The organism is Thioalkalicoccus limnaeus (assembly GCF_041197575.1).
Classification (GTDB): Bacteria; Pseudomonadota; Gammaproteobacteria; order Chromatiales; family Chromatiaceae; genus Thioalkalicoccus; species Thioalkalicoccus limnaeus.
On record NZ_JBDKXB010000002.1, the window covers coordinates 113,517 to 227,350 of the forward strand.

Annotated in this window: 105 protein-coding genes and 1 tRNA gene (3 of these 106 running past the window's edge); 58 read left to right on the top strand and 48 right to left on the bottom strand. The window is 65.3% G+C overall.

Features of this window, described 5'->3' with window-relative positions; translation table 11 throughout:
• From atpA to hprK, 14 genes are all read left to right on the top strand, one after another.
• On the top strand, positions 1-360 hold the 3' portion of the coding sequence (atpA, locus tag ABC977_RS02120) for a F0F1 ATP synthase subunit alpha (protein WP_369665583.1). It extends 1,182 nt beyond the left edge of the window; only the last 360 of its 1,542 coding nucleotides appear in the window; its start codon lies off the left edge, out of view; its stop codon occupies positions 358-360.
• Between the two features lie 149 nt (positions 361-509).
• Positions 510-1,373 carry a F0F1 ATP synthase subunit gamma gene (atpG, locus tag ABC977_RS02125; RefSeq protein WP_369665584.1) on the top strand — a complete coding sequence of 288 codons (864 nt, stop codon included), beginning with the start codon at positions 510-512 and terminating at the stop codon, positions 1,371-1,373.
• 93 nt (positions 1,374-1,466) lie between these two features.
• The gene (gene atpD / locus ABC977_RS02130; RefSeq protein WP_369665585.1) at positions 1,467-2,843 is read left to right on the top strand and encodes a F0F1 ATP synthase subunit beta; all 1,377 of its coding nucleotides are present in this window, start codon (positions 1,467-1,469) and stop codon (positions 2,841-2,843) included.
• A gap of 18 nt (positions 2,844-2,861) precedes the next feature.
• Positions 2,862-3,287, top strand: a complete 426-nt coding sequence (locus ABC977_RS02135) for a F0F1 ATP synthase subunit epsilon (protein WP_369665586.1) — start codon at positions 2,862-2,864, stop codon at positions 3,285-3,287.
• Positions 3,288-3,556: 269 nt separating this feature from the next.
• The gene (locus ABC977_RS02140; RefSeq protein ID WP_369665587.1) at positions 3,557-4,045 is read left to right on the top strand and encodes an FKBP-type peptidyl-prolyl cis-trans isomerase; all 489 of its coding nucleotides are present in this window, start codon (positions 3,557-3,559) and stop codon (positions 4,043-4,045) included.
• 13 nt (positions 4,046-4,058) lie between these two features.
• Positions 4,059-5,432, top strand: a complete 1,374-nt coding sequence (gene glmU / locus ABC977_RS02145) for a bifunctional UDP-N-acetylglucosamine diphosphorylase/glucosamine-1-phosphate N-acetyltransferase GlmU (RefSeq protein WP_369665588.1) — start codon at positions 4,059-4,061, stop codon at positions 5,430-5,432.
• Between the two features lie 12 nt (positions 5,433-5,444).
• Positions 5,445-7,277 (top strand): glutamine--fructose-6-phosphate transaminase (isomerizing), encoded by a 1,833-nt coding sequence (gene glmS, locus ABC977_RS02150; protein ID WP_369665589.1) that lies wholly within the window; start codon positions 5,445-5,447, stop codon positions 7,275-7,277.
• A gap of 189 nt (positions 7,278-7,466) precedes the next feature.
• On the top strand, positions 7,467-8,183 hold the full coding sequence (locus ABC977_RS02155) for a uracil-DNA glycosylase family protein (RefSeq protein ID WP_369665590.1): 717 nt from the start codon (positions 7,467-7,469) through the stop codon (positions 8,181-8,183).
• A gap of 174 nt (positions 8,184-8,357) precedes the next feature.
• A complete protein-coding gene (hemB, locus tag ABC977_RS02160; RefSeq protein WP_369665591.1) occupies positions 8,358-9,371 on the top strand; it encodes a porphobilinogen synthase in 1,014 nt (337 codons plus the stop codon).
• 28 nt (positions 9,372-9,399) lie between these two features.
• On the top strand, positions 9,400-10,224 hold the full coding sequence (aroE, locus tag ABC977_RS02165; protein ID WP_369665592.1) for a shikimate dehydrogenase: 825 nt from the start codon (positions 9,400-9,402) through the stop codon (positions 10,222-10,224).
• Entirely contained in the window at positions 10,221-11,090 is an 870-nt protein-coding gene (locus ABC977_RS02170) for an NAD(P)-dependent oxidoreductase (RefSeq protein ID WP_369665593.1), read from the top strand. The genes aroE and ABC977_RS02170 overlap by 4 nt, the downstream gene beginning before the upstream one ends.
• An 82-nt stretch (positions 11,091-11,172) precedes the next feature.
• Positions 11,173-12,615: a TldD/PmbA family protein gene (locus ABC977_RS02175; RefSeq protein WP_369665594.1), complete on the top strand. Its 1,443-nt coding sequence runs from the start codon at positions 11,173-11,175 to the stop codon at positions 12,613-12,615.
• Positions 12,612-13,931, top strand: coding sequence for a TldD/PmbA family protein (locus ABC977_RS02180; protein ID WP_369665595.1), 1,320 nt, complete (start codon positions 12,612-12,614; stop codon positions 13,929-13,931). Before ABC977_RS02175 ends, ABC977_RS02180 begins: the two co-directional genes overlap by 4 nt.
• Before the next feature lie 138 nt (positions 13,932-14,069).
• Positions 14,070-15,017 carry an HPr(Ser) kinase/phosphatase gene (gene hprK, locus ABC977_RS02185; RefSeq protein WP_369665596.1) on the top strand — a complete coding sequence of 316 codons (948 nt, stop codon included), beginning with the start codon at positions 14,070-14,072 and terminating at the stop codon, positions 15,015-15,017.
• A 98-nt stretch (positions 15,018-15,115) separates the two neighbouring features.
• Here the strand turns inward: hprK and pgl are convergent, their stop codons facing one another.
• The 3 genes from pgl to ilvB form a co-directional block, all read right to left on the bottom strand.
• Entirely contained in the window at positions 15,116-15,862 is a 747-nt protein-coding gene (gene pgl / locus ABC977_RS02190) for a 6-phosphogluconolactonase (RefSeq protein WP_369665597.1), read from the bottom strand.
• Between the two features lie 160 nt (positions 15,863-16,022).
• Positions 16,023-17,321: a YihY family inner membrane protein gene (locus ABC977_RS02195; RefSeq protein ID WP_369665598.1), complete on the bottom strand. Its 1,299-nt coding sequence runs from the start codon at positions 17,319-17,321 to the stop codon at positions 16,023-16,025.
• Positions 17,322-17,450: 129 nt separating this feature from the next.
• Positions 17,451-19,184, bottom strand: a complete 1,734-nt coding sequence (gene ilvB / locus ABC977_RS02200; RefSeq protein WP_369665599.1) for a biosynthetic-type acetolactate synthase large subunit — start codon at positions 19,182-19,184, stop codon at positions 17,451-17,453.
• 140 nt (positions 19,185-19,324) lie between these two features.
• Between ilvB and ABC977_RS02205 the strand changes: the two genes are divergently transcribed.
• Both ABC977_RS02205 and ABC977_RS02210 read left to right on the top strand, forming a co-directional pair.
• On the top strand, positions 19,325-19,864 hold the full coding sequence (locus tag ABC977_RS02205; protein ID WP_369665600.1) for a retropepsin-like aspartic protease family protein: 540 nt from the start codon (positions 19,325-19,327) through the stop codon (positions 19,862-19,864).
• A gap of 151 nt (positions 19,865-20,015) precedes the next feature.
• Positions 20,016-21,392 carry a formylglycine-generating enzyme family protein gene (locus ABC977_RS02210; protein WP_369665601.1) on the top strand — a complete coding sequence of 459 codons (1,377 nt, stop codon included), beginning with the start codon at positions 20,016-20,018 and terminating at the stop codon, positions 21,390-21,392.
• Positions 21,393-21,521: 129 nt separating this feature from the next.
• Here ABC977_RS02210 and rng read toward each other — a convergent pair whose 3' ends face one another.
• The 3 genes from rng to rlmH form a co-directional block, all read right to left on the bottom strand.
• The gene (gene rng / locus ABC977_RS02215) at positions 21,522-22,976 is read right to left on the bottom strand and encodes a ribonuclease G (RefSeq protein ID WP_369665602.1); all 1,455 of its coding nucleotides are present in this window, start codon (positions 22,974-22,976) and stop codon (positions 21,522-21,524) included.
• Between the two features lie 97 nt (positions 22,977-23,073).
• Positions 23,074-23,715 carry a Maf family protein gene (locus ABC977_RS02220; protein WP_369665603.1) on the bottom strand — a complete coding sequence of 214 codons (642 nt, stop codon included), beginning with the start codon at positions 23,713-23,715 and terminating at the stop codon, positions 23,074-23,076.
• A 10-nt stretch (positions 23,716-23,725) separates the two neighbouring features.
• Entirely contained in the window at positions 23,726-24,196 is a 471-nt protein-coding gene (rlmH, locus tag ABC977_RS02225) for a 23S rRNA (pseudouridine(1915)-N(3))-methyltransferase RlmH (RefSeq protein WP_369665604.1), read from the bottom strand.
• 212 nt (positions 24,197-24,408) lie between these two features.
• On the opposite strand from rlmH, the gene polA reads away from it, so the two are divergent.
• Positions 24,409-27,108 (top strand): DNA polymerase I, encoded by a 2,700-nt coding sequence (polA, locus tag ABC977_RS02230; RefSeq protein ID WP_369665605.1) that lies wholly within the window; start codon positions 24,409-24,411, stop codon positions 27,106-27,108.
• Between the two features lie 276 nt (positions 27,109-27,384).
• Here polA and ABC977_RS02235 read toward each other — a convergent pair whose 3' ends face one another.
• On the bottom strand, positions 27,385-28,299 hold the full coding sequence (locus ABC977_RS02235) for a PfkB family carbohydrate kinase (RefSeq protein WP_369665606.1): 915 nt from the start codon (positions 28,297-28,299) through the stop codon (positions 27,385-27,387).
• Between the two features lie 194 nt (positions 28,300-28,493).
• On the opposite strand from ABC977_RS02235, the gene ABC977_RS02240 reads away from it, so the two are divergent.
• The 4 genes from ABC977_RS02240 (at position 28,494) to ABC977_RS02255 (ending at position 36,194) form a co-directional block, all read left to right on the top strand.
• Positions 28,494-29,540, top strand: coding sequence for an efflux RND transporter periplasmic adaptor subunit (locus tag ABC977_RS02240; RefSeq protein ID WP_369665607.1), 1,047 nt, complete (start codon positions 28,494-28,496; stop codon positions 29,538-29,540).
• Positions 29,537-32,767, top strand: a complete 3,231-nt coding sequence (locus tag ABC977_RS02245; RefSeq protein WP_369665608.1) for an efflux RND transporter permease subunit — start codon at positions 29,537-29,539, stop codon at positions 32,765-32,767. The genes ABC977_RS02240 and ABC977_RS02245 overlap by 4 nt, the downstream gene beginning before the upstream one ends.
• 246 nt (positions 32,768-33,013) lie before the next feature.
• On the top strand, positions 33,014-33,985 hold the full coding sequence (locus ABC977_RS02250; protein ID WP_369665609.1) for an acetyltransferase: 972 nt from the start codon (positions 33,014-33,016) through the stop codon (positions 33,983-33,985).
• Between the two features lie 313 nt (positions 33,986-34,298).
• The gene (locus tag ABC977_RS02255; protein ID WP_369665610.1) at positions 34,299-36,194 is read left to right on the top strand and encodes a propionyl-CoA synthetase; all 1,896 of its coding nucleotides are present in this window, start codon (positions 34,299-34,301) and stop codon (positions 36,192-36,194) included.
• Here ABC977_RS02255 and ABC977_RS18290 read toward each other — a convergent pair.
• Positions 36,176-36,502 (bottom strand): hypothetical protein, encoded by a 327-nt coding sequence (locus ABC977_RS18290; RefSeq protein WP_439849141.1) that lies wholly within the window; start codon positions 36,500-36,502, stop codon positions 36,176-36,178. The genes ABC977_RS02255 and ABC977_RS18290 overlap by 19 nt on opposite strands.
• The gene (locus ABC977_RS02265; protein WP_369665611.1) at positions 36,484-37,164 is read right to left on the bottom strand and encodes a 3'-5' exonuclease; all 681 of its coding nucleotides are present in this window, start codon (positions 37,162-37,164) and stop codon (positions 36,484-36,486) included. Before ABC977_RS02265 ends, ABC977_RS18290 begins: the two co-directional genes overlap by 19 nt.
• Here ABC977_RS02265 and ABC977_RS02270 point away from each other — a divergent pair.
• The 6 genes from ABC977_RS02270 to ABC977_RS02295 all read left to right on the top strand — a co-directional run bounded on the left by ABC977_RS02270 (position 37,111) and on the right by ABC977_RS02295 (position 40,880).
• Positions 37,111-38,586: a tetrathionate reductase family octaheme c-type cytochrome gene (locus tag ABC977_RS02270; protein WP_369665612.1), complete on the top strand. Its 1,476-nt coding sequence runs from the start codon at positions 37,111-37,113 to the stop codon at positions 38,584-38,586. The genes ABC977_RS02265 and ABC977_RS02270 overlap by 54 nt on opposite strands.
• A complete protein-coding gene (locus ABC977_RS02275) occupies positions 38,583-39,230 on the top strand; it encodes a cytochrome b/b6 domain-containing protein (RefSeq protein WP_369665613.1) in 648 nt (215 codons plus the stop codon). The genes ABC977_RS02270 and ABC977_RS02275 overlap by 4 nt, the downstream gene beginning before the upstream one ends.
• A 150-nt stretch (positions 39,231-39,380) precedes the next feature.
• The gene (locus ABC977_RS02280; RefSeq protein ID WP_369665614.1) at positions 39,381-39,647 is read left to right on the top strand and encodes a CopG family ribbon-helix-helix protein; all 267 of its coding nucleotides are present in this window, start codon (positions 39,381-39,383) and stop codon (positions 39,645-39,647) included.
• Entirely contained in the window at positions 39,644-39,931 is a 288-nt protein-coding gene (locus ABC977_RS02285) for a type II toxin-antitoxin system RelE/ParE family toxin (protein WP_369665615.1), read from the top strand. The genes ABC977_RS02280 and ABC977_RS02285 overlap by 4 nt, the downstream gene beginning before the upstream one ends.
• Before the next feature lie 518 nt (positions 39,932-40,449).
• On the top strand, positions 40,450-40,707 hold the full coding sequence (locus tag ABC977_RS02290) for a CopG family ribbon-helix-helix protein (RefSeq protein WP_369665616.1): 258 nt from the start codon (positions 40,450-40,452) through the stop codon (positions 40,705-40,707).
• Entirely contained in the window at positions 40,704-40,880 is a 177-nt protein-coding gene (locus ABC977_RS02295) for a type II toxin-antitoxin system RelE/ParE family toxin (RefSeq protein ID WP_369665617.1), read from the top strand. Before ABC977_RS02290 ends, ABC977_RS02295 begins: the two co-directional genes overlap by 4 nt.
• 145 nt (positions 40,881-41,025) lie before the next feature.
• Here the strand turns inward: ABC977_RS02295 and ABC977_RS02300 are convergent, their stop codons facing one another.
• The 5 genes from ABC977_RS02300 to ABC977_RS02320 form a co-directional block, all read right to left on the bottom strand.
• Entirely contained in the window at positions 41,026-41,526 is a 501-nt protein-coding gene (locus ABC977_RS02300) for a hypothetical protein (protein ID WP_369665618.1), read from the bottom strand.
• A gap of 668 nt (positions 41,527-42,194) precedes the next feature.
• The gene (locus ABC977_RS02305; protein ID WP_369665619.1) at positions 42,195-43,049 is read right to left on the bottom strand and encodes an ATP-binding protein; all 855 of its coding nucleotides are present in this window, start codon (positions 43,047-43,049) and stop codon (positions 42,195-42,197) included.
• Between the two features lie 297 nt (positions 43,050-43,346).
• Positions 43,347-43,802: a hypothetical protein gene (locus ABC977_RS02310; RefSeq protein ID WP_369665620.1), complete on the bottom strand. Its 456-nt coding sequence runs from the start codon at positions 43,800-43,802 to the stop codon at positions 43,347-43,349.
• Positions 43,803-44,025: 223 nt separating this feature from the next.
• On the bottom strand, positions 44,026-45,573 hold the full coding sequence (locus ABC977_RS02315; RefSeq protein WP_369665621.1) for an NYN domain-containing protein: 1,548 nt from the start codon (positions 45,571-45,573) through the stop codon (positions 44,026-44,028).
• Positions 45,574-45,644: 71 nt separating this feature from the next.
• Positions 45,645-46,211, bottom strand: a complete 567-nt coding sequence (locus tag ABC977_RS02320; RefSeq protein ID WP_369665622.1) for an NYN domain-containing protein — start codon at positions 46,209-46,211, stop codon at positions 45,645-45,647.
• 837 nt (positions 46,212-47,048) lie between these two features.
• On the opposite strand from ABC977_RS02320, the gene ABC977_RS02325 reads away from it, so the two are divergent.
• Genes ABC977_RS02325 through ABC977_RS02335 form a run of 3 tightly spaced genes read left to right on the top strand, consistent with a single transcriptional unit; the run spans position 47,049 to position 49,577 of the window.
• Entirely contained in the window at positions 47,049-47,333 is a 285-nt protein-coding gene (locus ABC977_RS02325) for a hypothetical protein (protein WP_369665623.1), read from the top strand.
• 10 nt (positions 47,334-47,343) lie between these two features.
• A complete protein-coding gene (locus tag ABC977_RS02330; RefSeq protein WP_369665624.1) occupies positions 47,344-48,861 on the top strand; it encodes a hypothetical protein in 1,518 nt (505 codons plus the stop codon).
• Complete coding sequence (locus ABC977_RS02335) at positions 48,858-49,577, top strand: GIY-YIG nuclease family protein (RefSeq protein WP_369665625.1); 720 nt, start codon at positions 48,858-48,860, stop codon at positions 49,575-49,577. Before ABC977_RS02330 ends, ABC977_RS02335 begins: the two co-directional genes overlap by 4 nt.
• A 384-nt stretch (positions 49,578-49,961) precedes the next feature.
• On the opposite strand, the gene ABC977_RS02340 is transcribed toward ABC977_RS02335, so the two are convergent.
• The 3 genes from ABC977_RS02340 to ABC977_RS02350 all read right to left on the bottom strand — a co-directional run bounded on the left by ABC977_RS02340 (position 49,962) and on the right by ABC977_RS02350 (position 52,754).
• Positions 49,962-51,257: a trypsin-like serine peptidase gene (locus ABC977_RS02340; RefSeq protein ID WP_501040248.1), complete on the bottom strand. Its 1,296-nt coding sequence runs from the start codon at positions 51,255-51,257 to the stop codon at positions 49,962-49,964.
• Positions 51,258-51,327: 70 nt separating this feature from the next.
• Complete coding sequence (locus ABC977_RS02345) at positions 51,328-52,140, bottom strand: hypothetical protein (RefSeq protein WP_369665627.1); 813 nt, start codon at positions 52,138-52,140, stop codon at positions 51,328-51,330.
• Between the two features lie 158 nt (positions 52,141-52,298).
• Positions 52,299-52,754 (bottom strand): hypothetical protein, encoded by a 456-nt coding sequence (locus tag ABC977_RS02350; RefSeq protein ID WP_369665628.1) that lies wholly within the window; start codon positions 52,752-52,754, stop codon positions 52,299-52,301.
• 157 nt (positions 52,755-52,911) lie between these two features.
• On the opposite strand from ABC977_RS02350, the gene ABC977_RS02355 reads away from it, so the two are divergent.
• The gene (locus ABC977_RS02355; RefSeq protein ID WP_369665629.1) at positions 52,912-53,502 is read left to right on the top strand and encodes a hypothetical protein; all 591 of its coding nucleotides are present in this window, start codon (positions 52,912-52,914) and stop codon (positions 53,500-53,502) included.
• A gap of 13 nt (positions 53,503-53,515) precedes the next feature.
• Here ABC977_RS02355 and ABC977_RS02360 read toward each other — a convergent pair whose 3' ends face one another.
• Complete coding sequence (locus ABC977_RS02360) at positions 53,516-54,067, bottom strand: HNH endonuclease (protein WP_369665630.1); 552 nt, start codon at positions 54,065-54,067, stop codon at positions 53,516-53,518.
• 438 nt (positions 54,068-54,505) lie between these two features.
• Here ABC977_RS02360 and ABC977_RS02365 point away from each other — a divergent pair, with 438 nt between their 5' ends.
• The gene (locus ABC977_RS02365; RefSeq protein ID WP_369665631.1) at positions 54,506-54,895 is read left to right on the top strand and encodes a hypothetical protein; all 390 of its coding nucleotides are present in this window, start codon (positions 54,506-54,508) and stop codon (positions 54,893-54,895) included.
• Positions 54,896-54,935: 40 nt separating this feature from the next.
• On the opposite strand, the gene ABC977_RS02370 is transcribed toward ABC977_RS02365, so the two are convergent.
• Entirely contained in the window at positions 54,936-55,496 is a 561-nt protein-coding gene (locus ABC977_RS02370; RefSeq protein WP_369665632.1) for a hypothetical protein, read from the bottom strand.
• A gap of 38 nt (positions 55,497-55,534) precedes the next feature.
• Entirely contained in the window at positions 55,535-55,750 is a 216-nt protein-coding gene (locus ABC977_RS02375; RefSeq protein WP_369665633.1) for a hypothetical protein, read from the bottom strand.
• A gap of 185 nt (positions 55,751-55,935) precedes the next feature.
• Between ABC977_RS02375 and ABC977_RS02380 the strand changes: the two genes are divergently transcribed.
• The gene (locus ABC977_RS02380) at positions 55,936-56,331 is read left to right on the top strand and encodes a YchJ family protein (protein WP_369665634.1); all 396 of its coding nucleotides are present in this window, start codon (positions 55,936-55,938) and stop codon (positions 56,329-56,331) included.
• 736 nt (positions 56,332-57,067) lie between these two features.
• On the opposite strand, the gene ABC977_RS02385 is transcribed toward ABC977_RS02380, so the two are convergent.
• Positions 57,068-57,143 (bottom strand) — tRNA-Thr (locus tag ABC977_RS02385).
• 227 nt (positions 57,144-57,370) lie between these two features.
• On the bottom strand, positions 57,371-58,318 hold the full coding sequence (gene ispH, locus ABC977_RS02390) for a 4-hydroxy-3-methylbut-2-enyl diphosphate reductase (protein WP_369665635.1): 948 nt from the start codon (positions 58,316-58,318) through the stop codon (positions 57,371-57,373).
• Between the two features lie 190 nt (positions 58,319-58,508).
• On the opposite strand from ispH, the gene rimO reads away from it, so the two are divergent.
• Positions 58,509-59,837 (top strand): 30S ribosomal protein S12 methylthiotransferase RimO, encoded by a 1,329-nt coding sequence (gene rimO / locus ABC977_RS02395; RefSeq protein WP_369665636.1) that lies wholly within the window; start codon positions 58,509-58,511, stop codon positions 59,835-59,837.
• Positions 59,838-59,940: 103 nt separating this feature from the next.
• Here the strand turns inward: rimO and ABC977_RS02400 are convergent, their stop codons facing one another.
• Positions 59,941-60,141: a YgaP family membrane protein gene (locus tag ABC977_RS02400; protein ID WP_369665637.1), complete on the bottom strand. Its 201-nt coding sequence runs from the start codon at positions 60,139-60,141 to the stop codon at positions 59,941-59,943.
• Positions 60,142-60,358: 217 nt separating this feature from the next.
• Between ABC977_RS02400 and ABC977_RS02405 the strand changes: the two genes are divergently transcribed.
• The gene (locus tag ABC977_RS02405; RefSeq protein ID WP_369665638.1) at positions 60,359-61,936 is read left to right on the top strand and encodes a bifunctional aminoglycoside phosphotransferase/ATP-binding protein; all 1,578 of its coding nucleotides are present in this window, start codon (positions 60,359-60,361) and stop codon (positions 61,934-61,936) included.
• 81 nt (positions 61,937-62,017) lie between these two features.
• Here ABC977_RS02405 and ABC977_RS02410 read toward each other — a convergent pair whose 3' ends face one another.
• The 4 genes from ABC977_RS02410 to ABC977_RS02425 form a co-directional block, all read right to left on the bottom strand.
• Positions 62,018-62,590 carry an NUDIX hydrolase gene (locus ABC977_RS02410; RefSeq protein ID WP_369665639.1) on the bottom strand — a complete coding sequence of 191 codons (573 nt, stop codon included), beginning with the start codon at positions 62,588-62,590 and terminating at the stop codon, positions 62,018-62,020.
• Positions 62,590-63,102 (bottom strand): SixA phosphatase family protein, encoded by a 513-nt coding sequence (locus tag ABC977_RS02415; RefSeq protein ID WP_369665640.1) that lies wholly within the window; start codon positions 63,100-63,102, stop codon positions 62,590-62,592. The genes ABC977_RS02410 and ABC977_RS02415 overlap by 1 nt, the downstream gene beginning before the upstream one ends.
• Before the next feature lie 187 nt (positions 63,103-63,289).
• Positions 63,290-64,174, bottom strand: a complete 885-nt coding sequence (locus ABC977_RS02420; protein WP_369665641.1) for a fructosamine kinase family protein — start codon at positions 64,172-64,174, stop codon at positions 63,290-63,292.
• Between the two features lie 4 nt (positions 64,175-64,178).
• Positions 64,179-64,775, bottom strand: a complete 597-nt coding sequence (locus tag ABC977_RS02425) for an HNH endonuclease (RefSeq protein ID WP_369665642.1) — start codon at positions 64,773-64,775, stop codon at positions 64,179-64,181.
• Positions 64,776-64,918: 143 nt separating this feature from the next.
• On the opposite strand from ABC977_RS02425, the gene ABC977_RS02430 reads away from it, so the two are divergent.
• Positions 64,919-67,135 carry a primosomal protein N' gene (locus tag ABC977_RS02430; RefSeq protein WP_369665643.1) on the top strand — a complete coding sequence of 739 codons (2,217 nt, stop codon included), beginning with the start codon at positions 64,919-64,921 and terminating at the stop codon, positions 67,133-67,135.
• A 49-nt stretch (positions 67,136-67,184) separates the two neighbouring features.
• Here the strand turns inward: ABC977_RS02430 and mobA are convergent, their stop codons facing one another.
• The 3 genes from mobA to ABC977_RS02445 all read right to left on the bottom strand — a co-directional run bounded on the left by mobA (position 67,185) and on the right by ABC977_RS02445 (position 69,911).
• Complete coding sequence (mobA, locus tag ABC977_RS02435) at positions 67,185-67,805, bottom strand: molybdenum cofactor guanylyltransferase MobA (RefSeq protein WP_369665644.1); 621 nt, start codon at positions 67,803-67,805, stop codon at positions 67,185-67,187.
• A 76-nt stretch (positions 67,806-67,881) separates the two neighbouring features.
• Positions 67,882-69,054: an alpha/beta fold hydrolase gene (locus ABC977_RS02440; RefSeq protein ID WP_369665645.1), complete on the bottom strand. Its 1,173-nt coding sequence runs from the start codon at positions 69,052-69,054 to the stop codon at positions 67,882-67,884.
• Between the two features lie 392 nt (positions 69,055-69,446).
• Positions 69,447-69,911: an Lrp/AsnC family transcriptional regulator gene (locus ABC977_RS02445; RefSeq protein ID WP_369665750.1), complete on the bottom strand. Its 465-nt coding sequence runs from the start codon at positions 69,909-69,911 to the stop codon at positions 69,447-69,449.
• A gap of 372 nt (positions 69,912-70,283) precedes the next feature.
• Between ABC977_RS02445 and leuA the strand changes: the two genes are divergently transcribed.
• Positions 70,284-71,957 (top strand): 2-isopropylmalate synthase, encoded by a 1,674-nt coding sequence (leuA, locus tag ABC977_RS02450; RefSeq protein WP_369665646.1) that lies wholly within the window; start codon positions 70,284-70,286, stop codon positions 71,955-71,957.
• A gap of 88 nt (positions 71,958-72,045) precedes the next feature.
• Here the strand turns inward: leuA and rpmG are convergent, their stop codons facing one another.
• The 3 genes from rpmG to radC form a co-directional block, all read right to left on the bottom strand.
• A complete protein-coding gene (gene rpmG / locus ABC977_RS02455) occupies positions 72,046-72,213 on the bottom strand; it encodes a 50S ribosomal protein L33 (RefSeq protein ID WP_015279697.1) in 168 nt (55 codons plus the stop codon).
• A gap of 15 nt (positions 72,214-72,228) precedes the next feature.
• The gene (gene rpmB, locus ABC977_RS02460; protein ID WP_369665647.1) at positions 72,229-72,465 is read right to left on the bottom strand and encodes a 50S ribosomal protein L28; all 237 of its coding nucleotides are present in this window, start codon (positions 72,463-72,465) and stop codon (positions 72,229-72,231) included.
• Positions 72,466-72,683: 218 nt separating this feature from the next.
• Positions 72,684-73,358 (bottom strand): RadC family protein, encoded by a 675-nt coding sequence (gene radC / locus ABC977_RS02465; protein WP_369665648.1) that lies wholly within the window; start codon positions 73,356-73,358, stop codon positions 72,684-72,686.
• Positions 73,359-73,595: 237 nt separating this feature from the next.
• Between radC and coaBC the strand changes: the two genes are divergently transcribed.
• The 4 genes from coaBC (at position 73,596) to argB (ending at position 78,835) form a co-directional block, all read left to right on the top strand.
• Positions 73,596-74,828, top strand: a complete 1,233-nt coding sequence (gene coaBC / locus ABC977_RS02470) for a bifunctional phosphopantothenoylcysteine decarboxylase/phosphopantothenate--cysteine ligase CoaBC (RefSeq protein WP_439849142.1) — start codon at positions 73,596-73,598, stop codon at positions 74,826-74,828.
• Entirely contained in the window at positions 74,806-75,264 is a 459-nt protein-coding gene (gene dut / locus ABC977_RS02475; protein WP_369665751.1) for a dUTP diphosphatase, read from the top strand. The genes coaBC and dut overlap by 23 nt, the downstream gene beginning before the upstream one ends.
• Positions 75,265-75,349: 85 nt before the next feature.
• On the top strand, positions 75,350-77,920 hold the full coding sequence (locus tag ABC977_RS02480) for a hypothetical protein (protein WP_369665650.1): 2,571 nt from the start codon (positions 75,350-75,352) through the stop codon (positions 77,918-77,920).
• A gap of 18 nt (positions 77,921-77,938) precedes the next feature.
• Positions 77,939-78,835: an acetylglutamate kinase gene (gene argB, locus ABC977_RS02485; RefSeq protein ID WP_369665651.1), complete on the top strand. Its 897-nt coding sequence runs from the start codon at positions 77,939-77,941 to the stop codon at positions 78,833-78,835.
• Positions 78,836-78,922: 87 nt separating this feature from the next.
• On the opposite strand, the gene ABC977_RS02490 is transcribed toward argB, so the two are convergent.
• From ABC977_RS02490 to ABC977_RS02535, 10 genes are all read right to left on the bottom strand, one after another.
• Entirely contained in the window at positions 78,923-80,038 is a 1,116-nt protein-coding gene (locus tag ABC977_RS02490) for a DUF4124 domain-containing protein (RefSeq protein WP_369665652.1), read from the bottom strand.
• The gene (gene pyrE / locus ABC977_RS02495) at positions 80,039-80,719 is read right to left on the bottom strand and encodes an orotate phosphoribosyltransferase (RefSeq protein WP_369665653.1); all 681 of its coding nucleotides are present in this window, start codon (positions 80,717-80,719) and stop codon (positions 80,039-80,041) included.
• Between the two features lie 245 nt (positions 80,720-80,964).
• Positions 80,965-82,983, bottom strand: coding sequence for a hypothetical protein (locus tag ABC977_RS02500; protein WP_369665654.1), 2,019 nt, complete (start codon positions 82,981-82,983; stop codon positions 80,965-80,967).
• 113 nt (positions 82,984-83,096) lie between these two features.
• A complete protein-coding gene (locus tag ABC977_RS02505) occupies positions 83,097-83,381 on the bottom strand; it encodes a DUF167 domain-containing protein (RefSeq protein ID WP_369665655.1) in 285 nt (94 codons plus the stop codon).
• Between the two features lie 78 nt (positions 83,382-83,459).
• Complete coding sequence (locus ABC977_RS02510) at positions 83,460-84,044, bottom strand: YggT family protein (RefSeq protein WP_369665656.1); 585 nt, start codon at positions 84,042-84,044, stop codon at positions 83,460-83,462.
• Entirely contained in the window at positions 84,041-84,871 is an 831-nt protein-coding gene (gene proC, locus ABC977_RS02515; protein ID WP_369665657.1) for a pyrroline-5-carboxylate reductase, read from the bottom strand. The genes ABC977_RS02510 and proC overlap by 4 nt, the downstream gene beginning before the upstream one ends.
• A gap of 19 nt (positions 84,872-84,890) precedes the next feature.
• Positions 84,891-85,652, bottom strand: a complete 762-nt coding sequence (locus ABC977_RS02520) for a YggS family pyridoxal phosphate-dependent enzyme (protein ID WP_369665658.1) — start codon at positions 85,650-85,652, stop codon at positions 84,891-84,893.
• Positions 85,649-86,263, bottom strand: coding sequence for an RdgB/HAM1 family non-canonical purine NTP pyrophosphatase (gene rdgB / locus ABC977_RS02525; protein ID WP_369665659.1), 615 nt, complete (start codon positions 86,261-86,263; stop codon positions 85,649-85,651). Before rdgB ends, ABC977_RS02520 begins: the two co-directional genes overlap by 4 nt.
• Positions 86,260-87,033: a ribonuclease PH gene (rph, locus tag ABC977_RS02530; protein WP_369665660.1), complete on the bottom strand. Its 774-nt coding sequence runs from the start codon at positions 87,031-87,033 to the stop codon at positions 86,260-86,262. The genes rdgB and rph overlap by 4 nt, the downstream gene beginning before the upstream one ends.
• Positions 87,034-87,092: 59 nt before the next feature.
• Entirely contained in the window at positions 87,093-88,031 is a 939-nt protein-coding gene (locus ABC977_RS02535) for a serine/threonine-protein kinase (protein ID WP_369665661.1), read from the bottom strand.
• 113 nt (positions 88,032-88,144) lie between these two features.
• Between ABC977_RS02535 and ABC977_RS02540 the strand changes: the two genes are divergently transcribed.
• From ABC977_RS02540 to ABC977_RS02560, 5 genes are all read left to right on the top strand, one after another.
• The gene (locus tag ABC977_RS02540) at positions 88,145-89,011 is read left to right on the top strand and encodes a YicC/YloC family endoribonuclease (RefSeq protein ID WP_369665662.1); all 867 of its coding nucleotides are present in this window, start codon (positions 88,145-88,147) and stop codon (positions 89,009-89,011) included.
• A 5-nt stretch (positions 89,012-89,016) separates the two neighbouring features.
• Positions 89,017-89,685 (top strand): guanylate kinase, encoded by a 669-nt coding sequence (gmk, locus tag ABC977_RS02545; protein ID WP_369665663.1) that lies wholly within the window; start codon positions 89,017-89,019, stop codon positions 89,683-89,685.
• A gap of 235 nt (positions 89,686-89,920) precedes the next feature.
• Positions 89,921-90,208, top strand: a complete 288-nt coding sequence (rpoZ, locus tag ABC977_RS02550) for a DNA-directed RNA polymerase subunit omega (protein ID WP_369665664.1) — start codon at positions 89,921-89,923, stop codon at positions 90,206-90,208.
• Between the two features lie 52 nt (positions 90,209-90,260).
• Positions 90,261-92,483 carry a RelA/SpoT family protein gene (locus tag ABC977_RS02555; RefSeq protein ID WP_369665665.1) on the top strand — a complete coding sequence of 741 codons (2,223 nt, stop codon included), beginning with the start codon at positions 90,261-90,263 and terminating at the stop codon, positions 92,481-92,483.
• A 325-nt stretch (positions 92,484-92,808) separates the two neighbouring features.
• Positions 92,809-94,512 (top strand): diguanylate cyclase domain-containing protein, encoded by a 1,704-nt coding sequence (locus ABC977_RS02560; RefSeq protein WP_369665666.1) that lies wholly within the window; start codon positions 92,809-92,811, stop codon positions 94,510-94,512.
• Positions 94,513-94,861: 349 nt separating this feature from the next.
• On the opposite strand, the gene ABC977_RS02565 is transcribed toward ABC977_RS02560, so the two are convergent.
• Entirely contained in the window at positions 94,862-95,824 is a 963-nt protein-coding gene (locus tag ABC977_RS02565) for an L-threonylcarbamoyladenylate synthase (RefSeq protein WP_369665667.1), read from the bottom strand.
• Between the two features lie 92 nt (positions 95,825-95,916).
• On the opposite strand from ABC977_RS02565, the gene ABC977_RS02570 reads away from it, so the two are divergent.
• Entirely contained in the window at positions 95,917-96,885 is a 969-nt protein-coding gene (locus ABC977_RS02570; protein WP_369665668.1) for a sodium-dependent bicarbonate transport family permease, read from the top strand.
• A gap of 4 nt (positions 96,886-96,889) precedes the next feature.
• Positions 96,890-97,192 (top strand): P-II family nitrogen regulator, encoded by a 303-nt coding sequence (locus tag ABC977_RS02575; protein ID WP_369665669.1) that lies wholly within the window; start codon positions 96,890-96,892, stop codon positions 97,190-97,192.
• A 173-nt stretch (positions 97,193-97,365) separates the two neighbouring features.
• On the opposite strand, the gene ABC977_RS02580 is transcribed toward ABC977_RS02575, so the two are convergent.
• The gene (locus tag ABC977_RS02580) at positions 97,366-98,268 is read right to left on the bottom strand and encodes a phosphoribosylaminoimidazolesuccinocarboxamide synthase (protein WP_369665670.1); all 903 of its coding nucleotides are present in this window, start codon (positions 98,266-98,268) and stop codon (positions 97,366-97,368) included.
• 103 nt (positions 98,269-98,371) lie between these two features.
• Between ABC977_RS02580 and ridA the strand changes: the two genes are divergently transcribed.
• The 9 genes from ridA to ABC977_RS02625 all read left to right on the top strand — a co-directional run bounded on the left by ridA (position 98,372) and on the right by ABC977_RS02625 (position 109,593).
• Complete coding sequence (gene ridA, locus ABC977_RS02585; RefSeq protein WP_369665671.1) at positions 98,372-98,758, top strand: RidA family protein; 387 nt, start codon at positions 98,372-98,374, stop codon at positions 98,756-98,758.
• Between the two features lie 398 nt (positions 98,759-99,156).
• Positions 99,157-99,489 carry a hypothetical protein gene (locus tag ABC977_RS02590; RefSeq protein WP_369665672.1) on the top strand — a complete coding sequence of 111 codons (333 nt, stop codon included), beginning with the start codon at positions 99,157-99,159 and terminating at the stop codon, positions 99,487-99,489.
• A 401-nt stretch (positions 99,490-99,890) separates the two neighbouring features.
• Positions 99,891-100,901 carry a glucokinase gene (gene glk / locus ABC977_RS02595; protein ID WP_369665673.1) on the top strand — a complete coding sequence of 337 codons (1,011 nt, stop codon included), beginning with the start codon at positions 99,891-99,893 and terminating at the stop codon, positions 100,899-100,901.
• A complete protein-coding gene (locus ABC977_RS02600) occupies positions 100,898-101,110 on the top strand; it encodes a CopZ family metallochaperone (protein WP_369665674.1) in 213 nt (70 codons plus the stop codon). Before glk ends, ABC977_RS02600 begins: the two co-directional genes overlap by 4 nt.
• Positions 101,111-101,244: 134 nt before the next feature.
• The gene (locus ABC977_RS02605) at positions 101,245-102,090 is read left to right on the top strand and encodes an ion transporter (protein WP_369665752.1); all 846 of its coding nucleotides are present in this window, start codon (positions 101,245-101,247) and stop codon (positions 102,088-102,090) included.
• A 3-nt stretch (positions 102,091-102,093) separates the two neighbouring features.
• A complete protein-coding gene (locus tag ABC977_RS02610) occupies positions 102,094-103,863 on the top strand; it encodes an autotransporter assembly complex protein TamA (protein ID WP_369665675.1) in 1,770 nt (589 codons plus the stop codon).
• 101 nt (positions 103,864-103,964) lie between these two features.
• Positions 103,965-107,669, top strand: coding sequence for a translocation/assembly module TamB domain-containing protein (locus ABC977_RS02615; RefSeq protein WP_369665676.1), 3,705 nt, complete (start codon positions 103,965-103,967; stop codon positions 107,667-107,669).
• A complete protein-coding gene (locus tag ABC977_RS02620; protein ID WP_369665677.1) occupies positions 107,669-108,586 on the top strand; it encodes a lysophospholipid acyltransferase family protein in 918 nt (305 codons plus the stop codon). Before ABC977_RS02615 ends, ABC977_RS02620 begins: the two co-directional genes overlap by 1 nt.
• Positions 108,583-109,593, top strand: a complete 1,011-nt coding sequence (locus tag ABC977_RS02625; protein ID WP_369665678.1) for a lysylphosphatidylglycerol synthase transmembrane domain-containing protein — start codon at positions 108,583-108,585, stop codon at positions 109,591-109,593. Before ABC977_RS02620 ends, ABC977_RS02625 begins: the two co-directional genes overlap by 4 nt.
• A 32-nt stretch (positions 109,594-109,625) precedes the next feature.
• Here the strand turns inward: ABC977_RS02625 and ABC977_RS02630 are convergent, their stop codons facing one another.
• The gene (locus ABC977_RS02630) at positions 109,626-111,917 is read right to left on the bottom strand and encodes a DUF1631 domain-containing protein (protein ID WP_369665679.1); all 2,292 of its coding nucleotides are present in this window, start codon (positions 111,915-111,917) and stop codon (positions 109,626-109,628) included.
• A gap of 95 nt (positions 111,918-112,012) precedes the next feature.
• Positions 112,013-112,231 carry a hypothetical protein gene (locus ABC977_RS02635; protein WP_369665680.1) on the bottom strand — a complete coding sequence of 73 codons (219 nt, stop codon included), beginning with the start codon at positions 112,229-112,231 and terminating at the stop codon, positions 112,013-112,015.
• A 409-nt stretch (positions 112,232-112,640) separates the two neighbouring features.
• Between ABC977_RS02635 and sat the strand changes: the two genes are divergently transcribed.
• A protein-coding gene (gene sat / locus ABC977_RS02640; protein WP_369665681.1) for a sulfate adenylyltransferase crosses the window boundary here: on the top strand, positions 112,641-113,834 show its 5' portion. It continues 3 nt past the right edge of the window; 1,194 of the gene's 1,197 nt are visible here — the first part of the coding sequence; it begins with the start codon at positions 112,641-112,643; its stop codon lies beyond the right edge, outside the window.
• Positions 113,829-113,834: the 3' end of a pentapeptide repeat-containing protein gene (locus ABC977_RS02645; RefSeq protein WP_369665682.1), read on the bottom strand. Its footprint extends 849 nt past the window's final position; the window shows 6 of its 855 coding nt (coding positions 850-855); its start codon lies beyond the right edge, outside the window; its stop codon occupies positions 113,829-113,831. The genes sat and ABC977_RS02645 overlap by 9 nt on opposite strands.

Consider the following 113,834-nt stretch of genomic DNA (forward strand, 5'->3'; position numbering starts at 1 on the left):
CTTGCGCTGGCTCAGTATCGCGAGTTGGCGGCCTTCTCGCAGTTCGCGTCGGATCTCGATGAGGCGACCCGCAAGCAGCTCGAGCGCGGCCAGCGCGTGACCGAACTGATGAAGCAGCGCCAGTACGCGCCGATGAGCGTCGGCCAGATGGCGGTCAGCCTGTTCGCGGTCAACGAGGGCTATCTCGACGATGTCGACGTCAAGAAGGTCGTCGACTTCGAGAGCGCGCTGCAGGGATACATGAAGAGCGCCCAGGCAGCGCTGCTGGAGCAGATCGACTCGACCGGTGACTACTCCGACGAGATTCAGCAGGGCCTTCACGCCGCCCTGAAGGATTTCAAGGCGACCAACACCTGGTAGTCCAAATCGGGGTCGTGGTCCGGCCCGGCGGTGCCGTCTGCCGCTGGGTGGGCGTGACCGATTCGACGACGTCCATGCGGTGCGGCGGCCAAGGTTCGCGGACACGGGTCCCGAACCTGCCCCCGCCGCCAGCTCGGAGCTGAGAGACAATGGCAGGCGCCAAAGAGATACGTTCCAAGATCAGCAGCATCAAGAGCACGCAGAAGATCACGAAGGCGATGCAGATGGTCGCCGCGTCGAAGATGCGCAGGGCCCAGGATCGCATGGCGTCCTCGCGCCCGTACGCGGAGAAGATGCTGCGGGTCATCCACCACCTGTACCATGCGTCGGCTGAGTATCGTCACAGCTACATGGATACCGGCCGGCCGCGCAAACGCATCGGCTACATCATCGTGTCGTCCGATCGCGGGCTATGTGGTGGTCTCAACAGCAACCTGTTCCGCCGCTTGATCGCCGACATGAAGGTTCAGCGCGAGGCCGGTGTCGAGGTGGCCTTCTGCACCATTGGCACCAAGGCGCTTGGCTTCTTCCGGCGCTTCGGCGGCAACGTCATGGGGCAGGTCACGCATCTCGGCGACAAGCCGCACATCGAGGATCTGATCGGCACCGTCAAGGTCATGCTCGACGCCTATGTCGCGGGCGAGATCGACGCCATCTACATCGCCTTCAATACCTTCGTCAACACGATGACGCAACGGCCCACGATCGAGCAACTGGTGCCGCTGAACGCCGAATCCGAGGCCGGACGGACGCACCACTGGGATTACATCTACGAACCCGATGCCCGGGCCGTGCTCGACGCCCTGTTGACCCGGTATATCGAATCGCTGGTCTACCAGTCGGTGGTCGAAAACGGGGCCTGCGAGCAAGCCGCGCGGATGGTCGCGATGAAATCGGCGACCGAGAACGCGGGCAACCTGATCGACGAGTTGCAACTCGTCTACAACAAGGCTCGTCAGGCCGCCATCACGCAGGAGATCTCCGAGATCGTCGGGGGCGCGGCGGCGGTCTAGACCGTCGGGTGGTACGGCCCCGGCTGGGTCCGTCTGGTCAGAACAGAATCAATGACGCATCCAAACAGCCGCAAGGCGATATGAGGAAAAGTTATGAGTTCCGGTAACGTGGTGGAAATCATCGGGGCCGTCGTGGACGTTCAGTTCCCGCGCGATGCGATGCCGAAGGTCTACGATGCGTTGAAGATCGAGGAAGTGGGTTTGACCCTCGAAGTTCAGCAGCAGCTTGGCGATGGGGTGGCCCGGACGATCGCGATGGGCTCGACCGACGGCCTGCGGCGCGGCCTGAGCGTCACGAACACGGGCGCTCCGATCCGTGTGCCGGTCGGTACAGCGACTCTGGGGCGCATCATGGATGTCCTTGGAGAGCCGATCGATCAGAAAGGGGCCGTGGGCAGCGATGAGCGGTGGTCGATCCATCGCCCGGCCCCGAAGTTCGAGGAACAGGCCGCGTCGACCGAGGTCTTGGAGACCGGCATCAAGGTCATTGACTTGATCATGCCGATCGCGAAGGGCGGCAAGGTCGGTCTGTTCGGGGGCGCGGGCGTTGGTAAGACCGTAACCCTGATGGAGCTGATCCGCAACATCGCCGTCGAGCACTCGGGGTACTCGGTGTTTGCCGGCGTCGGCGAGCGGACGCGCGAAGGCAACGACTTCTACCACGAGATGACCGAAGGCGGCGTGCTCGACAAGGTTGCACTGGTCTACGGCCAGATGAACGAACCCCCGGGCAACCGCCTGCGCGTCGCCTTGACCGGTCTGACGATGGCCGAGTTCTTCCGCGAAGAAGGCCGCGACGTGCTGATGTTCATCGACAACATCTATCGCTATACGTTGGCCGGTACCGAGGTCTCGGCGCTGCTCGGACGTATGCCGTCCGCGGTCGGTTATCAGCCGACCCTGGCCGAGGAGATGGGGCGTCTTCAGGAGCGGATCACCTCGACCCGCACCGGCTCGATCACGTCGTTCCAGGCGGTCTATGTTCCGGCCGACGACCTGACCGACCCGTCACCGGCGACGACCTTTGCGCACTTGGACGCGACGCTGGTGCTGTCGCGGCAGATCGCCGAGCTCGGCATCTATCCGGCGGTCGATCCGCTCGACTCGACGAGCCGTATCCTCGATCCGAACGTCGTCGGTCAGGAACACTACGAGACGGCGCGCGCTGTGCAGGGCATCCTGCAAAGGTACAAGGAGCTCAAGGACATCATCGCGATCCTCGGCATGGACGAGCTGTCCGAAGAGGACAAGCTGGCCGTGGCCCGCGCCCGGAAGATCCAGCGCTTCCTGTCCCAGCCGTTCTTCGTCGCCGAGGTCTTCACCGGGTCTCCTGGCAAGTACGTGCCGCTTCAGGAGACGATCGCGGACTTCAAGGCGATCGTCAATGGCGAGTACGATCACCTGCCTGAGCAAGCCTTTTATATGGTCGGCTCGGTGGCCGAGGCCGTGGCCAAAGCTGAGAAGATGTAAGCCTGCGGGGAGTCTGTCATGCCCATGACGATACATGTCGACATCGTAAGCGCCGAAGGGGCGATCCACTCGGGCCTCGCCAACATGGTCTACGCCCCCGGCGAGATGGGCGAGCTTGGCATCGCACCGCGTCATACACCGCTGATCACGCGGCTCAAGGCCGGGGACGTCCGGGTCGAAACCCAAAACGGCGAGATGGAGCATTTTTACGTCTCGGGCGGCATGCTCGAAGTGCAGCCCGATGTGGTCACGGTGTTGGCCGACACGGCGCTGCGCGCTCGCGATATCGACGAGGCTGCCGCGCTCGAGGCCAAGCGGCGCGCCGAGGACGCCCTTGCCGGGCAGGCGGCCGAGTTCGAATATGCGAAGGCCCAGGCCGAACTGGCCGAGGCGATCGCTCAGCTGCGGGCGATCGAAAAGCTGCGCAAGATGAAAGGCGGTTGATCGGCTCCACGTCGGCCAGCAGACCGGGCCCCGCTTCGCGCGGGGCTTTTCGCTTTGGCCCCGACGGTCCAACCGCGCGGCGGTGGGGCCGACACCTGAAGGGCGGCGCATGCGGCGGCGACTCGACAGGACGGCTGCGATCGATGAGCGGCCGTCGGAGCCGCGTCGGCGGCCGCGACGCGCACCGCGCCAAGCTGATAAACTTTCAGTCGAGTAGGTAGCTTCCATCCTTCGGCTGACTCGATTAGGTGCACCAGGGAACACCGTCCATGTCCGACCAGGTCATCGCCCTCGGTAAGTTCGTTTCGCTGACCTACAGTATCCGGGACGAGGCCGGCAATCTGCTCGAGCAGACGGATCTTCCCGTTGGATATATTCACGGTGGTCAGACCGAACTGATCGGCGGGCTCGATCAGGCTGTCGTCGGCAAGCGCGTCGGCGACCAGGTCGAAATCCGCCTCGCGGCCAATGACGCCTTTGGGCCGCGTGACCCGGATTTGACCTTTACCGACGACGTCGACAATGTCCCGCCGGAGTTTCGTTTCGTCGGTGCCGAGATGCCGATGCAGAATGAATCCGGTGATGTCCGGACCTTCTATGTCACGCGCATCGATGACGGCGTGCTGACCGTCGACGGCAATCACCCGCTGGCTGGAAAGGCCCTGCATATCTCCGTCCGGGTCCAGGAGGTGCGTGATCCGACCGAACAGGAGTTGGTGGCCGACGCGCGGTTCTCTCCATCGGGATCCCTGCATTAGAGGTGATGTGCGAATGATGCTCGGAGTGGCTCTGCTGGCGGCGGGGCAGGGCAAGCGGATGCGCTCGGCGTGGCCGAAGGTGTTGCATCGGTTGGCCGGCCGGCCGTTGCTGGCCCATGCCTTCGAGGCGGCCAGTTCGCTGCAACCCGAGCGCATCTGTATCGTTTACGGCCACGGCGGGGATCTGGTGCGCTCGCAGATGAGCGAACTCGACTGCGTCTGGGTGGAGCAGGCGGAACAGCTCGGGACCGGCCATGCGGTCCGTCAGGCCATGATCCGTTTGGCCGATCTCGATCGGGTATTGGTCTTGTACGGTGATGTCCCGCTGATCGAACCCGAAACCCTCGCGCGCTTGGTGGCGCTCGCGGAGGATACGTCATTGGCCTTGCTGACGGTCCGGCTTGCGGACCCAACCGGTTACGGGCGGATCGTCCGCGATCGGCAGGGCCGCGTGCAACGTATCGTCGAGCACGGTGACGCGAGCGCCGAGGAGCAGGCGATCGACGAGGTGAACACCGGCATCCTGATTGCGGATCGCGCCAGGCTCAACGATTGGCTCGGCCGGATCGGGACCGCGAACGCTCAACGTGAGTACTACCTGACCGACGTCATCGGCTTGGCGGTCGAAGATGGCGTCGCCGTCGCGACGACCGCGCCGGCCCGTCACGAGGAGGTGGCGGGCGTCAATGATCGCATCCAATTGGCCCAGCTCGAACGGCTCTACCAGCGGCGGCTCGCCGAAGATCTGATGCGCGATGGTGTTGCGCTCGCCGATCCGGCGCGGCTCGACATCCGGGGGCGGCTGCTGGCCGAGCGGGACTCCTTCATCGATGTCAACGTCGTCGTCGAGGGTGAGGTGCGGCTCGGCGAAGGTGCCCGGATCGGCCCGAATTGCCTGTTGCGGGATTCGGTCATCGGTGCCGGCAGCGAGATCCTGGCCAACAGCGTCCTCGAGGGTGCGCGGATCGGTGTCGGCGCGCGGGTCGGGCCCTTCGCTCGTTTGCGGCCGGGTACGGAATTGGGGGATGCCTCCCGTGTCGGCAATTTCGTCGAGATCAAGAAATCGGCGATCGGGTCCGGCAGCAAGGTCAACCACCTGAGCTACATCGGCGATGCGCGGATCGGCAGCGATGTGAACATCGGCGCCGGCACCATCACCTGCAATTACGATGGCGCGGCCAAGCATGAAACCCGGATTGGCGATGGCGCCTTCATCGGCTCCAACAGCGCCTTGGTGGCACCCGTCGAGGTTGGCCCAGGGGCCACGATCGGGGCCGGTTCCGTGATCACGCGCGATGCGCCGCCCGAGTGTTTGACGCTGGCGCGTGGACGCCAGGTCACGCTGGATAACTGGGTCCGGCCACGAAAGCCATCGAAGAAGCCATAGGGGAGACGGTCTATGTGCGGCATCGTCGGAGCGATCGCGCAACGTCCGGTCGCGGCCATCCTGCTCGAGGGCCTGCGGCGCCTCGAATACCGGGGCTACGATTCGGCAGGTATCGCCGTGCTCGGGCCGGACCGAGAGCTGCGGCGGATTCGCACGCTGGGCAAGGTGGCCCGGTTGCGCGACGAGGTCGAACGGCAGCCCTTGCCCGGCACCCTCGGGCTGGCCCACACCCGGTGGGCGACGCATGGCGAACCCGCGACCCGCAACGCCCACCCCCACCAGTGCCGCGATCGGTGCCTGCTCGTGCACAATGGCATCATCGAGAATCACGAGATACTGCGGCGTGCGCAACTGGAAGGCGGGCACCGGTTCACGAGCGAGACCGATACCGAGGTCATCATCCACGCGATCTTCGATCAGCTCGCCGCCGGTCGCGGTCTGGTCGACGCGGTGCGCGGCGCGACGGACCTGCTGGTGGGTGCCTACGCGCTCGGCGTCATCGACACGCAGGATCCGGAGCGTCTGGTCGCGGCCCGGAAGGGCAGCCCCCTCGTCATCGGTGTCGGCTTCGGCGAGCACTTCATCGCCTCCGATGTGGCGGCACTCCTTCCGGTCACCCATCGCTTCATCTTCCTCGAGGAGGGCGATGTCGCCGACTTGACGCGTGACACGCTACAGATTTGGGATGCATTGGGTCACCCGGTCGTGCGTCCCGTCCGCGAGTCGACGATCCCATTGGACTCGACCGAGCGCGGTTCTTACCGCCACTTCATGTTGAAGGAGATCCACGAGCAGCCGCGCGCGATCGCCGACACGCTCGAGGGACGCCTGACCGCGACCCGGGCCTTGCCGGAGGCCTTCGGCAATCAGGCCGAGACCCTGTTCGCCGGGATCCGTGCGGTCACGATCGTCGCGTGCGGCACCAGCTATCACGCGGGTCTCGTTGCGCGCTCCTGGATCGAAGGGTTGGCCGGGATCCCATGCCAGGTGGAGATTGCGAGCGAGTACCGCTATCGCCGCCACGTGGTCCCCGACGGCGGTCTGTTCGTCGCGATCTCGCAATCCGGTGAGACGGCCGACACGCTGGCAGCGCTGCGGTTGGCCAAGGAATCCGGTTATGCCGCGCTCTTGGCGATCTGCAACGTCCCCGAGAGTTCGCTGGTGCGCGAGTCGGACCTGGTGTTGCTGACCCGGGCCGGTCCCGAGATCGGCGTGGCCTCGACGAAGGCCTTCACGACCCAGTTGGTCTCGTTGCTGCTGCTGACCCTGGTCCTGGGGCGTAGCCATGGACTCGACGAGGCGACTGAAGCGCGCGCGGTGGCGCTGTTGCGTTCCTTGCCGGCCCGGCTCGAAGAGGTCTTGGCGCTCGATGACGCGATCGCGCGGTTGGCCGAACAGTTCGTCGAGAAGCACCATACGCTGTATCTAGGCCGCGGCGAGCAATACCCGATCGCGCTCGAAGGCGCATTGAAACTCAAAGAGATCTCTTACATCCATGCCGAGGCCTACCCCGCCGGTGAGCTCAAGCATGGTCCGCTCGCCTTGATCGACGAGGACATGCCGGTCGTCGCGGTGGCGCCGAACAACGCCTTGTTGGAGAAGCTCAAATCCAATCTTCAAGAGGTTCGGGCGCGTGGTGGGCAGCTCTATGTCTTCGCCGACTACCATGTGGCCATGGATGAGGTCGACGGCGTCACCGTCGTGAAACTTCCCGAGACCGACGACCTGATCGCTCCTTTGGTCTTCGCGATCCCGATGCAATTGCTCGCCTACCATGTCGCGGTCCTAAAGGGTACCGATGTCGATCAGCCGCGTAACCTCGCAAAATCCGTGACCGTCGAATGACATCAGCGCGACCGGCGATCCAATTCTCGGACGCGAATCCCTGTTGACGACCCGCGCAAGCACCGGGTCGGCCAACCAGGCGTCGAGCCTTTTCGGTCCGCTCCACGACGCGGTCGGCTCGGCAGCGAACCTCGGTAGTGGCCAGTGCAGCGACCAGATGCAAGCGGTCAAGCCGATCAGCAGGGCGGCATGAGCCTGATCGATATCGCCCGTCGGCTCCGCGACGAGGTGGCGATCCTCTCTTTCCGTCCCCCGGTGGCCTATGTGTACAACCCGCTCGCCTACGCCTGGCCGGCCCATGAGGCCTATCTGCGCCGCTTCGGCGGCGGCCGGCCGCAGGTCGTCCTGCTCGGCATGAACCCGGGTCCCTTCGGGATGGTCCAGACCGGCGTCCCGTTCGGCGATGTGACCATGGTGCGCGACTGGCTCGGCATCGAGGCCGCCGTCGGCCGTCCGGAGCGCGAGCACCCGAAGCGGCCGGTGACAGGTTTTCGCTGCCCGCGCGGCGAGGTCAGTGGTCAGCGGCTCTGGGGCTGGGCGCAGGCCCGGTTCGCGACGCCGGAGCGCTTTTTCGCGCGCTTCTTCGTCGTCAACTACTGCCCGCTTGCCTTCCTCGAACAGGGTGGGCGCAACCGCACGCCGGATGCCTTGCCAAAGGCCGAGCGCGGCCCGCTGTTCGCCGCCTGCGACCGGGCACTGCGGGCGACCGTCGAGACGCTCGCGCCCGAGTACGTCGTCGGCATAGGCCAGTTCGCCGCGGACCGCGCCGCCGGCGCCCTCGGTGGCCTCGACCTGAAGCTCGGGAGGATCCTGCATCCAAGCCCGGCGAGCCCGGCGGCGAACCGCGGCTGGGCGCGACTGGCCGAGGCGGAGCTTCGCGGGTTGGGCGTGGCGCTGCCGGAATAGGCGGCCGACGGGTGCCGCGCTGGAAAAGCGCGAGTCGGCAGCAATGGCCTGCGCGAGCCTGGCACGACGTGACTGGAGCCGAGCGGCTGGCTGCGCTATGTTAGCGCCAGCCGGTCGAGACCGATATCCAAGCGCCAGCCGGTCTGGCGTGCCCATGATCAGGACCCGTACCCGATGACGATGCAAGACACCCCCCGCGGGGCCTTCCCCGTAACCCGGATGCGGCGCATGCGCCGCGATGCCTTCTCACGCCGCCTGATGCGCGAGACGCTTCTGACGCCGGATGATTTCATCTACCCGGTCTTCGTGCTCGAAGGACGCGGCCAGCGCGAGGCGGTGCCCTCGATGCCTGGCGTCGAGCGGCTGAGCGTCGATCTGCTGGTCGAGGAGGCCCGGCGGATTGCGGCGCTTGGGATTCCGGTCATGGCGCTGTTTCCGGTGACGCCGCCGAGCGCCAAGTCCGAGGACGCGCGCGAGGCCTTCAACCCTGACGGGCTTGCGCAACGCGCGGTGCGTGCGCTGAAGGACGCACTCCCCGAACTCGGCGTCGTCACCGACGTCGCGCTCGACCCCTTCACGACCCATGGGCAGGATGGGCTGATCGACGCGAGCGGTTACGTGCTCAATGACGAGACGGTCGAGGTCCTGACCCGCCAGGCGCTGTCGCACGCCGCGGCCGGGGCCGATGTGGTCGCCCCGTCGGACATGATGGACGGGCGCATCGGCGCGATCCGCGCGGCGCTCGAGGAGGCCGGTCACATCCATACCCGGATCCTGGCCTATTCGGCCAAGTATGCGTCGAGCTTTTACGGTCCGTTCCGCGACGCGGTCGGCTCCGCGGCGAACCTCGGTGGCGGCAACAAGTACAGCTACCAGATGGACCCGGCCAACAGTGACGAGGCGCTGCACGAGGTCGCGCTCGACCTGCGCGAGGGGGCCGACATGGTCATGATCAAGCCGGGGTTGCCGTATCTGGACATCGTGCGGCGGGTCAAGGAGCGCTTCGGCGCGCCGACCTTCGTCTATCAGGTCAGCGGCGAGTACGCGATGTTGAAGGCCGCGAGTCAGAACGGCTGGCTCGACGAACGGGCGGTGGTGCTCGAGGCCCTGGTCTCGATCAAACGCGCCGGGGCCGACGGCATCCTGACCTATTACGCGAAGGACGCCGCCGAGTGGCTCTCCGATTGATGCGCGGCGCCCCGGACCCACGCCGACCATGACCGACCGTTATGCCGTGATCGGCCATCCGATCGCCCACAGCAAGTCGCCGGCGATCCATGCGGCCTTCGCGCGCGAGACCGGCGAGGACCTGGTCTACGATCGCATCCTCGCGCCGCTCGATGACTTCGCCGGCACGGTGCGCCGTTTCATCGCGGCCGGCGGCCGCGGCCTCAATGTCACGATCCCGTTCAAGGAGGCGGCCTGGGCCCTGTCCGATGAACGGGCACCGCGTGCGCAGGTGGCCGGCGCCGTCAATACGCTGAGCCTGTTGCCCGATGGCCGGTTGCGCGGCGACAACACCGATGGCGTCGGGCTGGTTCGCGATCTCGCGACGAACAACGGCTTCGCGTTCGCCGGCACCCGGATCCTGCTGCTCGGCGCCGGCGGGGCGGCCCGTGGTCTGCTGCAGCCGCTGCTCGAGGCCGATCCCACCGAACTGGTCATCGCCAACCGCACCGCGGCCAAGGCCCACGCGCTGGCCGCGCTGATCAGCGACGGCCGGGTGTCCGGTTGCGGGCTCGACGAGCTCGATCGGACCGCCTTCGACCTGATCATCAATGCGACGTCGGCCGGTCTCGACGACCAGGCCCCCCCGTTGCCGAACCAGGTGCTGGCCGCCGGCGGCTGGGTCTATGATCTGGTCTACCGCGACGACCCGACGCCCTTCCAGCACTGGGGCCTGGAGCGGGGCGCTGCGGTCGCGCTCGACGGCCTGGGTATGCTGGTCGAGCAGGCGGCCGAATCCTTCTTCCTGTGGCGCGGCCGGCGTCCGCACACCGCGCCCGTCATCGCCGCCTTGCGCAGCGGAGGTCTCCGATGAGGGTCGCGGTCCTGGGTCTCGGTCTGATGGGCTCGGCGATCGCTACGCGACTGCACGAGCGCGGTTGGGCGGTCGTCGGCTGGAATCGGTCTCCGGGACCGGCCCAGTCGCTGGCCGATCGAGGCCTCGAGACCCGCGATCGGGCGGCCGATGCGATCGAATCGGCCGAGGTCGGGTTGCTGGTCTTGAGCGATGCCGCGGCAATCGCCGAGACGCTGTTCGCGACCCCGATGCCCTTGGCCGGTCGGACCCTGATCCAGATGGGCACGATCGCCCCGGATGAGAGCCGCGACCTGGCGCACCGGGCGGCCGATGCCGGCGCCGGCTATCTCGAGGCGCCGGTCCTCGGCAGCCGGCCCGAGGCCCTGGCGGGACGCTTGTTGGTCATGGTCGGCGGTCCACCGGACCTCGTCGAGCGCTGCCGTCCGCTGCTGGCCGCATTGAGCGAGCGGCCCGAACGCATCGGTGATGTGGGCCAGGCGGCCGCGCTGAAACTCGCGCTGAACCAGTTGATCGCGGGGCTGACCGCGAGCTTCGCGTTGAGTCTCGGTCTGGTCCGTCGCGAGGGCATCGCGGTCGAGCAGTTCATGACCCTGCTGCGCGGCAGCGCCCTCTATGCGCCGACCTTCGACAAGAAACTCGACAAGTACCTGACGCAGGATTTCGGGAGCGCGAACTTCTCGCTGAAGCATCTGTTGAAGGATCTGCGCCTGTTTCACGCCGCCGCCGACAAACACGGCCTCGACACGGCCACGGTCGGCGCGATCGAGTCCGCCGTCGAGCGGGGCCTCGAGAATGACCTTGGCGATCAGGACTACTCGGCCTTATATCAAATACTGGTCCCGACACGAACACCGCCCCGGTAGCGCGTCCCGCGCTGACCGGGATGCCCGCGCCGGCCGCGGCCGATACCCGATCGATCAGTGCCCACTTCCGCCAGGTGACCCGATGACCCCGCTGCACGAGATCGCCGATCGCTTCGCCGCCGAGGCCCCGGCGGCCGATTACTGGACCCTGCGACTGGTCGCCGAGGAGAGCGACCGGCTCGCGGTGCGGCAAGGGGTCGCGGAACCCAGTGCGCTGTCGTTCGGCGCCGGTGCGATGGTCACGCTGGTCGTCGACGGCGGTGTGGGCTATGGCGCGACCAGCGACCTGAGTCCGGCGGGCCTGCGGGCCGCCGCCGAGCAGGCGCGCAGGCATGCCGCCCTGCACGCGCGTCATGGCCTGTTCGATGCGCGGCTCTATCCGCGCAGCGCCCTCCAGGCCGACTATCGAAGCGAAACCGCCGAGCCCTGGCACGCGCTCGCGATCGCGGACAAGCTCGCGCTGCTCCACGACGCCTGCCGCGCGCTCGAGATCGACGCGCGGATCGTCGACAGCGTCGCCTGGCTCGAATACGAGCACATCGAACAATGGCTGGTCACCAGCGACGGGGGGCGGATCGCGCAGACCCTCGAACGGGTCGCGCCGGGCGTCGCGGCCGTCGCCAATGCCGGCAGCCAAACCCAGCGGCGCCGGGGCGGCGGTTTCGACGAGTGCCGGCAAGGCGGGCTCGAGCGGCTGCATGCGGCGCGGCTCGTCGAGGACGCCCGGCGTGTCGCCGAGGAGGCCCTGGCCCTGCTCGCGGCGCCGGAATGCCCGACGGGCGTCATGGACCTGGTGCTGATGCCGAGTCAGATGATCCTTCAGATCCACGAGAGCATCGGTCATCCGCTCGAGCTCGACCGGATCCTCGGCGACGAGCGCAATTACGCCGGCACCAGTTTCGTGACGCCCGAGATGTTCGGCCGCTATCGTTACGGATCGACGCTGCTCAACGTGACCTGCGACCCGACCGTCTCCGGTGAGCTCGCCAGCGGCGTCGCCGATGACGAGGGGACCCCGGCCGAGCGCGTGCATCTGATCCGTGATGGGATCCTCGAACGCCCGCTCGGCGGTCGGCTGTCGCAGGCCCGTGCCGGACGAGCCGGCGTTGCCTGCGCGCGCGCCAGCGGCTGGGACCGTCCACCGATCGACCGGATGACGAACATCAACCTGGAGCCCGGCGACAGCGCACTTGCCGACCTGATCGCCGGTGTCGAACGCGGCGTGCTGATGGACACGAACCGATCCTGGTCGATCGACGACAGCCGCAACAAGTTCCAGTTCGGCTGCGAGCTCGGCCGGCTGATCGAGGACGGCGAGCTTGGGCGCCTGGTCCGCAACCCCGGTTACCGCGGCATCTCGGCCGGCTTCTGGCGCAGCCTCGATGGCGTGGGTGGACCCGCGACCCGCGAGGTGCGCGGTGTGCACAATTGCGGCAAAGGCGAGCCGAACCAGGCGGTGGCCGTCGGTCACGCGACGCCACCGTGTCGCTTCCGCGGCGTCCAGGTCTTCGGGGGCGGCGAATGAACCAGGACGACTTCTTCGCGCTGGCCGATGACCTGGCCGCCGCGCGCCGCGGCAACGAGCAGCTCTTCTGTTGGCTCGACGGCGAGGACTCGGATTTCGTCCGGCTCAACGGCAACCGCGTCCGTCAGGCCGGCCATGTGCGCCGGCGGGCGCTGCACCTGACCCTGATCGACGGCGAGCGCCAAGTCGAGGGCGATGGCGAACTGGCGGGCTCGCCGGCCGTGGATCGCGACCGGTCCCGCGAACTGCTCGCGCGATTGCGGGACCGTCTGCCCCATGTCCCGGCCGATCCCTTCCTGCACGTCTCGACCGATCCCAGCGCGAGCGACCGCGCGGTCGGCGAGTCCGGACCGCCGACCGAGATCGCGATCGAAACGCTGCTCGCGGCCGCCGAGGGCCTCGATCTGGTCGGCATCTGGGCGAGCGGCGCGATCAGGCAAGGCTTGGTCAGCTCCTACGGCCACCGCCACTGGCATCAGAGCCAGAGTTTCCACCTGGATTGGAGCGCTTACCTGGAGCGGGACAAAGCGGTCAAGGCCAGTTACGCCGGGCTGACCTGGGAGCCGGAGCAGCTGACGCGGACGGTCGCCGAGCAGCGCGCCCAGCTCGCGCTGATCGCACGCCCGCCGCGCGACTTGGCGCCCGGCCGGTACCGGGCCTATCTGGCGCCGGCGGCGGTGGAGGAACTGCTGGGTCTGCTCGCGTGGCGCGGGTTCGATCTGAAGAGTCACCGTACCAGCCAGACGCCGCTGCTGCGGCTGGTGCGCGGCGAACGGGCCTTCGCCCCGGCGATCACGCTGACCGAGGAGTTCGGCCGTGGGCTGATGCCGGGCTTCACCGCGGAAGGCTTCGTGACACCGGCGTCGGTCCCGCTGATCGAGGCCGGGCGCTACGCGCAATGCCTGGTCGATGCACGCGACGGGCGCGAGTATGGTGTGCCGGTCAACGCAGCCGGCGGGGCCCCCGAGTCGCTGGCGATGGCTGCGGGCGAGATTGCCGACGAGGCGATCCTGACGCGGCTGGATACCGGTCTCTATATCGGCAACCTCTGGTACTCTAACTGGTCGGATCCGAATGACTGCCGCTTGACCGGCATGACCCGCTTCGCCTGCTTTTGGGTCGCCGATGGCGAGATCGTCGCGCCGATACCAGTCATGCGCTTCGACGACTCGCTCTATCATCTGCTCGGCGAGCGGTTCGAGGGCCTGACGCAACGCCGCGAACAGCGGCTTGCCGCGGACACCTACGGCGGGCGCTCGACCGCGAGCGCACTGTTGCCGGGCCTGTTGGTCGGCGGGATCGACTTGACGCTGTAATGCGCAGGCCGTAGCCCCGATCCGGTGCCCAAGCGGTTGCGCGGGACCGATCGGCACCTCGGTGCGACGAGGCCTGCGACCCAGCTTACGACCAGGCCGGCGCGGCCTGCGAGCGCGACGAAGGAGGTTTAGGAGATCATGACGACGACCGTCGCCACCCTACTGGAGGATCCGGCGCTGGCGCTGCGGCTGGTCGCCGGCGAAGCCGGGCTCGATCGCCCGGTCCGCTCGCCGCAGCTCAACCGGCCGGGTCTCGAGTTGACCGGCTACTTCGACGCCTTCCGCGCCGAGCGCATCCAGGTGCTCGGCAATGGCGAGATCTCCTATATCCTCGGCCATCCCGATCGCCGTGTGATCGAGGGCCATCTGCATCGCCTGCTCGGTGCCGATGTCCCATGCATTATCGTCACCAATGCGCGGCAGCCACCGCCGTCGGTGCTCGAGTGCGCGCAGACCCTGGGCGTGCCGATCCTGTCCTGTCCTTACACGACGACCAAGCTGCACAAACGCCTGTGGGAACATCTCGACGCCGAGTTCGCGCCCGAGATTACGCTGCACGGTGTGCTGATGGACATCCACGACATCGGCGTCTTGCTGCTCGGCGACAGCGCCGTCGGCAAGAGTGAATGCGCGCTCGAGCTGTTGCGCCGCGGTTTTCACCTGGTGGCCGACGACATGGTCACGGTCAAGTGTCTCGGCGAGTCGATCCTGGTCGGCCGCGCGACCGAGCTCCTGCCGTACCACATGGAGGCCCGCGGGCTCGGCATCATCGACGTGCGGATGCTATACGGCGTCGCGGCGGTGCTGCCCGAGAAGCGCATCACGCTCGCGATCACGCTGGTCGAATGGGACGCGAGCGTCGAATACGACCGCACCGGCCTGGCCGATGCGAGCCTGTGCATCCTCGACATCGAGATCCCGCACCTGACGATCCCGGTCCGGCCGGGCCGCAACCTCGGTACGCTGGTCGAGGCCGCGGCGTTGAACCAGAAGCTCAAGGAGCTGGGCATCCATACCGCGCGCCTGATGGAGGAGCGGATCCGCGAGCAGATGGACGAAGACCAGCGGCGACGCGCCGGGCGCTAGGAACGACCGAGGAGGGCGAGACCTCGGCGACCCACTCGCTACGACAAGGCGCGAACGGATCACCCGAGGGCGGCGGTGTCGGGCGCGTGTCGGCTGGGTTATCCCCGCTGGGGATCGGGTCGGGTCCGTGGCGCCGCGGCGGCGTCGGTCAGCCAGTGAAGTTCGCCGCCCGCGGGCTCGATCAACTGCGCGGGCCAGACATCGGGTTGGTACGGTCCCTCCCGCACATTCCAGATCATCTGCGCCTTGCCCGCGCCCCGGACCAAAAAGGCTTTGCTGCGTGCGGCATTGATCAGCGGCGCCGTGAAGGTCACCCGCCAGCTGCGCATCACCTCCACGTATTGCGCCACCACCAGGCGCTCTCTCTCGCGCAATGACGCGGTGCCCGGAAACAGCGACGCGGTATGGCCGTTGTCGCCCAAGCCCAACAGGATCAGATCGAAAACCGGACAGGCGGCGGTGCGAAACCACGCCCTGATCTCCTGTTCATAGCGCAGCGCCTCGTTCGCCGGATCGTCCTCGCCGCGAATGCGGTGAACGTTGGTGACCGGGATCGGCCCCTGATCCAACCACGCCTCCCGAGCCATCCGGTAGTTGCTGTCTGGATCATCGGGCGGCACGCAGCGTTCATCCCCGAAGAAGACTTGGACCCTGTCCCAGGCGAGCCGCTGTCGGTAATCCTCTCGCGCGAGTCGTGCATAGACCGACTTTGGTGTTCCACCCCCGGATAAGGCCAGCGTGAATCGACCGCGTTCGGCGATGGCCTTGGCCGCGGCCTCGGTGATGAAGGCTGCCGCGCCGTCCACGAACGACGGGCTGCCGTTGAAGACCCATAGTCGAGACATGTTCGCATCGCCCCCTAACTGTCATGCCCGCAGGCAAGGCACCCCAAAGGATCACAGGAGCCACGGAAACTCACCGATCGAATCAGCACTGTGTCGACTGATCCGTCACTTGGTCTTTCTTCGGCATGCATCCAGGTGCTTCCGTGGCTCTATCTTCGAGCTAGACCGGATCCCTCGCCGTGGCGTCTTCCGCTCCCCCTGTCTCCTTGTCCGAGCTGTCGAGCAGAAGCGCTTCGAGGCTGATGGACAGCCGGTCGTGCGACGCCGCGGCATCTGTCGCGACGATCTTGGCGAGCCGCCGACGCCAAGCCGTCGCGTCCGTTGCGGCCGGGATGTGCTCGCCACGCAGGTCGAGCCCGAGCGCACGCACCACGTCGGCGAGTGTGGTCGATGCCGCTTCGCGGACCGGGAGCCAGCGGCCCGCGGCCGTGCAATCGGCCAATTCGGCTTCGCGCAGCTCCTCCAACACCGCGTCGGGTAGTGGCCCGAAGACCTCCGGCGCCGCAGCTAGGCTGTGGTGCGTGACCGGTCGTCCCCGCCGGGTGTCGCGATAAAGCAGGGCGAGGACACTCAGCGCCATGGTCAGGCGGGTGCCCGGCGGCAGCGGCGAGCCGATCTCCAGCGCCGGACGACCCCAGGTCGGCAGTTCCGCCGTCACCACGGCGCCGGCCAGGATCACCGCCCAGGACAGGTACATCCAGACCAGGAACATCGGGATGACGGCGAGCGTGCCATAGACATTGCCGTAGACGGGGAATGTCGTGACGTAGAGGGTGAATCCTGACCTGAGCAGGGTGAAGGCGATCGCGGCCAAGAGGCCGCCGAGCAGCGCATGGGTGATCAGGACCGGACGGTTGGGAACGACCGTGTAGAGGATCGTGAAGGCCACCGTCAGTATCAGTGTCGGGAGGATCTGCGGCAGCCAGGCGGGCGAGGCTGGGATGGTGTCGGTGGCGATGGTGCGCGTGAAGGCGGAGACATCCATCGCCAGCGAGAAGCTCACCCCGATCAGCAGCGGACCAAGGGTCAGGATCGCCCAGAAGACCAGCAGCCGGCGGACGATCGGTCGGGTTTCCGTCGCCTTGAAGATCCTGTCGATTGCCGTCTCGATGGTGACGAAGAGAAACAAGGCCGTGATCGCCAGGCCGATGATGCCGACGGCCGTGAGTCCACGCGCCCGGCCGACGAACGACTCGATGTAGTCCCTCACCGACTCGACCGCGGTGGGCACCAGATGGTGAATCAGAAATGTCTCCATTTCTCCCTGGATGTCGCCGAAGACCGGAAACGCTCCCATCACGGCGACGCCGATGGCGGTCAGCGGCACCAGCGCCAAGATCGACGTGTAGCTGAGCGAGGCGGCGGCGGAGAAACAGCGATCCTCGTCGAAACGCCCGGCGCAGCGCCTGAGGAATTGCAGCGTGTCGAGGCCGGCGGATCGAGAAAGCGACTGCACCACGAGACAGTCTCCCGGTGTTGAGGTGTCGCGCGACATCATAGCGACCCAAGCGACGGCACGGGAACCGCCTGTTGCGGCGCAGCCCATCGGCTGCGCCAACCCCGCGCGTGAAGGCCGTGACGCGGTTGGTCAGGACTCGATCATCTGCGCCAGGCCATGACCCGGTGGGACCATCGGCAGCACGTTTTCGGCCTTGTCGATCCACACATCGACGAGCACTGGCCCGGCGGTGGCCATGGCCTGGCGCAAGGTGTCGGCCAAGCCTGCCGGGTCCTTGACCCGCATCGTGGTCAAGCGCGGGTAGACCTGACTCAGGCCCATCAGGTTCGGCAACTGGCGGCGACAGGTCTGGTCGATGTCGATGCAATCCGGTTCGCATTCGTCGTTGCGGGCCAGGCAGGTCTCGTAGTGATGGCCGCCGTCCATCATGTCCTCCCATTGCCGAACCATGCCGAGGAAGCTGTTGTTCAACACGAACATCTTCAGAGGGATGCGATTCGCAACGACGGTCGCCAGTTCCTGGATGTTCATCTGGAAGCTGCCGTCGCCGTCGATCAGGACCACGGGCTGTTCGGGATTCGCGAACCAGGCGCCGATCGCGGCGGGCAGCCCGAAGCCCATGGTCCCGAGGCCGCCCGAACTGATCCACTGGCGCGGCCGCGCGAAGCGATAATACTGGGCGGCCCACATCTGGTGCTGTCCGACGCCGGTCACCAGGGTCGCCGTGCCGTCGGTCAATTCGGACAGGATCTCGATGACCGCCTGCGGTTTGATGTAGTCGGACGACGGATAGGGCATCGGCATCTGTGTCCGCCATTCGGCGATCTGCGCCATCCAGTCGGGATGCTGGGCCCGGCGCGCCGAGGCGTGGGCATGCTCGAAGAAGGCGTCGAGCGTCGCGACCAGGGCCAGGTCGGTTCGCACCGTCTTGTCGATCTCCGACGGGTCGATGTCGACATGCGCGATGCGCTTGCCGGTCGCGAAGCCCTTGACCGCGACGCGGTCATCGAACCGACCGCCAAGGCTCAAGACCAGATCGGCGTCGCGCAGCGCATAGTTCGCCGGGATGCTGCCGTGCATACCGGGCATCCCCAGGTTGTGGCGCAGCGCGAACGGAACGGCGCCGAGGCCGTTGAAGGTTGTGGTCACGGGTGTGTCGAACTGTTCGACGAAGCGGCACAGCGCGGCGGCCGCCCCGGCATGGATGATGCCGCCGCCGGCCTTGATCACCGGCCGCTCGGCGGTGGCCAGGGCCGCGAGGATCGCGTCGGCGCGGGCCGCATCGAAGGGGATCGGTTCGCGGTGGCGCTGACGCGGTGGGTTCTGGCGCCCGACGCTGGCGAGTTGCGCGTCCTTGCAGATGTCGACGACCACCGGGCCTGGCCGGCCGCTGCCGGCGAGGGCGAAGGCCTCGCGCAGGACCCACTCGAGATCCGCGACGTCCTTGACGAGGAAGTTGTGCTTGGAGATCGGCCGTGTCATGCCGACGGTGTCGACCTCCTGAAAGGCGTCGCTGCCGATCGCGAAGCTCGGCACCTGGCCGGTGATGAAAACCGTCGGAACCGAGTCCTTGTGCGCGTCGGCGATCGGGGTGGCCAGATTGGTCGCCCCCGGACCCGAGGTGGCCAGCGCGACGCCGACCCGGCCGCTGGCCCGGGCATAGCCTTCGGCCGCATGTCCGGCTCCGCCTTCTTGACGGCACAGGATGAACCTTGGAACCTTTTGTTTGCGGCGCATGCGTTTGTTCAGTTCGACGTGCAGCGGGATGACGGCGCCGCCGGTGTGTCCAAACAGGTATTCGACGCCCAGATCGTTCAACACGTCGAAGAACAGGGCGGCACCGGTACGCGGGGTATTGGTCATCTCAGGCATCGTCATCGTCGGTTGTGGTTGGGTGGGTAACCCCCATGATCCTGTTTCGAAGGCTTATTCGCAATGCTGCCGCCGCACCCTGGCGCCACATGGAGGCCCCGTCGGTCCGCCTAACAGAGGATACCCCGATTATGAAGGATTCCAACACCCGCGCCGACGATCTGCCCTCGCGTATCGGAAAGGGCATGATGCTCGGCGCCTGGGTGACCGGATTGGCGATCCTGTGGCTGTTTTTCCAGGGCGTCGTCGATCGCCAGCAGAATCCGAACCCGGATCCATCGCTCGAGCTCGGCGCGGCCGGTCTGCCGCAGGTGGTGCTGGTCCGAAACCGGGCTGGTCACTATGTCGCAAACGGCACCATCAATGGTCATCCAGTGACCTTCCTCCTCGACACCGGGGCCACGACCGTCGCCATGCCGCTGGATCTGGCCCGCCGGTTGGATCTGACGTTGCGTCCAGGCGGCCTCAGCCGCACCGCGGGTGGCTATGTGGCGACCTACAGCACTCTGTTGGATTCGGTGGACCTGGGTGGTTTGGAGGCACGGCAGGTCCGCGCCTCGGTGCTGCCGGACATGCCGGGCCGGGAGGTGCTGCTCGGCATGAGCTACCTGAAACGTTTCGAGATGATCCAGACCGGCAACACCCTGACCTTGCGTCATCCATCCGGTTGAAGGACCCGTTGGGGCGATCCGATCGGCGGCTGGTCGGCTTTCCGATTGCGATTGCGCGGCGCGGCGGTGACAATCGGGCCGATGCGGCTTTTTCGAGACAGGAACGGCGAGGCCTGCCTGTCGTCGGCGATTCCTCACAGCGAAGGCCACTATGGACCCGAAAGAGGATCTGGACCCGGAATCCCCAACATCCCGCGCCGATCCAGCCGGGCGCCCGAAGGCGACGCGGCGGGACACCGACCGGCGGGATGACCGAGACCTCGACTCGGTCGCCGATCTGTTTGCATTGGAACAGGAGGCGGAGCGGACGCGGGCGGCCCTACTGGACCGCGAGCGCGCCCTGGAGTCGATCTCGGCCGAGTGCCGCCGGCTCGAGGATCTGATCGAGGACCGGCACCTCGCCTACGATGGGCTCAAGCAGGAGCACGAGCGAAAACTCCGGGCACTCGACCTGGCCCGACAGCGCATCGCACAGCTCGAAGCCGAGCTCGAGCGCCTTCGCTCACGCGAGACGAGCGGTTGGGCGGCTCCGCTCGCCGATGACACGGAACCGGGGCGCCCGCTGTCGCCGGCCTGGGCCATCCCGGTGCGCTCCGGTGTGGTCGCGCTGCTGGTCGTCGCGAGCCTGGCTGCCGGCGCTGGGCTGACCATGCTCTGGTCATCGCTGGGGACCTGGTGGAACGGCACTCGAACCCCGCCGGCACTGGCCGAACGGTCGGAACCCACGCCGTCGCTGTCGACGCCAACGGAACCGGGGGCCGCTGTGGAACCCGAGGCAACGACAGCGCCGCCCGCCGTGGTCGTCGGGGTTCGGCAGGACCGGTTGCGCGACGGCTCACCCGGGCCGCTGCTGATGGAGCTTGCTGGTGGCCGCTTCGTCATGGGTCGGGAGACCCCGGGTGCGCCCGATGCCTACCCGGCGCGCGAGGTACAGGTCGGTGCCTTCTTGATCGGCGTCCACGAAGTGACGTTCGACGATTATGACCGGTTCGTGCGCGCAACCGGTCGGCGTGCTCCGCGGGACTTCGGATGGGGCCGGGGTTCGCGACCGGTCGTCGATGTCGACTGGTCCGACGCCCAGGCTTATCTGGCTTGGCTCTCGCGCGAGACCGGGCAGCGCTATCGGTTGCCAAGCGAGGCCGAATGGGAATTCGCTGCCGGCGGTGGGAGCGAGACGTCGTTTTGGTGGGGCGCCTCCGTGGAAACCGGTCGCGCGGCGTGTTTCGATTGCGGTAGTCCCTGGGACGGGCTCTCTACGGCGCCGGTCGGCCGTTTTCCCGCCAACCCGTTCGGCCTCTACGACACGGCCGGGAATGTTGCCGAGTGGGTGGCCGATTGTTACCGGCCGAACTACGAGGGCGCGCCGCTCGACGCGCGGCCCTGGGATCAGGGCGCGTGCGAATTTCGCGTCGAGCGCGGTGGTTCCTTTGCGCGTTCGGCCCATTCGATGCGCACCTTCGTCCGCGGCCGCATGGCGTCGGACACCCGGCTCAATCTGCTCGGCTTCCGGGTTGCGCGCGACCCCTGAGGCAACTCCTTCAAGATAAAATACCCTGTAGGTCGGGTTAGGCGCGCCAACTCGGAACCTGAAGTACCCGGTATGCGCTCGATGCGCGCCGCAACCCGGCATCGCCTCGGACGGCGATGTCGTGCCGATTCAGATCAGCACGACATCGTACTGTTCCTGGGTATAGAGTGCCTCGACCTGGAGCCGCACCGGTTTGCCGATAAAGGCCTCCAGTTCGGCCAGATAGGCCGATTCTTCGTCGAGCAAGCGGTCGACGACCTCCTGCGAGGCCAGCACCAACAGGCTCTCGATGTCGAACTGCCGGGCCTCGCGCAGGATCTCGCGAAAGATCTCGAAACAGACGGTTTCGGCGGTCTTGACGGTGCCGCGGCCGCCGCAGCAGGGGCAGGGTTGGCACAGAACATGTTCGAGCGATTCGCGCGTGCGCTTGCGCGTCATCTCGACGAGACCGAGCGTCGAGACCTCGGAGATGTGGGTCTTCGCGTGATCGCGGGCCAGGCACTTCTCCAGCGCCCGCAGGACCTGGCGCTTGTGCTCGTCGTCCGTCATATCGATGAAATCGATGATGATGATGCCGCCGAGGTTGCGCAGCCGCAGTTGCCGACAGATCGCCTGAGCCGCCTCGAGGTTGGTCTTGAAGATGGTCTCCTCGAGATTGCGATGGCCGACGAAGGCTCCGGTGTTGACATCGATCGTCGTCATCGCCTCGGTCTGTTCGATCACCAGGTGGCCGCCGGATTTCAACTGGACCTTGCGCTGCAGGGCCTTCTGGATCTCGTCCTCGACGCCGTAGAGGTCGAACAGCGGACGCTCGCCCTGGTAATAGTCGAGGCGGTCCTCGATCTCGGGGATGTACTTGGCGGCAAAGGGCCGGGCGCGTTCGAACATCGCGCGCGAATCGATCCGGATCCGCTCGACATCGGGTGTCACCAGGTCGCGCAGGGCACGCAGTGCGAGCGGCAGGTCGTCGTGGATCAGGCCGATTTCGCTGGTGCCTTCGCACCGTTCGCGAATCCCGCGCCACAGCTTGGCCAGAAAGGCCATGTCCCGGTTCAGTATTTCGGCGTCGAGGCCTTCGGCCGCGGTGCGTGCGATGTAACCCCCGGCATCCGGATGGTCCTCCACGTAGGTTTGCAGGATCTCGCGCAGCCGTTTGCGCTCGTCCTCGTCCTCGATCTTCTGCGAGACGCCGGTGTTGTGCAGCGATGGCATGAAGACCAGATAGCGCGACGCGAGCGAGATATTGGTCGTCAGGCGCGCACCCTTGGTGCCGAGCGGATCCTTGATCACCTGTACGACGATGGTGTCGCCTTCGCGCACCAGGTCGTTGATCTGATCGCTGCGCGGTTCGCCGTCGACGCTGATGATGTCGGAGGCGTGCAGGAAGGCGGCGCGTTCCAGACCGATCGCGACGAACGCCGCCTGCATGCCCGGGAGCACGCGGCACACCTTGCCCTTGTAGATGTTGCCGACGAGCCCGCAGCGCTCGGCGCGCTCGATGATGATCTCCTGGACGACCCCGTTCTCGACGACGGCGACCCGGGTCTCGGGCGGGGTCACGTTGATCAGTATCTCTTCGCTCATGTGGTCGGGCCCGCGTGCTGTCGTCGTGGTTCCAGATGCTGGTCGAAGCCTCGGACGGCCCGCTTTGCCCGCCCCGATGCGGACTGGCCGCCGCCGGTCAGGCGCATGGCGTCGCGTCGCCCGCTGCCACGAGGGGATCGAAGCCTGCGGTGGTCAGTAGTTGGGCCGTTTCGAACAGCGGTAGGCCCATGACGCCCGAATAGCTGCCGACGATCTGCGTGACGAACAAGGCCCCGAGTCCCTGAATCGCATAGGCGCCGGCCTTGTCGCAGGGCTCGCCCGTCGCCCAATAAGCGGTCGCCTCAGCGGGCGTGATCGGGCGAAACAGGACTTGGCTGTCGCTCGAGGCCGTTTGTTCGATACCGTCATGGAGCAGCGCGATCCCAGTCACGACTCGATGGGCACGCCCGGACAGGCAGGCCAGCATCGCCAAGCCCTCGTCGCGCGTGCGCGGTTTGCCGAGGATCTGCGAGTCGACTACGACCGAGGTGTCGGCGGCCAAGATCGCGATCTCTGGTCCATCGGCCCCGTAGGCCGCTGGCGCGGCAAGGATCGCGGAACGGCCAGCGCGGGCCTTGGCCAGCGCGAGACGGATCACGAGGTCTGTCGGCGATTCCGTCGGGTGAGGGGTCTCGTCGAGATCGACCGCGACGATTCGGTGACGGACCCCGATCTGATCGAGCAGGGCACGTCGTCGGGGTGATCTGGACGCGAGATAGAGCGGTCGGGTACTGGACATCACGACTCCGTCAAGCTCGATGATAAGGGTGGCCTTGCACCAGGGTCCAGGCCCGGTAGACCTGTTCGGCCACGAGGATCCGCACCAGCGGGTGCGGAAAGGTCAGGGTCGACAGCGACCAATGTTGGTCGGCACGGGCCAGGCAGTCCTCGGCCAAGCCGTCGGCACCGCCGACCAACAGTGCCTGATCACGGCCGCCGGCGAGCCAGCCGCGCAACTCGTCGGCTAGGCGTTCGGTGGACCAGGCACGCCCGCGTTGATCCAACGCGATGATCCCGGCCCCCTTGGGCACCGCCTTCAAGAGGCGTTCGCCTTCTTCGCGGATCGCTTTGGAGGTCGACGTCGCCTTGCCGCGGTGCGCCGGTTCGATCTCGATCAGGCGGAGCGCGCACTCGGGCGGCAGGCGCCGCGCATACTCGTCGAAGCCGGCCTGCACCCAATCCGGCATCCGCCGGCCGACGCCGAGCAGATGGATCCGCATCCGTTCACGGCGCCGGAGCGCGCCTCGCAGAGCGGCGGCGGTCGGCCAGTCGAGTCATTCGATATTGCCTCCTCGTCAGGTGCGCGGCGCCGCGCCGCTGCTTCAGAGCCGCGTTGACGGCGAGTCCGACCGCGGCGGCACCAGGCAGGACCCGGCCGCCATAGGATACCTTATGATAACGTTTACGCTTTGCTTGTATTGGATCCAGCCCAATGACCCAAGGTTACGACCTCGTGTTGGTCGATGGCTCGTCGTATCTGTTCCGCGCCTATCACGCGCTGCCGAAGCTTTCGAACTCGCATGGCGAGCCGACCGGAGCCTTGGTCGGTGTCCTCAACATGCTGCGCAAGCTGATCGACGACTATCAGCCGGAGCGCATCGCGGTGGTCTTCGATGCGCCGGGCCGGACCTTCCGTGACGATCTGTTCCCCGACTACAAGGCCACCCGACCGCCGTTGCCGGAGGATCTGCGCGCGCAGATCGAACCCTTGCACGAGGTGGTCCGGGCCATGGGCCTGCCATTGCTCGCCGTTCCCGGGGTCGAGGCCGACGATGTGATCGGTACGCTGGCGACGCAGGCCGCGGCAGCCGGCCTGCGCACGCTGATCTCGACCGGTGACAAGGACCTGGCTCAGCTGGTGGATGAGCGGATCACGCTCGTCAACACGATGAGCGGTGCCCAACTGGATCCCGAGGCCGTTCGCGCCAAGTTCGGCGTCCCGCCGGAGCGGATCGTCGATCTGTTGGCCTTGACGGGCGACAACGTCGACAACATCCCTGGCGTGCCGAATTGCGGGCCCAAGACCGCTGCCAAGTGGCTTCAGGCCTATGGCGATCTGGATGGTGTGATGGCGCGGGCCGATGAGGTCAAGGGCAAGGTCGGCGACAACCTGCGCGCGGCACTCGACCGGCTGCCGTTGACGCGAGACCTGACCCGCGTGCGTCGTGATCTGTCGTTGGATCTGTCGCCCGATGATCTGCGACCGGCCCAGCCGGATCTGAAGGCGTTGCGCGACTGGTATCGGCGGCTCGAGGCCAGACGCCTGCTCGCGACGCTGCCCGACGACGGGGAGTTGGCCCACGCGACGGCGGTCAGCGCGGCGCCGGGTTACGAGCTGATCCTGACCGAGGCGGCATTCGAGGCCTGGTACACCCGCCTCGAGCAGGCGCCTTTGTTCGCATTCGATACCGAGACGACGGCCCTCGATTACATGCGCGCGGAACTCGTCGGGGTCTCCTTTGCCGTCGAGCCCGGGCGAGCGGCCTATGTGCCGCTGGCGCACGACTACCCCGGTGCGCCGGATCAGCTCGACCGCAATTGGGTGCTCGATCGGCTGCGTCCTCTGCTCGAAGATCCCGATCGTCCCAAGGTCGGTCAGAACCTCAAGTACGACATGAGCGTGCTGGCCCGTTATGGGGTCGCGCTGCGGGGACTGGCGCACGACACCATGCTCGAGAGCTATGTCCTCGATAGCACCGCGACCCGGCACGACATGGACTCGCTGGCCAAGAAATACCTGGATCGGGATACCATCCGGTTCGAGACGATCGCGGGCAAGGGCGCCAAGCAGCTGACCTTCAATCAGATCCCGCTCGAACAGGCTGGCGATTACGCGGCCGAGGACGCCGAGGTGACCTTGAGTCTCCATCGGGCGCTGTGGCCGCGCATCGAGGCGCTGCCGGGCCTGTCCGGCCTTTATCGCGAGATCGAGATGCCGCTGGTGCCGGTGCTGTCGCGGATGGAGCGCGCCGGCGTGCGCATCGATCGCGAGCTGCTCGCGGCGCAGAGCCAGGCCTTGGCCGAGCGGATCCAGGCCCTCGAAGGCCAGGCGCATGCGGTGGCCGGGCGGCCATTCAATCTCGGGTCGCCGAAACAGATCGGCGCCATCTTCTTCGATGAGCTCGGGCTGCCGGTCGTCGCCAAGACCCCGACCGGCGTGCCTTCGACCTCGGAGGGCGTCCTCGAGCAACTCGCGAACGACGGCCATGAGCTACCACGGTTGATCCTCGAACACCGCCGCCTCGCGAAGCTGCGTTCGACCTACACGGACAAGTTGCCGCAGATGGTCAACGCGCACACCGGCCGCGTCCACACCTCCTACCATCAGGCCGTTGCAGCGACCGGGCGCCTCTCCTCGAGCGACCCGAACCTGCAGAATATCCCAATCCGCAGCGACGAGGGGCGGGCGATCCGCCGCGCCTTCGTTCCCGAACCGGGCCGGCGGCTGCTGGCGGCCGACTATTCGCAGATCGAGCTGCGGATCATGGCCCATCTGTCCGGCGACGAGCGGCTGCTGGCGGCCTTCGCGGCCGGCCAGGATATCCATCGCGCGACGGCGGCCGAGATCCTGGGGCTCGCTCCGGAGCAGGTCACCGGCGAACAGCGGCGCTCGGCGAAGGCGATCAACTTCGGTCTGATCTATGGCATGTCGGCCTTTGGACTCGCTCGGCAGCTCGGCATCGATCGCGGCGCCGCACAAGAATATGTCGACCGCTACTTCGCACGCTACCCGGGAGTGCGCGCCTACATGGAGCGGACCCGCGCGCAGGCCCGCCGGGACAAGTACGTCGAGACCCTGTTCGGCCGGCGGCTGTACCTGACCGACATCGATCACAGCAACCAGGGACGCCGCGCGGGCGCCGAGCGCACTGCGATCAACGCGCCGCTGCAAGGCACCGCGGCCGACGTCATCAAGCGCGCGATGATCGTCGTCGACGGCTGGATCGAGCGGGATGCCCCGCCGCTTCGGCTGATCATGCAGGTCCACGATGAACTGGTGTTCGAGGTCGCCGAGGGGTTCGTCGCCGAGGCCTCGACCCGCATCCGCGAGGCGATGCAGCAGGCCGCCGACCTCGCGGTCCCGCTCCTGGTCGATATCGGCGTCGGGGCCAATTGGGACGAGGCGCATTGATCGCGCCCGTTGTAGGTGCGGCTTCAGCCGCAACGCCCGGTGTCGGTGCGGCTTCAACCGCATCGCTTGGGGTAGGTGCGCCTTCAGCCGCAACGCCCGTGTCGGTGCGGCTTCAGCCGCATCGTTTGGGGTAGGTGCGGCTTCAGCCGCACGAAGGCCACGAAGGCCTTGGCCGTCGGGGCAAAGGGTGTTGCGGCTGAACCCGCACCCACAGCCGGTCAACCGACAGCCGCGTAAGCCTGGTTCGCCATTGTTCGGGAGTCTCCTCAGCGCATTTCAGTCGGTCCCTGCGTCCTCGGCGTCAGGCCGAACGACGAGGCCGCGGTGGGCGCATTTTCGCCCGGCGAGCCGCACAGCCGCCTCCACGGCAGCGGGTGCGCTGAGACCGCGCAACAGGCCGTCGATGAGCCCGGCATTGAAGACGTCGCCGGCGCCGAGGGTGTCCACGACTTGGCTGGGTGGGGTCGCCGGAACCCGTCCGATCGACCCGCCGCGGTCGAGGAAATAGGCGCCGCGCGCGCCCCAGGTCAGCGTGATCAAGGTCGCATCCGAGCGTTCGGCGAGGGCCACGAGAAAGGGTTCGGCCTCGTCGAAGCCCTGAGCGATCGCGAACGGGCGGCTGGCCATCAAGATCCGCGGACCGCGCAGAAGATCCTCGATCCCGGTCCGCGGCTTCTCGAGTTCGAGCGATATGGGTAACCCGGGGGCCTCGTGCATGACGCGCTCGATCATGCGGCGGGTCGCGTCGGGATGGCGCCCTTCGAAATGGACCCAGGCCAGATCGGCCAGCGAGACGCGATCGAAGGACTCGGCATCGAGCTCCGGCAGGTCCCGGTAGTGCACGATGGTGCGGCTGCCGCTGGCGCGGCTCGACAGCACGAACGAGGTCGGCGTCGTGGCGGCCTGGACCCTGACGGCGGCACTTGTGTCGACACCGAACCGGGCGAGGTCGGCGAGGATCAGATCCGCGCCGGCATCGTCGGCCAGGGTCCCGACCCAGCGACAGCGTCGGCCGAGCTGGGACAAGATCACCAGGCTGTTGGCGACATTGCCGCCGCGCCGGCGGTCCTCGGCCAAGGCGCGGATCTCGTCGTCCTCGGCCGGGTAGGCGGCGACCTCGTGGATGATGTCGACCGTCGCGATGCCGACGCCGAGCACGATACCGGCCGGTCCTCGGGGGTGGGTCAGCATGTCATCCATTCGACACCATGGGGAGCATCCTGTGGGCATCAGGGTGCCCATTGTGCCAGAGGGTTCGGCCAGGGTGACGGCTTGGCCATTGACGGGTGGCGAAAACGGGGCCTGATCCCCGCGGAAAGCCCTTGAAGTTCTGGGGACGTCGACTAACATTAGAGAAATCTAATATACAGGCTGACAGGATCCCCATGTCATCATTCAGGTTCATTCCGTTGCTGGCGCTGGCGCTGGCGCTGGCAGGCGCGGTTGCCGCCGAGTCTGCGCCGCCGCCGTTGGCGACCGCCGCGGCCGAGTATCGCGTGGTCGCGCGCGAGTTCCGCCTCGACGGCGTCGTCGAGGCGCTCCACCGGTCGACCGTGTCGGCTCAGACCCAGGGGCAGGTCGAGGAGCTCCATTACGACGTCGACGACTATGTCGAAAAAGGCGCGCTGCTCGTGCGGCTGCGCGATACCGAGCACCGAGCACGGGTTAGCCAGGCGACGGCCGAGGTGCGTTCGGCGACGGCCACGCTGGAGCGTGTACGAGACGAGCACGAGCGCATTGCGGGGCTCTTTGCGAAGCGTTCTGTCTCCGAGTCGGCCATGGACGCGGCGACGGCCGAGTTGACGGCCGTCGAGGCCGCGCTGGAGTCCGCCACCGCGCGGCTCGAGCAGGCCGAGGAGCAGTTGGCCTATACGCGGATTCGGGCCCCCTATTCGGGGCTGGTCACGCATCGCCACATCTCCCGTGGCGAGATGGCGAGCCCCGGTACGCCGCTGATGAGCGGCATCTCGCTCGATGCGTTGCGGGTCGTCGTCGATGTGCCTCAGAGTCTGATCCCCGCGGTGCGCGCCGGCGGTCAGGCACGGATCCAGTTGCCCGATGGCGAGCTGATCGAGGCGACCAGGATCACGATCTTTCCGTTCGCCGACATGGGCTCGAGCACCTTTCAAGTGCGTCTGATGTTGCCGGAGGGGTTGCCCGGGCTCTTCCCGGGGATGTTCGTGAAGACCCGCTTCGTCGTCGGCGAGCGCCGCGAGCTGCTGGTGCCGCAGGCCGCGTTGGTGCAACGCTCCGAGGTCACCGGCGTCTACGTCGTCGATGAGGCCGGCCGGCCCAGCCTCCGCCAGATCCGTGTCGGGCGCCAGGTCGGCGACCAGTTCGTGGTCCTGGCCGGGCTCGACGAGGGTGAGCAGGTCGCCATCGATCCGATCGCCGCGAGCCTGGCCCGCAAGGCCCTTGGAGATCGGCCATGAGCGGGCGGCTTGGGCTGTCGGGGCGGATCGCCGAGCGCTTCCAGGGCACGGCGATTACACCGCTGCTGGCGCTGGTGGGGCTGCTGCTCGGTCTGTTCGCGATCCTGATCACGCCGCGCGAGGAAGAACCCCAGATCAATGTCACCTTCGCCGATGTCTTCATCCCGTTTCCGGGGGCCGCGGCGACCGAGGTCGAGCACCTGGTGGCCGGCCCGGCCGCGCAGGTCCTGTCGGAGATCCAAGGCATCGAACATGTCTATTCGGTCGCGCGGCCCGGGCAGGCGCTGATCACGGTCCAATTTCAGGTCGGTCAGGACCGCACCGAGGCGATCGTGCGCCTGTTCAGCAAGATCATGTCGCACCAGGATTGGCTGCCGCCGAACTTAGGCGTTGGCCAGCCGCTGATCAAGCCGAAAGGGGTCGACGACGTGCCGATCGTCACCGCAACCCTGTGGTCGCGCGACCCGGCCGTCGGCGCCTTCGAGCTCGGCCAGGTCGCCCATGCCCTGGAGCAGGAGATCAAGCGGATCCCCGGTACGCGCGACATCTTCACGCTCGGGGCCCCGGCGCAGGTGGTGCGGGTGCTGCTCGATCCGCAGGCCCTAGCCGGGTTCGGCATCGATCTCGGCGAGCTGCGGTTCGCGCTCCAGGCCGCCAACCAGACCCGCGATAACCTGACCCTGACCGCGAACAATCACGAGATCCTGGTGCAGGCCGGCACCTTTCTGACGACACCGGAAGAGATCGGCGAGCTGGTTGTCGGGCTGCACGGCGGGCGGCCGGTCTTCCTGCGGGAGGTCGCCGATGTGCATCAAGGTCCCGAGCAGCCGACCAGTGCCGTGCGCATCGGTGCCGGTCCCGGCGCCACGGCGGCCGGCCTGCCGGTCGGGGACGCGATCCCGGCCGTGACGCTGGCGGTGGCCAAGCAGAAAGGCACCAATGCCGTGACCATCGCCGAGCGGGTCATCGAGCGTTTCGACCAGCTCCAGGGGACCTTGATCCCCGATGGGGTCGAGGTCCAGATCACGCGCGACTACGGCGCGACCGCCGACGCGAAGGCCAAGACCTTGATCACCAAGCTGACCTTCGCGACCCTGTCGGTGATCCTGTTGGTGCTCGCCGCGCTCGGCTGGCGCGAGGCGCTGATCGTCGGCGCGGCCGTGATCGTGACGCTGGCCCTGACGCTCTTCGCGTCCTGGGCCTGGGGCTTTACGTTGAATCGGGTCTCGTTGTTCGCGCTGATCTTCGCGATCGGCATCCTCGTCGACGATGCGATCGTCGTCGTCGAGAACATCCACCGTCACCTGTCGATCAGCGGGCAACGCCTGCTCGAGGCGATCCCGGTCGCCGTCGACGAGGTCGGCGGTCCGACGATCCTGGCGACCTTCACCGTGATCGCCGCGCTGCTGCCGATGGCCTTCGTCAGCGGGCTGATGGGCCCCTATATGAGCCCGATCCCGATCAATGCATCGATCGGCATGTTGATCTCGCTGGCCGTCGCGTTCGTCTTCACGCCTTGGATGGCCCGGGCGCTGCTGGCCCGCCACGCCGGGCAGGCGGTCGCACATCAGGAGTCGGTGCCCGATCGCGAGGATCGGCTCGGCCGTCTCTTCGAGCGGCTGATCGCACCCTTCCTGGATGGTCGCCGTGGTCGGCGCAACCGCTGGTTGCTCTTGGCCGGGCTGCTGGTGCTGATTGGCGGTTCGCTGCTGTTGGTCACGAGCAAAGTCGTGGTCATGAAGATGCTGCCCTTCGACAACAAGAGCGAGTTCCAGGTCGTGCTCGACATGCCCGAAGGCACGAGCCTGGAGCAGACCTTGCGCGTCCTGCGCGAACTTGGCGGCGAGCTGGCCGAGGTCCCCGAGGTCGCCGATTACCAGATCTACGCCGGCACCTCGGCGCCGATCAATTTCAACGGCTTGGTGCGCCAGTACTACCTGCGCGACGGGGCCCATCAGGGCGACATCCAAGTCAATCTGGTCGCGGCCGGCGAGCGCGACCGTTCGAGCCACACGATCGCCAAGGCGGTTCGCGAACCGCTGCGCGCAATCGCCGACGGCCATGGCGGCCGCATCCGGATCGTCGAGATGCCGCCGGGACCACCGGTGCTCGCGCCGCTGGTCGCGGAGATCTACGGCCCGGACTACGAGGGCCAGATCGCGGTCGCCCGGCAGGTGCGCGCGCTGTTCGAGACCACGCCGGACATCGTCGATGTCGCCGATTCGGTCGAATACCCGGGCCCCAAGCAGCTGGTCGTCGTCGACCGCGCGAAGGCAGCGCGCTTGGGCGTGACCCAGGGGGCGATCGCCGAGGCCCTGGCCGCCGTGCTCGACGGCCAGGACGTCACCCACCTCCATGGCGCCAGTGTCAAATACGCGATCCCGATTCGCATCGAATACACGGAGGCCGACAAGGCCGATCTCGAACAGGTCCTGGCCCTGCGGGTGCGCGCCGACAGCGGTGCCCTGGTGCCTCTGTCCGAGGTGGTCACGCTGATCGAGACGACCCGCGAGCACAGTATCTTCCACAAGGACCTGCGGCCGGTCGTCTATGTCACCGGCGACATGGCCGGCCGCACCGACAGCCCGCTGTACGGGTTGTTGACGCTGTCGGCGCGGATCGACGGCGAACTCGAGCGCTCTCAATGGTTCATACAGGCGCCGCTCGATCCATACGACTTCAGCATCAAGTGGGATGGCGAATGGCAGGTCACCTACGAGACCTTCCGCGACATGGGCCTGGCCTATGGCGTCGGGCTGATCCTGATTTACCTGCTGGTCGTCGCCCAGTTCCGCAGCTACCTGGTACCCTTGATCATCATGGCGCCGATCCCGTTGACGATCATCGGCATCCTGCCCGGTCATGCGCTGCTCGGCGCCCAGTTCACGGCCACCTCGATGATCGGGATGATCGCGCTGGCCGGCATCATCGTGCGCAACTCGATCCTGCTCGTCGACTTCATCAATCAGGAGGTCCGCGCCGGGCGGCCGTTCGAGGAGGCGGTGATCCGCTCGGCCGCAGTGCGGGCCAAACCGATCGTGCTGACGGGCCTGGCGGCGATGGCCGGCGCGCTCTTCATCATCGACGATCCGATCTTTTCGGGGCTCGCCGTGGCGCTGCTGTTTGGCCTGTTCGTCTCGACGCTGCTGACGCTGGTCGTGATCCCGGTCGTCTACTACGGCGTCATGCACAAGCGCATCGCCTGGATCCGGCAGTCGACCGGCTGAGGCGAGGGATCGGACGTGATTCGGGATGGGATCGTCGCGATCGGCATTGTCTCGACGGGGTGGGCGTGGCGCTGGCGAGAATGACCTCGCCGTCGCGCCTCGAAGAACGGCTCCGCGGCGGTGCCTACGGTCGCGGCGCCGCCATCGATATCGCGAAATCCTTTCGACCAAGGCCGCCGCGCGTTACGATGCTCGGATTCGGCGCCCTGCGATGCGGGGCGATGAGTCTGTTCGTGGAGGCGGTCCATGACCTACTACGATGTCTTCAACGGCGATGCCGATGGCCTTTGTGCCTTGCATCAGTTGCGCTTGGTCGAGCCTCGCGACGCGGTCCTGGTGACCGGCGTCAAACGCGACATCGCGCTGCTCGAGCGGGTCCCGGCGCAGGCCGGCGATGCGGTGACCGTGCTGGATGTCTCGCTCGACAAGAACCGTGAGCCGCTGGTTCAGTTGCTCGAAAGCGGTGTCCGGATCGACTACTACGATCATCACTTTCCCGGCGAAATCCCGTCCCACCCGGCCCTCGTCGCGCGCATCGAGACGGCGTCCGACCAGTGTACGAGCCTGCTCGTCGACGCCGACCTGGCTGGCCGATGCCGCACCTGGGCGCTGGTCGGGGCCTTCGGCGATGGGCTCGATGCCGTCGCCCGCCGACTCGCGACCTCGTTGAACCTCGGCGAGGCGGCGCTGGCGCGCCTGCGCGAGCTCGGGACCTACCTGAATTACAACGGCTACGGCGAGACGATCGAGGATCTCTTCTTCGCCCCCGACCTGCTGTACCGGCGCATGCAAGGATTCGTCGATCCGCTCGACTTCGTCGCCGAGGACGAGGCCTTCGCGGTGCTGCGCGGTGGCTTCGCCGATGACATGGCGCGGGCGCGAGAGCTGGTCCCGGAGCATCTGAGCGATAACCATGGCATCTACCGATTGCCGGCCGAACCCTGGGCCCGGCGTATCAGCGGGGTGCTGGCCAATGATTTGACCCAGGCCGCGCCGGAGCGTGCCCACGCCCTGTTGACGGAACGGCCCGACGGGGGGTTCGTGGTCAGCGTGCGGGCGCCGCTCGCGCGGCGCGTCGGCGCCGATGCGTTGTGCCGCCAGTTCTCGACCGGTGGCGGACGCCAGGGTGCGGCCGGAATCAATCGCCTGTCCGAGACCGACTATGACGACTTCGTCGCCCGGTTCCTAGAGTCCTTCACCGAGGGAGGTTCCGGATAGGATCCGCCGTCCGATCCGTCGTGCCCCGCGTCCGTGACGATTCCGGGTCAGGTCGAAACGGCAAAACAGCGACGGTCCGCTCGATCGGCGCGCGCGAAGAGGTTTTCGGCGGCGCAGGCAACGTCGTTGATCAGGTGATGTGCCCGTGAATGGCGCGGCGCGCTGGAGCCCGCTTTTGCCAAGCCGCCGCGGTCCGGCTAATGTTGCACGACACCCAACCAAGCTCGCGTGGCGGGGCATCGGCGCTCGTGATCACCACTCGACCAGCGCCTGTGGTTGCCCGCTACTCACCACAACAACCGAGGAGAGATCAATGGGTTATCAGGCTGTATACGAGCGTGCGATGCGTGATCCGGAGGGTTTCTGGGGCGAGGCCGCGCGACTCGTCGATTGGGACCGACCGTGGGATCGGGTGCTCGATACGACGAACCCGCCCTTCTATCGCTGGTTTGCCGGGGCCGAGCTCAACACCTGCTTCAACGCCGTCGATCGGCATGTGGCGGCCGGTCGCGGCGACCAGCCCGCGATCATCCACGACAGCCCAGTCACAGGTACCAAGGAAAGCATCACCTACGCGGAATTGAAGGACCGGGTCGCGCATTTTGCCGGGGCCCTGCGCGACCAGGGCGTCGTCAAGGGTGACCGGGTCATCGTTTACATGCCGATGGTGCCGGAGGCGGCGATTGCGATGCTCGCGTGCGCGCGGATCGGCGCCATCCATTCGGTGGTCTTCGGCGGCTTTTCGTCGCGCGAGTTGGCGACCCGGATCGACGATGCCAAACCCAAGGTCATGGTCGCCGGTTCCTGCGGGATCGAGCCGAATCGCGTCGTGCACTACAAGCCGCTGCTCGACGAGGCGATCGAACTCGCCGCCCATAAGCCCGAACGGTGCATTATCCTGCAACGGCCGCAAGAGCCCGGCACCCTGATACCAGGTCGCGATCTCGGTTGGGCCGAGGCCGTCGCGGCGGCTTCGCCGGCCGACTGCGTGCCGGTCGCCGCGACCGATCCCCTCTATGTCCTCTACACGTCCGGGACCACCGGTCAGCCGAAAGGCGTCGTCCGCGATCATGGCGGTCACGCCGTGGCCATGTGCTGGAGCATGGCCAACGTCTACGGCGTCAAGCCGGGTGAGGTCTATTGGGCGGCCTCCGACGTCGGCTGGGTGGTCGGGCACTCCTACATCGTCTATGGCCCCCTGCTCACCGGGTGCACGACGATCATCTACGAGGGCAAACCGATCGGCACGCCGGATGCCGGCGCCTTCTGGCGGGTCATCCAGGAACACGGCGTGTCGGTTCTCTTCACGGCCCCGACCGCGTTCCGTGCGATCAAGCGCGCGGACCCCAACGCCGCGCTGTTGGCCAACTACGATCTGGGCTGTCTCCGGGCCTTGTTTCTCGCCGGGGAGCGTTGCGATCCCGACACGCTGAAATGGGCCGAACAGATCCTGAAGGTCCCGGTCATCGACCACTGGTGGCAGACCGAAACCGGTTGGGCGATTGCGGCCAACTGCCTCGGTATCGAGTCCTTGCCGATCAAGCCCGGTTCCCCGACCGTCGCGGTGCCCGGCTATGATGTCCAGGTGCTTGACGAGGCCGGCCATCAGGTCGCCCGTGGCGACATCGGGCGCATCATGATCAAGCTCCCGATGCCACCCGGCTGCCTGCCGACACTGTGGGGCAACGATCAGCGCTTCGTCGAGTCCTATCTGTCGGCGCAGGACGGCCACTATTTGACCGGTGATGCTGGCTACATGGACGAGGATGGCTACATCTTCGTGATGAGCCGTATCGACGACATCATCAATGTCGCAGGCCATCGCCTGTCGACCGGTGGCATGGAAGGGGTCCTGGCGTCGCATCCGGACGTCGCCGAATGCGCCGTCATCGGCGCGGCCGATGAACTCAAGGGCGAGCTGCCGGTCGGCCTCGTCGTTTTGAAGGCCGGCGTGGCCCGCGACCCAGCCGCGATCACGAAGGAGTTGATCGCGTTGGTGCGCGACCAGATCGGCCCGGTTGCCGCCTTCAAGCACGTCACGATCGTCGAACGCCTGCCCAAGACCCGCTCCGGCAAGATCCTTCGCGGCACGATGAAGAAGATCGCCGACGCCCAGGAGTACGGAATGCCGGCGACGATCGACGATCCGGCGATCCTCGGCGAGATCGAGGAGGCTCTGTCAGCGATCGGCTACGCCAAAGGTCGATGAACCCCGGCGCGACGGCTGCTATCCCGGATTCGGCAAGCCGTCGCGCGCGGTGGGCGCGGGGCGGCGCAGCGCAGCACATGACGCCAGGCGCCGTGGATGACGTTGGCCTCGATCATCAGGTTCTGGTAGAGGAACTCGGCCCGATAGGCGTCGTTGGCGTGGGTACCACCGGCCTTGGCCGCGGCTAGATAGGCCGGCGTCGGCCGCTCGGCCAGGGCGCGCGTCAGGGCGTTTGTCGCCGGGTTGGACTCGCCCGCGTGAGACGACAGGCGCTGCGGCGGAAGGCCGGTCAGGATCGCTCGGACCACGAATTCTTGCGCCCACCTCGGCCATGCCCGGCCGCGGTCGCTGATCCGGCGTGGCCCGACGCGTAGCGCCGCAGGCTGGTCTCCAGCCGGCCTTTCGGGGTCCGCTGGATCTCCGCGAGCAGCGGATGCGTGACCGCCGCGAGCCGAAACCGCTCGATCAGGTGCTGTTCCAGGTACAGCGTCAGATGGGCCGCCATCTCGGCATCCGCCTGCGCGCGGTGATAGCGGCCGGTGACCGGCAGTCGCGCGTATTCGACGAGGGTGCCGAGCTTGTGATTCGGCGCCTCGGGCAGCAGACGCCGGGCGAGGAGCATCGAGCAGGCGAAGGGTTGCGCGGGGCACCGATCGATCCGTCGCAGCTCGGCTTCCCAGAAGCGGCGATCGAAGGACGCATTGTGGGCAATCAGCGGATGGTCGCCGACGAAGTCCGCGACCTCGGCCATGACCTGGCTGGCCGGTGGGGCCGCGCGCACCATGGCGTCGGTGATCCCGGTCAGCTGCGTGATGAAGGCTGGGATGCGCCGACCGGCATTCATCAGGCTCTGGTACTGCGCGACGATCTGACCATCGCGGATCAAGACCGCGGCGATCTCGGTCGCGCGATCGCCGTGATCCGGCGACAGCCCCGTTGTCTCGAAGTCGATGACCACGACGGATTCCACAGGGGACCTCCTGGTTGCGGGCTAGCGGGTGCTGCCCGCGGGAAATCGGCGACGTACCGAATCCTCGGCAAACGGTTCGCGCTCAACAACCTCTGTCTCGGCATCGCCGGCAGCTACCAGCGGTGCAGTGCGTGCCATGCCGGTTACGGATGGTCGGACGGCGACTTCGACTTCACCGCCGAGGACCTCGTCGACTGCCTGGTCTGTCACGATACGACCGGAACCTATGTGAAGTTCCCGATCGGCGCGGGCCACCCACCGTACGAGGACACCCCGTTTCGCGGTGACCTCTTTCGCGCGCCCGATCTCGTCGAGGTCGCCCAGCATGTTGGGCCGACGAGCCGCGCGACCTGCGGCGCTTGCCATTTCGAAGGCGGAGGCGGAGACGCCGTCAAGCACGGTGATCTCGACGGATCCCTGTCGGCGCCGACGCGAGCGCTGGATGTACACATGCCGCCAGATGGGCGCAATTTCCAGTGCTCGACCTGCCACGAGTTCTCGGGCCATGTTCAGGAGGGCAGCCGTTACCAGGTCACGGCCAAGCCGATGTCGGGCATCGCCGTTCCGGGCCGCGACAGCGACCGTCTGGCCTGCGAATCCTGCCATGGGACCGCCCCGCATCGCCCAGGCGTCCACGACAAGCTGAACGAGCACGTCGAGGTCACCGCGTGTCAGACCTGCCACATCCCGACCATGGCCCGCGGTGGGCGACCGACCAAAACGCCATGGGATTGGTCCACGGCCGGGCGCCGCGACGACGCGGGCCGCCCGATCGTCGAGGAACGGGACGGGCTCGTTGTCTACGACGGCATGAAAGGCGACCTGCGCTGGGCCGAGAATCTCCGGCCCGAATACCGCTGGTTCAACGGAACCATGCGTTACACGCTGCTCGGCGACGCGATCGATCCCGATGCGACCGTTGCCATCAATCGACCTGAGGGCGATGCGACCGATCCCGGCGCCCGCATCTGGCCTTTCAAGATCATCGACGGGCGCCAGCCCTACGATACCCGGCATCAAACCCTGCTGGTCGCTCGCCTGTTCGGCCCGGATGAGACCGCCTATTGGCGCGGTTACGACTGGGACAAGGCGCTGCATGCCGGAATGGCCGAGGCCCGGCGCGTGGGCCAGAGCGACGCGACCTACAGCGGCGAGTTCGGTTTCGTCGACACTCGGATGTACTGGCCTGTCAGCCACATGGTGGCCCCGGCCGAAGACGCGATCCGCTGCGGGGCCTGCCACCGCCGGCATGGGCTGCTCGATGATCTCGTCACCGGCTATGTTCCAGGCCGTGACCGGCATCCGCTGATCGAGTCCATCGGATGGTGGGCCGTCGCCCTGACGTTCCTGGCCGTAGCCGGCCACGGCCTGGCCCGATACCTTGCGTACCGGCGCCGCAGCGCCCAGGAGAGCACGGGATGACCGACAAGGTTCGACTCTTCACACTCTACGAGCGCTTCTGGCACTGGTCGCAGGCCGTGCTGATCTTCGGCCTCTTGTATACCGGGCTCGCCCTCCACGGCACCCACCGGCTGATCGGCTACGGCACGGCACTCGAGATGCATATCCTGCTGGCCTGGTCGCTGATCGGACTCTGGGCCTTCACGATCTTCTGGCATCTGGTCACCGGCGAATGGCGCCAGTACGTGCCGACGCATCGCGGCCTGCTCGCGATCGTCGGCTATTATGCGTATGGGATCTTCTCCGGCGAACCGAAACCCTTCGTGTCGACCGCGGCGGCAAAGCACAACCCGTTGCAGAGGCTCGCGTATCTCGGGTTCAAGGCCGCCATCGCGCCGGCCCTGTGGATCTCCGGCCTCCTGCTGCTATTCTTCGCGACCTGGAAGACGACCGTGCTCGGCGACTGGTTGCCACTCGCCTGGGTCGCCTGGACTCATGTCGCCGCCACCTTCGCGCTGATGGTCTTCGCGATCGGGCACATCTGCATGGCGGCGACGACCGGGGACCCCTGGTATGCTTACCTCAAGGCGATGGTGACCGGCTACAAGGACACCCGCGGTTCCACGTCAGATCCCGGACAGGGCGCCGGCGAGGCGGGATCCTGACCAGGCCGGAACTGGCCGAGGGGGTCCCTCCAGTCGCATCCATCCCTCCCCTCTGCGGGGTTTTCTGATGGCGTGCAGGTTTTGCATCTGGCGCCGAGGCCACCCAAGTGCTAAGAATGAGCGCATCTGATATCAGTCTGCGTGCAAGGCATGTCATCCAAGTCCATCACCATCCGCACCGAGACCGAGATCCTCGATCAGCTCGCCGCGCTCGCGCACGCCCTCGACCGCTCGCGCAACTGGGTCATCGAGGACGCCCTGAAGCAATACCTGGCGCAGCAGGCCCGCTACGCCGAAGGCATCGCGCAGGCCCGCGCCTCGCTGGAGCGCGGTGAGGGCATCCCCCATGAGGACTTGATGGCCGAGCTGGATACCCTGATCGAGGAGCAGGCACAGAAGCGCCGCGCCGGCCCATGAAGGTCCTCTGGGCGCCCGAGGCCCGGCAGGACCTCTGCGAGATCTACCTCCATCTGGCGCCCAACAATCCGCCGGCCGCTCGCGCTCTTCAAGCGCGGATCAAGGAGGGCGTCGCGCTGCTGCGCGCCAACCCGCTGCTCGGCCGTCCCGGCCGCGTCGCCGGTACCCGCGAGCTGGTGACCCAAGGCGCCCCCTACATCTTGCCCTACCAGATCCGGGGCGATCGCCTGGAGCTGCTGCGCGTCCACCACGCGGCGCGCCGCTGGCCCGAGCGCTTTCATTAGGCCGCGGCCCATGCCCCGCTAGGTGCATCATGAGAAGGCCCCGTACTACGAGGCGGAGCTGGTCATATCAATCGTCCCGAAAGTCATCGGAGGCGGGTCGCGGCGACCGTTGGCGGGAGGGATCCCGCCGTCGAGCTGACACGGACGTCCTTGCAGCGTGTCGCAGCGAGCCGTCTGCGATGACTCTTGCAACCCTCGATAGACCTGCTTGGGGACTGGACGCTGGTGCGCCGCTGGGACGGGCTCAGGTCGAGGAGGGGAGGGCGGCGCAGCGAGTTGGTGCCGAGCTATGAGGCAGGCTTGGCGCGGCTCGAGGCAGTGGGGGAGGGGAGGGAGAAGAGGGGTTATGTACAAATTTGTGGTACGCCCATTCAGCGACCAACTAGCGAATGTCGGCAGACGACTCAGGCCTCGGCACATCTGGGACATGACAGTGCTCATCATGAGGTCCAACAACGGAACAGCGTTCGACCTATAATGCTGTGCATTATAGAAAATAGAGGTTCTGAGACATGGGGATGACCAGTGTCCGGATGCCGGACGAGCTGCTTCAGCGGCTCGATACCACGGCGACACGCCTGCGCCGCTCCAAGGGCTGGATCATCAACGACGCCGTGCGCGAGTACCTGGAGCGCGAGGAGCTACGGCAGCGTCGTGACGAGGAAACGCGGGAGGCCCTGTCCGAGTTGGATGCCGGGCAAGTGGTCGACGGCGACGAGGTGCTCGCCTGGATCGATAGCTGGGGCTCCAAGAACGAGCGTGAGCCGTCTCGTTGAAGCGGCTCCAGTTCACGGCAAGCGCCACACGGGATCTGCGGCGTCTGCGCCATTTCATCGCCGAGCACGACCCGGCGGCAGCCGCTCGCGTTAGCAAGCGCCTGACGCGCACAATCCGCTTGCTTCGGGACCAGCCCGCGCTGGGCAAGGAGGTTCAGGAGCGTAACCGGTAACCGGCTGGCGTTCTTCATCCACCAGCGCGCGATGCGGACAATGGCTCCTGTCATCGATCACGACAGGAGACCACCATGACCACGACCACCCGTGTGCGACGCACCCGCCCCGACAGGGCGGCGCGCAGCTTAGTTGGTGCCAGCTCTATTCGGTGGGCGGTGGCAACTCCCCTTCGGTCTTGTGCTTCTCCAGCGCCTTCAGGCCGGCCTCGCTTGGGGTGATGTCGACGCCCTCGACGACGGCCGTGGTCTCGGCGCTCGGCATCTCGCAATGCACGTTCAACGTCGTCCCCCAAGCGTTGTACACGACAGAGGACGTGTTCGAGGACGAGTAGGGCGACGGTTCTGGCGTGCATGGGACCTTGCTCGAGCCCAGAACGGCCGAGACCACCACCCGATAGGTATTGCCATCGACCATATCCTTGACCGGCAACTTGATGCAGCGGTGCTGGCCGATCGGGAAACTGGACGACCAGTGATAGGTGCCTGCGAACTCCACCCCCATCCAGGCGGCATAGCCAGCGCCGACCAGAAGATTCACGCAGGCGGCAGATTGGGCCTCGGCCGGTTTCGGCGCAAGAACGGTGACTGCCAACGCAGCAGCAGCGGCCGCAGCGGCAAACGACGAGCAACGGAAGATCTGCATAGGGGTAACTCCAGCAAATTTTGAAATACCGATGTCGGATGACTCGGCGCAGCTTCGCCTACAGTAACTCGATAACACTAGCTCCTCTAAAGCCCAGAAAAAGGGTGAGCGAGAATCTTTCATGGTGCCCACATACCTATCCGCATGAGCGGACGAAGGACGGGGCGCCATGACAAGGGCAGCGAAGAGATGAAGGCACGATGTCTTGTCGATGCCGCAGGGATGGAGCGTGCCATGCCCCACAGAGCGCGAGGCGCACTGCGGACAGCGATGCTCTGCTGACAAGCTAAGCTGGAAAGCTTCGAAGGGGCCATAGCGACCGTCCAGTGATCGTTTGGAACAGGGGTGCGCACGAGCGTGCCCTTGCCTGCTGGCGTCTTGCTGACGCTAGCCTCGGCCGCCGATGGCGCGCCGAGGCTAGCTAGGGAAGGCTTGATTCTTATTGTTTACGGATCGGAAAACTCTCAGCATGGAGGTAGGCTATTAAAACTAGCCCATGAGAAAAAATTTGCAAGGCACTCGACACGGTGCGATCGGTTTGGGGACGTAAGGGACCGCCCGGCCGCTCCGCCAGCGGGCTGCGACGCGACACACGAAGTGGCTCCCGCGTCCTGATCAGCGTCTGGAAATGCGACAGGCTCGAGTCCAGCTAGTCCGACCGGATATCATCACAAATACCGCCGCAACGCCGCCGGCACCGCCTCCACCTCCCCCGGCGCCTCGATCAAGAGCCCGGTCCGGGCAATGGCATCACGCACGATCGCCCGCGCCGCCTCGACCTCCCCCGGGGCCTCGATCAAGAGCCCGGTCCGGGCAATGGCATCACGCACGATCGCCCGCGCCGCCTCGACCTCGAGCGGCGGCACCGCGATCGGCTTCATCTTCCACCACAGCTTGCGCAGGCTATGCTTGCGGTCGCTCGCGCAGGTCGCCACCTGCGCATGCTCGAAGACCGCGAGCCAAAAGGCCTGCTGGGTCGGCGTCAGGCTCGTCATGTCATCGACCGCGATCAGCACCGACCCGGGATAGGCGTAAATCGCCGGGATGATGGCCGCGGTCAGGTCACGGATGCTCAGGCGATTGACATGCCGGCGGATGCTCGACCACTCGATCGCGCGCGGGGCCATCGCGTCGTACTTCTTCGCCAGATCCAACGCCGAGGGCTTCAGGATCCCGGTCTCGATCAGGCGCCGGGCCATCTGCACGAACTGGCCCTTGGCCTGGTGCTCGGAGAGATAGACCAGGACCGGGCCACGCCGGCCGGGCGCCGCCGCCGGCTCCTCGGGGGCCTCCACCGGCTCCGCATCCGGCGCCCCGGCATCGCGGGCCACCGTGTCGAACTGCCGCCACTCCGAGCGGCGCGGCTCGATGCGCTTCAAGGCCGCGCGCAACACCGCCGACTTGCCGATCCCGACCGGACCGGTCAGCACCACATGCTTGCCCTTCTTGATCTCCCGGACGACCTGATCGATCAGGGCCTCGCGGCCGACGAGGGTGAGGTCTTCATTGGCTTGGCTATCCATGCGGCATCCGGCGTCCTTGTGGCTCTGTGAGAGGCAAGGATAGGCCGTGCTAGAGACTTCTGGAAGGTGTGTGGTGGTTGGTCGGGGCTAGATGGCGGCAGGTTACGACCCATTACGGTCGCTGACATTTTTTCGACGGCGTCGACGAGCGCTGCCTTAAAAACCTAGTCGACACCTACCCCGGACCTTGCCGATCTGCCAGTCTGCGCGAAAGTCATTAACGCACGTACGTGATAATGTGCCACGATAGGAGCCGCTCTGGCGGTTGGCCAGAAACGGCTTGCCTGCCTGGGGCTTCTACGCGGCGCTTATCTGCCAGATGAGCCGGCGACGTTCACGGATGAGATGCTGGTGTTCCTGAATCCGCTGTTTGCGTTGCTCGGTGTAGGGCATGCTTGCTATCTGCTTTCCGATGGCTTCGATCTCGGTATAGAGTTCGTCGATTCGGCGCTGAAGGTCGACCTTGCGCATTGATCCACTAGCCTGTATGGGCTGTTTCTGCCGGGTCTGTTTTGGCGGATGCATCCCGGTCTGCCGAATTGATCGTAAATCGCCTTTGAGCCTCGCGAGTTGTCTTACATAATCTGCTCTGCGAGCTTCGAGTCGCACGATTTCTTCTGCGATGCCCACCTTCATCCGTTTCGACCAGCTAAAGGAAGGTGCCTCGGCGTACTCTGACTGGAGGAGCCGAATTTCGTGGTTTAACGTCTTGATACTGATTGCGAGTTCGTGGGTTTTGTTTTGGTCTTTCATAGTCGATTCCTGCTAAATAAGCGTCAGATCGTCCGTGGTGATTGGAGCCAGCGGCCTCCGCCGACCCTTATGGGCACCTTGAAAAAATTTAAGGTGCCCGCGCGGGGCAAGGATGCCCCGCCATTTTCAGCCGCCTAAGCGATTGAAAATGCAGCGAAGCGGAAATCGTATTTTCGCTTCGCGTCTTGAAAAATTACCCAGATGGCAATTTTTCAAGGTCCCCTTATGTTGCAGATTTTAGCTGCAATAAGTCCTCTTTGAGATGCGACTTATTATCCAACCGATGCTGATCGGATGCGATGTCCAATAAAATTCCAGCCTTCTCTGCGTGCTTCGGCGAACCGAAGTACAAATCCGACAGGTCTTCTGGTGCGATCTCGCCGGGGAATCGGCTGGTAATCAAGCGTGTGAGGTTCAACAAGAAAGCATCGTCAAAGCTAAGAAAGAATGCGTTGTCAAGGCTAAGGGCGTCGGAATTCGGGCCCAGAATTAGCGGATTTTTTTCGTTGTCAGGGCTGGGCCTAGCGTGCAATGCTCCCGCAAGGCAAAGCCCTTTGATGAGCCGGTATGCGGTGTTTTGATCAACTTCAGAAGGCGAGTTAGGTGCTAGCGGGCGATGTCGATCGCGTACAGAGGAAAGGTGATCGACAATCATGTTGCTCAGATCCACGAGCGGGATTTCATGGCCGTGCTTACCATCTGGACTAACGAGTCGTTTGAGGATCGACTCGGTCGCCATGAAGATTTTGAGTCTGGTGTTTTGGTCAGGCAGATCGATGCCAATGCGGTCTTTCACGACATTGATGAGCACGGCGGTTTTGTTTGTGGGGGCGGCTTTAGCTGACTCGAGTTGCGCTGCTGCCGCACGGCCAGATGACGTGAGTTCGATAAAGAAGTCCTGACCAGAGGGCGCGATACTGACCAAACCTTCCTCGCGCGCAAGCTCGGCAAGCTCCCTCCAGTTGCGAAACTCGAGTTGGGCGAGAGAGAGCGTCGGATGCATTGTGCGCAATATGGGAACGATGGTCGCCCCGACTGCTTTAGCTCCGCGGTTTTCGAAATCGCGAACGATGAGCACTAGGGTTTCTACGCACTCGCGGCGTAGATTGAACAGCTCTTCGGACTTCCGCGGAGAGTCGATCTGGTCATATTTCAGGAAGTCATCGAACTCGCGGACAAAGGTTGGGTTAAAGTCCACAGTGCCAGGAACACCGACACCAACGACGTGCGCGCCGTGCTGTTTCAGCAAGCTCGTGGCATACGCAAAACTTTCATCGGCGGTCACGATCAGGAAAACCGTCGCGGTTTTCGCACCGAGAATTTTGAGAGCATCCGCAATTATCGTGATGCGCAACGCATCACGATCAGGCAGCACCTCATGTTTAAACAGGTGGTTTAGAAGATTTTCGAGCTGTGAAGCGATTTCTCTGGACAAAGTCGAAAAACTGCTACGTTGTACGATGCGACCGAAGCTACTGCTGAATTTTAAGATGGCGTCAACATCGAGCGAGTCCCGGGACGCGAAAGCGTCGAGATCAACCAAGATAGTCACGTTCGGACGAGGCGCATCGACACCAACGAATAGTGAACGATCTCCCCGTGCGACCGCTACTGCGGCTTCACAAATGTATTCGTTTAGAGAGACACCCTTCGTTTTTGCCGCCTGCTCGATGATTCGATGCTCGTCGGAAGAGATACGTAGCGTCAGGGTCTTGCGTCCCTGTGATTCAGGACGATTGGTGTGTGGTGTTGGTGGCGCGAACGTACTCATGGGTCACCTAGCGGGATCGATGTGGCGTGCAACGGCCAGCCAACCGCTGGCTGGCCGCGGAACCGTCCGCATTATGCGAGGTAGGTGATGCGGTCGAAATACGAATCCAGCGGGACGAACAAGGACGCCGCTTCACGTAGGCGATGTGACGTGCTGTGGTTCCAAGCCATGACTATGACGAGAAAGCCCAGTGCCTTAAGCTGCTTGACAACGTGGCGAAAGTCGCGATCACCTGAGAACAGCGTTACTGTCGTCGTTTTGGGTGAAACTCCGGGCAGCAGCGGGGACATCGCCATCTCGGACACGAGGGTTGTGTCCGCCTCCTTCTCGGCGCCGTTAGGAGCGACTTCAACTGGATTGACTTTCCAACCGGCTCTTTCCGCGGCACCGACGACCGGAACAAGAGGCATTCTAGCCGGGATCACGCAGGTGGCTCGGATTTGCCTGAGGGGTTCGTTTTGGCGGCGGCCTAGATTTCGCATTTCAGCCAGGTGCAGGCGCAGTTCGATGTCGCGGTGATAGCGCGTCTTCGCGACCTCGTTTGCACCGCCTAAGATGTTGGAAAAGTCGAGGTAATACAGGCCGGAGAGGCTTTGGGCCGGCACTGAATGGGGGTGGGCTGCGAACTCAGGGGACATAAGCATATGCTTTCTCCGGTAATTAAGTTTTTGTCGTACGGTCTGAACTAAAGCGTCCGAGACCACCCATCTGCGACGGTTAAGAGGTCTGCAGGTGAGATGCTCGAATTTTACCTGGCCTGCCGAAGACGCGCAACACTTTTTGAAGCCATTTCGGCTATTTTTTGTTGTCACATCGTGATATGACTTCATTTTGTGAAGTCACGGGGACGGCGATGTCGTCCGCTTCCGGACCAGGGTCGACGTCAGGCACTGACACCGGCTGAACGTCCGGACCTGAGCGATTGCGGTCTTAACCACCCGAGACCGGATTGGCCATCGCGGTAGCCACGCTTGAGGGCTGACCAGGTGCGCGATGACCTGATGGCGCCGTTCCAGCGCCAAGAGCGGGCGTAAACAACAACGCTGCAAGACCGCCCGATCCTGACCACCAATCCGGACAGGTGCGTCCAGCGAGAAGCCGCCAAAGTCCCAGACGAGTACGTCGCTGGCCTCCTGGGTCTTGAGAAGGCGGCTGCGGGCGAAGTAAGCGCAGCATCCCTGTGCACACTTGCTCGGTGACGGTAGCGATCGCGTCTGCGGTCAGTGTTAGGAGGCGTGGAGAAAGCGGCATTGATCATCTTCCCCGGCGCCGAACGGGCCGTCGCCGATACCGCTGGCGCCCTCAAAAACTTCCCTGGCTGACGCGACTTCTTCCCGCGTCCTCGTTATATCTTCCCTGCAAGACCCCGCCAACTTCCCCCGCTTGGTGCGCAGGCCTTTGTTAAAAAGGGATTACCCCCGTGTTCTTCGGCGCCCATAATGTCGCCATTATCACCGCAAACGAAGGTCGCACAGATGAAAGACGCCGCCATGAGCAAGCATGCTTCCGCCCGGGCGCAGCAGCGCGCCATCCCGCCTTTAATCGTGGATTGGCTGTTCGCCTACGGAGCCAGCCGAGCCGACCACAGCGGGGCAGAGATCCTCTATTTCGATCACGCCGCGCGGCGGCGCATCGGCAGGACGGTTGGACAGCAGATCGTCGATCGTCTCGGGGCGCTGCTCGATACCTATGCCGTAGTCAGCCCCGAAGGCACCGTGATCACCGTCGGACACCGCCTCAAGCGCCTCGCGCGCGCCTAGAGGAACCCGCATGAACCATATCCCGCAAAATGACGAGCAGAAGGCCACTGACCTCACGCGGAAACTCATCGAGCGGATTCAGGAGGAGAGCAAGATCTGGGTCGGCGAGGGCCGCGATGCCTGGACCGCGCTCTCCCGGCTGGGCGGGGCCGCGCTCGCCAGCGGCGATGCCGAGATCATTGCCACTCAGCTCGCCGCCGAGTTTCCGGCCTTCAGAGCGCGAATCAAACAGCAGGGAAAGTCCCTGGGCGACTTTTGCCTGAAGGCCGGACTCGGGCAGCACGGTCAGTATTCCAAGGAACTGCACCGCATGTTGCTGCCGCCGGGAAAGCGCGCGCAGGACGTCGGGCTAAGGCGCGCAGCTAGCAAGTACCAGCGTTTGATCCGGGCGATGGCGTCAGTCACCAACGAGAGCACCTCGGCGCTAGCCAACCGCTTGCTTGCCGGGACGACGCTCCATCCGGCGAACGCGGCGATCCGCGAGGATGTGGATCGGGTCTATCTCATGCTGCAGCATGCTGTCGATAGCGTGGACGCCGAGTTTGGCTTGTTCGCGACGTTTCAGGAGACGGCACGGCTGAAGGCACAGCATGCGGCCGAAGACGGCGAGTGTCGCTGGCCGCAATGGGAGGCGAGTTTCCGCACCTCCACGGCCCATTTTTTAAGGATCGAGCTAGGACTGATCGGGGAAGACGATCCCGACGCACATGCACAAGCCATTCAGGAGAAACTGGCGAAGGTGGCGCAGGAACGTCAAGCGGCCATGGACGTCACCCGCGCGTATTGGGAACGACCGGTCAGCCGTCTAGAGAAGGAATTCGATAGCTGGCGTGTTATCACCGAGACCGGCTGTACGGCGCCCGGATGCCTGCAGGACGACGAGTTCTTTTATGTGCCGCACAGCCATCTCGGTTATTGCCCGGACCTGGACACGAGCACCGATGAATCAGCTGCAACACGCGAAATATGGCTGCCGAAGCTACGTGAGAAAACATTGAGCGAATACGCGCAATACGGTAGCGACATCATCGACGGGTGGAATGAGGAGAAGTTGTGCCCGGAGGGCCAGACGACCAGTTTGCCGCACACCTTCGGCCAGTGGCACGCCTGGATCGTGATCTACCCGGCGCCGGACAATAGCCGGCTGATGCCAATGTTCTACATTCCGGGAGAAGAAGGCGGTGCCATCCTAGTGCCGCTCGATCCGATCACGCTCAAGGCGCTGCGCCGCATCGTCTGGGTGAGCCCGCAAGGGGAGGTGTTGAGCTTTTATGAGCGCATCAAGAGCCTGATTGGCTTCCGTCCGGGCGAACAGCAGGTGCTGTTAGACAGTTTCCGGCGGACGGCCCCCTGGCTCAAACACAACCCGATCAAAAAGCTAATCCGTCGACAGGCCCAAGAGCGGGAATGGATGGAGGCCTACTACAGCCGAGCGATCCTACCAGCGAGGACGCCGGCGAAGCACGCAGCAACCGGAGCAAAGCTCCCTGAAACCAATCCGCAGGACGACCGGGAGGACGACGAATGAACGGTGTGAAGCGCTATCTGCGTCTGCGTTACGCGAACGAAACGGCATTGGAGGAGATGCTCAAGGCGGGTACCGTCAGCTGCCGCGACGCCGACTTCGCGCTCACGGCACGTCCCGGCGATGGGGTTGTGCTGGCCAATTTTGACGAAGCCCCGCAAGCCGGCGAGGTCCGGGCGATCGGGATCGTGAGTCCCGCCGTGAGCGCGGACGGGGCGATACCGGTGCGCTGGCACAGAACCAGTTTCAGCCTCCACCCGAGCCCGCAGGGCCTGTGCTTCTGGCGCCAGGCCAAACCGTTCTTCGTGTTCGCCAAGGATGTGGTGGAACGGTATCGGTTGCCCGCGATCTTTGGCAAGGCGTTCGCGGAGATCCCGACAGCGTGCCCGGTCTCAGCGTCCGAGGAGAGGTCCGAAAACCCGCCGGGGTCATTCGGCAAAGCAAGTGATGCCGCCGGGTACGTGTATCTGATCCGCTCGTTGTATGGCTACAAGATCGGCAAGACGAAGCGGATGAAGGAACGGGCGCGGCTATTTTCGGTGAAGCTGCCGTTCGATTTTGAGATCGCGCATTATGCATGGTGCGCCGATTACCACAGGGCGGAAACGATACTGCATCGGCGTTATGGTCACAAGCGGCTAAATGGAGAATGGTTCAGTCTTGATCACGCGGACGTCGAAGAGATCAAGCGGTTCACCTGGCCTGAGCGCTCTGCGTAGCCGCAAGCTGGCCGTACTCAAGAGGTGGTACTCCTCGCGCTGGAGGCTGCGGCTACTAGGTGATGCTCCGGTCGAATTGGAAATCGGGCTCGTGTTGTGCGAGGACTTCCCAGTCTGGCACCGGCTGAGCACAGCCTCCTCTCAGGCATTAGGAGCGTGGGCTGGCGCCTTGGGGGGCGGACGTGGCGGCTCACCGATGTGGTCGAGCATCCGCGAGAGGGGTGCTGCATTAGCGGGGATGCGTATGTCTCCTTTTGAGTCGTAACGGGCCTATCGGAAGCGCGACCACCGGCGCCGTGAAAGCGCGTTTACCGGACGCTCAGGTGGGATGGGCCAGTGACCGGATCTGGCCGGCAGAAATTCGGACCACCCTCAGCACAGCCCTCAATCCCCGAGTCCGCCAACCCCCAACCACCGCACAAGACCATCACGATAGGGTTGGTCGAACCTTCCATAGTAGTCAAACCCGTCCGCATCAGAGCCGCCCAAGTGGGTTCCGATGAGCCGTTGCGCGCTGTTGTAGAGCCCGGAGCCACTGCTGCCGGGTGCGGTACCTCCGTCGCCACGATCCACGCAGACGAAGTGTACGGCATCCGGGTCGTAATCGTCCCCACAGTAGTCCACTTCCTCGCAGTTCATGTATTCGCTGACCACGGCGCGGGTGCGCTGCTGGCGTCCCGCGGCGGGATGGTGGACGCCGAAGACCTCGGTGCCCTTCGCTGGCAAGGTCGGTTGCCAGCCGATGAACACGGCCCCTGCCGGCGGCGGATGACGGAGCCGGAGAAGCGCGGTGTCCGTCGACTTCGCGTGGTACAGGACGTCGGCACCGCATGAGACGGTGGCGTAGCTAGCCAGGTCTCCTCCGCACGTCTCGCTGCGGACAAACCAGAGGCTCTCGATGCTCGCGGCGACGACCTGGTCGGGGAAGCAATGGTGTGCGGTCAGCACGTAAGGGATGAACGTCTGCGGGTCAGTATCGTTGAGCAGCGTGCCGGTGCAGGCCCCGGTCGACCCGTCGGGGTGCGTGTATAGGAGCAGTGTCGTCGCGCGGCTCGGGGCATCCCATTGCTCCGCGCACGCTGGATTGGTGCTTTTGTCCCAGGCCGCGGGTCGGTTCGCGCTCCGTTCGAGGAAAGGCAGGCGGAAGAAGTGAGACACGTGGACGAGCTCGAAGCGGGCGTCTTCCGGCTCGACACCAGCAGGCAGCTCAAGCTGAAGGACCAGCGTGTCACCGAGGACGAGGGGCAACCAGAACAGCCGTGCCGCCTCGTCTTCGCTGCCGGCATCGCGGTTGCGGCGGACGCTCGCCTCGATCTCGGCGCCGGAGCTCGGAGGACCGAACGCCTGACCTGGCGCGGCGACGCGGAGCAACATTCCATCAGGTACCTGCTCTGGCCGTACGGCCAGCCTGAGGCCGACGGCGCCGGGCGAGGTCAGATGCCACTCGAGCGCATACCCGCCCGCGGACGTTGGCGACCATGGGCGGTGCTGGAGCGACAGGGACACGTGCCGCTGGCTGCGTAAGTCCCTGCCAAGGCCAAGCCGCAGCGGACCATCGCCGGATTGCATGTGCTCCTGCTCGCGACGTTCGTCGGACGACAGCGGCGGAAGTACGAGGCGGATTGTCGCGGACGCGGGGACCTGCGGCGCCGGCAGGCTCGGCATCGGCACAGTCGGCATGACGGCGGGGCCGATGCCGGCGGCCTCTGGGGCGTCGTGCACAGGAAAAGGATCTCTGTGCGACGTAGCGCTACTCTGCTCCCGACAGATGCTGTTTGCCCAGTTTGAGTATCCCTTCGAGCATTGGGAGCATTTCTCCGGCTTCTTCCTCGTTGAGATGAATCGCCAACGTGTGCTCGCCCATTTCTTTAAAATCTCTGATTGAGAGAAGCTTATCCCGCAGATCCGAAGCTTCCTTAGGGTCTTCAAAGTATCCCAAATAGACTTGAAACGTCGGCACGCCTGATCCGTCCTCGGCAGCTGGCCAGCCATAGAACAAGCTCACGAGCTGACCTTCGGCCATCGGGAGCCGAAGACTGAAGGATTTAGGATTCCATGACAGCTGATACCCCTCGAACGGCGCTTGCTTGAACAGCCCGGCGAAGAACTCCGCCGCTTTTGGGAGGCATCGTGCTAAGAACTCTTCCTGTGTCAGCTTCCGGTAGGAGCGGGCCGCGGCCGGTTTCTGCTGCTTGGCGAACCCGGTTTGCCCAATGACGCGGGGAACCAGCGCCCGGACGCTTTTGCCCTCGTACTGTCGCACCTCAACGCCTAGCACCTCGACAAGAGGCATGTGCTCGTTGAGGAACTCGATGATGCGCCGAAGCTCCGTTGGAATGTGGTCGGCGACAAAGAGCAGCCGGACCTCGCCGTTTCGCAAATGTCGCTCCACGGCGTCCCAGTAGGCTTCCGTGTCGATTTGCTCACCATTGACCTCGTCAGCGCCGAGGAACTCCTGAAGCTTGATCTCCAGCTGATCTGTGCCACCGCTCGCCTCGGCCGCCAACGCGCGGATCTTGTCCTTCGGCCAATAGGTCCGCGCGTTCGCCGCGTAATCGAGCACCTGGCCGACGACCTCGCGGCGGATGCGGGTGTCCGAGCTCCGCTTGACCCCGTCAACCTGCGCTCGCAGCCGCTCGGCTGGGGCGCATGTCGTTCGATTGCTGGCTGATCACCCAGAGTTGCTTGACGTCGCCCTCCGCGATAGCGGTCCGTCACGCCTCAGACCCCACCGAACGTCACCAGGTCCGGCCCGAGCTCGCGCCGCGACAACCAGGCCTCGACCTGCGGTAGGCAGCTCGTCACCCGGAGCGCGAGCCGCTCGTACTGGTCCCGATCGTCACCGAAGCCCGCAAAGCGGAACCCCGCGAAGGTGTCCTCCGGTGGCGTGTTGCGCGCCTGAAGCCGCGCACGGTCCTGGACCGGCAGATACGCGACATCGAGCTTCTCCTCGGGGATGATAGGTCCCCATGTCGTTGCCAGCGGCCCGCGCGGGCGTCGGCCGAATTCGAGGATGAAGCTGCCGCCATACTTCCAATACTGGATCGACAGCAGGTCTTGGGAGTCTTCCCGCAGCCGCATGAAGCGAGGGGACCGCCCGACGAAACCGGCCGCGGCGAGTGCGGGGATCAGGTGCCGGCGCAGCGCCTTGCGCATGAGATCGCCTTCTCGGGACATGCAGGATGGGTCTCCGCGGTCGATATGTTGATGACACCAGGGTTTCGAGCCTATTGTGCACATGACGAGACGTGGATGCGCTAACCGTGCTGGGAACTGGTGTTACCGAAGATCGACGCTGACCTGGTTGGGCGGCCTGCCGCGGGATTGACGCGAAATGTCCTTTAAGGAATTCCTCAGTGCCGTCGCGATCACGCTGACGTTCGTGGCCTTCTATCCGTATCTGCGCGGCATCCTCCAGGGACAGGTCAAGCCCCATGTGTTCTCCTGGGTCATTTGGGGGAGCACGACCCTTGTGGTCTTCCTCGCTCAGCTCCAGGCCGGTGGAGGAGCCGGCGCCTGGCCGATCGGGGTGTCGGGTGCCATCACGCTGCTGATCGCCGTCCTGGCCTACTTCAGGCGGGCCGATCTCAGGATCACGAGAGCCGACTGGTTCTTCCTGATCGCCGCGACCTCGTCTCTTCCCCTCTGGTATGCGACCTCCGATCCCACCTGGGCCGTGGTCGTGCTCACCCTGGTCGACTTGCTGGGCTTTGGGCCAACGGTCAGGAAGGTCTATGCAGCGCCCCATTCCGAATCCCTGGCATTCTTCGGTCTCCTCGCGGCGCGCAATGGCCTCGTGGTCATGGCGCTGGAGAGCTATTCCGTTGCCACGGTCTTGTTTCCGGCCGCCATTTCCGCAGCGTGCCTGCTGCTCGTGTGCCTGATCCTCTATCGCAGAAGGCTCTTGTCGGCAACCTCTCGTTGACAGGTCGCGTGACTCACATCCCGGTCGCATCGCGAAACTGCTCGAACCGCTCCGCCAGAAACTCCGGGTTCGGCCGGTCTTGAGCATGTCGCGGCCACCTGATCTGTTGCCCGTTGAAACCCTTGATCGATTGTTCCAGCGTCGGTCCGTCGTGTTGCTCGAGCACGGCCGGGGCCACGACCACCCGCCCGTCGGGATCGATACCGAGGAGGTTCCGGTCGTAGGCGCTGTGATGCAACGTCGACAGACAGAGCCCATTGTTGACCTCGGGGCGCCCGCGCACGTCGCGGTCCGGGATGATGTGCGCCGCCTCCAGCAGGTCCGGGATCGGGAGCCCCGAGATCGCGCAGCGCCGGTCGTAGGCATCCAGCACCAGCGCCCGGAACTCCCCCTGGTGCAGCCGGGCCGGGCGGTGAATCCCCCGGGCCTTGCCGGCGAGGACGAGCCGCTCCCCCTCGAACCCCGCGCGGATCGCCTCCCAGGGCACCGCGCCGCCATGCGCTTGCAGCAGGTGTCGGCACCGGGCGAAGGCGGCGACGCGGATCTCGCTATCCCGTTCGCTCACGATATCCTGACTCGTCTCGTGCGGACCTGGCGTGGACCGCATCTCGATCGCCGAATCCTAGATTAAACCCGGATGGTTGCCTAGCGCCGTGTCGGACTTCAGGGTGGGCAGTCTTGCCGTTCGGCCCTTGCGCGGCTGCTTCCGCTGGTGAGATGGTCCTGGTTGACTCACGGCAGCACGGCGAAAAGATGGGGATTTCCAGCAGGGTGTGGCACACTGGTGCCGTCTCCTTGTCGTCGTAAACACGTGACGCTCCGAACGGGTGCTGTCGACCCAGCGCCCCGAGGGAGGCCCCCCTCTCCCTCATGAAAAATGACCCTTTAAGGGGGAGAACACATCAGGGAAGATGACCGTGCTCACCGGCGAAGAAGGGACGCGACCGAGGGCGATGCCGAGTCCTGTCCACTCTATCCCGACCTGATCCGACCTCCGACACCCATGTCCCTACTCAAGCGAAACAACACCAAACAGAAGAAGATCTCCGCCACCTTCCTGGCGTTTGTGACCCCCACCCTCGATCCGATGGGCCTGTCGCCGGCAGACCCCGAAAGCGAGACCCTGATAAGGGTCTGCTCGGCGACCTGGAATGCCGTGGTCTTCGCCGATTTCGTCGGCAGGACCGATCTCCTCGACGCCTTGCTTGATCCGGCACGTTCGAGCCCAGCCTCGGTGATCCTCCTCAAGACATTGGTCGAGCGCAAACGATCGCGCCGCTTCGCCGCTGACGACCGGTTGATCGGCGACTACAAGATCAGATCCGTCGATGGCGAGATTCGACTCTGGGTCGAAGCGCGCGATCCTTACCCCGAGGACCAGACGGCATTCTGACGGACATCGGATGTGGTTCGCCGGTCGACGCGCCCGTCTGCTACGGTTTGGGCAAGCGCCCCGGCACACGCTCCGCGATCTGCTTCGCCAGGTCCAGGCGATCGCCGCTGTAGCGCCCCAGGGTGGTCAGGATGACCTGGTACGGTCCGGCGAACAGCGTCAGCTGTCCGGTGGCCGCGTCCCAGCCGGCGGGTCCGGCCAGTCCTTCGACCGATGCGGGAGCGGCCAGCTCGCCGAGTTCCCGGCGCAGCTCGGCCACGTAGTCCGTGTAGGCTTGCGCCGGGTCGGCGGCACCATGGGCCTTCACCAGGAACCCCACGCTGAGCATCGGCGCCTCGGTGTGGGCATTGTCGTAGTGGCACATCGAGACCCAGAAAGGCCCGCGGCCCACCGATTTGGGAGTGGGCGCGCCGACCGCCGCCGCAAACACCTCCTCGATGTCCGCCTGGGTCAGCAGCGCGCAGGCGTCGACGGGCTGGGCTGCGGGAGGCTCGGCGTGCGCCGCGCCGGAGGGCGCGAACAGCGTCCCGGCGAGCAGGGACAGGAAGAGCAGCCGGAATCCGGCCATCAGGGAGCGTGGTCGATCGGAGACGGGGAGCATGGGCTGTTGCCTCGTGGTCAGATGGTTCGATGGCCGGTTCACGCCCGCCGGTCGCGGTGGTGGCCGTGCCGAGCGGCGAGCCGGTGATGATCAGCTCGACCGCGGGCACCGGCCGGCTGGGCACGCTCCCGATCGAGCAGCACCCCGTAGGCATCGAGCGGGAAACCGTCGTACTGGCGGCGCAGCGATGCGAGGTCAGTCAGCGGGGCATCCGGCATCATCGGGTGATCACGCACGGATCGGGTTTCTGGCATGCGCACACGTCCTCCCGTCGTCGTGACGGCTTGCTGCCAACACTGTTCCAGTCATCCTGCGACAGTTGTCCAGTCGACGCCACTCCAACCCTCGGGATGATCCACCCAGCTCGATCCACCGACCGGCAGCCCGACGACCGCTGTGGCAGACTGTCCAACCGGACTTCCAATCGACACCCGTACTCATGCCGCTTGCGACGACCCCGTGCCCCTGTGGCGGTCCACGCCCGTTCGACCGTTGCTGCGGTCCAGCCCTGGACGCTGGGATCCCACCGCCGACCGCCGAGGCCCTGATGCGCTCGCGTTATGTGGCCTACACCCTGGATAGGGCCGACTACCTCCTCGCGACCTGGCATCCGCGCACGCGACCCCATCGTCTGGATCTGGACCGCGCACCGGTGCAGTGGCTCGGATTGAAGATCCGACGGGTCGAGGCGGGAGCACCGCAGGACCACGAGGGCATCGTCGAGTTCGTCGCCCGCTACAAGATCGGCGGGCGCGCCCATCGCCTCCAGGAGACCAGTCGTTTCCTCCAGGAAGACGGGCGCTGGTTTTATCTAGAGGCCATCCCGCCGGGCTGAGGCATGGTCTCAGCGCAGGCTCCTCGGCGACCCGCTCAGCTCGGTGCCCGAGCCAGGCCGATCGGCGACCAGCCTGTCCAAGGCATCCCAGCAGCTCCCACTGTTCCGAGATCCTGGAAAGGTACCCCTTGAATCTTTGGCGCCCCGTTGATCTGGTCACTCGCAAGGCACTACGCCGAGAGTTGGCTTCTCATATCGAGCGCGAGGCGATTCGTGTCTGAGCCTACCGGTAGCAAACGACAGTGGGGCTTCTACTTGGACGACATGGTGGCATTTGCAGAGTACGACGAGGCGGCGCAATTCGCGACCGGCTTCATGCAAATCAACGCATGTCGGACATCTTGGTTTGTGGCGACAGGGACTCGCTGGCATCGCGCGCGGATAGCCAGACTCACCCGACGAGACAGGACGTTGTGCTTGCGGGCCAGAAGACATTGGTGTGTGAGGCCTTTTGTTCCCGACGCGGCTGAATCACCTAACGGGGAACCCCGGCTTGATGCCTCACTGCGCCATGTCAAGGCGGGTCTCAAACTTTGTTGGAACGGGGAAGCGTGCTCGAAGCGCCAGCGGCCGAAAGGCCAAGCTGTCAGGCAACCTGGTGAGCGGTCGGTGAGGGCTGTCGCAAAAGGCGTCTTGCAGATGTCACCGAGCGCGCTGGTAGACCCAGGAGCGCTATTTCGCATGGTGACTCAAACTAAGCGTGGCTTGGTTGAATGATCGTAAGATATTGATTTTATGGAGCCGATGGGCGGATTCGAACCGCCGACCTACTGATTACGAATCAGTTGCTCTACCGACTGAGCTACATCGGCCGTCAAGCCGACGATTATACGCAACACCGATTAGTTAGCTCAATACGCTCGCTCGGCATTCTGCTGGTCTTTTCCAGAACCGATCTTCGGACGAGTGCTTTAGGGCTGCTGGCCATTCGCCCGAACGGCCAGACCGCCGTTGGCGCGGGCAGGGCGGGGACTGCGCCTGAGCGCGCGTCGAGCGACTGGCTGTGAAGACCACCGCTGACCTGGCGACCAGGATCGGGTCACGAAGCTGCGTGGTCCCGATCGACCAGTTCGCGTGGGAGCGGAAACACCACCTCTTCGCGGACGCCATCCTGTTCGGTCACGGCGGTGCCTCCCCATTCCTCGAGCCGCGCGATGACCTGTTTGACCAGGATCTCCGGGGCCGAGGCGCCGGCCGTGATCCCGACACGCGGTGCGCCGACGAGCCACTCGCGACGGATATCGGCGGGGCCATCGATCAGGTAGGCCGGACGGCCATGCCGTTCCGCGAGTTCCCGAAGCCGATTCGAGTTGGAGCTGTTCGGCGAACCCACGACCAGGATCAGGTCGCACTGGGCCGCGAGTTCGCGGACCGCATCCTGCCGATTCTGGGTCGCGTAACAGATGTCGCTCTTCTTCGGACCCTGGATCGCTGGAAAGCGTTCGCGGAGCGCCGCGATCAGGTCCGCCGCGTCGTCGACGGACAGCGTCGTCTGGGTGACATAGGCGACCTGCTGCGGGTCGCGGACCTGAAGGGTGGGGACATCGGCCGCGCTTTCGACCAGGTGGATCACGCCGTCCCCCGGACACTGACCCAGGGTTCCCTCGACCTCCGGGTGCCCGCGGTGGCCGATCAGGACCACATCGGCGCCCTGGCGACAGTGTCGGACGACCTCGAGATGGACCTTGGTCACGAGCGGACAAGTGGCATCGAAGACGCGCAGCCCCCGGTCCGCGGCGGCCTGGCGCACGGCCTCGGAGACCCCGTGGGCGCTGAAGATCAAGGTCGCCCCATCGGGCACATCGGCCAGATCTTCGATGAAGATGGCGCCGCGGCGGCGCAGGCCGTCGACGACGAAACGATTGTGGACGACCTCGTGCCGGACATAGATGGGTGGGCCGTAGCGTTCGAGCACCCGCTCGACGATCGCGATGGCCCGCTCGACACCGGCACAGAAGCCCCGTGGATTGGCGACCAGGATATTCATGACTGCGGAGGATAGAGGATCCGGCCGCCGGCGGACAAGGTGCGATTCATGCGGTTTTCAGCGCCCTACAACGAGCTCGGCACGCGCCGACGCATTGCCGGGGGGTGGCCAGCCGACGCAGAATGTGCGCTTGCCGGCGAGCGGGACGTGATTCCCGCGCGTCGAAACCTTGTGATCGAGAGCATGAGCCATGCACGAAGCGGCCAAGGCCCCGCAGGTGGGTTTCGTCAGTTTGGGCTGTCCCAAGGCGACCGTCGATGCCGAACGGATCCTGACCCGACTGCGGGCCGAGGGTTACGGGATCTCGCCGACCTATGCCGAGGCCGACCTGGTCATCGTCAACACCTGTGGCTTCATCGACGCGGCGGTCGAGGAGTCCCTGGACGCGATCGGCGAGGCCGTGGCCGAGCAGGGCCGGGTCATAGTGACCGGATGCCTCGGGGCGCGCGCCGATCTGGTCCGAGCGGCCTACCCGCAAGTGTTGGCCGTGACCGGCCCGCACGCGGACGCCGAGGTCATGGCGGTCGTGCGCGAGCACCTGCCCGCACCGCACGACCCCTTCCTGGACCTGGTGCCGCCGCAGGGGATCAGGCTGACACCGGCGCACTATGCCTATCTGAAGATCGCCGAGGGCTGCGACCATCGCTGCCGTTTCTGCATCATCCCGAGCCTGCGCGGTGATCTGGTCAGCCGGCCGATCGGCGAGGTGCTCGACGAGGCGCACCGGCTCGTCGCCGCCGGCGTCCGCGAACTGCTGATTATCGCGCAGGACACCGGTGCCTACGGATCCGATCGGCGTCATGCACCGGATTTCTGGGGTGGTCGCCCGCTGCGGACCGATTTGCTGACGTTGGTCCGGACGCTTGGCGAATTGCCAGCGTGGATCCGACTGCACTACCTCTACCCCTACCCTCAGGTCGACGAGCTGGTCGCGCTGATGGCGGACGATGTGCTTCTGCCCTATCTCGACATGCCACTTCAGCACGGCAGCCCGGCGATCCTGCGCGCGATGCGCCGCCCGGCGGCGACCGAGGCCGTGCTCGAGCGTCTTGCGCGCTGGCGGGGGCGCTGCCCCGAGCTGGCGGTGCGTAGCACCTTCATCGTCGGTTTTCCCGGTGAGACGGAGCGGGACTTCGAGACCTTGCTCGACTTCCTGCGCAGCGCCCAGCTGGATCGCGTTGGCGCCTTTGCGTACTCACCGGTCGCCGGGGCCACGGCCAATGCCTTGCCCGATCCGGTGCCGGAGGAGGTCAAGCAGGAACGGCTCACCGCACTGATGGCGGTGCAGGCCGAGATCAGCCGCGCGAAGCTCGCGGCCCGCGTCGGTCGGCGGGTGACGGTGCTGATCGACGAGGTCGAAGCCGAGCAGGCCATCGCCCGTGGTCCGGGCGAAGCACCCGAGATCGACGGCGTCATCTTGATACCTGGGGACTGGGATCTGGCCCCAGGCGACTTCATCGAGGTCGAGATCACCGGATCCGACGAGCACGACCTGTGGGCCGAGCCTGTCGTCGATTGATGAGCCGGGGCAGCCCGGCTGCCGCGCGGCCCTGGAGAACCCGAGGCGGGTCGACAGGACACCCCCTCGGGGCGAGATGCCGAGAGCCTTATTCGCCCGACCGTCAGAAGGCCGCGCCGGGTTCCTTGCCCAGTCGTTTCAGAATCACCGCGAGCGGACAAAAGCCGGTGAACGCGGACTGGAACAGGTTTGCGCCAACGAAGGCCGTGAACCAAAGCCAGTAGGGGCTGTGCAGCTGCGACAGCAGCAGCGAGATCAGGATGAAGGACCCGGCGACGGCCAGGACGATGCGTTCGATGGTCATTGCAGATTCCCCTAGACTTGACGTTGAGCGCACTTGTCGGTGCGTTGGACCGAGGCAGGCGAGATTACTGGAGCCGGTTGGAGGGGGCAACCCTTGACCTGATACAGGTGTCTGGGATGATGAGGGGTAAGGTCAGCCGGACCGCGATTCCATTCGGCATTAGGTGTTCGGTACCGCCCTGGAGCCTGAAACCTGAAACCCGACGCGGAGATCCTCCATGTCAGCAAAGAACGGCGGTGGACCGGGCATGCAACAGACGGATTTCGAGCGCCTGATCGAAGGTCTTCGCGACGCGCGTGCCTATCCGCACGCGGCAGGGCGCATCGAGGCCATCGAGACGCACATCTCCCAGATCCTGCTCGCCGGCGACTTCGCTTACAAGCTCAAAAAGCCGGTGAATCTCGGGTTCCTGGATTTCACGACGCTCGAACGGCGCAAGTTCTTTTGCGACGAAGAGATCCGGCTCAATCGCCGTCTCGCCCCCGCGCTCTACCTCGGGGTCGAGCCGATCACCGGCCGTCTGACCCAACCACGTGTCGGCGGGGCCGGCGAGCCGCTGGAATTCGCCGTCAAGATGCGGCGCTTCCCGCAGGACGCGCTCCTGAGTCGGCGGCCGCTGACGGCCGAGCTCGTGGATCGAATCGCCGAGCGTGTCGCGGCTTTTCACGATCGAATTCCGGTGGCTCCGTCGGACAGCGGGTACGGGAGCCCGCCGGCGGTGCTTGGACCGATGCTCGACAACTTCACGCACATCCGGCCGTGCCTGACCGGTCGCGATCGCGCTCGGATCGAAGACTTGGCGGCCTGGACCCGGACACAGGCCACGGCCCTCGCCCCGCACATCGACCGTCGTCGCGAAACGGGACACATCCGCGAGTGTCATGGTGACATGCACCGGGGCAATATCGCGATCGTCGACGACGAGGTCGTGATCTTCGACGGCATCGAGTTCAATCCCGGCTTGCGCTGGATCGATACGGTCAGCGAAGTCGCCTTCCTGATCATGGATCTCGAGGAAAGCGGTTACCCTGTTCTCGCTCGGCGTTTCCTGAACCGCTACTTGCAGATCCGCGGCGATTACGACGGTCTGCCGCTCCTCGACCTGTACAAGGTCTATCGGGCCATGGTCCGAGCCAAGGTCATCGCGATTCGCCTCGGCCAGGACCATCTGGGCGCCGACGAAGCCACGACCGATGGTCGCGAGCTCGCGCGCTATCTGGCGCTGGCCGAGGGCTATACGACACCGCGCACGCCGGTACTGATCCTGACCCATGGATTGTCCGGGTCTGGCAAGAGCTCGCTCGCCGCCGCGCTGCTCGAACATCTCGATGGGGTGCAGATCCGCTCGGATGTCGAACGCAAACGCCTGTTCGGTCTCAGTGCCGATGCCGACTCGGCCGCCGCGGTCGGCAATATCTACACGGACGGGGCCTCGACGCGGACCTATCAGCGGCTCCTCGAGCAGGCTCGGCAGATCCTGATCGCCGGACACCATGCGCTGGTCGACGCCGCCTTCATGCGTCAGGCGCAGCGAGGTCCCTTCCGCGAACTCGCCGTGCAACTGGGCTGCCGATGCCGGATTCTGTCCGTACAAGCGCCCGAGTCGGTGCTCTATCAGCGATTGGCCGACCGCCGCCGTGCCGGCCGGGATGCGTCGGAGGCCGATGGGCGGGTCCTCGCGGCCCAACTGGCGACGCGGGAGCCCTTGACGGTAGCCGAACGAACACTGTCCATCGAGGTCGACACGACACAGGCGGTCGACCTGTCGGATCTGTGTGTGCGGATCACGGTGTGAACCGACGACGACGCACGCGTGAGACGGATGACCGCGGCGGCGGACCTTCGGGCCTGCGTGGTCGGTTAAGGCCGGGGCGGATCAGGGTTCGTGAAGCAGGAGTTCGTAGCGACCGGCCTCGTCGAGTCGCAGTATGTCGCCGAAGCGCAGATCGAACTGTCCTCGTTCGCGGTCGTGCCGGAAGAATGACAGGGTTTCGCGGATCACGGGAAAGGCGAGATCGTCCCAGGGGATGTCATCGAGCGCAAAGAGCCGGACATCGAGACTCTCGGGTCCTGGGCCGAAATCCAGGTCCAGCAATCGGCTTCGGAACAGGATGTAGACCTGGTTGATCTGCGGCAGGTTGAAGAGGGCATAGGGTGCGCTGATCGCGACGCGGGCGCAGGCCTCCTCGAAGGTCTCGCGGGCGGCACCCTGCAAGGTCGATTCGCCGTTCTCCATGAACCCGGCAGGCAGTGTCCACAGGCCGCGGCGCGGTTCGATCGCCCGCCGGCACAGAAGGATCCGATCCTCCCACTCGGGGATACAGCCGACGACGACCTTGGGATTCTGATAGTGGATTTGGCCGCATTGATCGCATACGAAGCGCGGACGGTCGTCCCCAGCAGGAATCCGCAGGATGACCGGTGCTCCGCAATGGCTGCAATAGTTCATCAGCGCAATGCCTTCGGGCGGACGATCGCGATCAAATGGCCGCAGCCTGGTCCGAGTCGGCTCCAGTCCTCCGGCATCTCGATGCGGGCCAGTGCCGCGGTCGGCAGCAGCTTTCCATCGTCGGGGGTCTCGACCTCATCGCCGGCCAAATGGCGAAGCAGTTCCTCGAGGCCCGGATTGTGGCCGACCAGCAAAACCAGGCGGGCCTTGCTCGGGCAGCGGGCCAGCACCTCGAGCAACTGTGGCAGATCGGCCTCGTAGACGGCCTCGTCCCAGACGACACCGCGGTCGTCGAATTCGAGGGATTTGCAGACCTTGTTCGTCGTTTGGCGGGCACGTTGTGCCGGTGAGCTCACCAGATGATCGGGCACCAGTCCCTCTCGGTATAGCCAGGTTCCGACGCGCGGCGCATCGGCCTTACCGCGCTTTGCGAGCGGACGCTCGAAATCAGAGGTGAAGGGCGCGCCCCAGTCGGATTTCGCATGACGCAGCAACAGCAATTCGCGGGTCATGGCGGTCGAGTCTGTGCCTCGTGTCGCGGATTGGCCCTTGGGCGCCTGGCTGCAAACCAGGATGCCCGTGCCCGGCCTTCGCGTCCCGCCTCGAACGAGGCCCGTCACCAAGGGCGATCAGTTCCGAGTGCGCAGGGGGTGCCGGTTACCATGTCCTTTTAACATATTCGCAGCATTTTCGTCATCGTCAGCCTGCCTCGGCCAGCAGACGATCGATCATCTGCTGGGCTTGCGCCAGATAGCCGCCGCCAAACAGGTTCAGGTGATTGAGGACGTGATAGAGGTTGTAGAGGATCTTGCGGACCTCGTATCCGGGGTCCAGCGGCCAGGCCTCGCGATAGGCGGCGTAGAAGTCTCGGCCGAAACCGCCGAACAGTTCGGTCATCGCTAGGTCCGTTTCGCGGTCGCCATGATACACGGCCGGGTCGAAGATCACCGGCTCGCCCGCTGGTCCGTAGCCGAGATTACCGCCCCACAGATCGCCGTGGAGGAGCGACGCGGCCGGTGCATGATCGATCAAGGCTCCGAGCCGGTCGAGCAGCCGGGCACCCTGGGTCTGAAGCGATCCTCGATACCCATTGGCGGCGGCAAGCCGCAACTGGTGGCCTAATCGCCGCTCGCGCCAAAAGGTCACCCAATCGCGGTCGGGCGCATTGGGTTGTGGCGTCGAGCCGATCGTGTTGTCGCGTGTCCAGCCGTAGCGCTCCCAGGTCGTTCGATGCAAGGCGGCCAGTTGTCGCCCGGCCAGCGCCGGCCCGTCGGCTTTGGTACGTCCACCCAGCGGGATGTACTCCATGACCAGAAAGGCCCGACCAGCGGTCGCGCCGTAACACAGCGGCTGCGGAACGCGCATGGCTCCCGTCGCGGCCAGCGCGGCAAGCCCAGCGGCTTCGGCCTCGAACATCGCGACCCGCGAAGCCTCGTTCAGTTTGACGAAGAAACGGCGCTCGCCGTCGGTCAACAGGACCGAGGTATTGATGCATCCCCCACCGAGCTGCCGCGGTGAGTCGGGCGTGAACCGCTGTCCGGTCGCGGCGGAGATCTCGGCGGCGATCGCCAACCAGTCGGTCACGGTCTCAGACGCGCGGTCGCCGTTTCAAAAGCGGGCTTGAACGCGGAAAATGGGCGTGCAGGAAGGCCATCTGATCGGCTAGGACATGACGGCCCATGAGGAAGATGTATTCGGCATGCGTTGGCGTGAAGGGGACCGCGAGGAGCTCCAGTCCGGCGTCTTCGGGGGTGCGGCCGGCCTTGAAGTTGTTGCAGCGCACGCACGCCGTCACGACGTTGGTCCAGCAATCCGCTCCACCCTGGCTGATCGGGCGGACATGATCGCGCGACAGCTGGCGCGCGGCGAAGCGACCGCCACAATAGAGGCAGATGTGGTCATCACGCTGAAACAGAGTCCGGTTATTGAGGGGAGGGACGTAGTCGGCGCCGCGCTTCGTGACCGCATGCTGAACGCCCTGGGTGGCGATGATCGAATGGATCTCCAGCTCGCTGCGCTGCCGGGTGGTCGCATTGAGGCCCCCGCGCAGCCGAAACAGGGCATCACCGCAGGCGTAGGCGACCTGACCGAGGACGTAAAGGCGAGCCGCCGCCCGGTAATCCACCCATTCCAGCGGCATACCGGCCAGATCCGTGCGCAATACCTGCTGGTTGATGTACAACATGCGTCGGTTACGGCGTCGAGACCCGCGGTCATGATACATATCTCGTGGGCATGTGCAAGCCGGATCCGCGAATACAACCCGTCCTGCGCAAAGGGTTTAGACGTCCTTCGACCTCGGCGCCGAACGATCATGAGGCCTGCGCGATGACGAGTGTCGCTGGGATCCTGCGTGTCGCGATCGCTGCTCCGGTCTCGACGCCGTTCGATTACTCGGCCCCGGTTGGCCTCGATGGCCCAACGCCACGACCCGGCCAACGTGTGCTGGTCCCTTTCGGTCGCGGGCGACGGGTCGGGATCATCATCGCGATGCCCACCGCCTCGCCGGTCCCCGCGGAGCGCCTGAAGCCGGTGATGGCGATCCTGGACGACGAGCCGTTGCTGACCGAGAACGATCTCGGTTTCCTGCTGTGGGCGGCCGACTATTATCGGTACCCGCTGGGGGAGGCGTTGTTCAGCGCGTTGCCGACGCGCCTGCGACGGGCGGTGCCGACTGGATCTGGCGGTCGGCAGGGTTGGCGGTTGACGTCCCAGGGTCGTGCCGGGTGTCCCGAGACCTTAGCGCGCGCGCCGAAGCAAGCCCAGGTGTGGGAGCGCTTGCGGGGGGGCTCCGGCGCGGTGCCAAGCAGCGAGTTGACGGCCGACTTGGGTGACTGTAGTGCCGCGCTCCGCGCCCTGGCGCGGCGCGGCTGGGTCGAGCCATGCCGTATTGCGCCCTGTGCCGTGGCCGGCGAGAGGTCGTTGGCGGACCATGGGCCGGTGCTGAACCCCGAACAGCGGGCGGCTGTGGAGCAGGTGCGCGCAGCCTTCGGTCGCTTTCAGCCGTTTCTGTTGGATGGTGTGACGGCGAGCGGCAAGACCGAGGTGTATATCCGGCTTCTCGATGACCTGCTGGCGGCCGGGGGTCAGGCCCTCGTCCTCGTGCCAGAAATCGGTTTGACGCCACAACTGGGCCGTCGTCTGGCCGCGCGGCTGAATGCCGCGCTGGTCGTGCTGCACTCGGGCCTACCCGACGCGGAGCGCGAGGAAGGATGGCGTCGGGCCGTTCGTGGGGAGGCCGGGGTGCTGCTCGGTACCCGTTCGGCGGTCCTGGTCCCGCTGCCACGGCTCGGGCTCGTCATCGTCGACGAGGAGCACGACCTGTCATTCAAGCAACAAGAAGGTTTCCGTTACTCAGGACGGGATCTGGCCGTGCGGCGCGCGCAGCTGGCCGGTTGCCCGATCGTGCTCGGCTCGGCGACGCCGTCGCTGGAGACCCTCGCCAATGTGCGCTCGGGACGCTACCGGCGGTTGCCACTCGCGCAGCGTGCCGGCGGCGCCGGATCGCCGACCGTCGGCCTGGTCGATATCCGTGCCCAAGCGCTGCAAGCGGGCCTGTCGCCGCGGCTGTTGGAGTGCATCGAGCGGGAATTGACGGCGGACAATCAGGTGCTGCTGTTTCTGAACCGCCGGGGGTTCGCGCCGCTCCTGACCTGCCACGACTGCGGTTGGATCAGTGGTTGTCCGCGCTGCGATGCGCGCCTGACGTTGCACCGTTCGAGTCATCAGCTGCGTTGCCATCACTGCGGCCTGGTCCGCGTGCCGCCAGTGCGCTGCCCCCATTGCGGCGGTCCTGATCTGCGGGCGCTCGGGCAAGGCACGGAACGGATCGAGGAGATGCTGAGCCGGCGGTTCCCTGGGTTGCCCGTGGCGCGCGTCGATCGTGACAGCACGCGGCGCCGGGGTGACTTGACCGATCTGCTGAACGCGGCGCGCCGCGGCGAGTTTCGGATCCTGCTTGGAACCCAGATGCTGACGAAAGGCCACCATTTTCCCGGTGTCACCTTGGTCGGTGTGCTCGATGCGGATTCCGGCTTGTTCGGGACCGACTATCGTGCCCCGGAGCGCATGGCCCAATTGCTGATTCAGGTCATGGGTCGCGCCGGACGTGCCGAGCGTCCCGGCCACGTCCTGATCCAGACCCGCCATCCGGATCATCCGTTTCTGAGGGTGTTGCTGCGCGACGGCTATCCGGCTTTTGCCGAGGCGGCCCTCGCGGAGCGTAGGACGGCCGCGTTACCGCCCTTCAGTCACCAGGTCCTGATCCGTGCCGAGGCATCCGAAGCCGCTTTGGCCTACGACTTCCTGCGTGCCGCGGCGCGTGCGGCGGCCGTACCGTTCCGGGATCAGGTGGTCCTCTGGGGGCCGGCTTCGGCGCCGATGGAGCGCCGCGCTGGCCGCTGGCGGGCGCAACTGCTCGTGCAATCACCGCGGCGCGCGAGCCTCAGAGGATTCCTGGACCATTGGATCCCGGTCCTGAAGGGGCTTCCAACCCCGGCCCGCGTCCGTTGGGCGATCGATGTGGACCCTCAGGACATGACGTGACGGCGGCGGCTGTGCGTGGCCTCGCCTGTGTGGCGCCGGCTGCGGCTTGTCACTCGGTGCGCCCGGCCAGTCGGTCGCGGAGGGCGGCGATGTCGGCCGGCGTGTTCAGGTTGCGGAAGGCATCGGCCTGGTCGCTCAGGTCGGCCTTTGCGCAATGATGCTGCGCATACCAATCCCGCACGGCTCGCTGGCCCGAGGCCAGGAACCGGTCGAGGCTCGGGGCCAGGTCGACCGGGAGCAGCGCGTGCAGCGGATGCAGACGCTCGCCGTCGTCGGCCAGCGCGAGTTCGGCGCGTTCGGCGACGAGGGCCGCGGCAAGACGGGTCGCGAGATCCGCCGGGATCAGCGGTGCATCGCATGGCACGACGAGAATCCATGGTGTGCGGGCGGCGGCCATCGCGCTCGCGAGGCCGGCGAGCGGACCCGCGAAGTCGTCTTCCCGATCCTGGACCACGGGCCAGCCCAGCGCGCGATAGGTCGCAAGGTTGCGGTTGGCGCTGATCAAAAGCCCACCACCGACCTGGGGCGCGAGCGCATCGATGACCCAGGCGATCAGCGGGCGCCCGGCGCAGCCAACGAGTCCCTTGTCGCTGCCGCCCAGGCGCCGTCCCCGTCCGCCGGCGAGGATCAGCCCGGTAATCTGATCCGGATGGGGATCGCGTGCGACCATGGCCAAAGGATTCTCGGTTGGGGGCCCCGGAGGGAGGCTGTCGTCAGGCGCGACAGCCTCCCGTGTGCCGGCGCGCCTAAGCCGTATCGCGATCGGTCGTCGGCGCGTCCGCGTCGGCCGCAGCCCTGTCGGCGTCTGTCGGGGCGGCCGCTTCGGTCACCGGCGCGGCCGTCTGATCGGCCCAGAACCGATCGAGCACCTCGGCGGTCTCGGCCAGCTTCTCCCAGTGCGGCAGCCCCAGTGATGGAGCGATCCGCGCCTCCTGCCAATTCGGCCGCTCGGCCAGCAGCGCCGGCAGCCGTTCGAACGACACGTTGGGGTCGCGGTCGTGGATCACCAGGACCGGCTGTGAGACCTTCGAATAGAAGCGGTCGTAGGCATCCGTCGTGAACAGTTGCCCGGACAGGAAGTAGAGCGGCGCATGATGGGCGCCGGGCTGATGCGCGGCCGCATAGGCATACTCGATGTACTCGGCTGGCACAGCGTCGACGAAGGACTTCTTCATGAAGTAGCGGATGCTCGGCCGGGTCGCGAGGAGCTTGAAGAGCCCTGGCCCCCACAAGGGGACACTGAGCACCTTGTGCGCCCATTTGGCGACCTGGCCCTCGCCGTTCGGTAACCGCCGGTCACTGAAGCCGGTTGGCGAGATCAGGGTCAAGGTGGCGAACAGTTCCGGGGCGCGCAGGGCCGCCTGGGTGGCGAACTCGCTGCCAAGGGACAGGGCGACGACATCGACCGGTTCCTTGATCACCTGTGTGACGAAGTCGACGATGGTGTCCGTGTAGAGCTGCGGCGAGTAGCGACGGTCGCCGCGGTCGGAGAAACCGAAGCCCGGGAAGTCGAGCGCGTAAACGCGTCGCCGGGTGCGATAGTGCTCGAACAGCGGCTTGAGCTCATAGACGCTGGGCGCGGCGTTGATCGCGTGGATCAGCAACAGCGGTCGACCCCCGGCCGGGCCGTCGACATAGTAGTTGAGCCGAATGCCGTCGGGGCGGACGTAGTCGTTTCGCGGGGCGCTCACCGCGGGCGGCAGCGACCCCGAGCCCGTCGTGGTGGTCGATGGTCGCGAGGCTGTCGCACGGGGTTTCGCGGTCGGTGCCGTTTTCGCTGCCTGGTCGCCGTTCGGTGCCGCGCGGTTCGGCTGGCTGTTGCCTGCCGTACCGGCGGCACTTTGGGTCGTCGCCTTTGGCGTCGTGCCGCGGGAACCCTTGGCGTTCTTGTTGGCTCGTCGTTTCGTGCGGTTCTTCATCTGTACCTCCGCGATAGCTGTTTTACGGTCGTGGTCCGGGTCTGCCGGGTCGTCGCCCGCCCGACCGGTCTGTCGATGTCCAAGTGGAGTCGCCGCGGTCGACCCGGCGGGGCTGTTGATCCGTTGGTCGCATCCTCGTCTGACACCGAGTCGGCGCGCAAGGTCTCGTCGGCATCGCCTCTGGCGCGCGGATCGGCCGCAGGATGGCGGTCGAGCCACACTGCGGCCGATCCGTTCGTGTCCTCGACATTCGGCGCACTCGGTCGGCTGGAGCAGCCCAACGGCTGGCGCGAGCGCGATTCCGCGATCGGCGCATGGGATTTGTGTCAAGGCTACGCCGCGGGCTTCATCGGTTCAAGCATGATGCACCGCACGATGGGTCGCAGTGCGGTTCAAGGCAGCGGCAGATTGGTGCGCTCGACGATCTTGCGCAGCACGAAGCTCGAATGGACCCCGGCGACACCCTCGATGCGGGTCAGTTTGTTGAGCAGCAGATCCTGATAGGCATCCATATCGCGAACGATCACCTTGAGATGGTAGTCGGCGTCACGTCCGGTAATCAGAAGACACTCGAGCACCTCGGGCAGCGCGGCGACGGCCGCGTCGAAATGGGCGAACCGTTCGGGTGTGTGGCGGTCCATCGAGATGCTCAGGACGGCGGTCAGCGTGAGCCCGAGCTTGTTGGCGTCGAGCAAGGCGCGGTAACCAGCGATGAGGCCCGCCTCCTCGAGCGCGCGCACGCGCCGCAGGCACGGGGACGGCGAGAGTCCGATGCGATCGGCGAGGTCCTGGTTGCTGAGTCGGCCATCCTGCTGCAGCTCCTCGAGGATCCGACGGTCGTAGCGATCGAGCTTCATCGGTGACACCATCATCCGGCCTCTTGGCAATAAACGGCCTCGATATATTATATTTGCGCAATCTCGTTTCACAATCGGCGGTTCTTGGTCCGATTCAGCAATCCTCTGCTGGTTCATCCGGGTTAATCTGACCTCCATTCGGCGACCGGCGTAAACCGGCACGGCTTCCGCCCACAAGGTGGCTGCCCGGTGCCTGGGCATCTCACGAGGATGTCGCGTCTTCCGAAGCCTCACGAGGGTGACGGGGGTGCGGGGCTGGTTGGTGGCGTTCCGGGCGGCTTGGCCAGACCGGCGCGCCCGTCGGTCGTCGCGTCCGATTCCATCCGATCCGTTGGACGCTGCTGTCCGGATCATGAAACCATGGAGCCAGCCATGTCGAGTTTCGACTATCGGAAATATCGTCCCGGACCGGTCGTGCGGTTGCCCGATCGGACATGGCCCAACCGGGTCATCGAACAGGCGCCGCGGTGGGCCAGTGTCGATCTTCGCGACGGCAACCAAGCACTGATCGAGCCCATGAGCGTAGCGCAAAAGCGCCGCCTGTGGTCTTTGTTGGTCGAGGTCGGGCTCAAAGATATCGAGGTCGGGTTTCCGGCGGCGAGCCAGCCCGACTACGACTTCGTGCGTTGGTTGATCGAGGAGGAAGAGATTCCGGGGGATGTCCGGATTCAAGTCCTGGTGCAGGCGCGCGAGGATCTGATTCAGCGCACGTTCGAGGCCCTGCGCGGGGTGTCGCAGGCCATCGTCCACGTCTACAATTCCACGTCGCCGGTGCAGCGTGACTGGGTGTTCGGCCAGGGTCGCGAGACCATCAAGGCGCTGGCCGTCCGGGGGGCGGAATGGTTGCGGCGGGAGGCGGCGAAATATCCGGGTACCGACTGGACGTTCCAATACTCGCCCGAGAGCTTCACCGCGACCGAGCCGGACTTCGCGATCGAGGTGTGTGAGGCCGTGATGGGGGTGTGGGAGCCGACGCCGGAGCGGCCCTGTATCATCAATCTCCCGGCGACGGTCGAGGTGGCCAGTCCGAATGTGTTCGCCGACCAGGTCGAATACTTTGCGACGAACGTCCGTGATCGGGATCACCTGATCCTGTCGGTCCATACCCACAACGATCGCGGCGGCGCGGTCGCAGCGGCGGAGCTCGCGTTGCTGGCGGGGGCTGATCGGGTCGAGGGCACGCTGCTCGGAAACGGCGAGCGGACCGGCAACATGGATATCGTGACGTTGGCCATGAACCTGTACAGCCAGGGGGTCGATCCGCGGATCGATGTGTCACGCCCGGATCGGATCATCCAGGTCGTGAAGGAGTGTACTGGCATGCCGGTCCACCCCCGCCATCCCTGGGTCGGTGACTTGGTTTACACGGCCTTTTCCGGCAGTCATCAGGACGCGATCCGCAAATGCCTGCGGCGTCAAACGGCCGATGCGCCCTGGCAGGTCGCCTATCTTCCGATCGACCCGTGCGATATTGGGCGGACCTATGAGGCGGTGATCCGCGTCAATAGCCAATCCGGCAAGGGTGGCATGGCGTTCCTTCTGGAGCGCGACTATGGCTTGTCGCTGCCGCGTTGGTTGCAAACCGAGTTGGCCCGCCTGGTTCAGGCCGAAAGTGAACGCCGCGGAGGCGAGCTGGTGGCTGCGGGTGTCCATGAGCTGTTTCGCACCCATTTCGTCGTCGATCAGGGGTCAGTCCAGCTGCTTGGTTATCGCCTCGACCGCAACGGTCACGAGGTCATCGAGGTGCGCATGGTCGAGGAGGGGGTCGAACGGGTCTTGCGCGGCGAGGGCAATGGGGCCATCGAGGCCTTTGTCGATGCCTGGATGCGCCACAGTGGGCGTCGGCTCGACGTCGTCGATTACAGCGAGCACGCAATCGGCGTGGGCACCGATGCCGAGGCCGCGGCTTACGTGCTGTTGAATCTCGACGGACAGCGCGTGGCCGGGGCTGCCATCCACCAGGATACCGTCAGTGCGTCGCTGCGGGCCGTGTTCTCCGCGATCAATCGCGCCGCGTCACCGGTGGTCGCTGCGCAAGCGGCCTGATGAGTTTCGCGCTGGACGTCGCGCAAAGAAAAGGGCGGTCCGCCGATGGCGGGCCGCCCTTTTCATCGTCCTCGCGAGCCGCGCGAGGCTATTTGATCTTGCCTTCCTTGTACATCACGTGCTGACGCACGACCGGGTCGAACTTCTTGATCTCCATCTTGCCCGGTTGATTCCGCTTGTTCTTCGTGGTCGTGTAAAAATGACCGGTCCCGGCACTGGATATCAGGCGGATCTTTTCGCGAGCGGCCTTGGCCATGGGGAACCCTCCAGGTTAAACCTTGACACCTTGGGCGCGCAGATCCGACAGGACCAGATCGATGCCGCGCTTATCGATGATCCGCAGGCCGTGCGACGACACGCGCAGCCTGACCCAGCGGTTTTCGCTAGCGACCCAGAAGCGCCGATGATGCAGATTCGGCAAAAAACGGCGTTTCGTTTTGTTGTTGGCGTGAGAAACGTTGCAACCGGTGAGCGGGCGCTTGCCGGTCACTTGACAAACCTTCGACATGACGAGTCCCCTTCTTAGGATTCCGGTTGCCGAGCAGTAGCGCTGAAAACAGCCTGCAAAGACAGAAGAGGATACCAATTCGTCGGCGGCGACGCAACTAGGTCTCGGGCCTGCCTCGGACGCTGAAGCTGAATGACACCGCCGAGGTGTTTGGCGTTTCCGCGGGCGCGCCGCGCGGTCTTTGCGCATTTTGTTTCCGGGCAGGCTGTCGGGGCGCGCTAGAGCAACCCGCGTTCGGCAAGTGATGTCCCCTGCCCGTCGCCGATGATGATGTGGTCGAGCACCCGCACATCGATCAGCGCGAGGGCCTCCTTGAGGCGCTGGGTGATGCGGATGTCGGCTTGACTGGGTTCGGCGACGCCGGAGGGATGGTTGTGCGCGAAGATCACGGCCGCGGCATTGATCGCGAGGGCTTGGCGGACGACCTCGCGCGGATGCACGCTGGCTCCGTCGATCGTGCCGCGGAACAGTTCCTGGTAACCGAGCACCCGATGGCGGTTGTCGAGGAACAGGCAGGCGAACACCTCATGCGGGTACGCGTACAGGCGGGCTTTCAGATAGTCCCGCGTAGCGTCCGGGCTGGTCAGGATATCGCAGCGCTGCAGCCGTTCCTCGATGTAGCGGCGGCTCATCTCGAGGACCGCCTGCAGCAAGGCGTATTTGGCCAGGCCCAGGCCTCTTGCGCGGCAGAATTGGCCCTGGGTGGCCGAGAAAAGGCCGCGTAGGCCGTCGAACTCGTTGAGGAGATCGCGCGCAAGATCAACGGCGCTCTTGCCGGGTATCCCGGTCCGCAGGAAGATCGCGAGCAGTTCGGCGTCGGTCAGGGCTTGGGCGCCCCGCGCCAGCAGCCGTTCGCGTGGACGTTCGTCCTCAGGCCAGTCTTTGATCGGCATCCTTGTCCTCCGAAGATCCTAAACTGTTGCCGTGCCGTGCCGTGCCGTGCCGTGCCGTGCCGTTTCGAGTTGCGGAACTGGCAGCGCGGTCGCGAGCCGACCCTAGGTCGGCCGGTGAGGGGATTCTAGCCCGAGCGAGTCGGTTTGGCATCGCGACCGATTGACCGGGCACCCAGATCGGGGTCTGCGGTTCGGCGATACCGTAAACCGGCGCGAATTCGGTTACACTGGTCCGCGATGCCGTTCATCCGACGAGAGGTACCGTTGAGCCCTTTGCCGTACACCCAGATCCTGTTGGGGGTCAGTGGCGGAATCGCGGCCTACAAGGCCGTCGACCTCGTGCGGCGTCTGCGCGAGCGCGGCACAACGGTGCGCGTGGTCATGACCAGGGCGGCCGGGGCCTTCGTGACGCCGCTGACGCTGCAAGCCGTGTCGGGCTTCGCGGTGCGGCAGGAGGTGCTGGACCCGCACGGCGAGGAAGGGATGGACCATATCGAATTGGCTCGCTGGGCGGATCTGTTACTGGTGGCGCCGGCCACCGCGCACCTGATCGCCCGGCTGGCGCAGGGCCTTGCCGATGATCTGTTGACGACGTTGGCCTTGGCGACGACCGCCCCGTTGGTGCTGGCTCCGGCGATGAATCATCGGATGTGGTTGCATCCGGCGACACAGGAGAACCTGCGGCGGCTCGAGGCCCGCGGCGTGACGATCCTGGGTCCGGCGATCGGTGATCAGGCCTGCGGGGAACGAGGACCCGGGCGGATGCTCGAGCCGGCCGAGATCATCGCGGCCTTGGTCGCTGACCGGCCGCGTCCGTTGCATGGGCGCCGCGTGTTGGTGACGGCGGGACCGACCCGCGAGGCGATCGACCCGGTGCGTTTCATCGGCAACCGCAGCTCCGGTCGGATGGGATTCGCGCTCGCGGAGGCCTTTGGGGCGCGCGGTGCCGACGTGATCCTGGTGACGGGGCCGGTCGCTCGGCCAGCCCCGGCTGTCGCGGAACTGGTTCAGGTCGAGACCGCGTTGGAGATGGACGCCGCCGTGATGGCGCGAGTGGCCGATGCCGACATCTTCGTCGCGGCAGCGGCCGTCGCCGATTATCGTCCGGCCGAGGTGGCCGCGGACAAGATCAAGAAGCAGATGGATGAGTTGGTCATCCGGCTCGTGAAGAACCCAGACATCCTGGCGCGGGTCGCGGCGCGGCGGCCGCGCCCGTTCGTTGTGGGCTTTGCGGCCGAGACCAGCCAGCTCGAGCAGCACGCGGTCGCGAAGCTGCACGGCAAGGGACTGGACATGATCGCGGCCAACCAGGTTGGCGCCGAAGAGGGCGGGTTCGATGCCGCCGACAACGCGTTGCTCGTCTTGTGGGCGGGTGGGCAGCACTCCTTCCCGCTGATGCCGAAACCGCAGCTCGCTGATCGATTGGTGGATTTGATCGTTGAACGCTATCTCGCATCGACTCCGCGTTAAGCTCCTCGACCAACGGCTCGGTCGCGATTTCCCGTTGCCGCGTTATGCGACCGACGGGGCGGCCGGGCTCGATCTGCGGGCCATGCTCACGACCGAGTTGGTGTTGGACCCGGGGGCTACCGAACTCCTGCCGACGGGGCTCGCCATCCATATCGCCGACCCGGGCCTTGCGGCCCTGATCGTGCCGCGCTCCGGGCTCGGCCATCAGCATGGCATCGTCCTCGGGAACCTGGTGGGTTTGATCGATTCCGACTACCAGGGGCCGTTGCTCGTCTCCTGCTGGAATCGCGGCCAGCGTCCCTACCGGGTCCAGGTTGGCGAGCGGATCGCGCAACTCGTTCTGGTTCCGATCCTGAAGGTGGAACTGGACCTGGTCGAGGAACTGTCCGGCACGGCGCGCGGTTCCGGTGGGTTTGGACACAGTGGCCGCGATTGAGGCTCTCGAACGGTGGTTGCGGTCGATAAGCCGCACGTTCGGGCGACATTGATCGGTTGTGGTCAGCCGATAGCGAGAGGACGGCATGAAGTGGTGGCGCCAGAAGCAGACCCTATCCAGTGCTTCGGCGGCTGCGAAGAGCAAGCCACCGACGCTGGCATCCATGTGGCGATTGCCATTTGTCGGTGTGTCGCTGGTCGTGTTAGGCACGGTGGCAGCCACGCTGGTCGTCGTGCAGGGGCACCAATCCTCGCTCGATGCCAAGCGGTCGACGGGTTGGGCCGAAGCGATCCAGACGCAGGTCGCCGGCCGTCTCGTCGAGCTGCACCGCGTCCTCGACGAATGGGCCAAGGATCCACGATTGCGGTCGGCGCTGGCCAATGGGGAGGCCGTCGATTGGCGCGAAGCGGATGCATTGGGCCGCTGGGACTGGCCCGGTGTCTCAGCGCTCCATCTGCGACCACTCGCCGAGGCCCTGTCTCCATCGGTCGATGATCCTGCGCTGAGTTTCGCCGGACGCGATTTGATGCGCGAGGCGGCACGTAACGGTGACGTGACGCCGCTGGAGGTCCATCGCCTGGGTTCCCCCGAGCGCCACCTTGCGATCGCGCAGCCGATCAAGGATGCGGACAGCGGTGGGATAACCGGCGTGCTCTACGTCGCGCTGCCGTTGTCGTGGTTGCCGGAACAGTCGGCCAGGATCCCGAGGCTCGGCATGGTGCGATACCAGCAGCGGGTCGGGGAGCGCCTGATCATGATCGATTGGCCGTCGGGCGATGGCGAACCGTCGGGGAGCGAGCCGGATCGGGTCGTCGCGATACCCGGTACCCGTCTGGTGGTGGCGCTATGGATGGAGCGGAGTGGATGGCTGGCCCCTGGTCTCCTGGTGCCCTTGGGTGGTGTCCTGGTCGTGCTGATCGGGTTCGTGGGGTCGATGCTCGTCTTCCTGTATCGCCGCCAAGCCGCTGCGGTCGCTCGGGATCTGGAACGGATCTCGACGTCGATCGAGGCCTTGGTGGCGTCGGGTGGCTGGCGTTCACCGTCCAATCGATTCGCCGAGACGGCCGATTTTGCGACTCGGCTGAGCCCCATGGTCGAGGCCTTGGTCGCGGCCACCAGCCACGACAGGGGGAGCAAGACCGGGCCGCTCGGACGGGACGAGGTCGGCGTTGAACCGGCGACCGCGTTCGAGACCCTGGCCCCCGAGTTGGCGGCCCTGCTCCAGAAAGGCCCGGCACGCTCGGTCGCACCGGCCGAGCGGTCGACCGCCGCGATCCCCCCGCACCTCTTTCGGTCGAATCACATTCGGGGTCTGGCGAGCAGGGACTTGTCCGAAGGGCTGGCCCGCGACATCGGTCTGGCGATCGGCTGCGAGATCCGTGATGGCAGCCTCGATCGCGGTATCTTCGTTGGCCGTGATCACCGAGCATCGTCGCCGGACCTGGCCGCAGCGCTGATCGATGGGCTGCGCGAGAGCGGGTGTCAGGTCATCGACCTGGACGTGACGCCGGCGCCGGTCCTGTCCTTCGCGGCCTGTGCCCAAGGCGACCTATCCGGCGTCATGGTCACCGGTGGACACAGTCGCGCCGAATACAATGGCATGAAGATCCTGTTGGGTGGGCAGGCCCTGGTCGAAGATGGCCTGGTCGCGTTGTATGAACGCATCCTGCGCGGCGATTTGACCAAGGACCAGGGTGGTGGCTATCGGGAACAGGACATGGTCGAGGCCTACGTCGAACGGGTGCATCGGGATGTCACGTTGGCGCGGGTCATCAAGGTCGTCGTCGATTGTGGCAACGGAGCGACATCGGCGGTCGCTCCGGGGCTTTACCGGCGGCTGGGTTGCCAGGTCATCGACATGGAATCCAAGCCAGGGGACGGTCTGCTGCCCACCGATGGGATGCCGGATCCGGCGCACCCGGGCGACTTGGCCGACCTGGGGCGCAGGGTCGTGGCCGAACAGGCCGATCTGGGGCTCGCGTTCGACGGCGATGGCGCGCGCCTCGGGGTCGTCGATTCGTCGGGGCTTTTCGTCGCGTCGGATCGCGTCCTGATGCTGCTTGCGACCGACATCCTGTCGCGACATCCCGGCAGCAGCGTGGTGTGTGACGTCGCGTGCTCGCGCCATTTGGCCAGTGAGATCCTGCTGCATGGTGGTCGCTCGGTCGTCGCGCGATCCGGGCCTGGGCGACTCCAGGCGCAGCTTCGCCGCAGCGGAGGCATGATCGGTGGTGATGGAAACGGCCACTTGATCATCGGTGAGCGTTGGTATGGATTCGCGGATGCCCTGTATGCCGGGGCTCGCCTGCTCGAAGTGCTGGCCTTAGACCCGCGTGCGAGCGCTGAAGTCTTCGCGGCGATGCCGGTGTCGATCGCGACACCGGAATACCAGGTGCCGATGAGCGACGACGAGGTGTCCAAGACGATGTCGCTCTTGCTGGAACTGGCGCGGCGACTCGATGGGGCGGATCTGAAGACGAGCGATGGGCTGCGCGCCGACTTCGCGGAGGGCTGGGGTTTAGTGCGGGCCGATGCCAGCCTGCCGGGGCTCGCGTTTCGCTTCGAGGCTGACGACGAAGCGGCACTGGCCGCGATCGAGGATCGATTCCGTGCCTTGCTCGGACAGGCCGCCCCGCATCTCTCACTACCATTCTGATCGAACGAGATAGAACCGATGTCCTTGCCGAGCGAACGAGCCCGTAATATCGCCCACGTCCTGATCGAGGCCTTGCCGTACATTCAACGCTTTCGCGGCAAGACGATGGTGATCAAGTACGGTGGCAATGCGATGGTGGATCCGGCGTTGCAACAGGGGTTCGCCAGAGACTTGATCTTGATGAAGCTGGTGGGCATCAACCCGGTCGTCGTGCATGGCGGTGGGCCGCAGATCGGCCGTCTGTTGCAGCGACTCGGCAAGGTGTCGGAATTCGTCCAAGGGATGCGTGTCACCGACAGCGAAACGATGGATGTCGTCGAGATGGTTCTCGGCGGCCTCGTCAACAAGGAGATCGTGCACCTGATCAATCGGCAGGGCGGTTCGGCCGTCGGTCTGACGGGCAAGGATGGCGACCTGATCCGCGCGCGCAAGCTGATCCTGCATCGTGATGCACCGGAGCTGCTGGCGCCTGAGATCATCGATCTCGGTCATGTCGGCGAGGTCGAAAGCATCGACGTGGGTGTCGTCAACATGCTGATAAAGGGCGATTTCATCCCGGTGATCGCGCCGATCGGGGTCGGCCGGGATGGCTTTTCGTACAATATCAATGCGGATCTGGTGGCCGGCAAGGTCGCGGAGGTACTGACCGCCGAAAAGCTGCTGCTGCTGACCAACACCGCTGGTATCCTCGATACGGATGGGAGTCTGTTCAGCGAGTTGGATGTGGCACGGATCGCTCAATTGATCGAGCAGGGGGTCATTCACGGAGGCATGCTACCGAAGGTCCGGTGTGCGGTCGATGCGGTCCAATCCGGGGTCGCCAGTGCCCATATCCTGGACGGTCGCGTCGAGCATGCGCTCTTGCTGGACCTGTTTACCGACGAGGGGGTTGGTACCTTGATCCGGCGGCGCTGATCGATGCGCGGGCCGGTTCACGACCGCGCTCGGTCATGACCTGCGCCCTCGTTGTGATGCGCTGACCTCCGCGGGCCGCGAGGCTGATCAGGGCCGCTCCAGCGCCCTTTGAAAGCCCTCGAGGATGGGGCCTGCCTTCGTCGCATCGCAGGCGCTCGCGCCTTGCGGGCTCGCCGCGCATTGCAGGTCGAGGAACAACTGCGAGGCCCCCTGTCCGGTCGGGGCTGGGAGCCGTGACAGGATCAGACTCACATCGTTTGGTCCTCGCGGGGCTGCGGTGGCGAGCAGGTTGTCGGCCGAGACGTGTACCGGCGTCGTTGCGTGCCGGTGGACATAGGCCACGGCAAGATGCCACAAGCGTTCGCACTCCGCTTGATCCGCGCAGACAACGAGGTTGGGCAGTGCTGGGCTTGTGGTCGTCTCGGCAGGCTCGACGGGAACCTCGTCGCGCCACTGTGCGAGCCCTCGCAACTCCTGAAAGCGCTGGATGTCACGCGCGAATGACTCGCGGATCTGCTGCTTCTGTTGTTCGCGTTCGAGGATCCTCGCATAGGCGTCGCGGATTGCCGTCTCCAGTTGCAGGATCCGCCCGCCGAGCGTATCGGGGACCGTCCGCCCGGCACGTTCGAGGTCGGCGGCCTCCGTGTAAAGACCCGTCAAGGCTTCCTGTTGGCGGCGAATCTCGTTGCGCGTGACCAGGATCGCGGCGTCGATGGTTGCGAGATTGTTGTTGCGGGCGGCCTCGATGTCACCGATCGATCCATAGCTGCGCAATAGCAGGTTGTCGGCTGCCGCCTGCTCCTCCAGCAGCCGTTGTTGGCGTTGACGCAGACGTTCCAGATCCTGTTCCCTGCGCCATTCTTCGGGGGTCTTCGCGGGTGGCACCACCTCGACCGCGATGCCGGTGTCATTGATCCGCGTGTGACCGCGCGAGCTGTGGCTTGGGGGGATCTGGTCGGAGTAGTGCACCTGCCCGTCCTGATCGACCCAGCGGTAGATCTGACTCATCGGTGTCGTGGCGATCAGTGCACAACAGCAGCCGACGACGATCGCGGAGCGGCACCGCGGCCTCCTCGCCGAAAAGAGCCACCGAGCCCCGGTACGTCGGGCGCGCGTCAGGACGCCGCCCACTGTTGTGCCTTCACGGTGTTTTTGGTCGTCGAGCGATCGGCCTTCCACGAAGGGTCTCGCGAATCGTCGCATCTAACCAACGGGGCTCTGGGCCGGCAAGCCCTCGTCCACCGCGACGCCGAAGCGAGCGCGGTAACGATGCACCGCGCCGAAGTCGGCGCCGGCGACCGGTGTTTGCTCGAGGTAGGCGAGCAGATCATCGAGGGTAACGATGGCCGTCACCGGCAAGCCCAGGTCTGATTGGACCTCGGCGATCGCAGAACGCTCGTCGGCGCCGCGCTCTTGCCGGTCCAGTGCGATGATGATCCCGCTCGGTTGTCCGCCGTGGGCTCGGATGAGGGCAACCGATTCGCGCACCGAGGTGCCGGCCGTGATGACATCATCGATGATGAGAACGCGACCCTCGAGCGACGCGCCGACCAGCGAGCCGCCTTCGCCATGGTCCTTGCTCTCCTTTCGATTGAAGGCGTAGTGTCGGTCGACACCATGCCGATCAACCAAGGCGACGGCCGTGGCGACGGCGAGCGGTATGCCTTTGTATGCGGGACCGTAGAGCACGTCGAAATCGAGGCGAGCTGCCACGATGGCCTCGGCGTAGAAACGACCCAGGGCGGCGAGCTTCGCGCCGGTATCGAAGAGGCCGGCATTGAAGAAATAGGGGCTGCGCCGGCCCGATTTGAGCGTGAACTCGCCGAATCGCAAAACGCCTGTTTCGATGGCGAAACGCAAGAATTCCTTCTGGTAATCAAGCATAAACTGTAGTCCAGAAACGGTCGAGATGCGGCCCTGAGGGTGGCAGCAACCTTTGGCGCTCCCAGCGCAAGACACGGCCTCGCAGCCGCCACCTCCGTTGGCGATGCGCACGAGCGACGATCCGATCGACACGGTCTCTCAAGATCCCCTGGAGCATCGACAAGACGCGCCTATCATATCCAAACGCGCCCTCCTGTGGCGCGTTGCTACTGCTGAAAGGTATGACGGCATGGCGTCGGTTTCGTTCACGCGAGGCCGCTGGTCGTACCGGCATCGACGGTCGGCCGAGTGACGCCCGGGTGGTCCGCACCGCCCGATCGGCTGGTCGCGGTCGCGTCGGGGGCGGTTTCCAGCTCGGGTGACAGCCTCGGCGTGTGATCGACCGCGCGCTCGAAAAGGCGCAATGCTGTCAGTTGCTGGTTCAGTTGGAGTTGTTCGGCACGCATCGCGACGATTCGCTGTTCCAATCCTTTGCTCGAATGGGCGATCCGCGCGAGCTCCTCCAAGCCTCGCTCCATCGCGGTCCGGTGCTGCTCGATCGCGTCGGCGATAGGCAGGAGGGCATCACGGATCCAAGGATCGACACTGCGGGCCAATTGATCGAATAACACCCGAGCGCGACTGACCATTTGCTCGTGAAACCGCTCGATGACGCGCGCCTGTTCCGAGAAGATCAGCGCCGGACTCCGGTGGTAGAGCTCGACCTCCTGGTACAGGAGCTCGAGCTCGACATGGAACCGGGTCGGCACGAAGACGCGCGGCGTCAACAGGTCGAAGCCGTCTATTTCGCCGAATTCCTGGTAGGTTTCACGAACCAGGGAGCGCAGCGTTTCGCTTTGATCGGCGACCCTTTGCATCCGAGCCCGGAGCCGATCGAACAGGCCCTTCATGGCGCTTGCCAGTCCGCGTGTCGTCCAACTCAGGACCATTTCCCGATGTCCCTGTTCGATCAAGGCATCGATGCTATGTCGGGAAAGTGCCGCGTGACAGGGTGCGGCGGCGGCCATGATCCGCTCACGGCTCGCCTGGTAACAGGTCACCGCCTGCAGGTACGCCTCTTGTTGGGCCTGGGTTTGCGCGGTCAGCCGGCCAATCGTCTGCGCGCTCTTGGCCTGGAGTCTGATCAGTTCCTCGAGGAGTGTTTCGTTCTCGGTGATGCGTGCCGAGAGTGTCGGGAGCAGGTCTCGGGACAATCGCCCGATACCATCGTCGAGACGTTCGATGATGGCTTGGTGTTTTGCCTCGAGCAGGCCGGAGATGAGCGCCTGCTCGAGGTTGGGCAAGCCGCTGTGACGCATCAGCAGCGCATCCCCGCGTCGGCATGCGGTCAACGCGAGCCTGGACGCGATGGATACGGCCTGGTTTGGGCCGACACGCAGGGCGTCGCGCACCTGCTCGATCCGGCTATTGGGCAGTGGTGTCCGTGTGCTGTCGTTGGTGGGCGGGCCTGAGCGGTCGAGCCCGACGATCAGGGCTTGGCCCGCGCCCTTCGGACAGCTGCTGAGATGGCGTTGCCAGATCGCGAGATCGGTCGCGGAGAGTCCGCGTTCGACGTCGAGAATGAACAACACGGCCTGAGCTCGATGTAGGATCTGCGTCGCGATCGCGGGTTCGCGATCGAGCCCTGTCAGGGTCGGTGCGAGCGTGATGACCAGACCTTTTTCGAGCAGAGGGTGTCGGAGACTGACCAGCGCCTGCCGCCACCTTGCCCTCGGCGTCTCGTCGCTCTCGGCAATTTCGGTCTCGCCCGCGAGCACATCGAGGAGGCTTGGATGTGTCGTTGTGGACTCGTTCGCGGCCTTGTTCTGGTCGACCTCGAGCGCGGAAGCCCGCTGTGTCGGTGCCTCGTACGTCAAGGGATACTGGACCCAGCGGGCGCCCCCCTGGCCGTCGTCGTCTAACGGTGTTGCCTCGTCGCGTGTCGCGATCGGCAGCAGCCGCAGATAGGCCTCGCCACATGCCTCATCCCACAGGAAGGTGATCGGAATCGGGGGCGGGCAATAGCGCGCGTCAGCCGGGATCCAGTCGGGTTCGCGGTCCGACCACAGCAGCGCCCTCAGCAGATCGGCACCTCCCTGCGGGGCGTTGGTCACGACGACCAATTCCAAGCGGTCCCGCTCGATCTCGATGAAGGTGTCCTGGATCAGCGCGGTGGCGCCCGGATCTCGTCGCAGTCCTTCGCGTAACTCAGCGATCGCTCGAAGGACGCGGGTTTTCCATTCGCGATGGAGTTCGACGCCTTGCTGAATGGGCGATGATGACATCCGATGCCTGGTTTCCGCTGAGGTCGGGAGTCCGCAGAAGCTCTCGTGCTAGCCGATTATAGCGGAGCCCTCGACGAATCGGCGCTGTGCCGTCGAATCCCCCGAACCCAGTCTTACCGAGGCAGCGGCACGGGGAGCCGACGAGGCGAACGGATCACCACCAACTTGGTGCGCGATCGGAGTCCCTTCTTCAAAGCGATCTGTGCCAATGGCACATCGAAGGCATCGGCTAGGAAGCGGTGCAAGCTCGCGTTGGCACGACCCTCGACGGGGGCGGCCGTGACCTGGATCCGATAGCCCTCGTCGCTTGGACCGACGAAGCCGTCGCGCTTGGCCTTTGGATGCAGCTTGACGCGCAACCACAGGTTGTCGCCGTCCCAGCGGTACCAACTATTCATCGCCGAATCGAGGCACGAGATCCCGGCGCAAGCGTTCGCGTTGTCCCGTGTCGTGCCTGATTCTCATCGCCTTCGGGTTCAGACGGCCCACGACGGGCTCAGCGTCAGCATCTGAAGCGGAGGCAGGATCAGCATGCGCGCGAGCACTAGGCCGACCAACACGAACAGCGGCGACAGATCGATGCCGCTGATAGGGGGTACTAGGCGTTGCACCGGTCTGAGCAGCGGATCGGTCAGGCGGTTGAGGAGAGCGACCCCCGGATGACGCGGATCAGGTTGGATCCAACTCAGGATGACGCGTATGAAGACCGCGAACAGCAGGATATTGATCAATAGCCCCACCAGTGCCGGAAGGGACCAGAAAAAGGCGCCTGCTAGGTTGCGATCGAGTCCGATCAGCAGCCCGATCAGGATCAGTTCGGTCGATTTGAGCAGCCAAGCAAGGATCAGTGACGCGATGTCAGCCCCGCCGATCCCGGGGACGACACGACGCAAGGGTCCAAGCAAAGGTGTTGTGAGCTTGACGACGAACTGGGAAATCGGATTGTAGAAGTCGGCTCGCACCCATTGCAGCAGGAATCGGAGCAAGACGATCGTCGTGTAGAGTCCAAACAGTACCTGGATCAGGAAAATCAGAGGATTGGTCAAGTAAGCGTCGGTCATGACTGCTCCGTCAAGTGGTCAGATAGCTGGCCGGCGCGTTCCCTGGCCGCGGTGGCAGCCCGGGCCACCAAGTCACCGAAACCTGCCGTGGCGAAGACCTTGAGTGCGGCTTCTGTGGTGCCGCCTGGCGAGGTCACTCGCGCGCGCAGTACATCCGGCGGGTCGCCGCCTTCGATGGCCATGCGCGCGGCCCCGAGTGCCGTTTGAATCGTCAGCAGCCGGGCGTCCTCGGCGGTCAGTCCAAGGGCGACTCCCGCCCGTTCCAGCGACTCCATTAACAGGAAGAAGTAGGCTGGACCGCTGCCGGAGATCGCGGTGACCGCATCCATCTGATCTTCATCGGTCATCCAGCGCACCATGCCGACCGCGCGCAGGATGGTCTCGGCCTCATTGCGTTGAACCGCTGAGACGTGGTCGGAGGCGTGCAACCCGATCGCCCCAGCCTGCAACATGGCGGGTGTATTCGGCATGGCCCGCACGATCGGAATGGCCGCCCCCAGCCAGCGCTGGATGGCGGTTTCGCGCACTCCGGCCATGACCGAGATCACGAGCCCGATGCGCTCGCTGATGGCAGGGGCCAGATCGCGACAGACGGAGGCCGCGACTTGCGGTTTTACGCACAACACCAGGGTGTCGGCCTCACGCAAAGCCGAGGCGTTGTCCGCGACCGTGCGGATGCCGAAGCGGCCTCTCAATCCGGCCAGCGTCGCCGGCACTGGATCGCTGACGATCAACCGTTGCGGTTCATAACCGTCTGCGACCAAGCCGGCGATCAGGCTCGTGGCCATGTTGCCGCCGCCGATGAAGGCGATATGGGCGTGCTTCATGATGAATCACCTCGCTCGATCAGTGTCCAGGCCGTGTTCTGTCGCCGAATATCGCGGTTCCCAATCGCACGATGGTGGCACCTTCGGCGATCGCGGCTTCCAAGTCATCGGACATGCCCATCGATAACACATCCAACGGGCTCGCCGGGGTCGCCACGCCGTCGCGCAGCCGGCGCAGGGCCAGGAAAGGGATGCGCTGAGTAGCGAAAGAGTCGGTTGGCGCGGGCAGCGTCATCAAGCCACGGATTCGAAGCCGGGGCAAGGCCCGGCAGGCGGCAAGGAACTCAGCGACCTGCGCCGGCTCGAGGCCTGCCTTCGACGATTCTCCGCTCAGATTGATCTGCAAGCACGCCTGTAACGGTGGGCGACCGGCCGGTCGTTGATCATTGAGCCGTGTCGCATGCCGCAAGTCGCACAGGCTATGGACCCAGTCGAACGAGGCTGCGATGGACCGGGTCTTGTTCGCTTGGATGCGACCGACGAAATGCCACTCGATGTCAGCGAGATCCGCGAGCCGGCGTTGCTTGTCGAGGGCTTCTTGCAAGTAGCTTTCGCCGAAGGCCCGCTGACCGGCCGCATGAGCGGCACGAATCATCCCGGCATCCTGCCCCTTGCTGACCGCAAGGAGCGCCACATCGCCTGACGGGCGGCCGGCGTCTTGTTCCGCGGCCCGAATCCGTGCGCGGACTTGCTCGATGCGCGCCGCGATGACCCCTTCTGCCTCGGGCGGAGCAGGGGCGTCGTCCTGTGTGGTCGGCACGATGCCGCCGCCAGGCGTCATCGCTCCTTCTCCAGATATCCGAGCAGTTCGCGCAAGGCTTGGCCGCGGTGGCTCAAGCGGTTCTTCGTCTCAGGATCCAGCTCGGCAGCGCAGACGCCATGCGTCGGGACGAAGAACACGGGGTCATAGCCGAAGCCATGCTGGCCGCGAGGCGCCAACGAGATGCGGCCTTCCCAGGTGCCAAGACAGATGATCGGCGTCGGGTCTTCGGCGTGTCGCAAGAGAACGATCAAACAGCGAAACCGAGCGGTCCGCGCCGTCTCTGGGACGTCGGCGAGCGCCTCAAGAAGTTTTGCCAGATTGTCGGCGTCGCTGGCCCCGGGTCCGGCGTAGCGGGCTGACCGGATTCCAGGTGCACCGGATAGGGCATCGACCTCGAGTCCCGAGTCATCGGCGATGGCCGCGCGCCCGCTGATTCGCGTCGCATGCCGGGCCTTCAACAGGGCATTCTCGACGAACGTCAGCCCGGTCTCGGGCGTCTCGCAAACGCCGAAATCCGCCTGCGGCCGCACGGACAGCCCTCGGTTGGAAAGCAACTGGTTGATCTCGGCGATCTTTCCCCGGTTGTTGCTGGCTAGCACCAAGGGCGCGAGTAATGGCGACCGACTCATAGTGATTCATGTCCCGTGGCCGTCGATCCCCGAGGCGCCGGAGTCGGTGGCTCTTCGAGTCCGAGCGCGGCGCGTTGCTGTGCGTGCAGCGTCTCGATGCCCGACGCGGCCAGATCCAGGAGGCGGTCGAGTTCGGCGCGCGAGAAGCGGTGTTGCTCGGCTGTTCCTTGAATCTCGATGAACCCCCCGGAGGCATCCATGACCACGTTCATGTCCGTCTCGGCCGCGGCGTCTTCGGCATAGTCGAGATCCAGCACGGGGATTCCGCGGTAGAGTCCGACCGACACGGCGGCTATCTGGTCGACCAGGGGCGACTCGGGCAGTGCGCCTGACTGGCACAAGCCCGCGATCGCGTCTCGAAGGGCCAGCCATGCGCCGGTGATGGCGGCCGTGCGGGTTCCGCCATCCGCTTGCAGCACGTCGCAATCGAGCGTAATGGTCCGTTCGCCCAGCTTGGTCAAATCCAGCGCGGCACGCAGCGATCGGCCGATCAGGCGCTGGATCTCGAGGGTCCGGCCGCTTTGTTTGCCCCTGACCGCTTCGCGCTGGGCCCGTTCGTTCGTCGCGCGTGGCAGAAGGCCGTACTCGGCCGTCAGCCAACCCTGGCCACCGCCCTTCAAAAAAGGGGGCACCTGGGGAAGGACGCTTGCCGTGCAGAGAACGCGGGTGTCGCCGAATTCGACGAGGACCGAACCCTCGGCGTATCGGGTGAAGCCTCGGGTGAAAGAGACGGGGCGCAATTCGTCGGGGCGGCGCTGTGAGGGACGCATGATTGCGACGGTCTCCGGTGATGATGGGTGTCGTATGTTCCGCGGGAGCGACGATGGCGTCAAATCCCTCCGCCCCCGCCCGACTTTTCCGTCCCATTGGCTTGCGCCGCCCGCGGCGCCTCATCGACGAATTGTCGCAGTGCGTTGAGCAGGTGTCCGGCGTCTTGCGGCCGTTCCATCGGATCCATCGTCATCGACCAGTCGACCGCTTCGAGCAGAAACAGCGGATACTGCTTACGATAGAGCTGTTTTACCCGCGTCAGCCGATCCTCCGGGTGTCGGTCGAGGGCCGGCGGCGGCGGTCGCCCCTCGATGCAGGTGCGGATGCTGGCCCCGACCGCGTACACATCGCTCCAGGGGCCGATGTGGCCGCCACGGTAGTACTGCTCCATCGGCGAATAGCCAGCGGTCACGACCTGCACCCCTTGCGCGGGGCCCTGGTCCATCCGGTGGACGGCCCCAAGGTCGAGCAGCAACGGTTCCCGGGCATGGCGCAGATGGATATTGGCGGGTTTGACGTCCAAGTGGACCAGCCCATGGGAATGGATCAGGGCCAATGCGTCTAGGATCGGCATGAAGACCTCGAGGATGAAGGTCGGGCTCAAACCGCCGCGACGCTCGCGGATATAGGTCCCCAGGTTGCGGCCCCGCTGGTATTCCGTGACCAGATAGCCGGTCCCGTTGGCGAGGAAGAAGTCGCGGACCGCCAGGATGTTGGGGTGGTGCAGCGAGGCCATCGCGCGCACCTCCTGGAAGAACAGTTGCTGGCCGCGCCAGAGGCCTTCGGCCAGATCCAGTCGGGCCGGGACGACATGTCCGCGCCGGTCACGGAGCGCGATCCGTTTCGGCATGTATTCCTTGAGGACGACCTCGTCCCCGGTCTCCTGGTCGACTGCCAGATAGATCAGGCTGAAGCCGCCGAACGCCAGGTTCTTGACGATCTCATAGGCGGCGACTCGAGTACCGGGTTCGAGGCTGTCGCGGGCGGGCGCCATCATGAAGGTCCATAAGGTGACCGTAGCCCATCGGGCTGGCTTGGTATCATACCGGGACATAGACAGGCCGTCGCGTCCCAACGGGCAGGCGCCGATCCAATCAGGAGATCCCGATCATGGTCAAGAGTATGACGGCCTTCGCCCGTGAAGACCTCAGCAGCGAGAGCGGCGAATTGGTTTGGGAGGTGCGCTCTGTGAATCACCGTTTCCTGGAACCATCGATTCGGTTGCCGGAGGATCTACGCGCGCTCGAGCCCGCGGTCCGAGAGCGACTGACCGGCCGGCTTCAACGGGGCAAGGTCGATTGCACGCTACGTTACGTTGCGCGCCCAGGCGCGATGACCAGCCTCACCGTCAACCACCACCTGTTGCGTCAACTGATCGCGGTTGGCGATGAGGTGGCCGTCGCCTTGGACCAAGCAGCCGCGTTGTCGGTCGCGGATCTGCTGCGTTGGCCCGGTCTGCTTCAGGAACCGGCACGCGACCTCGACGAGGTCATGTCCACGGCCCTGTCTCTGCTCGATCGGACCCTCGATGGGTTGATCGCGGCACGCCAACGCGAAGGGGCGCGCTTGATGCAGCTGATCGCGGCGCGGTGTGACGAACTGGAGCGGCTGGTCGAGCAGGTGCGAGCGCGGCTCCCGGACATCCTGGCCGAGTTCCGCCAGCGCCTCCTGGATCGGTTGACCGAGCTGCGGGCCGAGCTGGATGCTAGCCGGTTGGAGCAAGAGGTGGTCATGATCGCGCAGCGGATCGATGTAGCCGAGGAGCTGGATCGCATCGCGGCACACGTCGCGGAGATCCGCGATGTCTGCCGTCGTCCGGAAGCGATCGGCCGGCGGTTGGATTTCCTGATGCAGGAGCTCAATCGCGAGGCCAACACGCTCGGTTCCAAGTCCGTCGACGTCGCAACGACCCGCGCGGCCGTCGATATGAAGGTCTTGGTCGAACAGATGCGGGAACAGGTTCAGAATGTGGAATGACCGATATGACTGATCTCCCGTCACAAGTCTCGTCGCCAGTCGCTGGCACCCTGTTCATCGTGTCGGCACCCTCGGGAGCCGGCAAGACCAGCCTGGTCAAGGCACTGCTCCGTCACGACCAAGATCTTCACCTGGCTGTATCCTGCACGACGAGGGCGCCGCGACCCGGTGAGCTCGACGGGGTTCACTATCATTTCGTCGATGACGCGCGCTTCGAGCAGATGGTCGTCGATGGCGCCTTTCTCGAGCATGCGACCGTCTTTGGTCACCGTTACGGAACGACCGTAGCCGCTGTGCGCGACGTGCTCGCCCGGGGGCGTGATCTGCTGCTGGAGATCGATTGGCAAGGCGCTCGCCAGGTGCGCGCGCGTTGGGCCGATGCGGCGAGTGTCTTCATATTGCCGCCCTCGCTGGCGACCTTGGAGGACCGTCTGCGTGGGCGGAACCAGGATAGCGAGGCGACCATTGCCGGGCGCATGGCGCAGGCACGCGACGAACTCGCCCACTATCCGGAGTACGACTATCTGTTGGTCAACGACGACTTCGACCAAACCTTGCGGGGTCTGCTCGCGATCCTGGTTGCCGAGCGTCTGCGGCGGTCCCGCCAGCAGACCCGGTTGGGGGGGCTGCTCGCCGAGTTGACGCATCCCTCCTCCCAGGTGATCGGAGGCTGAGCGGCAGCAGTCGCTTGGTCCGCCCCGGCCTGGCACTTCGTCGGCAGGGCAGCGACGATTTCGGGCCACCTATGCTACTCTTATTCGTTATTCGCCGTTATTCGGCCCCGGCAAGCCATTGGGTTCCTTGCCGCCGGGCCGGCGCTTGAAAGCCAGCATGTCCGCGCACAAGTCACCGTTCAAGGATGACCAGTGTTCTGGAAAAGCTGGCCTCTTTCGTCCTTGGAGCTCGTTTATGGCACGTATTACTGTGGAAGACTGCCTTGCTCATGTCGATAACAGGTTCGATCTGGTGCTGCTGGCGACCAAGCGGGCGCGTCAGCTCGCCAATCGGGTCGAACCCTTGGTCACCGCGCACAATGACAAGCCTACGGTACTGGCCTTGCGCGAGATCGCAGCCGGCCTGATCGGCCCCGAAACCTTGGCGAAAGGGGACAAACAGGTCGACGAAACGACACGGGCCCTCGAGCAGGCCTTGGCCCGACAGTTTGCCGCCGACCTGCAAGCGGCGGACCAGGGCTGAGGGGTTCGCGGTTCGCACCGCCCATCCAACCACCAGCCGCGGAAGGCCGAGCATGGTCACCAACCCGCCGCCAGTTGCGCTGAACACGACCGACCCAACGCTCTGCGACCTGGGTTCCGAACGATACATTGCGGATCTCTGCCTGTATCTCGAAACCTATCTGCCCCGCGAACAGATCCATGAGGTTTACGCTGCGTACCTGTTCAGCGCCGAGGCCCACCAGGGGCAGCGGCGGAAATCGGGTGAACCTTATATACGCCATCCGATCGCCGTAGCTCGGATCCTCGCCGAGATGCGGATGGATCACAAGGGCTTGATGGCCGCCCTCATGCACGACGTCATCGAAGACACTCCGGTGGCCAAGGAGGATTTGGCGTCGCGTTTTGGTTCGGAGATTGCCGATCTCGTCGATGGCGTCAGCAAGGTGACCCAGATCGACTGCAAGAGCCGGATCGAGGTCCAGGCGGCGAGCTTTCGGCGAATCGTGCTGGCCATGACCCGCGATGTCCGGGTCATCCTGATCAAACTGGCGGACCGCTTGCACAATATGAGGACGATTGGCGCGATGCCGCCGGAGTCTCGCCGACGGATTTCGCGTGAGACCCTCGAGATCTACGCGCCGATCGCCTACCGACTCGGCCTCAGCCGCCTGCAGATCGAGCTCGAAGAACTGGGCTTCGCGAATCACTGGCCGTGGCGCTACCGAGTCCTCCGTCGAGCGCTCGAGCAGGAGCGCGACGAGGCCGTGGCGCTGGTCAACCAAGTGGAGAGGGCGATTCTGGCACGTCTCGATCATGAGGCGATCGCGGCCGAGGCGGTGAGGCGGCACGAACATGTCTACCGTGTCTTCCGCAAGAAACGCGAACACAGGCGCCCGTTTCGGGAGCTTCTCGATACTCAGTCGTTTCGTATCGCATTGCGGATCATCGTCGATCGGGTCGACACCTGTTATCGCGTCCTGGGTTTGGTGCACGGCCTCTACAAACCGCGCCCGGCGGGCTTTGCCGACCACATCGCGATACCCAAGTCGAACGGCTATCAATCCTTGCATACGATCCTCCTCGGCCCGGGTGGTTCTTCCATCGAAATCCAGATCCGCACGCGGGAGATGCAGCGCAATGCCGAGTTCGGGATTGCCGCGCACTGGCTGGACAGGAACGAACCGGGCGATTCCGGCCCCTTGGCACTCTCCGCGGATTGGCTGCGGAATCTTCTCGACGTGTCGCGTGGATCCGGCGAGTCCGAGGAGTTCCTCGATCAAGTCAAGGTCGATCTGGTCCCGGACGAGATCCTCGTCTTCACGCCGAAGGGCGAGCCCGTGATCTTGCCGAAAGGGTCGTCGGTCGTGGATTTTGCCTATGCGATTCACTCGGATATCGGCCACACCTGTGTCGGGGCCAAGATCAACCGACGGTTGGCGGCGCTCAATACCGTCCTGCGAGCGGGCCAGACGATCGAGATCATCACCGCCCCTGGCAACAAACCGCATCCGAGTTGGATGCGGTTCGTCGTCACCGGCAAGGCGCGGACGAGCATCCGGGCCTACTTGAAGAATCTCCGACACCGGGAAGCACAGGATCTGGGGCGGCGTCTTCTCGATGCGGAGCTGGCGACCTATGCACTCGAATTCGAATCGGTGGATCCGGGCCGGCTGGCGACCTACCTGGATGAGGCCGAACTGAACGAGGTGTCCGACTTGTTCGCCGAGATTGCGCTCGGCAATCGTTCGCCGGCGTTGGTCGCCTATTGCCTTGCGGCCGTCCCCGACGAGGCGCAGGTCAGCGTCCCGCGTCGGCTCGCGATCAAAGGCACCGAGGGTGTCGCGCTGAAGTATGCGCGATGTTGTCGGCCGATCCCCGGGGACGCGATCGTTGGCCTGTTCCATCCGGGGCGTGGCATCTTCGTTCATCGTCGCGAATGCGGCCATCTTGGTGATCACGTGCGCCAGCGCGGCCGATGTCTCGATCTCGACTGGGCCGAATCCAACGAAGCCGAGTACACGACTCAGATCCGTGTCGACATGGTCGACCGTCCCGGTGCGTTGGCGACGGTGGCGTCGGTGATCGCTGAGATGCGATCGAATATCGAGAACATCCAGTCGCTGGAACGGGACGGGATGATCACCACGCTGGAGTTCCTGATCAACGTACGTGGACGCCAGCATCTCGCTCGAATCCTGAGGCGGGTCCGACGGATCGCCGCCGTTGTGCGCACGGGGCGGGTCACGCATGGCGGGCCGTCACGCCGCGTCGCGGGCGGTGGCCAACAGGACTAGGCCGATCAGGCCCCACTTTTTCACGGCGCGAAGCCCTCGCTTTGCCGTCCTCAGGCCACCGATCGAGCGGCCTGCCTCGATCTTGAATCGCTTCACTCCTCGCAACTCGTCCGCCGGCTAGTTGGCCGCCCGGGTCCTTTGTTGACGCCTTTGGTCCGGCTGGTCACGCCTCTCGGTCGTCAAAAATTATCTAAAACAGCGGTATACGAATTTGGCATGAGGTGTGCTTTTGTTGTGTCGAGCGATTCCGCTCGAGCCGCGACCTGTGCCGTGCCTCGAGGTGGCGGGGTACCCGGGTCGAAGTGGCGGTACGCAGGAGGGAAGGATGTCGGGCGCGCAGAACGAAGCAAGAATACGCACCAAGGCGAATCGAGACCTGCCATCGACCGGTCGGCGACGGCTCACGGCTGGCGAGGGTTTCGCTCTCGGACTGGCGGTGATCGCGTCATCGGCGGCGGCGCAACCCTTCGGCGATCCGGCGGGTCTTCCGGTGGCTTGGTTCACCGGTGTTGCCGGCATCTTGCTCGCCCTGGTCGCTGCGTTCGCCCTTTTCAACCGGGGGGCGCGTGGACGTCCCGTTGCCCGAAGCGGAAGGCGTCATGAGGGATTCGATCAGGGTCTCGCGCGGTTGGCGGTGGGGTTCGTCAACCCACCCGGTGAGCGGCAGGCCGACGCGTTGGCCCAGGCGTTGATGCTGGCCTGTGAGCTATCCGGCGGCGATCGGGCTCATCTGTGGCGGTTCGATGAGGAGCAGGGGCTTGCGCAGTGCACTGAGCAGTGGTCGAGGGGTGGGATCGATCCGGTCGAGCGGCCGTCGGAGGTCACGATCCGCGACCGATCGCCGGCGTGGCTGGCCAAGCTGGGCGCTGGGGAAGTCATCGCCATGCCGCGCGCGTCGGCCGATTCCAAGTACTCGGGACTGGTGCGGGCACTCGTCGCGGAGCGCAAGCCACGCTCGTTGTTGGTCGTGCCGTTGATCGTGGCCGGCCGTCTTATCGGCTGGATCGGCATCGAAGCGGTGCGCAGGATGCGGAGATGGTCCGACGACGAGGCGGTGCATTTGGGGAACCTAGCCAGCCTGTTGGCGGCGGTGTCCGAACGCGACCGGATCGCGGCCGAGCGAACGACTACCGAGTTGCGTTACCGCGAAGCCATCGAGGACATACGCGAGGTCGTCTTCCAGACCGACGCCGATGGCCATTGGACCTTTCTGAATTCGGCCTGGGAACGGATCACCGGTTTTTCCGTAGCCGATACGCTTGGACAATCGGCGCTCGATTTCATGCACGATGTCGACCGGCGGTTTGGTTGGATATCTCTCCGTACCTTGATTCGCCGCGAGGTCGATCAGTTTCGCTATCAACTCCGCTTCGTCACCCGCGATGGCCGTGAACGTTGGCTCGAGGCCAATGTTCGGCTGCGCCTCGGCCCGGACGGACAAGTACTTGGTCTGCGCGGTACGCTGATGGATGTCACCGAACGCAAGGCGGCCGACGAGGAGATTCATAAGCTGGCCTTCTTCGATGCCTTGACCGGGTTGCCGAATCGGCGTCTGTTGCTCGACCGATTGCAGCAGACCTTGGCGAGCAGCGGTCGCAGCGGTCAGTATGGCGCGATCCTGTTCATCGATCTCGATAATTTCAAGGTTCTGAACGATACCCATGGGCACCATATGGGTGATCTGCTGCTGAAACAGGTGGCCGGACGGCTGCAGGGTTGCGTGCGGCGCAACGATACGGTCGCGCGCTTAGGCGGAGACGAGTTCGTCGTGATGCTGACGCAGTTGAGCGCCGAGGCCGAGCAAGCCGCGATTCAGGTCGGTATCGTCGGCGAGAAGATCCGAGCGGCCCTTGGGTTGCCCTACGACCTCGCCGGCCTGGACCACCGCAGCACGCCGAGTATCGGTGCCACCCTCTTCGTCGATCATACGCTGTCGATCGAAGAGCTGCTCAAACGGGCCGATGTGGCCATGTACGAGGCCAAGGCGGCCGGCCGGAACGCGTTGCGTTTCGCCGAACCCGCCAGCTGAGGCAACTTCGGCGAGAAAAAAGGACCATGTAGGTCGGGTTAGGGGCGCCAACTCTGAATCCGAAGTATCCGGTATGGCGCTCGATGCGCGCCGTAACCCGACATCGCCGTGGTCACCTTATTTCCGTGGGCTTGCCTAAGGCGACCGCCGTCCATTTTCATACCCTCGGACTTGTCTTGATGCCGAGTCTCTAGTGTCGCACTGGTGGTCACGGAGCCTGCGATGTCCCCGCCAGCCCGCCTCGAAGGCGAACGTCAATCCTGCGTCAACCGGCAAAAGGGTTTCCGGCGATCGCCCAAGCCCGGCCCGACGAGCGCGCCCACCGGCCGGGTTGGCCGAGCCACCCGGGCTAGGATGCCGGTGGCAAGGGCCGAGTGGCCCTGAGAATTCGGTCGTGCACCGCGCGCCATTCCGGCCCGTCGGGCGGTAACGCGACCAGTAACGCATCGCAACCGCTGGCATCGGCGGCATGCAGGGCGGCGTAGAATACGCGCGCAAAGTCGTCGGGTGTATCGGGCATCGGCCAGAAGTGCGCGACCGGCCAGCGCGGCTCCCGTTGCGCCAGCAGGCCGACTCGCCCGGCCATGTCCGGTCGCGCGGCGGTGCCCGCCGCGATCCGGTAGCACGGCGTGCACGGGGCATAGTGCCGGGGCAGGCCGCCTGGCGCGCGCGTCCCGCTCGTGTGCGACGACTCGGCCAGTTGCACGTAAGGCGCCAGCATAGCGGCCGTGATGGCGCCGGGGCGAAGGATCGCGGGTTCGCCCGCGGTCAGATCCAGGATCGTCGATTCGATGCCGATCTGGCAGGGGCCGCCGTCGACGACCGCGGCGATTCGTCCGGTCAGGTGGCGTTGTACGTGCGCGCTGGTGGTCGGGCTGACCTGACCGTAAGGATTGGCCGAGGGGGCCGCGACACCGCGCCCGAGCCGACGAAGGACCGCTTGCATCACTGGATGGGATGGGACCCGGACGGCCAGCGTCGTCTGGCCACCGGTAATCAGCGAAGATGCCCTCGGCCCGGCGACCAGGATCAGGGTCAGCGGACCAGGCCAGAAGACCGCCGCCAGTTGCCGTACGATCGGTGGCACCTCGGTCACCCATTCGCGCAACTGGTCCACTCCGGCCAGGTGCAGGATCAGCGGATGGTCGACCGGGCGACCCTTCGCCCGAAAGATCTCGCGCAGCGCGTCCGGGTTTGCCGCATCCGCCGCGAGACCGTAAACGGTTTCGGTGGGTAGTGCGACCAGTCGCCCGGCGTCGAGCAGACGGGCCGCGGTGGCCAGGCCCTCGTCATCTGGGGTGAGGTAAAGCATCCGTCGTCGATCCCGTGGTGTGATACATGTTCGTGCGGGTCGCCCGTGCCGGGCCCATGGTCGCTGCCGTGGGCGGACCGGCGGTCCCGAGTATGACTGAGGAAAAGGCGTTGACAGACATCGATCCTATCATCTTGTTCTTCCTGTTGGGTCTTGCGGCGGGCCTGTTGCGTTCCGAACTCCGCCTTCCTTCCGCCGTCTACGATCTGATCAGCATGGTGTTGCTACTGGCGATCGGCCTCAAAGGTGGCGTCGAGTTGGCCCAGCAGCCTTTCGGCTACCTCTTGCCGCAGATCCTGGCCGTGATCGGTATGGGTTTTCTGCTGCCGTTGATCGCCTTTCCGGTCCTCCGCCATCTCGGTGGCTTCCGACGTGCCGATGCGGCGTCGATCGCTGCGCATTACGGCTCGGTCAGCGTAGCCACCTATGCCGTCGCGACGGCCTGGTTCGCGAGCCGCGAGATCGAATTCGAGGCCCACATGCCGCTGCTTCTCGTCGTGTTGGAGATACCCGCGATCCTCATCGGCATCCTGATGGCTCGCGGCTTATCCCGCGACGTGCCGCTTGCGACAGTCGGCCGAGAGGTCTTCCTGGGCAAGGGGATCGTGCTTCTGGTCGGCGGTCTCCTGATCGGATGGGTGGCCGGGCCGGGTGGCGTCGCATCGATCGAACCCCTGTTCTTCGATCTGTTCAAGGGCATACTGGCGTTGTTTCTACTCGAGATGGGGCTGATCACGGCCGCGCATTTCGGTGGCCTGAGGCGATACGGCGTCTTTCTGGTCCTGTTCGGCATCGGGATGCCGCTCTTTTCGGCGCTGATCGGGACGGCGTTCGGTCTGCTATTGGGGTTGTCTGTCGGCGGGACCGCCATCCTCGCCACCTTGGCGGCCAGCGCGTCCTATATTGCGGTTCCGGCGGCGATGCGTATCTCGGTTCCCGAGGCCAATCCAGCCCTCTCGCTCGCGGCGGCGCTCGGCGTCACCTTTCCATTCAATGTCCTAGTGGGGATACCGCTCTATCATGCGCTCGCCAGCTGGACACACCGCATTCTAGGAGGATAAGCCAATGTGGACCCATAAGCGCAAGGTCCTGACGATCATCACCGAGTCCGCATTGGAGCGCGTCTTGCTCGAGGACATCGAGCGGCTCGGGGCGCACGGGTATACGGTCAGCGATGTGCGTGGCAAGGGTCACCGCGGTGTTCGCACCTCCGCGTGGGATACCAATGCCAACATTCGCGTCGAGGTCGTTTGCGATGCGGAAACGGCGGCCGCAATCGCCTCTCGGTTGAAGGATCAGTACTACGAAAACTACGCGATCATTCAATACATTGCCGATGTTGAGGTGCTGCGGCCGGAGCGCTTCTGAACGACACCGGGGGCCTGATCGCGGCGCGGTCGGGTGGGCATTCCGCCGCGATGGGCCAAGCGATGCGCGACAGTTGCCTACGCCAGCGGCCAGCAGGCCCGTATCGTCACGTCAGGGCCGCGACGGAAACGGTTCGTCGCGGTCGGAGCCCCGGTCATGCGCTCGCGCGCCGCTCAGGTCGCGGTGCGGCGTGTTCGACCGGTCAGGCGCTCCTCGGCTTCGCGGTATTTTTCGGCCGTCCTGTCGATGACCTCCTGAGGCAGCATCGGACCGGGTGGTGACTTGTCCCAGTTCAGCGTTTCCAGATAGTCGCGGACGAACTGCTTGTCGAAGCTCGGCGGGTTCACGCCGGGGTGGTAGCGATCGGCGGGCCAGAAACGCGAGGAATCCGGGGTCAGGACTTCGTCGATCAGGTGCAGTCGCCCCTGTTCATCGGTCCCGAACTCGAATTTGGTGTCGGCGATCAGAATGCCTCGCTCGCGGGCGTAGTCGGCGCAGGTGCTGTACAGGGTCAGGCTGACGTCGCGTACCTGTTCGGCCAACTCGCGACCGATCAGCTTGGCTGCCCGACGGAAATCGATGTTCTCGTCGTGTTCCCCGACGGCGGCCTTCGTCGAGGGCGTGAAGATCGCGCGCGGGAGCTTGTCGGCCAAGCGCAGGCCTTCCGGTAGCCTGATGCCGCAGACGGCCCCGGTGCGCTGATAATCCTTCCAGCCGGTGCCGATCAGGTAGCCCCGGACGACGGCCTCGATCGGCAAGGGGGTCAATCGGCGCACGACGATGGCCCGGTCGCCGAGTTCGGCCCGTTCGGTCGGATCGGTTATCACCCGGTCAGCGTCGAGATCCGACAGGTGGTTCGGCACCAATGCCCGGGTTCGATCGAACCAGAAATGCGATACCCGGGTCAGGACCTCGCCTTTGCCGGGGATCGGCTGCGGCAGGACCACGTCGAACGCCGATAAACGGTCGCTGGTCACGATCAGCAGGTGATCGTCGTCGACCCGGTAGAGATCACGGACCTTGCCGCGGTGAATGAGCTCGAGATGGGTGAGATGCGATTCGTAGAGTGCCGACATTGCGGTTGCTTCCGTCGAAGATTCCCGGCGAGTATAACGGATTGGCAATCCTGCCATGGTCATTGACTCGATCCGCGAGTCCTCACCGAGGAGTCCCTTCCCGATGACCCGAGAGACCATCCGAACCGACCGTGCGCCGCAGGCGATCGGTACCTATTCGCAGGCCGTGCGGGTTGGTCGCACCCTATATCTGTCCGGCCAGATCCCGCTCGATCCCCAGACCATGACCTTGGTGACCGGCGACATCGTCGATCAGGTCCGGCGGGCTTTCGACAATCTGCAGGCGGTCGCCGAAGCGGCCGGCGGCACCCTCGGCGACCTGGTGAAGCTCAATGTCTTCTTGACCGATCTCGACCACTTCCAGGTCGTGAACCAGGTCATGGCCGAGTACTTCACCGAACCCTATCCCGCGCGGGCCGTGATCGGTGTCGCGGCACTCCCGCGCGGGGCCGCGATCGAGCTGGACGGTATTCTGGATCTCGCCGATTAGGGTTTGCCCTGGCCGGAACCGCCGGCATACCGGATTGTCCTCGCCCGGTGGAGTGGGTGCAAGGGAAGGCGACGACGCTGGGAAAGTCGGCACGGCAGTGCGCTCGGATGGGCGAACGATCGTGGCATGTTGGCCGGGCGGCTGGACGAGGCGCCGTTCCACGGCCGGTCGGGGTCCTGGCAACGCCGGTGGCCGACCGCCGACATCTCGGAAACGGTGGCGCTGGGTCGGTGCTTGGACTGAGGCTCATCGAAGTTCAGAATATGGTGATATTCAAATGCTTTGATGCGAATCAAGATGAGCTGGCGGACGAGCCGCTAAACTCGGGAGCCGCAGGTGTCGCGGGCACCGGACGCGTGCCGCGCCCTGTGTTCTCAACCGACATGTGGAGAAAGGTAATGTTCTCGAAGAAACCTCTGCTGTTTGCGGCGGCTTTGGCCTCGTTCCTGGCCTTGGCTTCGTTCTCGGCCCAGGCCTTCTGGGGTCCTTTCAATGTCATGCGAGGCTGGGGCGACGGACCTTGGTACGGTTACCCCTATTATGGCTATCCGTATTACGGCTATCCGTATTACGGGCATCCCTATTACGGTGGTTGGGCCCACCCGTACTACGGCGGCTGGGGTTACCCCTATCAGGGTGGTTGGGGAGCTCCTTACGCCGGCTACCCTGCCGTCGCGGCCCCGGTCGTCAGCGCTCCGGCAGCGCCGGCTGAATCGAGCGCCGATTACTGATCGGACGCAGCGGGATGCGTTTCCGTGCCTCCGCGCGGTCCTGCGCGGAGGCCGTTCCGGCAAGCCGACTGACCCTTCTCACCTCCCCGTTCGTCATCGTCTCGAATGGCCGATGACTCGGCCTGCGCCCGGGCCGGCGGCACCTGCTGTGGTTCGGCTGGCTCGTCCCGAGGTTCACGCCTCGGTGTCGCCGCTGCTATGATCCCCTCTGAAGGGGGCCTTAAAAATTGCCATCCGGGTAATTTTTCCAGACGCGAAGCGAAAATGCGATTTCCGCTTCGCTTCATTTTCAGTCGCTTAGGCGACTGAAAATGGCGGGGCATCCTTGCCCCGCGCGGGCACCTTGAATTTTTCAAGGTGCCCTGAATCACTGCAAGGGTCGAGTGGGTCGGGAATCGGACATGAAACGGGTGCTGGTCGGCGATGTCGGTGGGACCAAGACCATGCTGGCCGTTGCCGAGGCGACGCCCCAGAGTGTCGTCCTCGCCGATGCCAGGCGCTTCACGAGCCGGGATTTTTCGTCGCTCGAGGCGCTGGTGCGCTGCTACCTCGCGGAGCTTCCGATGGTTTGCACCGTGGCCGCGTTGGCGGTGGCCGGCCCCGTGCAGGACGGCCGCAGCCGAACGACCAACCTGCCCTGGATGCTCGATGCGCGGGCTATCGAGAGCGCGCTCGGGTTGCGTCATGTCTTGTTGATGAATGATCTGGAAGCGGTCGGCTGGGGGATCCCCGACCTCGGCGACGAGGACCAGGAGATCTTGCACGCTGGTGAGCCCCCGTCGCGCGGCAATGCGTGTGTCATCGCGGCGGGCACGGGGCTGGGGCAGGCCGGGCTCTTCTGGGATGGTGCGCGCCATCACCCGTTCGCCACCGAGGGCGGGCACGCCGATTTCGCGCCGGGCGACGAGCTCGAGTGCGCGCTGATGTCGTACCTGCGGCAGACGCATGGCCGTGTCAGCTGGGAGCGGGTGTTGTCCGGATCGGGCTTGGTCGAGATCCATCGTTTCCTGGTCGGGACCTCCGGTGCAGCGGTCCCAGACTGGCTCGAGCAGGAGTCGACGCATCGCGATCCGGCGGCGGCCATCGCCGAGGCGGCAGCCAAGGGCCGATGCTCCGATTGCGCCCAGGCGATGGATCTGTTTCTCCGCCTGTATGGCCGCGAAGCCGGTAATCTGGCCCTCAAGACGATGGCCTTGGGCGGTGTCTATATCGCCGGCGGCATCGCACCGAAGAATCTGTCGGCCCTGCGTGCCAGCCCCTTTCTCGACGCCTTTTTCAGCAAGGGGCGGATGGCGGCCTTGATGAAAAGGATGCCGGTGGTCGTGATCCTGACACCGAAGGCACCGCTCTATGGCGCGGCACGCTGTGTTGTCGCCGCTCGGGCCGACCAATCATGGGAGACCATCGGATGATAGAGCTGAGAATCCAAGGGATGACCTGCCAGCATTGCGTTGCGGCCGTCCGTGAGGCCCTGGCCGATGTGCCGGGCGTGACGCAAGTGGTTTTCGTGGATCTGGAGACTCGCCGGGCACGCGTGGATGGAACGGCCATGCGGTCGACGCTCGTCGAGGCGGTGATCGCCGCTGGCTATCAGGTCGAGTCGGAGGACACGGAGCGATAGGGATTCCGAGAGGGGCGTCCTTCTCGATCCGCGCGATCGTCGAAAACAGCGGCGGGGCGTCTCTGTTCCGCCAGGGTGCCTGGATCTTCAGGTGCCGGGGTTGAGGTCAGTATCCGTCGGGAGCCGTTTTGATCGTGCAGAGCCGTCAGCGTATTGGTGAATGGATCGAGTCGGACCGGATACAGCGCGTCATCATCGCGCTGATCCTGATCAATGCGATCGTGTTGGGGTTGGAGACCTCGCCCGCGGTCATGGCGCAGTGGGGCTCCTGGTTGGTGCCTCTCGATCGCCTGATCCTGGCCGTGTTCGTCGTCGAGATCGGGCTCAAACTCTATGCCCGAGGACCGGCCTTCTTCCGTTCCGGCTGGAACGTCTTCGATTTCCTCGTCGTCGCGATCGCGTTGATCCCGGCCAGCGGCCCGTTGGCGGTCCTCCGGGTGCTGCGGGTCTTGCGCGTGCTGCGTCTGATGTCGACGGTGCCCCAGCTGCGTTTCGTCGTCGAGGCCTTGCTGCGGGCGATCCCCGGTATCGCATGGATCGCCGTGCTGATGCTGATCCTGTTTTACGTCTTCAGCGTCGTGGCGACCGGCCTCTTCGGGGCGCGCTTCCCGGAATGGTTCGGCAGCGTGTGGGCCTCGATGTACACGCTGTTCCAGATCATGACCCTCGAGAGCTGGTCGATGGGCATCGTCCGCCCGGTCATGGCCGAGTTTCCTTACGCTTGGCTGTTCTTCGTGCCCTTCATCCTGGTCGCGACCTTCACGATGTTGAATCTCTTCATCGGCATCATCGTGAATACGATGCAAGCGCTGCACGAGGCTGGGCAGGAGCGTGAGCTGGCCGAGCTGGAACGGGTCGTGCAGCGCGACACCACGCAGATGGAGGCCGAGTTGCGGGCCGTGCGCGATGAGGTGCGCGCGCTGCGTGAGCTGCTCGCGGCGCGGCGCCCGAGCGATCTGCCGTCGGATGGGTCGCTCTGAGCTATGAGGCAGCACCCGCAATGGCTCGAGCGGGGTGTTCTGGGCTGCCTGATGGCCATGTGTCTGGTGGCCGCGGCACCGGCCACGGCGGAGCGGCTCGATGTGCGGGTCGATGGCCTCGAGGGGGCGCCGTTGGCCAACGTGCTGGCGCTGTTGGCGATCTATCAGGAGCGTCAGGACGACGACCTGACCGCGGCGCGGATCCAGGTACTGCATCGCCGAGCGCCCGACCAGATCGAGTTCGCTTTGTCTCCGTTCGGCTACTACCGCGTCGAGGTCGACGCGAATCTGACGGCGCCCGTCAACGAGGCCGGGACTTGGGTCGCGACCTATCGCGTGGTGCCGGGGCCCCGTATCCGGATCGGGTCGGTCCGTTATCAGGTGACGGGTGCCGGCGCCGACGACCCGGCCTTTCCACGCGTTTTCCCGCTCGCGGTCGGCGACGTCCTGCTCCACAGCGAATACGAGCGCGCCAGGGAAGGCTTGCGCCGGATCGCCGCGCGAGAAGGCTATCGCGACCATCGTCTGGTGGCGCATCAGGTCTTGATCGATCCGGTCGCCTATGAGGCGCTGGTCGATTTCGAGCTCGATACCGGGCCGCGCTACCATTTCGGAGAGGTCAGTTTTCGCCAGGATCTGCTTGATGAGGCCTTTCTCGACCGATTCGTGACCATCCGCCCGGGCGAAGTCTACAACGCCGATCGGCTGCTGGGTCTCCAGGGCCGATTGCTGGGTACACAGTATTTCGAGCGGGTCGAGATCGTGCCGCTCGACGGCGAAGGCCCCGATCCGCAGACCGTACCGATCGAGGTGGTCGCCCATCGCAACAAGGCCAACCAGTATCGGGTCGGTCTGGGGTATGCCACGGACGTCGGGCCGCGCGCGAGCTTCGAGTGGCGACGCCGCTACCTCGGGCGGCACGGACATCGGCTGTCGACCGAGATGAGCCTCGCCCCGAGTCTGCAACGCTTCAGTGCCGATTATCGGATCCCGATCGGCGACCCGGTCCGCGATTTCATCTCGATCAGGCCCGCGTTCGAGTCGTACGATACCGCGAGCCGCAAAGGTGATCTGCTGCGTCTCCAAGCGGCCCACTCGATCGTGACGCCCAGTGGGTGGCGGCGCACCGCCGGCGTGGATTTCCGGCAAGAGGACTATGTCCTAGACGGCGGACGCCGGGAAACGGTACTGGAGCTGATCCCGAACATCTCCTGGGCCAAGACGGTCAGTGATGACCCCATCTACACCACCCGCGGCCATCGCCTCCGTTACACACTGCTCGCATCGCAGGCCCCTTACGTCAGTGCGACGGCGCAGATCAAATGGATCCGTGGCTTTGCCGACGATTACCGATTGATCGCCCGCACCGATCTCGGCGCGACGCTCGCCGACAGCCTCGAGGACTTGCCGGCGAGCCGCCGGTTCTACGCGGGCGGCGACAGCAGTATTCGTGGTTGGGGTTTGGATGCGTTGGGTCCGACCGAGGTCCAAGGTGGTCGGGTCATCGGTGGGCGCTACATGGCTGTTGGCAGCCTGGAGCTGGAACGCCGGATCCAGGGGCCGTGGAGTGCGGCCCTGTTCACGGATTTCGGCAACGCCTTCGACCCCGACTACGATCAGCAGTGGAACCAGAGCGTCGGGGCTGGGTTGCGTTGGCAGTCGCCGATCGGGCAAGTCCGTGCCGACATCGCCTTCGGTCTGACCAAGGATGACCGCGATGACGGTGGGCTGCCACCGGCTCGTCTGCATCTGATCATCGGTCCCGATCTATGAGCGATGACACCCAAATGACAGCCGCCGGAGGGCGGCCGACGGGCGGCGGAGCGAGATGTCGACCATCGCCATGGTATCGGGGTTGGCGTGGCGCCGCGACCTTGTTTGGGGGGTTGGGCGTTGCCGGGCTGCTGTGCCTGGTATGGCTGGTGTCGACGCATACGGGTCTGCGCGTGGTCCTCGCCGCGATGGCCGAATGGGCTCCGGACCTCATCCAGGTGGAGCAGGCCGAGGGTCGTCTGCTCGATGGGCTCAGCTTGACCGGCGTCGAGGTCCGGCATCCGGCGTTCGAGGTGCGTATCGATCGATTGGAGTTGGACTGGCGTCCGCTCGGTGCCTTGCTCGGCACCCTCAGGGTCGAGCGCCTGGCCGTCGATGCGTTGCAGGTGATCCTGATCGATTCCGGTCCTGATCCGGACGATGCGCCACGCGCAGCGGCCGGTTTGCCCAGTTTGGCGATCCCGATCGGCCTCGTCGTCGTCGAGGCCGGGGTCGCGCGCTTGGGTCTCCTGCGCCGAGCGGACGGGCAGGAATCGAGGTTGTTCGAGGCCGAGGACGTCCTGTTGGCCGGGCGTTGGCATGGCCGCGGCGTGGCGCTCGAACATCTGCGGGTGCGCCACCCTGGCCTCGGGCTGCGGGCGCGTGCGGCCGGACAGGTCGAGATGGCCGGGGTCTGGCCCTTGTCGTTGGCCTTGGAGTGGGCGACCGATGAGCCGGCCGGAAAGCCGCCCCTTCCGCCGCTCGTCGGCAGTGCTCACGTCGATGGCGATCTCGCGGACCGACTGGTATTGGTCCACAGTTTGACCGGTGCCGTTCGGGCGGTTCTGGAGGCTAGTGTCGAGCATCCTCTCGAACGGCCCCGGTGGGAAGCGGATCTGGTCGTGCAGGGTGTCGATCTGCCCATGTTCGATCCGGCGCTTCCATCGCTCGAACTGGCCGGGCGGGTGGGGTCACGCGGAGCTCTCGACGCGGCGACACTGGCTGCGGCGCTCGATGCGGCGGTCCCAGACCGCCCTGATTGGGGGCGGTACCAGGCCCATCTGGACTTGGCGTTGCACAATGGACGAATGGTCATTGAAGACTTGTCGCTGACGGAGCGGGACACGGAGGCCCGCCTGAGCGTCTCGGGGCACCTCGATCTCGCGGCGGCGCCGCTCGCTGTCGAGCTTGCAGGGTCCTGGTCGGGATGGCGATGGCCCTTGATCGAAGAGGCCGTCATCCGGTCGCCAGTGGGGCGTTTCGAGGCGACCGGGTCGCTGGCGGACCTCCGGTACCGCCTGAGCGGTGAGCTCGCCGGTGACGGTTGGCCGGCCGTCACGTTGGATCTGACCGGCACTGGCGATCCGCAAGGAACGCAGATAGAGGCGTTGGAAGCCGCTACCCTGACTGGCCGTGTCGGTGCGCATGGGACCCTGCAATGGACACCGCAATGGCGCTGGCAGATCGACCTTGTCGCGGAGGACCTGAACCCCGGTGGTCAGTGGCCGGATTGGTCCGGGCGGATCGGTGGCCAGCTGGTCACGCACGGGTCTCTGACGGACGAAGGCCCGGATCTCGAGGTCCTCGTGCGGGACCTCTCCGGTGTCTTGCGCGGGTATCCCGTCGCGGCGCGGGGTCGTCTCGGGTGGCATCGGGGACGCTCTGACATCGAGCGTGTCGTCGTGACCTCGGGTTCCAGTGTCCTGCGCGCCGATGGCCATATCGGCGACGCCCTCGAAATGGACGTCGAATTGGATTCGCCGGACCTGTCGAACCTGTGGCCCGCTGCCATCGGTCGTCTCCAAGCCGCCGGTCGGCTGCGAGGCACAGCTGAGGCGCCCGAGGTCGAGCTGCGGTTCGAGCTCGACGAGGTCGAAGTGCTCGATCAGTCCATTCGGCGACTGGCTGGCGAGGCGAGGTTCGGGCTAGCTCCGTCGGCCCCGCTCCGGCTCGATCTGTCGGGTACCGGGGTGGTCGTCGGTGGTCTCGACTGGGAGCGCTTGGACCTGAAAGGTGACGGTATGATGGCCGATCACCGTCTCACCTTCGCGTCGGAGGGGCCACGGCTTGGGATCGACGCCGCGTTCACCGGAGGGTTGGCAGCCGATCGGAGCTATGCTGGACGGCTGACGGGTCTCGGCTTCGCGAGCCCAGACCTCGGAGAATGGCGCTTGACTCGGCCTGGTCCGTTTCGCGTTGCGCCGCCGACCCTCGAAGTCGGGCCTCTGTGTGTCGGTCGCGGTGGGGCGGGCACCGGCTGTATCGAATTCTCTCGAGCGGCTGCTGATCGCTGGGCGCTCGCATTCGATGTCGATCGCCTGGTCCTCGAGGAACTCGGCGATCCGTGGCCGATTCCGCTGGCGGCGACCGGTCAGCTCCAACTGCGAGGTCGGTTCGAAGCGGTCGGCGACCGCCTAGGCGGAAGCGCGAATCTGGCGTTGCCGCTCGGGCGTCTTCAATGGGCCGATGGGCCCATGGCCGATCAGCCCCTGGACCTGTCTGGGGCGCGCGTCGATCTGACGCTCGGCAATGACGGTTTGATCGCGCGAACGGTGGTACCCCTGACGGGGCTCGGCGCGCTGGAGGCGGATGTGACGCTCGCGGGTTGGCGTCCGGACGCCCCGGCGCGGCCCGACCAGCCGCTGCGCGGGCGTGTGCAGGTCGGGGTCCATGACCTCGGCTGGTTCGGCCGGCTGATCCCGGATTTGAGTCAACTCCGCGGACGGATCGACTCCGATCTGACCCTGTCCGGCACCTTGTCGGATCCCGGTCTGCTCGGCAGCGTACGGTTGGCCGGCGCCGGTTTCGATGTGCCGATGATCGGCCTCGTCGTTCGGGATCTCGATCTGGCGGCCGACGCAACGGCCCGCAATCGGTTCCAGTATCAGGGTCAAGCGGGGGTCGGTGGGCGCCGCCTGGACCTCAGTGGAGAGGCGTTGCGGCGGGCCGACGGCTGGTTTGCCGCGGCTCAGCTGTCGGGCACCAACCTGCGCGTCGCCGATACCCCGGAGTATCGCGTGCGCATCTCGCCCGATCTGGACCTCGGGTTCGGACCCGAGGGCGTAAAGGTCGCCGGTGAGATTCGGATACCCGACGCCGAGATTCGGCCGCGGACCTTGCCCGAAGGAACCGTGACGCCGTCTCCCGACGTGGTGATGAAGCACCAAGAACGGGCCGACCCGTTGCCGGTCACCGTGGATCTTCGCCTGATCCTTGGTCAAGATGTCAGGATCGATGCCTTTGGCGTTGGTGGGCTGCTCCGCGGCGATCTGCGCGTGCGGCAGGACCCGGCGCGCGATTTTCTGCGTGGTGACGGCCAGTTGCAGATCATCGATGGTCGTTATCGCATCGGGGCTGGCCTCGGGTCTGGTTTCGGGATCGGTTCCGGTTTGCTTGCGACCATCGGTCGCCCGCTGATCATCGAGCAGGGCCGGCTGGTCTTTGCCGATACCCCGCTGGCCAACCCCGGCCTGTTATTGCAGGCGACTCGCGAGGGAGGCGACTTGACCGCCGGCGTGCAGGTGCTGGGCACGCTTCGCGAACCGCGCCTGACCTTCTTTTCCGAATCGGATCCGGGTATGACGCAGGCCGAGATCACGAACTTCCTGGTGACCGGGATCCCGCCGCGTGGCGACAGCGATCAAGACGATCGCTCGCTGGCGGTCGGCACCTATATCGCACCGAGGCTGTTCATGGAATATGTGACCAGTCTCGATGACGATGCCGACAGGGTGCGATTGCGGTACGAACTGATGCGAAACGTCGAGATTCAGACCGAGACCGGGTCGGCCCAAGGCGGTGACATCTTTCTGAAATTCGAACGCTGATGGATGGGCTGCTACACCCGCGGCACTGGCCGAGCTGGATCCTCGTCGGTGTCCTGCGCGCAGTGGGACGTTTGCCGTTTCCGTTGCTCTGGCTCCTGGGCCAAGGGTTCGGACGGCTCGGTTACCTGTTGGCCGGATCGCGGCGCCGGATCGCGGAGCGCAATCTCGAACTGTGCCTGCGATCCGCCTCGCGCACCGAGCGGCGGCGCCGTTTGCGTCAGCATTTCGGCTGGCTTGGGGTCGCGGCCCTGAGCCAGGGATTGGGTTGGGGCGCGTCGCGGGCGCGACTTGCGCGATTGGTGCGAATCCACCATCGTGATCGCATCGATGCCTGCGTGAATGCGGGAAGACCGGTCATCATCCTAGTGCCGCATTTCGTCGGTCTCGAGCTCGGTGGGGCGGCCTTTACGGCGTTGTGCCATCCTGGTGTTTACATGTATCAGCGGATCCGCAATCCGGTTCTCGAGTGGCAGGTCAGGCAAGCGCGAACCCGCTTCGGTGCGATCTCGATCGAACGGCACGCGCCTCTGCGCGCGCTCATCGGTGTGATGCGCCGCGGAACCCCATTCTTCTACCTGCCCGATCAGGACGCCGGCCGTCGTGGTCTGTTCGTCCCCTTCTGTGGTGTTCCGGCTTCGACGGTGCCGATGCTGGGGCGGTTCGCGGCCCTGACCGACGCCGTCGTGATCCCGACCATCATGCGGTTTCGGCCGTGGGGCCGCGGGTTGGATCTGATCTTCGATGCGCCGCTCGAGGACTTTCCGACCGGGGATCCGGTGCGAGACACGACTCGCATGAACCAAGTCATCGAAGCCCGCATTGCAACCATGCCGGAGCAGTACTTTTGGGTGCACCGACGGTTCAAGACCCGGCCGCCGGGGGAGGCGCCCGTCTACCCTCGCGGCGGACGTCGATGAAGAAGCCCGCGGGTTCCGACGCGAAGGGTGGTCGTCCGGTCGTGCGCGAGCCGGCCATGCGTGGTCTGCCGAACGTCGGCCGAATGCGCGATTGGATCTTGGGCGCCCTGTTGCTGGTGGGGCTGGTACTCGTTGTCCATCATTTCGTCGGGTGGCAGAGCCTCCTGGCCCCCTGGCAGGATATCTCGACGGGCCTGCTGATCACCGTGATCGGACTGGCGGCGGCCAGCTACCTGTTGCGCGCGGCACGTGTCTACGATTACTGCCGGCCGCGACTCGTCGGCCGTTTCGTACCCTTGGTGCGGTTGACGATACTCCATAACACAGCCAACAATCTGATGCCGATGCGCACCGGGGAACTCGTGTTCCCGTGGTTGATGTATCGGTATTTCGGCCACCCTTGGCTGGGTTCGACGGCCATGTTGCTCTGGATCAGGCTGCTGGACCTCCACCTGTTCGGGTTGATGGCGCTCGTCGTCCTCTATCTTCGCGAACCGGCCTGGTGGTGGCCGGTCTCCGGCCTCTTGTGGCTGGGTGCCTTGGCCCTGTTCGTCGTGGTTGGTCAGGCGGCGGCCACGGCGCGACAAGGCACCGAAGAAGGCCGTCGCTGGAGGCGGCTCGTGCTGGCGGTGGTAGCGGCCGCGCCGGCCGATCACGCGTTGATCGCGCGGCTCTACGTCTGGACGGTCTTGATCTGGCTGCTGAAATTCGCGGCCTTTGCGACGCTGCTGGGCTACTTCGTGCCCGCCGACTTCTGGCGCCTATTGGTGGGCGTCATGGGGGCCGAACTTTCGAGCGTGCTGCCGTTTCACGGCGTGGCGGGTGCCGGTAGTTACGAGTTGGCCACGGTGGCCGCTCTGATCCCGCTTGGTGTCGACCCAGCGGTCGCCCTGGCCGGCGCGGTCAATCTGCATCTGTTCCTGCTGGGCGTGACCCTGCTCCTTTTCGCGTTGGCCCCGCTGTTGCCGAGGCCTCCGGCGACATCAGGCGACCGCAGCGATGACTGAGCTCGCCGGGCTGATGGGCACGGCAGCGTGCCTCAGGTCGCCGTATCGGTCTTGCCCCTGTCACCGGCTTGGAGCATCTTGCGGATCGAGACGAGGGCGCGGTCGATGAACGGGTGCTTCGGCGGCGGGATGATCTTGGCCCGGCCGGCGAGGATCTCTTGGGCCAGTTCGCGCAGGGATTTGATCTCGGCCTGCATGCCGGAACGATCGACGAACATGCAGGTCGAGGTCAACGGGCTCATCCAGGACAGCTTGATCCGCCGTGTCTTGCCATCGGCTTCCGGTGTCAATTCGAACCAGGTCCCAAACCGCATCTTGCGCAAGCGCTCGACGATCTCCTTTTCTTCGCTCGACAACCCTTCCTCGTCGTTTTCGTCTTCGGCCAAGGCCCGGCTTGGAGGCAGGCCGACCTCGTTGCTGGCTTCGCGGTCGGTGGCTTTCGACGACTCGACCTGACCGGCCGCGATCATCTCGGAGCGGTTCCAGGTCTCCGGGGGTTGGTCGAGCAGCGCAAGTAGCGCGTTCAAGGCCGCGCGATTGACATCGTCGGTACCTTGCGTCTGTTCGACGATGGTTCCGCGCAGCGCGCGAATATGCTCAGGCTGTCTTCGATCGGCTGGCTTCGGGTCCCGCGGATCGAACATGGCCACGAGCTCCTTCGCTGTCGCCACGGCCTTGTGCCAGGCGTCGCCAGGCTGAGGCTCGCGCAGCAGGATAAAAACCAGATGGTCGGTCCAGACCTTGCCGAGGAAGTTGCCCACCACCCGCGGCACCGGGTGAGCACTGCACAGGGTTCGGATCTCCTCGACCGCCTGCTGTCGCGCCAGTTGCAAGCGCTCCCGGCCCCTTGCCGTTTCCTGACTGCGTTGTTCCATGGTCTCGATCCGGCGGCGTTGCTCCTGCATGGCCTCCTCGAAGAACTCGAGCAGTTCGTTGAACAGTTCGATATTGTCGGTGAACTCGAGCAGCACCCGGTCCACGGTCTTTTGCATGGCGGGGAAGATCCCGCGGTTCGGGTTGCCTTCTTCGACCCATAGACTGCCGGCCTCGATCATCTGATCGAGCAGTCGCCGCGCCGGATGCTGGGTGTCGACCAAGAGCCGACGATCGACCATCGCGACCTTCAGGTACGGCGTATGCAGGTGACTGAGCAGCGCCTTGGCCGAGTTCGGCAGGACCGGATCATTGAGCATGTACTCGAACAGCATGCCGATCAGGTCGATCAAGTCGGCATCGACCGGCGACAGGTTTTCTGCGCCGACCTGCTCGACGACCTGGCGGCGTTCCTGAGTCAGCGTGTCCTTGACCCGCTCGAGGAATGCCGCATCGATCTCGACCGTTGGGATCGTCGCGGCGACGCTGCCACCGCTGGCCACCACCGACGACCGGGTGCTCGATTGAACCAGGTTGATCGCGTTGAGCAGCTCTGGGCTGGTCGGCGTGTTCAGCGCTCGCGCGCCCGCGTCGGCGGTCTGACCGCCGGGCCGCCGACCAGCCATCAGCCCCAGGATCGAGTCGAACAGCTCCGTGGCCAGCGACGGTGGACCACCCGGCTCGGTTGACTTCTCGTCACCCTTGGAGGGCTCGCTGCCCTTGACCTTGTCGCGGGCCGACCGGGTGGTCGTGCCCTGCCCGCCGGGCGACCGGACCGCGACCGCCTTCAGATTCGGCAGGATGCCGGCATCCTTCAACTGCTCGTTGAATCCATCGTAGACCTCGCCGAGGTGCCGGACGACGAAGCGATCGAACAAGGCGTAGAGTACGATCTTGATCTTGGCTTCGATGTCGAGGCTGTCGATGGCATGCCGAAAGGACCAGACCAAATGGTGAGGGCTGGCCGGAATTTGGGAGTCCTTGAGCTTGTGGCCGCCGTTGACGACCGACAAGCGCTGAGCAAGCGCATAGAGGTCGGGAAAATAATTCGCGTTGGCCCGCTGGATCAGGTTTTCGCAGGCGACCGATTCTTCCATGTCCTCCGGCGCGACGAGGGACAGCTCGATGCCGTCGGCCGAGGCCGCCGAGACGTCCTCGTTCGGGAGGCGCCCGTAACGCAAGAATTGGTCGAATCCCTGGTTGAGCTCCAGGCGAAAGGTGTGTTCAATATCGGCGCGGCGATTCCGCAGCAGACCCAAGGCCTCGAAGAAGCGCCCCTGCAGCTCGTCATTCTCGGCCCGTTCGGCAAAATCCATCAGCACCGGCCCGACCTGGCTGAACATCTCGCGGAATTGGATGTCCAGCGACCTCAGCACCATGTCCCGACAGGTCTCGACGACAGGTCCATGGCGTGTCCGATTGCCGAATGGTGGTTTCTTGGACTCGAACATAGGGTTCTTCGCGCGGTCGGAATCGATGGTGTCAACGTCCTTGGGGCCTGTCTCGCGATGCGTTGGGATCCGCTGACGGCCTGATCGAGCGGCCGTCAATCCTCGCCGATGATGCGGTCGTCGCGTGGCAAGGAGAGCAAACGTTCGGCTTCGGCTTGATGGTTGGCGAAGATCATTCGGTAATGGGACTGATCGTCGGTGCCAAGCGTCGCTCTCAGCCCACGGACCTGTTCCCGAGCCGCCTGATAGTCGTCCTGGGTACCCAAATGGCTCAGCGTCGCCGGCGGGTCGATCTTGTAGACATAATATGGCATGCCGCACCTCAATACCTAACCGCGCCGTGCGGGCACGGTCGTCGGGTGGCTCAGGGGGACGCAGATCTGTCGGTCATCCTGACGAAGCTTCGGCAGGCCATCCTCCAGACCCTGTCTCCCGGGTCCTTCCTTTTCAGTCGCTTGCGCGGCCAAAACGGCGCGGCGTCCCGCCCCGCCCGGGCCGAGCACCTCGGTGGTTCCCCAGCGGTTGTCGGCCGGCTTTTGCCCCGATTCTGGCCGCGATGTCGGGGCGAGTGTATCCGAATTCACTATCCCTATAAATAGAATCCTGGGTTTCGCGAGGGTCTTCCCATGGTAATGTCGCAGTCGATGCGGGGCGTGTGCTGACCACTCCTTGCGCGCCGTGGTCCCGTTGATGCAAAACCCGATCTCACCGGTGAGGATGCTCATGATCAAGCCAGTCGGTTCCGATGTGTTGCTGCCACGTTTCGTCTACGATCCCGCTCAGCACCATGCGCTGCTCGAAGAAGCGAAGGGATTGCCCTCTGTCGTGGTCAGCTCGCAGGCTGCGGCCAACGCCGTGATGCTTGGTGGGGGCTATTTTTCTCCTCTGTCTGGCTACATGGGCGTTGCGGATGCGCTTGGGGTCGCCGATTCGATGCGGACCCAGGATGGGTTGTTCTTTCCTGTCCCGGTTCTGTGCCTGCTCGAGGATGCCTCGGCGATCGCCGGGGCGAGCCGGATCGCGCTGCGCGATCCGAACCTGCCCGACCACCCGATCCTGGCTGTCATGGACATTGCCGCGATCGAGGAGCTCACCAGCGACCAGATGTCACGCCTGACGCAGGCGGTGTATCGCACCGAGGATCCCGCCCATCCCGGCGTGGCGACCTTTCTTTCTCAGGGCCGCTTTGTCGTCTCCGGCCCCATCGATGTGCTCCACTTCTCGTACTTTCAGCAGGATTTCCCCGACACCTTCCGAACGGCCGTCGAGATTCGCAATGAGATCGCCGAGCGGGGCTGGACGCGCGTCGTCGCGTTCCAGACCCGCAACCCGATGCATCTGGCGCATGAGGAGCTGTGCCGTATCGCGATGACGCGACTGAAGTGCGATGGTCTCGTGATCCACATGCTGCTCGGTCGTCTGAAGCCTGGGGACATCCCGGCCCCGGTCCGCGATGCGGCGATCCGCAAGATGGTCGAGCTCTATTTTCCGCCGAACAGCGCGATGGTCACCGGCTACGGTTTCGACATGCTCTATGCCGGTCCGCGCGAAGCCGTGCTGCACGCCTATTTCCGGCAGAACATGGGGGCGAGCCACTTCATCATCGGTCGCGACCATGCCGGCGTCGGTGATTACTATGGTCCGTTCGAGGCCCAGGAGATCTTCGAGCACGACGTGCCCGAAGGGGCGCTCGATATCGAGATCTTCAATGCCGATCACACGGCTTACTCGAAGAAACTGGAACGAGTCGTCATGATGCGCGAGGCGCCGGACCATGTCCCGGACGACTTCGTGCTCTTGTCCGGGACCCGGGTCCGCGAGATGTTGAGCCAGGGCATCGCCCCGCCCCCGGAATTCTCGCGCCCCGAGGTCGCCCAGATCCTGATGGACTATTACCGCGACCAGCCTTCGTCAGCG

Coding starts and splice junctions, on each gene's coding strand:
- atpG (WP_369665584.1), top strand. CDS start 510: ATGGCAGGCGCCAAAGAGATACGTTCCAAGATCAGCAGCATCAAGAGC.
- atpD (WP_369665585.1), top strand. CDS start 1,467: ATGAGTTCCGGTAACGTGGTGGAAATCATCGGGGCCGTCGTGGACGTT.
- ABC977_RS02135 (WP_369665586.1), top strand. CDS start 2,862: ATGCCCATGACGATACATGTCGACATCGTAAGCGCCGAAGGGGCGATC.
- ABC977_RS02140 (WP_369665587.1), top strand. CDS start 3,557: ATGTCCGACCAGGTCATCGCCCTCGGTAAGTTCGTTTCGCTGACCTAC.
- glmU (WP_369665588.1), top strand. CDS start 4,059: ATGATGCTCGGAGTGGCTCTGCTGGCGGCGGGGCAGGGCAAGCGGATG.
- glmS (WP_369665589.1), top strand. CDS start 5,445: ATGTGCGGCATCGTCGGAGCGATCGCGCAACGTCCGGTCGCGGCCATC.
- ABC977_RS02155 (WP_369665590.1), top strand. CDS start 7,467: ATGAGCCTGATCGATATCGCCCGTCGGCTCCGCGACGAGGTGGCGATC.
- hemB (WP_369665591.1), top strand. CDS start 8,358: ATGACGATGCAAGACACCCCCCGCGGGGCCTTCCCCGTAACCCGGATG.
- aroE (WP_369665592.1), top strand. CDS start 9,400: ATGACCGACCGTTATGCCGTGATCGGCCATCCGATCGCCCACAGCAAG.
- ABC977_RS02170 (WP_369665593.1), top strand. CDS start 10,221: ATGAGGGTCGCGGTCCTGGGTCTCGGTCTGATGGGCTCGGCGATCGCT.
- ABC977_RS02175 (WP_369665594.1), top strand. CDS start 11,173: ATGACCCCGCTGCACGAGATCGCCGATCGCTTCGCCGCCGAGGCCCCG.
- ABC977_RS02180 (WP_369665595.1), top strand. CDS start 12,612: ATGAACCAGGACGACTTCTTCGCGCTGGCCGATGACCTGGCCGCCGCG.
- hprK (WP_369665596.1), top strand. CDS start 14,070: ATGACGACGACCGTCGCCACCCTACTGGAGGATCCGGCGCTGGCGCTG.
- pgl (WP_369665597.1), bottom strand. CDS start 15,862: ATGTCTCGACTATGGGTCTTCAACGGCAGCCCGTCGTTCGTGGACGGC.
- ilvB (WP_369665599.1), bottom strand. CDS start 19,184: ATGACCAATACCCCGCGTACCGGTGCCGCCCTGTTCTTCGACGTGTTG.
- ABC977_RS02205 (WP_369665600.1), top strand. CDS start 19,325: ATGAAGGATTCCAACACCCGCGCCGACGATCTGCCCTCGCGTATCGGA.
- ABC977_RS02210 (WP_369665601.1), top strand. CDS start 20,016: ATGGACCCGAAAGAGGATCTGGACCCGGAATCCCCAACATCCCGCGCC.
- rng (WP_369665602.1), bottom strand. CDS start 22,976: ATGAGCGAAGAGATACTGATCAACGTGACCCCGCCCGAGACCCGGGTC.
- ABC977_RS02220 (WP_369665603.1), bottom strand. CDS start 23,715: ATGTCCAGTACCCGACCGCTCTATCTCGCGTCCAGATCACCCCGACGA.
- rlmH (WP_369665604.1), bottom strand. CDS start 24,196: ATGCGGATCCATCTGCTCGGCGTCGGCCGGCGGATGCCGGATTGGGTG.
- polA (WP_369665605.1), top strand. CDS start 24,409: ATGACCCAAGGTTACGACCTCGTGTTGGTCGATGGCTCGTCGTATCTG.
- ABC977_RS02235 (WP_369665606.1), bottom strand. CDS start 28,299: ATGCTGACCCACCCCCGAGGACCGGCCGGTATCGTGCTCGGCGTCGGC.
- ABC977_RS02240 (WP_369665607.1), top strand. CDS start 28,494: ATGTCATCATTCAGGTTCATTCCGTTGCTGGCGCTGGCGCTGGCGCTG.
- ABC977_RS02245 (WP_369665608.1), top strand. CDS start 29,537: ATGAGCGGGCGGCTTGGGCTGTCGGGGCGGATCGCCGAGCGCTTCCAG.
- ABC977_RS02250 (WP_369665609.1), top strand. CDS start 33,014: ATGACCTACTACGATGTCTTCAACGGCGATGCCGATGGCCTTTGTGCC.
- ABC977_RS02255 (WP_369665610.1), top strand. CDS start 34,299: ATGGGTTATCAGGCTGTATACGAGCGTGCGATGCGTGATCCGGAGGGT.
- ABC977_RS02275 (WP_369665613.1), top strand. CDS start 38,583: ATGACCGACAAGGTTCGACTCTTCACACTCTACGAGCGCTTCTGGCAC.
- ABC977_RS02280 (WP_369665614.1), top strand. CDS start 39,381: ATGTCATCCAAGTCCATCACCATCCGCACCGAGACCGAGATCCTCGAT.
- ABC977_RS02285 (WP_369665615.1), top strand. CDS start 39,644: ATGAAGGTCCTCTGGGCGCCCGAGGCCCGGCAGGACCTCTGCGAGATC.
- ABC977_RS02290 (WP_369665616.1), top strand. CDS start 40,450: ATGACCAGTGTCCGGATGCCGGACGAGCTGCTTCAGCGGCTCGATACC.
- ABC977_RS02300 (WP_369665618.1), bottom strand. CDS start 41,526: ATGCAGATCTTCCGTTGCTCGTCGTTTGCCGCTGCGGCCGCTGCTGCT.
- ABC977_RS02305 (WP_369665619.1), bottom strand. CDS start 43,049: ATGGATAGCCAAGCCAATGAAGACCTCACCCTCGTCGGCCGCGAGGCC.
- ABC977_RS02310 (WP_369665620.1), bottom strand. CDS start 43,802: ATGAAAGACCAAAACAAAACCCACGAACTCGCAATCAGTATCAAGACG.
- ABC977_RS02315 (WP_369665621.1), bottom strand. CDS start 45,573: ATGAGTACGTTCGCGCCACCAACACCACACACCAATCGTCCTGAATCA.
- ABC977_RS02320 (WP_369665622.1), bottom strand. CDS start 46,211: ATGTCCCCTGAGTTCGCAGCCCACCCCCATTCAGTGCCGGCCCAAAGC.
- ABC977_RS02325 (WP_369665623.1), top strand. CDS start 47,049: ATGAAAGACGCCGCCATGAGCAAGCATGCTTCCGCCCGGGCGCAGCAG.
- ABC977_RS02330 (WP_369665624.1), top strand. CDS start 47,344: ATGAACCATATCCCGCAAAATGACGAGCAGAAGGCCACTGACCTCACG.
- ABC977_RS02335 (WP_369665625.1), top strand. CDS start 48,858: ATGAACGGTGTGAAGCGCTATCTGCGTCTGCGTTACGCGAACGAAACG.
- ABC977_RS02340 (WP_501040248.1), bottom strand. CDS start 51,257: ATGCCGACTGTGCCGATGCCGAGCCTGCCGGCGCCGCAGGTCCCCGCG.
- ABC977_RS02350 (WP_369665628.1), bottom strand. CDS start 52,754: ATGTCCCGAGAAGGCGATCTCATGCGCAAGGCGCTGCGCCGGCACCTG.
- ABC977_RS02355 (WP_369665629.1), top strand. CDS start 52,912: ATGTCCTTTAAGGAATTCCTCAGTGCCGTCGCGATCACGCTGACGTTC.
- ABC977_RS02365 (WP_369665631.1), top strand. CDS start 54,506: ATGTCCCTACTCAAGCGAAACAACACCAAACAGAAGAAGATCTCCGCC.
- ABC977_RS02370 (WP_369665632.1), bottom strand. CDS start 55,496: ATGCTCCCCGTCTCCGATCGACCACGCTCCCTGATGGCCGGATTCCGG.
- ABC977_RS02375 (WP_369665633.1), bottom strand. CDS start 55,750: ATGCCAGAAACCCGATCCGTGCGTGATCACCCGATGATGCCGGATGCC.
- ABC977_RS02380 (WP_369665634.1), top strand. CDS start 55,936: ATGCCGCTTGCGACGACCCCGTGCCCCTGTGGCGGTCCACGCCCGTTC.
- ispH (WP_369665635.1), bottom strand. CDS start 58,318: ATGAATATCCTGGTCGCCAATCCACGGGGCTTCTGTGCCGGTGTCGAG.
- rimO (WP_369665636.1), top strand. CDS start 58,509: ATGCACGAAGCGGCCAAGGCCCCGCAGGTGGGTTTCGTCAGTTTGGGC.
- ABC977_RS02400 (WP_369665637.1), bottom strand. CDS start 60,141: ATGACCATCGAACGCATCGTCCTGGCCGTCGCCGGGTCCTTCATCCTG.
- ABC977_RS02405 (WP_369665638.1), top strand. CDS start 60,359: ATGTCAGCAAAGAACGGCGGTGGACCGGGCATGCAACAGACGGATTTC.
- ABC977_RS02410 (WP_369665639.1), bottom strand. CDS start 62,590: ATGAACTATTGCAGCCATTGCGGAGCACCGGTCATCCTGCGGATTCCT.
- ABC977_RS02415 (WP_369665640.1), bottom strand. CDS start 63,102: ATGACCCGCGAATTGCTGTTGCTGCGTCATGCGAAATCCGACTGGGGC.
- ABC977_RS02425 (WP_369665642.1), bottom strand. CDS start 64,775: ATGTTGTACATCAACCAGCAGGTATTGCGCACGGATCTGGCCGGTATG.
- ABC977_RS02430 (WP_369665643.1), top strand. CDS start 64,919: ATGACGAGTGTCGCTGGGATCCTGCGTGTCGCGATCGCTGCTCCGGTC.
- mobA (WP_369665644.1), bottom strand. CDS start 67,805: ATGGTCGCACGCGATCCCCATCCGGATCAGATTACCGGGCTGATCCTC.
- ABC977_RS02440 (WP_369665645.1), bottom strand. CDS start 69,054: ATGAAGAACCGCACGAAACGACGAGCCAACAAGAACGCCAAGGGTTCC.
- ABC977_RS02445 (WP_369665750.1), bottom strand. CDS start 69,911: ATGAAGCTCGATCGCTACGACCGTCGGATCCTCGAGGAGCTGCAGCAG.
- leuA (WP_369665646.1), top strand. CDS start 70,284: ATGTCGAGTTTCGACTATCGGAAATATCGTCCCGGACCGGTCGTGCGG.
- rpmG (WP_015279697.1), bottom strand. CDS start 72,213: ATGGCCAAGGCCGCTCGCGAAAAGATCCGCCTGATATCCAGTGCCGGG.
- rpmB (WP_369665647.1), bottom strand. CDS start 72,465: ATGTCGAAGGTTTGTCAAGTGACCGGCAAGCGCCCGCTCACCGGTTGC.
- radC (WP_369665648.1), bottom strand. CDS start 73,358: ATGCCGATCAAAGACTGGCCTGAGGACGAACGTCCACGCGAACGGCTG.
- coaBC (WP_439849142.1), top strand. CDS start 73,596: ATGCCGTTCATCCGACGAGAGGTACCGTTGAGCCCTTTGCCGTACACC.
- ABC977_RS02480 (WP_369665650.1), top strand. CDS start 75,350: ATGAAGTGGTGGCGCCAGAAGCAGACCCTATCCAGTGCTTCGGCGGCT.
- argB (WP_369665651.1), top strand. CDS start 77,939: ATGTCCTTGCCGAGCGAACGAGCCCGTAATATCGCCCACGTCCTGATC.
- ABC977_RS02490 (WP_369665652.1), bottom strand. CDS start 80,038: ATGCGACGATTCGCGAGACCCTTCGTGGAAGGCCGATCGCTCGACGAC.
- pyrE (WP_369665653.1), bottom strand. CDS start 80,719: ATGCTTGATTACCAGAAGGAATTCTTGCGTTTCGCCATCGAAACAGGC.
- ABC977_RS02500 (WP_369665654.1), bottom strand. CDS start 82,983: ATGTCATCATCGCCCATTCAGCAAGGCGTCGAACTCCATCGCGAATGG.
- ABC977_RS02505 (WP_369665655.1), bottom strand. CDS start 83,381: ATGAATAGTTGGTACCGCTGGGACGGCGACAACCTGTGGTTGCGCGTC.
- ABC977_RS02510 (WP_369665656.1), bottom strand. CDS start 84,044: ATGACCGACGCTTACTTGACCAATCCTCTGATTTTCCTGATCCAGGTA.
- proC (WP_369665657.1), bottom strand. CDS start 84,871: ATGAAGCACGCCCATATCGCCTTCATCGGCGGCGGCAACATGGCCACG.
- ABC977_RS02520 (WP_369665658.1), bottom strand. CDS start 85,652: ATGACGCCTGGCGGCGGCATCGTGCCGACCACACAGGACGACGCCCCT.
- rdgB (WP_369665659.1), bottom strand. CDS start 86,263: ATGAGTCGGTCGCCATTACTCGCGCCCTTGGTGCTAGCCAGCAACAAC.
- rph (WP_369665660.1), bottom strand. CDS start 87,033: ATGCGTCCCTCACAGCGCCGCCCCGACGAATTGCGCCCCGTCTCTTTC.
- ABC977_RS02535 (WP_369665661.1), bottom strand. CDS start 88,031: ATGATGGCGCCCGCCCGCGACAGCCTCGAACCCGGTACTCGAGTCGCC.
- ABC977_RS02540 (WP_369665662.1), top strand. CDS start 88,145: ATGGTCAAGAGTATGACGGCCTTCGCCCGTGAAGACCTCAGCAGCGAG.
- gmk (WP_369665663.1), top strand. CDS start 89,017: ATGACTGATCTCCCGTCACAAGTCTCGTCGCCAGTCGCTGGCACCCTG.
- rpoZ (WP_369665664.1), top strand. CDS start 89,921: ATGGCACGTATTACTGTGGAAGACTGCCTTGCTCATGTCGATAACAGG.
- ABC977_RS02555 (WP_369665665.1), top strand. CDS start 90,261: ATGGTCACCAACCCGCCGCCAGTTGCGCTGAACACGACCGACCCAACG.
- ABC977_RS02560 (WP_369665666.1), top strand. CDS start 92,809: ATGTCGGGCGCGCAGAACGAAGCAAGAATACGCACCAAGGCGAATCGA.
- ABC977_RS02565 (WP_369665667.1), bottom strand. CDS start 95,824: ATGCTTTACCTCACCCCAGATGACGAGGGCCTGGCCACCGCGGCCCGT.
- ABC977_RS02570 (WP_369665668.1), top strand. CDS start 95,917: ATGACTGAGGAAAAGGCGTTGACAGACATCGATCCTATCATCTTGTTC.
- ABC977_RS02575 (WP_369665669.1), top strand. CDS start 96,890: ATGTGGACCCATAAGCGCAAGGTCCTGACGATCATCACCGAGTCCGCA.
- ABC977_RS02580 (WP_369665670.1), bottom strand. CDS start 98,268: ATGTCGGCACTCTACGAATCGCATCTCACCCATCTCGAGCTCATTCAC.
- ridA (WP_369665671.1), top strand. CDS start 98,372: ATGACCCGAGAGACCATCCGAACCGACCGTGCGCCGCAGGCGATCGGT.
- ABC977_RS02590 (WP_369665672.1), top strand. CDS start 99,157: ATGTTCTCGAAGAAACCTCTGCTGTTTGCGGCGGCTTTGGCCTCGTTC.
- glk (WP_369665673.1), top strand. CDS start 99,891: ATGAAACGGGTGCTGGTCGGCGATGTCGGTGGGACCAAGACCATGCTG.
- ABC977_RS02600 (WP_369665674.1), top strand. CDS start 100,898: ATGATAGAGCTGAGAATCCAAGGGATGACCTGCCAGCATTGCGTTGCG.
- ABC977_RS02610 (WP_369665675.1), top strand. CDS start 102,094: ATGAGGCAGCACCCGCAATGGCTCGAGCGGGGTGTTCTGGGCTGCCTG.
- ABC977_RS02620 (WP_369665677.1), top strand. CDS start 107,669: ATGGATGGGCTGCTACACCCGCGGCACTGGCCGAGCTGGATCCTCGTC.
- ABC977_RS02625 (WP_369665678.1), top strand. CDS start 108,583: ATGAAGAAGCCCGCGGGTTCCGACGCGAAGGGTGGTCGTCCGGTCGTG.
- ABC977_RS02630 (WP_369665679.1), bottom strand. CDS start 111,917: ATGTTCGAGTCCAAGAAACCACCATTCGGCAATCGGACACGCCATGGA.
- ABC977_RS02635 (WP_369665680.1), bottom strand. CDS start 112,231: ATGCCATATTATGTCTACAAGATCGACCCGCCGGCGACGCTGAGCCAT.